General features: G+C 69.1%; 115 protein-coding genes and 2 pseudogenes (2 of these 117 cut by a window edge). 69 read left to right on the plus strand and 48 right to left on the minus strand.

Annotated elements, in window-relative coordinates; translation table 11 throughout:
• Positions 1–840: the 5' portion of an ethanolamine permease gene (gene eat, locus C8D87_RS40605; RefSeq protein ID WP_112231554.1), read on the minus strand. It extends 585 nt beyond the left edge of the window; only the first 840 of its 1,425 coding nucleotides appear in the window; the start codon lies at positions 838–840; its stop codon lies beyond the left edge, outside the window.
• 111 nt (positions 841–951) lie between these two features.
• Here eat and C8D87_RS40610 point away from each other — a divergent pair, with 111 nt between their 5' ends.
• From C8D87_RS40610 to C8D87_RS40635, 6 genes are all read left to right on the plus strand, one after another.
• Complete coding sequence (locus C8D87_RS40610; protein ID WP_112231556.1) at positions 952–2,292, plus strand: glutamine synthetase family protein; 1,341 nt, start codon at positions 952–954, stop codon at positions 2,290–2,292.
• Positions 2,279–2,971, plus strand: a complete 693-nt coding sequence (locus tag C8D87_RS40615) for a gamma-glutamyl-gamma-aminobutyrate hydrolase family protein (protein WP_215732628.1) — start codon at positions 2,279–2,281, stop codon at positions 2,969–2,971. Before C8D87_RS40610 ends, C8D87_RS40615 begins: the two co-directional genes overlap by 14 nt.
• Entirely contained in the window at positions 2,968–4,320 is a 1,353-nt protein-coding gene (locus C8D87_RS40620) for an aldehyde dehydrogenase family protein (protein WP_109637789.1), read from the plus strand. The genes C8D87_RS40615 and C8D87_RS40620 overlap by 4 nt, the downstream gene beginning before the upstream one ends.
• Before the next feature lie 14 nt (positions 4,321–4,334).
• Complete coding sequence (locus tag C8D87_RS40625) at positions 4,335–5,102, plus strand: 3-oxoacyl-ACP reductase (RefSeq protein WP_109637790.1); 768 nt, start codon at positions 4,335–4,337, stop codon at positions 5,100–5,102.
• Positions 5,102–5,797 carry a FadR/GntR family transcriptional regulator gene (locus C8D87_RS40630; RefSeq protein WP_112231558.1) on the plus strand — a complete coding sequence of 232 codons (696 nt, stop codon included), beginning with the start codon at positions 5,102–5,104 and terminating at the stop codon, positions 5,795–5,797. The genes C8D87_RS40625 and C8D87_RS40630 overlap by 1 nt, the downstream gene beginning before the upstream one ends.
• A gap of 185 nt (positions 5,798–5,982) precedes the next feature.
• Positions 5,983–7,632: an AMP-binding protein gene (locus tag C8D87_RS40635; RefSeq protein ID WP_109637978.1), complete on the plus strand. Its 1,650-nt coding sequence runs from the start codon at positions 5,983–5,985 to the stop codon at positions 7,630–7,632.
• 137 nt (positions 7,633–7,769) lie between these two features.
• On the opposite strand, the gene C8D87_RS45470 is transcribed toward C8D87_RS40635, so the two are convergent.
• Together C8D87_RS45470 and C8D87_RS40645 are read right to left on the minus strand one after the other, a co-directional pair.
• Positions 7,770–8,360, minus strand: coding sequence for a hypothetical protein (locus tag C8D87_RS45470; protein WP_146772024.1), 591 nt, complete (start codon positions 8,358–8,360; stop codon positions 7,770–7,772).
• Complete coding sequence (locus tag C8D87_RS40645; protein ID WP_109637793.1) at positions 8,357–8,671, minus strand: hypothetical protein; 315 nt, start codon at positions 8,669–8,671, stop codon at positions 8,357–8,359. Before C8D87_RS40645 ends, C8D87_RS45470 begins: the two co-directional genes overlap by 4 nt.
• Before the next feature lie 357 nt (positions 8,672–9,028).
• Here C8D87_RS40645 and C8D87_RS40650 point away from each other — a divergent pair.
• The 10 genes and pseudogenes from C8D87_RS40650 to C8D87_RS40695 all read left to right on the plus strand — a co-directional run.
• Positions 9,029–9,361 (plus strand): annotated as a pseudogene (locus C8D87_RS40650) (GNAT family N-acetyltransferase); the annotation flags it as partial.
• A gap of 75 nt (positions 9,362–9,436) precedes the next feature.
• Complete coding sequence (gene thrS, locus C8D87_RS40655) at positions 9,437–11,443, plus strand: threonine--tRNA ligase (protein ID WP_109637795.1); 2,007 nt, start codon at positions 9,437–9,439, stop codon at positions 11,441–11,443.
• A complete protein-coding gene (locus tag C8D87_RS40660) occupies positions 11,440–11,988 on the plus strand; it encodes an HIT family protein (protein WP_109637796.1) in 549 nt (182 codons plus the stop codon). The genes thrS and C8D87_RS40660 overlap by 4 nt, the downstream gene beginning before the upstream one ends.
• 48 nt (positions 11,989–12,036) lie before the next feature.
• Positions 12,037–12,216 carry a hypothetical protein gene (locus C8D87_RS40665; RefSeq protein WP_109637797.1) on the plus strand — a complete coding sequence of 60 codons (180 nt, stop codon included), beginning with the start codon at positions 12,037–12,039 and terminating at the stop codon, positions 12,214–12,216.
• A gap of 294 nt (positions 12,217–12,510) precedes the next feature.
• Complete coding sequence (locus tag C8D87_RS40670) at positions 12,511–13,350, plus strand: helix-turn-helix domain-containing protein (protein WP_109637798.1); 840 nt, start codon at positions 12,511–12,513, stop codon at positions 13,348–13,350.
• A 157-nt stretch (positions 13,351–13,507) separates the two neighbouring features.
• Positions 13,508–14,110, plus strand: a complete 603-nt coding sequence (gene pgsA, locus C8D87_RS40675) for a phosphatidylinositol phosphate synthase (protein ID WP_109637799.1) — start codon at positions 13,508–13,510, stop codon at positions 14,108–14,110.
• Positions 14,107–15,009, plus strand: coding sequence for a phosphatidylinositol mannoside acyltransferase (locus C8D87_RS40680; RefSeq protein WP_109637800.1), 903 nt, complete (start codon positions 14,107–14,109; stop codon positions 15,007–15,009). Before pgsA ends, C8D87_RS40680 begins: the two co-directional genes overlap by 4 nt.
• The gene (locus C8D87_RS40685; protein ID WP_112231565.1) at positions 15,006–16,118 is read left to right on the plus strand and encodes a glycosyltransferase family 4 protein; all 1,113 of its coding nucleotides are present in this window, start codon (positions 15,006–15,008) and stop codon (positions 16,116–16,118) included. Before C8D87_RS40680 ends, C8D87_RS40685 begins: the two co-directional genes overlap by 4 nt.
• Positions 16,115–17,065 (plus strand): NUDIX hydrolase, encoded by a 951-nt coding sequence (locus C8D87_RS40690; protein WP_109637802.1) that lies wholly within the window; start codon positions 16,115–16,117, stop codon positions 17,063–17,065. The genes C8D87_RS40685 and C8D87_RS40690 overlap by 4 nt, the downstream gene beginning before the upstream one ends.
• Positions 17,066–17,187: 122 nt before the next feature.
• On the plus strand, positions 17,188–17,610 hold the full coding sequence (locus C8D87_RS40695; RefSeq protein WP_109637803.1) for a hypothetical protein: 423 nt from the start codon (positions 17,188–17,190) through the stop codon (positions 17,608–17,610).
• A 30-nt stretch (positions 17,611–17,640) separates the two neighbouring features.
• Here the strand turns inward: C8D87_RS40695 and C8D87_RS40700 are convergent, their stop codons facing one another.
• Positions 17,641–19,719, minus strand: a complete 2,079-nt coding sequence (locus C8D87_RS40700; protein ID WP_112231567.1) for a tetratricopeptide repeat protein — start codon at positions 19,717–19,719, stop codon at positions 17,641–17,643.
• Between the two features lie 59 nt (positions 19,720–19,778).
• Between C8D87_RS40700 and C8D87_RS40705 the strand changes: the two genes are divergently transcribed.
• The gene (locus C8D87_RS40705) at positions 19,779–20,270 is read left to right on the plus strand and encodes a hypothetical protein (RefSeq protein WP_112231569.1); all 492 of its coding nucleotides are present in this window, start codon (positions 19,779–19,781) and stop codon (positions 20,268–20,270) included.
• A gap of 46 nt (positions 20,271–20,316) precedes the next feature.
• Here C8D87_RS40705 and C8D87_RS40710 read toward each other — a convergent pair whose 3' ends face one another.
• From C8D87_RS40710 to C8D87_RS40740, 7 genes are all read right to left on the minus strand, one after another.
• A complete protein-coding gene (locus C8D87_RS40710) occupies positions 20,317–21,309 on the minus strand; it encodes a TIGR03842 family LLM class F420-dependent oxidoreductase (RefSeq protein WP_109637806.1) in 993 nt (330 codons plus the stop codon).
• Between the two features lie 11 nt (positions 21,310–21,320).
• On the minus strand, positions 21,321–22,706 hold the full coding sequence (gene hydA, locus C8D87_RS40715) for a dihydropyrimidinase (protein WP_109637807.1): 1,386 nt from the start codon (positions 22,704–22,706) through the stop codon (positions 21,321–21,323).
• Positions 22,703–23,545, minus strand: coding sequence for a nitrilase-related carbon-nitrogen hydrolase (locus tag C8D87_RS40720; protein WP_109637808.1), 843 nt, complete (start codon positions 23,543–23,545; stop codon positions 22,703–22,705). Before C8D87_RS40720 ends, hydA begins: the two co-directional genes overlap by 4 nt.
• Positions 23,542–25,047: an NCS1 family nucleobase:cation symporter-1 gene (locus C8D87_RS40725; RefSeq protein ID WP_109637809.1), complete on the minus strand. Its 1,506-nt coding sequence runs from the start codon at positions 25,045–25,047 to the stop codon at positions 23,542–23,544. Before C8D87_RS40725 ends, C8D87_RS40720 begins: the two co-directional genes overlap by 4 nt.
• A gap of 168 nt (positions 25,048–25,215) precedes the next feature.
• The gene (locus tag C8D87_RS40730) at positions 25,216–25,716 is read right to left on the minus strand and encodes an RDD family protein (protein WP_112231571.1); all 501 of its coding nucleotides are present in this window, start codon (positions 25,714–25,716) and stop codon (positions 25,216–25,218) included.
• Between the two features lie 51 nt (positions 25,717–25,767).
• Positions 25,768–26,376, minus strand: a complete 609-nt coding sequence (locus C8D87_RS40735; RefSeq protein ID WP_112231573.1) for a class I SAM-dependent methyltransferase — start codon at positions 26,374–26,376, stop codon at positions 25,768–25,770.
• Between the two features lie 10 nt (positions 26,377–26,386).
• Positions 26,387–26,677, minus strand: coding sequence for a hypothetical protein (locus C8D87_RS40740; protein WP_109637812.1), 291 nt, complete (start codon positions 26,675–26,677; stop codon positions 26,387–26,389).
• A gap of 53 nt (positions 26,678–26,730) precedes the next feature.
• Here C8D87_RS40740 and C8D87_RS46530 point away from each other — a divergent pair, with 53 nt between their 5' ends.
• Positions 26,731–26,883, plus strand: coding sequence for a hypothetical protein (locus tag C8D87_RS46530; protein ID WP_170154993.1), 153 nt, complete (start codon positions 26,731–26,733; stop codon positions 26,881–26,883).
• A gap of 287 nt (positions 26,884–27,170) precedes the next feature.
• Here C8D87_RS46530 and C8D87_RS40745 read toward each other — a convergent pair whose 3' ends face one another.
• Positions 27,171–27,713, minus strand: a complete 543-nt coding sequence (locus C8D87_RS40745; protein ID WP_112231575.1) for a MerR family transcriptional regulator — start codon at positions 27,711–27,713, stop codon at positions 27,171–27,173.
• A 129-nt stretch (positions 27,714–27,842) separates the two neighbouring features.
• Between C8D87_RS40745 and C8D87_RS40750 the strand changes: the two genes are divergently transcribed.
• Positions 27,843–28,289 (plus strand): hypothetical protein, encoded by a 447-nt coding sequence (locus tag C8D87_RS40750; RefSeq protein ID WP_112231577.1) that lies wholly within the window; start codon positions 27,843–27,845, stop codon positions 28,287–28,289.
• A gap of 29 nt (positions 28,290–28,318) precedes the next feature.
• Here the strand turns inward: C8D87_RS40750 and C8D87_RS40755 are convergent, their stop codons facing one another.
• Complete coding sequence (locus C8D87_RS40755; RefSeq protein WP_109637815.1) at positions 28,319–29,911, minus strand: PucR family transcriptional regulator; 1,593 nt, start codon at positions 29,909–29,911, stop codon at positions 28,319–28,321.
• A gap of 108 nt (positions 29,912–30,019) precedes the next feature.
• Between C8D87_RS40755 and C8D87_RS40760 the strand changes: the two genes are divergently transcribed.
• Genes C8D87_RS40760 through C8D87_RS40770 form a run of 3 tightly spaced genes read left to right on the plus strand, consistent with a single transcriptional unit; the run spans position 30,020 to position 33,442 of the window.
• Positions 30,020–31,303 (plus strand): aspartate aminotransferase family protein, encoded by a 1,284-nt coding sequence (locus C8D87_RS40760; RefSeq protein ID WP_109637816.1) that lies wholly within the window; start codon positions 30,020–30,022, stop codon positions 31,301–31,303.
• A complete protein-coding gene (locus tag C8D87_RS40765) occupies positions 31,300–32,781 on the plus strand; it encodes a CoA-acylating methylmalonate-semialdehyde dehydrogenase (RefSeq protein WP_109637817.1) in 1,482 nt (493 codons plus the stop codon). The genes C8D87_RS40760 and C8D87_RS40765 overlap by 4 nt, the downstream gene beginning before the upstream one ends.
• Before the next feature lie 22 nt (positions 32,782–32,803).
• The gene (locus C8D87_RS40770) at positions 32,804–33,442 is read left to right on the plus strand and encodes a class I SAM-dependent methyltransferase (protein WP_109637818.1); all 639 of its coding nucleotides are present in this window, start codon (positions 32,804–32,806) and stop codon (positions 33,440–33,442) included.
• On the opposite strand, the gene C8D87_RS40775 is transcribed toward C8D87_RS40770, so the two are convergent.
• Entirely contained in the window at positions 33,397–35,454 is a 2,058-nt protein-coding gene (locus C8D87_RS40775; protein ID WP_109637979.1) for an elongation factor G-like protein EF-G2, read from the minus strand. The genes C8D87_RS40770 and C8D87_RS40775 overlap by 46 nt on opposite strands.
• A 206-nt stretch (positions 35,455–35,660) precedes the next feature.
• Here C8D87_RS40775 and pdxS point away from each other — a divergent pair, with 206 nt between their 5' ends.
• Positions 35,661–36,593: a pyridoxal 5'-phosphate synthase lyase subunit PdxS gene (gene pdxS / locus C8D87_RS40780; RefSeq protein ID WP_109637819.1), complete on the plus strand. Its 933-nt coding sequence runs from the start codon at positions 35,661–35,663 to the stop codon at positions 36,591–36,593.
• Positions 36,594–36,648: 55 nt separating this feature from the next.
• Here the strand turns inward: pdxS and C8D87_RS40785 are convergent, their stop codons facing one another.
• Positions 36,649–36,909: a hypothetical protein gene (locus tag C8D87_RS40785; RefSeq protein ID WP_109637820.1), complete on the minus strand. Its 261-nt coding sequence runs from the start codon at positions 36,907–36,909 to the stop codon at positions 36,649–36,651.
• Positions 36,910–36,991: 82 nt separating this feature from the next.
• Between C8D87_RS40785 and C8D87_RS40790 the strand changes: the two genes are divergently transcribed.
• On the plus strand, positions 36,992–37,876 hold the full coding sequence (locus C8D87_RS40790) for a hypothetical protein (protein ID WP_112231579.1): 885 nt from the start codon (positions 36,992–36,994) through the stop codon (positions 37,874–37,876).
• A 5-nt stretch (positions 37,877–37,881) separates the two neighbouring features.
• On the opposite strand, the gene C8D87_RS40795 is transcribed toward C8D87_RS40790, so the two are convergent.
• The 3 genes from C8D87_RS40795 to helR form a co-directional block, all read right to left on the minus strand.
• Complete coding sequence (locus tag C8D87_RS40795) at positions 37,882–38,286, minus strand: type II toxin-antitoxin system VapC family toxin (RefSeq protein WP_112231581.1); 405 nt, start codon at positions 38,284–38,286, stop codon at positions 37,882–37,884.
• Complete coding sequence (locus tag C8D87_RS40800; RefSeq protein ID WP_146772025.1) at positions 38,283–38,537, minus strand: hypothetical protein; 255 nt, start codon at positions 38,535–38,537, stop codon at positions 38,283–38,285. The genes C8D87_RS40795 and C8D87_RS40800 overlap by 4 nt, the downstream gene beginning before the upstream one ends.
• 71 nt (positions 38,538–38,608) lie before the next feature.
• On the minus strand, positions 38,609–40,792 hold the full coding sequence (helR, locus tag C8D87_RS40805; protein WP_233442521.1) for an RNA polymerase recycling motor ATPase HelR: 2,184 nt from the start codon (positions 40,790–40,792) through the stop codon (positions 38,609–38,611).
• Between the two features lie 234 nt (positions 40,793–41,026).
• Between helR and C8D87_RS40810 the strand changes: the two genes are divergently transcribed.
• Both C8D87_RS40810 and C8D87_RS40815 read left to right on the plus strand, forming a co-directional pair.
• Positions 41,027–42,319, plus strand: a complete 1,293-nt coding sequence (locus C8D87_RS40810; RefSeq protein ID WP_170166764.1) for an FG-GAP repeat domain-containing protein — start codon at positions 41,027–41,029, stop codon at positions 42,317–42,319.
• A gap of 45 nt (positions 42,320–42,364) precedes the next feature.
• A complete protein-coding gene (locus C8D87_RS40815; RefSeq protein ID WP_211337399.1) occupies positions 42,365–43,186 on the plus strand; it encodes a hypothetical protein in 822 nt (273 codons plus the stop codon).
• On the opposite strand, the gene C8D87_RS40820 is transcribed toward C8D87_RS40815, so the two are convergent.
• Positions 43,183–43,737 carry a helix-turn-helix domain-containing protein gene (locus C8D87_RS40820; protein WP_233439615.1) on the minus strand — a complete coding sequence of 185 codons (555 nt, stop codon included), beginning with the start codon at positions 43,735–43,737 and terminating at the stop codon, positions 43,183–43,185. The two genes, C8D87_RS40815 and C8D87_RS40820, sit on opposite strands and share 4 nt — an antisense overlap.
• 57 nt (positions 43,738–43,794) lie before the next feature.
• Here C8D87_RS40820 and C8D87_RS40825 point away from each other — a divergent pair, with 57 nt between their 5' ends.
• From C8D87_RS40825 to C8D87_RS40840, 4 genes are all read left to right on the plus strand, one after another.
• Positions 43,795–44,490, plus strand: a complete 696-nt coding sequence (locus C8D87_RS40825) for an AzlC family ABC transporter permease (RefSeq protein WP_109637826.1) — start codon at positions 43,795–43,797, stop codon at positions 44,488–44,490.
• Positions 44,469–44,777, plus strand: coding sequence for an AzlD domain-containing protein (locus tag C8D87_RS40830; RefSeq protein ID WP_109637827.1), 309 nt, complete (start codon positions 44,469–44,471; stop codon positions 44,775–44,777). The genes C8D87_RS40825 and C8D87_RS40830 overlap by 22 nt, the downstream gene beginning before the upstream one ends.
• Before the next feature lie 61 nt (positions 44,778–44,838).
• Positions 44,839–45,369 (plus strand): ATP-binding protein, encoded by a 531-nt coding sequence (locus tag C8D87_RS40835; protein ID WP_112231587.1) that lies wholly within the window; start codon positions 44,839–44,841, stop codon positions 45,367–45,369.
• A complete protein-coding gene (locus C8D87_RS40840; protein ID WP_109637829.1) occupies positions 45,366–45,497 on the plus strand; it encodes a LuxR C-terminal-related transcriptional regulator in 132 nt (43 codons plus the stop codon). The genes C8D87_RS40835 and C8D87_RS40840 overlap by 4 nt, the downstream gene beginning before the upstream one ends.
• Here the strand turns inward: C8D87_RS40840 and C8D87_RS40845 are convergent.
• Positions 45,494–45,934, minus strand: coding sequence for an Lrp/AsnC family transcriptional regulator (locus C8D87_RS40845; RefSeq protein WP_109637830.1), 441 nt, complete (start codon positions 45,932–45,934; stop codon positions 45,494–45,496). The two genes, C8D87_RS40840 and C8D87_RS40845, sit on opposite strands and share 4 nt — an antisense overlap.
• A gap of 74 nt (positions 45,935–46,008) precedes the next feature.
• Between C8D87_RS40845 and C8D87_RS40850 the strand changes: the two genes are divergently transcribed.
• The 5 genes from C8D87_RS40850 (at position 46,009) to C8D87_RS40870 (ending at position 50,544) form a co-directional block, all read left to right on the plus strand.
• Positions 46,009–47,196 carry a trans-sulfuration enzyme family protein gene (locus C8D87_RS40850; protein WP_109637831.1) on the plus strand — a complete coding sequence of 396 codons (1,188 nt, stop codon included), beginning with the start codon at positions 46,009–46,011 and terminating at the stop codon, positions 47,194–47,196.
• A 139-nt stretch (positions 47,197–47,335) separates the two neighbouring features.
• Positions 47,336–48,679: an amino acid permease gene (locus C8D87_RS40855; RefSeq protein WP_233439643.1), complete on the plus strand. Its 1,344-nt coding sequence runs from the start codon at positions 47,336–47,338 to the stop codon at positions 48,677–48,679.
• Positions 48,680–48,794: 115 nt separating this feature from the next.
• Positions 48,795–49,091 (plus strand): hypothetical protein, encoded by a 297-nt coding sequence (locus tag C8D87_RS40860; protein WP_109637833.1) that lies wholly within the window; start codon positions 48,795–48,797, stop codon positions 49,089–49,091.
• A gap of 80 nt (positions 49,092–49,171) precedes the next feature.
• Positions 49,172–49,798 (plus strand): pyridoxal 5'-phosphate synthase glutaminase subunit PdxT, encoded by a 627-nt coding sequence (pdxT, locus tag C8D87_RS40865; protein WP_112231589.1) that lies wholly within the window; start codon positions 49,172–49,174, stop codon positions 49,796–49,798.
• A complete protein-coding gene (locus C8D87_RS40870) occupies positions 49,795–50,544 on the plus strand; it encodes a YebC/PmpR family DNA-binding transcriptional regulator (protein ID WP_109637835.1) in 750 nt (249 codons plus the stop codon). Before pdxT ends, C8D87_RS40870 begins: the two co-directional genes overlap by 4 nt.
• Positions 50,545–50,574: 30 nt before the next feature.
• Here the strand turns inward: C8D87_RS40870 and C8D87_RS40875 are convergent, their stop codons facing one another.
• Complete coding sequence (locus tag C8D87_RS40875; protein WP_112231591.1) at positions 50,575–50,745, minus strand: DUF397 domain-containing protein; 171 nt, start codon at positions 50,743–50,745, stop codon at positions 50,575–50,577.
• On the minus strand, positions 50,745–51,581 hold the full coding sequence (locus C8D87_RS40880; protein WP_112231593.1) for a helix-turn-helix domain-containing protein: 837 nt from the start codon (positions 51,579–51,581) through the stop codon (positions 50,745–50,747). Before C8D87_RS40880 ends, C8D87_RS40875 begins: the two co-directional genes overlap by 1 nt.
• A 127-nt stretch (positions 51,582–51,708) precedes the next feature.
• Between C8D87_RS40880 and C8D87_RS40885 the strand changes: the two genes are divergently transcribed.
• A complete protein-coding gene (locus C8D87_RS40885; protein ID WP_233439616.1) occupies positions 51,709–52,209 on the plus strand; it encodes a DUF4262 domain-containing protein in 501 nt (166 codons plus the stop codon).
• Positions 52,206–52,709, plus strand: coding sequence for a GNAT family N-acetyltransferase (locus tag C8D87_RS40890; protein ID WP_215732630.1), 504 nt, complete (start codon positions 52,206–52,208; stop codon positions 52,707–52,709). The genes C8D87_RS40885 and C8D87_RS40890 overlap by 4 nt, the downstream gene beginning before the upstream one ends.
• A gap of 294 nt (positions 52,710–53,003) precedes the next feature.
• On the opposite strand, the gene C8D87_RS40895 is transcribed toward C8D87_RS40890, so the two are convergent.
• Complete coding sequence (locus C8D87_RS40895; RefSeq protein WP_109637983.1) at positions 53,004–53,537, minus strand: TIGR03086 family metal-binding protein; 534 nt, start codon at positions 53,535–53,537, stop codon at positions 53,004–53,006.
• 178 nt (positions 53,538–53,715) lie between these two features.
• Here C8D87_RS40895 and C8D87_RS40900 point away from each other — a divergent pair, with 178 nt between their 5' ends.
• Complete coding sequence (locus tag C8D87_RS40900) at positions 53,716–55,185, plus strand: peptide MFS transporter (RefSeq protein WP_233439617.1); 1,470 nt, start codon at positions 53,716–53,718, stop codon at positions 55,183–55,185.
• A gap of 156 nt (positions 55,186–55,341) precedes the next feature.
• Here the strand turns inward: C8D87_RS40900 and C8D87_RS40905 are convergent, their stop codons facing one another.
• Positions 55,342–56,628, minus strand: coding sequence for a cytochrome P450 (locus C8D87_RS40905; protein ID WP_109637840.1), 1,287 nt, complete (start codon positions 56,626–56,628; stop codon positions 55,342–55,344).
• A gap of 31 nt (positions 56,629–56,659) precedes the next feature.
• The gene (locus C8D87_RS40910) at positions 56,660–57,253 is read right to left on the minus strand and encodes a TetR/AcrR family transcriptional regulator (protein WP_109637841.1); all 594 of its coding nucleotides are present in this window, start codon (positions 57,251–57,253) and stop codon (positions 56,660–56,662) included.
• Positions 57,254–57,419: 166 nt separating this feature from the next.
• On the opposite strand from C8D87_RS40910, the gene C8D87_RS46535 reads away from it, so the two are divergent.
• From C8D87_RS46535 to C8D87_RS40940, 7 genes are all read left to right on the plus strand, one after another.
• Entirely contained in the window at positions 57,420–57,572 is a 153-nt protein-coding gene (locus C8D87_RS46535; RefSeq protein WP_170154995.1) for a hypothetical protein, read from the plus strand.
• Positions 57,573–57,785: 213 nt separating this feature from the next.
• Positions 57,786–60,692 carry a PQQ-dependent sugar dehydrogenase gene (locus C8D87_RS40915; protein ID WP_112231595.1) on the plus strand — a complete coding sequence of 969 codons (2,907 nt, stop codon included), beginning with the start codon at positions 57,786–57,788 and terminating at the stop codon, positions 60,690–60,692.
• A 129-nt stretch (positions 60,693–60,821) separates the two neighbouring features.
• Positions 60,822–62,021, plus strand: a complete 1,200-nt coding sequence (locus tag C8D87_RS40920) for a glutamate-cysteine ligase family protein (protein ID WP_112231597.1) — start codon at positions 60,822–60,824, stop codon at positions 62,019–62,021.
• Positions 62,018–63,307 (plus strand): ergothioneine biosynthesis protein EgtB, encoded by a 1,290-nt coding sequence (gene egtB / locus C8D87_RS40925; protein ID WP_112231599.1) that lies wholly within the window; start codon positions 62,018–62,020, stop codon positions 63,305–63,307. Before C8D87_RS40920 ends, egtB begins: the two co-directional genes overlap by 4 nt.
• 3 nt (positions 63,308–63,310) lie before the next feature.
• A complete protein-coding gene (egtC, locus tag C8D87_RS40930; RefSeq protein WP_112231600.1) occupies positions 63,311–64,036 on the plus strand; it encodes an ergothioneine biosynthesis protein EgtC in 726 nt (241 codons plus the stop codon).
• Positions 64,033–65,004, plus strand: a complete 972-nt coding sequence (egtD, locus tag C8D87_RS40935; RefSeq protein WP_112231602.1) for an L-histidine N(alpha)-methyltransferase — start codon at positions 64,033–64,035, stop codon at positions 65,002–65,004. The genes egtC and egtD overlap by 4 nt, the downstream gene beginning before the upstream one ends.
• 94 nt (positions 65,005–65,098) lie before the next feature.
• Positions 65,099–66,709 (plus strand): alpha/beta fold hydrolase, encoded by a 1,611-nt coding sequence (locus tag C8D87_RS40940; RefSeq protein ID WP_325049763.1) that lies wholly within the window; start codon positions 65,099–65,101, stop codon positions 66,707–66,709.
• On the opposite strand, the gene C8D87_RS40945 is transcribed toward C8D87_RS40940, so the two are convergent.
• Positions 66,694–67,674 carry a hypothetical protein gene (locus C8D87_RS40945; RefSeq protein ID WP_112231604.1) on the minus strand — a complete coding sequence of 327 codons (981 nt, stop codon included), beginning with the start codon at positions 67,672–67,674 and terminating at the stop codon, positions 66,694–66,696. The two genes, C8D87_RS40940 and C8D87_RS40945, sit on opposite strands and share 16 nt — an antisense overlap.
• Positions 67,671–68,390, minus strand: a complete 720-nt coding sequence (locus C8D87_RS40950; RefSeq protein WP_112231606.1) for a sulfite exporter TauE/SafE family protein — start codon at positions 68,388–68,390, stop codon at positions 67,671–67,673. The genes C8D87_RS40945 and C8D87_RS40950 overlap by 4 nt, the downstream gene beginning before the upstream one ends.
• 82 nt (positions 68,391–68,472) lie before the next feature.
• On the opposite strand from C8D87_RS40950, the gene C8D87_RS40955 reads away from it, so the two are divergent.
• Positions 68,473–70,239, plus strand: a complete 1,767-nt coding sequence (locus C8D87_RS40955; RefSeq protein ID WP_112231608.1) for a LamG-like jellyroll fold domain-containing protein — start codon at positions 68,473–68,475, stop codon at positions 70,237–70,239.
• Here the strand turns inward: C8D87_RS40955 and C8D87_RS40960 are convergent.
• Both C8D87_RS40960 and C8D87_RS40965 read right to left on the minus strand, forming a co-directional pair.
• Positions 70,199–71,116: a sigma-70 family RNA polymerase sigma factor gene (locus C8D87_RS40960; RefSeq protein ID WP_233442523.1), complete on the minus strand. Its 918-nt coding sequence runs from the start codon at positions 71,114–71,116 to the stop codon at positions 70,199–70,201. The genes C8D87_RS40955 and C8D87_RS40960 overlap by 41 nt on opposite strands.
• Positions 71,113–72,075 (minus strand): helix-turn-helix transcriptional regulator, encoded by a 963-nt coding sequence (locus C8D87_RS40965; protein ID WP_146772026.1) that lies wholly within the window; start codon positions 72,073–72,075, stop codon positions 71,113–71,115. The genes C8D87_RS40960 and C8D87_RS40965 overlap by 4 nt, the downstream gene beginning before the upstream one ends.
• Positions 72,076–72,258: 183 nt before the next feature.
• On the opposite strand from C8D87_RS40965, the gene C8D87_RS40970 reads away from it, so the two are divergent.
• Positions 72,259–72,450: a S1 RNA-binding domain-containing protein gene (locus C8D87_RS40970; RefSeq protein WP_109637851.1), complete on the plus strand. Its 192-nt coding sequence runs from the start codon at positions 72,259–72,261 to the stop codon at positions 72,448–72,450.
• A gap of 184 nt (positions 72,451–72,634) precedes the next feature.
• Here C8D87_RS40970 and C8D87_RS47270 read toward each other — a convergent pair whose 3' ends face one another.
• The 3 genes from C8D87_RS47270 to C8D87_RS40985 are packed head-to-tail and all read right to left on the minus strand — an operon-like array spanning position 72,635 to position 74,850.
• Positions 72,635–73,495, minus strand: coding sequence for a hypothetical protein (locus C8D87_RS47270; RefSeq protein ID WP_215732631.1), 861 nt, complete (start codon positions 73,493–73,495; stop codon positions 72,635–72,637).
• On the minus strand, positions 73,492–73,953 hold the full coding sequence (locus C8D87_RS40980) for a hypothetical protein (RefSeq protein ID WP_112231612.1): 462 nt from the start codon (positions 73,951–73,953) through the stop codon (positions 73,492–73,494). Before C8D87_RS40980 ends, C8D87_RS47270 begins: the two co-directional genes overlap by 4 nt.
• Positions 73,954–73,968: 15 nt before the next feature.
• Positions 73,969–74,850: an alpha/beta fold hydrolase gene (locus C8D87_RS40985; protein ID WP_112231614.1), complete on the minus strand. Its 882-nt coding sequence runs from the start codon at positions 74,848–74,850 to the stop codon at positions 73,969–73,971.
• 49 nt (positions 74,851–74,899) lie between these two features.
• Here C8D87_RS40985 and C8D87_RS40990 point away from each other — a divergent pair, with 49 nt between their 5' ends.
• On the plus strand, positions 74,900–76,582 hold the full coding sequence (locus C8D87_RS40990; protein ID WP_112231745.1) for a BTAD domain-containing putative transcriptional regulator: 1,683 nt from the start codon (positions 74,900–74,902) through the stop codon (positions 76,580–76,582).
• Positions 76,583–76,609: 27 nt separating this feature from the next.
• Here the strand turns inward: C8D87_RS40990 and C8D87_RS40995 are convergent, their stop codons facing one another.
• Together C8D87_RS40995 and C8D87_RS41000 are read right to left on the minus strand one after the other, a co-directional pair.
• Positions 76,610–77,062 carry a hypothetical protein gene (locus C8D87_RS40995; protein ID WP_233439620.1) on the minus strand — a complete coding sequence of 151 codons (453 nt, stop codon included), beginning with the start codon at positions 77,060–77,062 and terminating at the stop codon, positions 76,610–76,612.
• Positions 77,063–77,085: 23 nt separating this feature from the next.
• Positions 77,086–78,519: a helix-turn-helix domain-containing protein gene (locus C8D87_RS41000; RefSeq protein ID WP_233439621.1), complete on the minus strand. Its 1,434-nt coding sequence runs from the start codon at positions 78,517–78,519 to the stop codon at positions 77,086–77,088.
• Between the two features lie 380 nt (positions 78,520–78,899).
• Between C8D87_RS41000 and C8D87_RS41005 the strand changes: the two genes are divergently transcribed.
• The 8 genes from C8D87_RS41005 (at position 78,900) to whiA (ending at position 86,155) form a co-directional block, all read left to right on the plus strand.
• Positions 78,900–79,394 carry a hypothetical protein gene (locus C8D87_RS41005; protein WP_109637855.1) on the plus strand — a complete coding sequence of 165 codons (495 nt, stop codon included), beginning with the start codon at positions 78,900–78,902 and terminating at the stop codon, positions 79,392–79,394.
• Between the two features lie 120 nt (positions 79,395–79,514).
• Positions 79,515–79,802 carry a Rieske (2Fe-2S) protein gene (locus C8D87_RS41010; protein WP_233442524.1) on the plus strand — a complete coding sequence of 96 codons (288 nt, stop codon included), beginning with the start codon at positions 79,515–79,517 and terminating at the stop codon, positions 79,800–79,802.
• A gap of 106 nt (positions 79,803–79,908) precedes the next feature.
• Entirely contained in the window at positions 79,909–80,391 is a 483-nt protein-coding gene (locus C8D87_RS41015) for a Rieske (2Fe-2S) protein (RefSeq protein WP_233439622.1), read from the plus strand.
• 42 nt (positions 80,392–80,433) lie between these two features.
• Positions 80,434–82,473, plus strand: coding sequence for an excinuclease ABC subunit UvrC (gene uvrC, locus C8D87_RS41020; protein ID WP_112231617.1), 2,040 nt, complete (start codon positions 80,434–80,436; stop codon positions 82,471–82,473).
• Entirely contained in the window at positions 82,470–82,700 is a 231-nt protein-coding gene (locus C8D87_RS45475; protein WP_146772027.1) for a hypothetical protein, read from the plus strand. Before uvrC ends, C8D87_RS45475 begins: the two co-directional genes overlap by 4 nt.
• A gap of 646 nt (positions 82,701–83,346) precedes the next feature.
• Positions 83,347–84,204, plus strand: a complete 858-nt coding sequence (gene rapZ / locus C8D87_RS41025; RefSeq protein WP_051784155.1) for an RNase adapter RapZ — start codon at positions 83,347–83,349, stop codon at positions 84,202–84,204.
• A gap of 5 nt (positions 84,205–84,209) precedes the next feature.
• Positions 84,210–85,178: a gluconeogenesis factor YvcK family protein gene (locus C8D87_RS41030; RefSeq protein ID WP_112231747.1), complete on the plus strand. Its 969-nt coding sequence runs from the start codon at positions 84,210–84,212 to the stop codon at positions 85,176–85,178.
• Positions 85,169–86,155 carry a DNA-binding protein WhiA gene (gene whiA / locus C8D87_RS41035; protein WP_109637858.1) on the plus strand — a complete coding sequence of 329 codons (987 nt, stop codon included), beginning with the start codon at positions 85,169–85,171 and terminating at the stop codon, positions 86,153–86,155. Before C8D87_RS41030 ends, whiA begins: the two co-directional genes overlap by 10 nt.
• Before the next feature lie 41 nt (positions 86,156–86,196).
• On the opposite strand, the gene C8D87_RS41040 is transcribed toward whiA, so the two are convergent.
• The 3 genes from C8D87_RS41040 to C8D87_RS41050 form a co-directional block, all read right to left on the minus strand.
• A complete protein-coding gene (locus C8D87_RS41040; protein WP_233442534.1) occupies positions 86,197–88,257 on the minus strand; it encodes an acyltransferase family protein in 2,061 nt (686 codons plus the stop codon).
• A 97-nt stretch (positions 88,258–88,354) separates the two neighbouring features.
• A complete protein-coding gene (locus C8D87_RS41045) occupies positions 88,355–88,690 on the minus strand; it encodes a response regulator transcription factor (RefSeq protein ID WP_112231621.1) in 336 nt (111 codons plus the stop codon).
• Between the two features lie 59 nt (positions 88,691–88,749).
• Complete coding sequence (locus C8D87_RS41050; protein ID WP_146772028.1) at positions 88,750–89,271, minus strand: ATP-binding protein; 522 nt, start codon at positions 89,269–89,271, stop codon at positions 88,750–88,752.
• Between the two features lie 91 nt (positions 89,272–89,362).
• Here C8D87_RS41050 and C8D87_RS41055 point away from each other — a divergent pair, with 91 nt between their 5' ends.
• The 7 genes from C8D87_RS41055 to C8D87_RS41085 all read left to right on the plus strand — a co-directional run bounded on the left by C8D87_RS41055 (position 89,363) and on the right by C8D87_RS41085 (position 93,984).
• On the plus strand, positions 89,363–89,572 hold the full coding sequence (locus tag C8D87_RS41055; protein ID WP_112231625.1) for a hypothetical protein: 210 nt from the start codon (positions 89,363–89,365) through the stop codon (positions 89,570–89,572).
• A gap of 114 nt (positions 89,573–89,686) precedes the next feature.
• Positions 89,687–90,691, plus strand: a complete 1,005-nt coding sequence (gene gap / locus C8D87_RS41060) for a type I glyceraldehyde-3-phosphate dehydrogenase (RefSeq protein WP_109637990.1) — start codon at positions 89,687–89,689, stop codon at positions 90,689–90,691.
• 11 nt (positions 90,692–90,702) lie between these two features.
• Positions 90,703–91,896 (plus strand): phosphoglycerate kinase, encoded by a 1,194-nt coding sequence (locus C8D87_RS41065; protein WP_112231627.1) that lies wholly within the window; start codon positions 90,703–90,705, stop codon positions 91,894–91,896.
• Between the two features lies 1 nt (position 91,897).
• Positions 91,898–92,686 (plus strand): triose-phosphate isomerase, encoded by a 789-nt coding sequence (tpiA, locus tag C8D87_RS41070; protein WP_112231629.1) that lies wholly within the window; start codon positions 91,898–91,900, stop codon positions 92,684–92,686.
• Between the two features lie 94 nt (positions 92,687–92,780).
• Complete coding sequence (secG, locus tag C8D87_RS41075; RefSeq protein ID WP_109637865.1) at positions 92,781–93,023, plus strand: preprotein translocase subunit SecG; 243 nt, start codon at positions 92,781–92,783, stop codon at positions 93,021–93,023.
• 66 nt (positions 93,024–93,089) lie between these two features.
• Positions 93,090–93,434 (plus strand): RNA polymerase-binding protein RbpA, encoded by a 345-nt coding sequence (locus C8D87_RS41080; RefSeq protein ID WP_030470277.1) that lies wholly within the window; start codon positions 93,090–93,092, stop codon positions 93,432–93,434.
• Positions 93,435–93,525: 91 nt separating this feature from the next.
• Positions 93,526–93,984: an NUDIX hydrolase gene (locus C8D87_RS41085; RefSeq protein WP_112231631.1), complete on the plus strand. Its 459-nt coding sequence runs from the start codon at positions 93,526–93,528 to the stop codon at positions 93,982–93,984.
• 3 nt (positions 93,985–93,987) lie between these two features.
• On the opposite strand, the gene C8D87_RS48340 is transcribed toward C8D87_RS41085, so the two are convergent.
• Positions 93,988–94,869, minus strand: coding sequence for a hypothetical protein (locus tag C8D87_RS48340; protein ID WP_233442525.1), 882 nt, complete (start codon positions 94,867–94,869; stop codon positions 93,988–93,990).
• A gap of 217 nt (positions 94,870–95,086) precedes the next feature.
• On the opposite strand from C8D87_RS48340, the gene C8D87_RS41095 reads away from it, so the two are divergent.
• Both C8D87_RS41095 and C8D87_RS41100 read left to right on the plus strand, forming a co-directional pair.
• Positions 95,087–95,710, plus strand: coding sequence for a hypothetical protein (locus tag C8D87_RS41095; protein WP_233442526.1), 624 nt, complete (start codon positions 95,087–95,089; stop codon positions 95,708–95,710).
• Positions 95,707–97,305, plus strand: coding sequence for a serine/threonine-protein kinase (locus tag C8D87_RS41100; protein ID WP_146772029.1), 1,599 nt, complete (start codon positions 95,707–95,709; stop codon positions 97,303–97,305). The genes C8D87_RS41095 and C8D87_RS41100 overlap by 4 nt, the downstream gene beginning before the upstream one ends.
• On the opposite strand, the gene C8D87_RS41105 is transcribed toward C8D87_RS41100, so the two are convergent.
• The gene (locus tag C8D87_RS41105) at positions 97,292–97,915 is read right to left on the minus strand and encodes a TetR/AcrR family transcriptional regulator (protein WP_112231637.1); all 624 of its coding nucleotides are present in this window, start codon (positions 97,913–97,915) and stop codon (positions 97,292–97,294) included. The genes C8D87_RS41100 and C8D87_RS41105 overlap by 14 nt on opposite strands.
• 38 nt (positions 97,916–97,953) lie before the next feature.
• On the opposite strand from C8D87_RS41105, the gene C8D87_RS41110 reads away from it, so the two are divergent.
• Positions 97,954–99,054: an abortive phage infection protein gene (locus C8D87_RS41110; RefSeq protein ID WP_112231639.1), complete on the plus strand. Its 1,101-nt coding sequence runs from the start codon at positions 97,954–97,956 to the stop codon at positions 99,052–99,054.
• Positions 99,055–99,166: 112 nt separating this feature from the next.
• On the opposite strand, the gene C8D87_RS41115 is transcribed toward C8D87_RS41110, so the two are convergent.
• The 3 genes from C8D87_RS41115 to C8D87_RS41125 all read right to left on the minus strand — a co-directional run bounded on the left by C8D87_RS41115 (position 99,167) and on the right by C8D87_RS41125 (position 101,882).
• Positions 99,167–100,423 carry a sensor histidine kinase gene (locus C8D87_RS41115; protein WP_109637870.1) on the minus strand — a complete coding sequence of 419 codons (1,257 nt, stop codon included), beginning with the start codon at positions 100,421–100,423 and terminating at the stop codon, positions 99,167–99,169.
• A gap of 130 nt (positions 100,424–100,553) precedes the next feature.
• Positions 100,554–101,183, minus strand: a complete 630-nt coding sequence (locus tag C8D87_RS41120) for a DUF4360 domain-containing protein (protein ID WP_109637871.1) — start codon at positions 101,181–101,183, stop codon at positions 100,554–100,556.
• A 72-nt stretch (positions 101,184–101,255) separates the two neighbouring features.
• A complete protein-coding gene (locus tag C8D87_RS41125; protein WP_109637872.1) occupies positions 101,256–101,882 on the minus strand; it encodes a DUF4360 domain-containing protein in 627 nt (208 codons plus the stop codon).
• A gap of 194 nt (positions 101,883–102,076) precedes the next feature.
• On the opposite strand from C8D87_RS41125, the gene C8D87_RS41130 reads away from it, so the two are divergent.
• On the plus strand, positions 102,077–102,466 hold the full coding sequence (locus C8D87_RS41130) for a response regulator (protein ID WP_112231641.1): 390 nt from the start codon (positions 102,077–102,079) through the stop codon (positions 102,464–102,466).
• On the opposite strand, the gene C8D87_RS41135 is transcribed toward C8D87_RS41130, so the two are convergent.
• Positions 102,454–105,360 (minus strand): substrate-binding domain-containing protein, encoded by a 2,907-nt coding sequence (locus C8D87_RS41135; RefSeq protein WP_146772030.1) that lies wholly within the window; start codon positions 105,358–105,360, stop codon positions 102,454–102,456. The genes C8D87_RS41130 and C8D87_RS41135 overlap by 13 nt on opposite strands.
• A 117-nt stretch (positions 105,361–105,477) precedes the next feature.
• Between C8D87_RS41135 and C8D87_RS41140 the strand changes: the two genes are divergently transcribed.
• Together C8D87_RS41140 and C8D87_RS48345 are read left to right on the plus strand one after the other, a co-directional pair.
• Positions 105,478–106,833, plus strand: a complete 1,356-nt coding sequence (locus C8D87_RS41140) for a hypothetical protein (RefSeq protein WP_112231645.1) — start codon at positions 105,478–105,480, stop codon at positions 106,831–106,833.
• Complete coding sequence (locus C8D87_RS48345; RefSeq protein ID WP_233442527.1) at positions 106,830–107,114, plus strand: hypothetical protein; 285 nt, start codon at positions 106,830–106,832, stop codon at positions 107,112–107,114. Before C8D87_RS41140 ends, C8D87_RS48345 begins: the two co-directional genes overlap by 4 nt.
• A 17-nt stretch (positions 107,115–107,131) precedes the next feature.
• On the opposite strand, the pseudogene C8D87_RS49370 reads toward C8D87_RS48345, so the two are convergent.
• The 5 genes and pseudogenes from C8D87_RS49370 to C8D87_RS41165 all read right to left on the minus strand — a co-directional run.
• Positions 107,132–107,320, minus strand: a pseudogene (locus C8D87_RS49370) (GNAT family N-acetyltransferase); the annotation flags it as partial.
• A gap of 220 nt (positions 107,321–107,540) precedes the next feature.
• Complete coding sequence (pgl, locus tag C8D87_RS41150) at positions 107,541–108,320, minus strand: 6-phosphogluconolactonase (RefSeq protein WP_109637877.1); 780 nt, start codon at positions 108,318–108,320, stop codon at positions 107,541–107,543.
• Positions 108,317–109,339, minus strand: a complete 1,023-nt coding sequence (opcA, locus tag C8D87_RS41155; RefSeq protein ID WP_112231649.1) for a glucose-6-phosphate dehydrogenase assembly protein OpcA — start codon at positions 109,337–109,339, stop codon at positions 108,317–108,319. The genes pgl and opcA overlap by 4 nt, the downstream gene beginning before the upstream one ends.
• Positions 109,336–110,877: a glucose-6-phosphate dehydrogenase gene (zwf, locus tag C8D87_RS41160; protein WP_109637879.1), complete on the minus strand. Its 1,542-nt coding sequence runs from the start codon at positions 110,875–110,877 to the stop codon at positions 109,336–109,338. Before zwf ends, opcA begins: the two co-directional genes overlap by 4 nt.
• Positions 110,874–111,955, minus strand: partial view of a glucose-6-phosphate isomerase gene (locus tag C8D87_RS41165; RefSeq protein WP_233442528.1) — the 3' portion only. Its footprint extends 505 nt past the window's final position; the window shows 1,082 of its 1,587 coding nt (coding positions 506–1,587); the start codon falls outside the window, past its right edge; the stop codon is at positions 110,874–110,876. The genes zwf and C8D87_RS41165 overlap by 4 nt, the downstream gene beginning before the upstream one ends.

Consider the following 111,955-nt stretch of genomic DNA (forward strand, 5'->3'; position numbering starts at 1 on the left):
GCGGACCGCCTCGGGCAACGGGTTTCCGGACGCCTCCAGCACCTTCGAGCCCGCGCCACCCGGTGCCACGAGCAGGATCGCCGCCGCGAACACCAGCAGCGTCGCCATCGCGGCGATGATGCCGCGCGGCATGTCGCGCTTCGGATCCCTGGCTTCCTCGGCGGCCAGCGGCACACCCTCCACCGCGAGGAAGAACCAGATCGCGAACACGATCGCGCCCCACGCACCCGTGACGCCCATCGGCAGGAACGAGCCGTCGCCGATGTCGAACAGCTTGGCGGAGTCGAACTTCGGGATCATGCCCGCCACGAACGCCACCAGCGCCACGACCGCGACACCGGTGATCACGAACATCACCCGCAACGCCTCGCCGACGCCCCACAGGTGAATTCCGACGAAGATCACGTAGCACGCCAGGTACACCGGCCACGTGGCGTCGAGCAGGCCCAGAGCCTTGACGTAGTCGCCGATGAACACCGCGATCGCCGCGGGAGCGATGGCGTACTCGATCAGGATGGCGATGCCTGTCGCGTACCCGCCCAACGGGCCGAGCGCGCGCCTCGCGAACCCGTAGCCGGCGCCTGCGACGGGCAGTGCGGAGGCGAGTTCGGCGAGACCGAACACCATGCAGGTGTACATCGTCGCCATCAGGATCGTGGCGATCAGCAATCCGCCCCAGCCGCCCTGGGCGAGCCCGAAGTTCCACCCGGCGAAGTCACCGGAGATGACGTACGAGACACCCAGCCCGGCTAGCAGGACCCAGCCCGCCGCGCCACGTTTGAGCTGACGGTGCTCCAGGTAGTCGCTGCCAACCTTCTCGTACTCGACGTGCTTGGCCATATGGACTCCTAATAGTCCTTTAACCGGTGGTTGAGGGTGGCGCCCGTCACCCGCAAGTGTCAAGATGGTGCCGCCAATGGCTCGCAGACATACCTTTGGAGGAACGCTCAGATGCTGACCGTCGAGGAGTTGCGCGAGGCCGTGGACACCGGTGAGATCGACACCGTCCTGGTCGCGATCGTGGACATGCAGGGACGGCTGCAGGGCAAGCGGTGCGCGGCGCGGTACTTCCTCGACGAGGTCCTCGGGCACTCCGCGGAGGGCTGCAACTACCTGCTCGCCGTCGACGTCGAGATGAACCCGGTCAGCGGCTACGCGATGTCGAGCTGGGATCGCGGGTACGGCGACTTCGTGATGAAGCCGGACCTGGAGACGCTGCGCCGCGTGCCGTGGCAGGAGGGCACCGCGCTCGTCATGTGCGACGTCGTCTGGGAGAACGGCGACCCGGTCGTCGCCTCACCGCGGCAGATCCTGCGCAAGCAGCTCGACCGGCTGGCCGCGCTCGGGCTGGAGGCGTACGTCGGCACCGAGCTGGAGTTCATCGTCTTCGACGACACGTACGAGGCGGCCTTCAACGCCGGCTACCGCAACCTCACGCCGTCGAACCAGTACAACGTCGACTACTCGTTGCTCGGCACCGCGCGCGTCGAGCCGTTGCTGCGGGCCATTCGCAACGGCATGACGGGCGCCGGAATGGTGGTCGAGTCGGCCAAGGGGGAGTGCAACCCCGGTCAGCACGAGATCGCGTTCCGGTACACGACTGCGCTGCGGACGTGCGACCAGCACGTGATCTACAAGAACGGCGCCAAGGAGATCGCGTCGCAGCAGGGCAAGTCGCTCACGTTCATGGCGAAGTACAACGAGCGCGAGGGCAACTCCTGCCACATCCACCTGTCCCTGCGCTCCAAGGACGGCGACCCGGTCTTCGCCGAGGGTCACGGCATGTCCGAGATGATGAAGCACTTCCTCGCCGGGCAGCTGGCCGCGCTGCGGGAGTTCACCTACTTCCTCGCACCGAACATCAACTCCTACAAGCGCTTCGTGAAGGGCTCGTTCGCGCCGACCGCGGTGGCGTGGGGCCGGGACAACCGCACCTGCGCGCTGCGGGTCGTCGGCCACGGGCAGTCGCTCAGGTTCGAGAACCGGGTACCCGGTGGCGACGTGAACCCGTACCTGGCGGTCGCGGCGCTGATCGCGGCCGGCCTGCACGGGGTCGAGCGGAAACTGGAGCTGGAGGACGAGTTCGTCGGCAACGCCTACGCCTCGGACCGGCCGACGGTGCCGACGACGCTGCGTGAGGCCGCGGACCTGTTCGCCGCCAGCGAGATCGCGCGGGAGGCCTTCGGCAAGGAGGTCGTCGACCACTACCTGAACGCGGCGAAGGTCGAGCTGGACGCGTTCGAGGCGGCGATCACGGACTGGGAGAAGGTGCGCGGGTTTGAGCGCCTCTAAGCCGCTCATCGGCATCAGCACCTACCTGGAGCGCACGCGCTTCGGGTTCTGGGACGTGGAAGCCGCGGTGCTCTACCGCGGCTACCTCGACTGCGTGGTGCAGGCGGGCGGCAACCCCGTCATGCTGCCGCCGGTCGGCACCTGGACCGCCGAGACCATCGGCTTCCTGGACGGCCTGGTGATCGCGGGCGGCGCGGACATCGACCCCGCCACGTACGGTGCCGACCCGCACCCGATGACCGGCGAACCGCGCCCCGACCGCGACGCCACCGAGTTCGCGCTCGTCGAGGCCGCGCTGAAGCTCGACCTGCCGGTGCTCGGCGTGTGCCGGGGCATGCAGGTGCTCAACGTGGCGCTGGGCGGCACGCTGCACCAGCACATCGAGGGCCACAACGAGGCACCGGGCGTGTTCGGGCACACCGACATCACCGTCGTTCCGGGCACGCAGCTGCACGCGATCCTGGGCGACCACACCAACGTGCAGTGCCATCACCACCAGTCGCTGGACCGGATCGCCGACGGGCTGCGGGTCACCGCGCAGGCGCCCGACGGCACGGTCGAGGCGGTCGAGATGGAAGGCGCGCGGTTCGTCGTCGGCGTGCAGTCGCACCCCGAGCAGGACATCGAAGACCTGAGGCTGTTCGAAGCGCTTGTCGGCGTTGCAAGGAGAAAAGCGTGACCTTTGACGTCATCAACCCCGCCACGGAGAAGGTCGTGCGGTCCGTACCGCACACCTCTCTCGAAGAGACGGATGCCGCGATCGTCAAGGCGCACAAGGCGTTCGAGACCTGGCGAAACGTCGCGCCCGGTGATCGCGCGCGGCTGCTGCGCCGGTTCGCGGAGCTCGTCGACGCGCACAACGAGGAACTGGCGCGGCTGGAGGTCGAGAACTCCGGGCACACCATCGGCAACGCACGCTGGGAGGCCGGCAACGTCCGTGACGTGCTGCACTACTACGCGGCCGCACCGGAACGGTTGTTCGGCAAGCAGATCCCGGTCCCCGGTGGCCTGAACGTCACGTTCCACGAGCCCCTCGGCGTCGTCGGCGTGATCGTGCCGTGGAACTTCCCGATGCCGATCGCGGGCTGGGGGTTCGCGCCCGCGCTCGCGGCCGGCAACACCGTCGTGCTGAAGCCCGCCGAGCTCACCCCGCTGACCGCGATCCGGCTCGGCGAGCTGGCTCGCGAGGCAGGCCTCCCAGAGGACGTCTTCCAGGTGCTCCCGGGCAAGGGCTCGGTCGTCGGCAACCGGTTCGTCACGCATCCGCTGGTGCGCAAGGTCGTCTTCACCGGCTCGACCGGCGTCGGCAAGCAGATCATGGCCGGCTGCGCGGACCAGGTGAAGCGCGTGACGCTGGAGCTCGGCGGCAAGTCGGCCAACATCGTCTTCGCGGACTCCGACCTGGAGAAGGCGGCCGCGACCGCGCCCTACGGGGTCTTCGACAACGCCGGGCAGGACTGCTGCGCGCGGTCGCGGATCCTCGTGCAGGCCAGCGTCTACGACCGGTTCATGGAGCTGCTGGAGCCCGCGGTCAAGGGCGTGAAGGTCGGCGAGCCCGGCGACGACGCGACCGAGATGGGGCCGCTCATCAGCGCGTCGCACCTCGGGAAGGTGGCGTCTTACGTCCCAGACGACGCTCCGGTCGCGTTCCGCGGTTCAGCACCGGACGGACCGGGATTCTGGTTCCCGCCGACGGTCCTCACGCCCCCGGCGGACCACCCGGCCGTCCACGAGGAGATCTTCGGACCGGTCGTGGTCGTGCTGCCGTTCTCCGACGAGGCGGACGCGATCAGGATCGCGAACGACTCCGAGTACGGGCTGTCCGGTTCCATTTGGACGCAGGACGTCGGGCGGGCGATCCGGGTCTCGCGGGCCGTCGAGGCCGGGAACCTGTCTGTCAACTCGCATTCATCCGTCCGCTACTGGACACCGTTCGGCGGCGTGAAGCAGTCCGGGCTCGGCCGTGAGCTCGGACCGGACGCCTTGGACGCCTTCACCGAAGTCAAGAACGTCTTCATCGCTACCTGACAGGAGAACAAGAGATGGTGCAGCGACTCGAGGGCCGCGTGGCCGTCGTGACGGGTGGCGGCAGCGGCATCGGACTCGCGACCGTGCGCAGGTTTGCGAGCGAGGGCGCGAAGGTCGTCGTCGCCGATGTCGACCCGAACGCGGGCAAGGCGGCCGCGGACGAGGTCGGCGGGCTGTTCGTCCAGGTCGACGTGACCGACGAAGAGCAGGTCAAAGCGCTCTTCCAGACCACTGTGGACACTTACGGCAAGCTGGACATCGCGTTCAACAACGCCGGCATCTCGCCGCCCGACGACGACTCGATCCTGACGACGGGCATCGAGGCGTGGGAGCGCGTGCAGAAGGTGAACCTCACGTCAGTTTATTTGTGTTGCAAGTACGCCATCCCGCACATGCAGGCCAACGGCAAGGGTTCCATCATCAACACGGCGTCGTTCGTGGCGACGATGGGCGCGGCGACGTCGCAGATCTCCTACACGGCGTCGAAGGGTGGCGTGCTCGCGATGTCCCGCGAGCTCGGTGTGCAGTTCGCGCGCGAGGGCATCCGGGTCAACGCGCTTTCCCCCGGGCCGGTCAACACGCCGCTGTTGCAGGAACTGTTCGCGAAGGACCCGGAGCGGGCCGCGCGGCGCCTCGTCCACGTCCCGCTCGGCCGGTTCGCGGAACCTGAGGAAATCGCCGCCGCTGTCGCGTTCCTGGCGTCGGACGACTCCTCGTTCATGACGGCGTCGAACTTCCTGGTGGACGGCGGCATCGCCGGCGCGTACGTGACACCGCTCTAATGGAGCACGCGGAGGAGGCGTTGTTCCGCCCGGTCCGGGCGGGCAACGCTTTCGAAGAGACCGTCGAACGGCTCATGCAGGCCATCCGGCTCGGCGTCGTCGCGCCGGGTGAGCGGCTGCCGTCCGAACGGGAGCTGGCCACCCGGCTCGGCGTGAGCCGGGTGACCGTGCGTGAAGCGATCAGATCGTTGCAGGAGAACAACTACGTCGAGTCCCGCAGAGGACGGTACGGCGGCACGTTCGTCAACGACGTGATTCCGAAGTCCGCGCCCGGCAAGGAGCTCGGCGACATCCACGACGCGCTCACGCTGCGCAAGGTCCTGGAAACGGGCGCCGCCGAGGCCGCCGCGGGCCGTTCTCTGGGGTCCGCCGAACGCCGTGGGCTGCGAGTACGCCTGGAAGAGGCGTCCACCGCGACGCTCGCGGAGTACCGGCGCAAGGACTCGCGGCTGCACCTGGCGATCGCCGAGGCGACCGGGTCCGCGTCCCTCACCGCCGCGGTGGCGGAGTCCAGGATGCGCGTGAACGAGCTGCTCGACACCATTCCGCTGCTCGAGCCGAACCTCGCGCACTCCAACGCGCAGCACGAGCACATCATCGCCTCCATTTTGGACGGAGACCCGGCGGCGGCGCGGCAGGCGATGGCCGAGCACCTCGACGGAACCGCGTCTTTGCTGCGGGGGTTTTTGGTCTGACCGGTCAGACTCCCGCATCGGGAGCAGTCGACGGGCATTCGGGCGGGAACCGGGCAACGTGAAAACGTTTGCAGGTACAGTTGCCGGGTTGTCATGCGAATTCCGCATGGAACAACACTTGGCGTGGGGCTTGCGGACAGTTACCGTCCGAATACCTCGGGGACTTGCAGCGCGAGGAGCTGTTGATGCCAGGGTTGCGCAAGGTGTTTCGCGACGCCATGGGCCGGGTGCACTCACTCCGTGTCTTGTCCGCCGCGGGCATGGTGAGTCTCAAGAACTTCAGGATGTCCGTCCAGGCGCTGAAAGAGGTCAAGGTCTGGGGGCCGAACGTCACCGCCCTGCGTCGTTCCGTGCGGTTGAACCCTGACGGTGTCGCGGTCGTCGACGAACGCGGTTCGGTGACCTACCGGCAGCTCGACAGACGGTCCACCGCGATCGCGCAGGGCCTGCGCTCGCTGGGGGTGCAGCACACCCACATCGTCGCGCTGATGTGCCGCAACCACCGCGGAATGGTCGAGTCGTTGCTGGCGTGCGCGAAGCTCGGCGTCCGCGTGCTGCTGGTGAACACCGGCTTCGGCGCGCCCGTCGTTCTGGATCTCCTGCAACGTGAGCGCGCTTCCGTCGTCATCCACGACGAGGAGTTCACGCCGCTGTTCCACCAGCTGCCGCCGTCGATCCCGCGCTGGCTCGCGTGGTCGCGCGACGGGCTCGACCGTCGCACCCCGACACTCGACCAGCTGGTGGCCAAGGCGCCTCGCGGCGAGCTGGAACCGCCGCGCGAGCCAGGAGTCGTCATCCAGCTGACGTCCGGAACCACGGGCGTGCCGAAGGGAACGGCCCGCGAGATCAAGTCGGTGCTGACGGCGTCGGACTTCCTCGACCGCATCCCGATGCGCTCCGGCGAGTCGACGTTCATCGCCGCGCCGATCTTCCACTCGGTCGGCTACTCGCACCTGACGCTCGCCATGTCGCTGGGCTCGCGCGCGGTGCTGCAACGCCGGTTCGACCCGCGCAAGACGCTGTGGTCGGTGCAGGGACAGCGCTGCACGACGATCGTGCTGGTGCCGACGATGCTGCAGCGCATCATGGAGCTCGACCGGCACGTGATCGACTCGTTCGACCTCTCGCACCTGCGCGTCGTGTTCTGCTCGGGTTCCACGTTGTCGACGGACCTCGTGCACCGGACGCAGGCGGTGCTGGGCCCGGTGCTCTACAACCTCTACGGCAGCACGGAGGTCGCGGTCGCCACCGTGGCCACACCGGAAGACCTCGCGGCCGCACCGTCGAGCGTCGGCATGCCACCGCACAACTGCATCGTGCGGATCTACGACAAGGACGGGAACCGGATCACCCGCTCGTTCGTGACGGGCCGGGTCTTCGTGCGCGGCTCGCTGACCGTCGACGAGTACACGGACGGCTCGCAGAAGGAACGCATCGACGGCCTCGTCGCGACCGGCGACCTCGGCCACTTCGACCCGAGCGGACGGCTCTACTTCGACGGCCGCGAGGACGACATGATCGTGTCCGGCGGGGAGAACGTGTACCCGGTCGAGGTGGAGAACCTGCTGATGACGCACTACCGGGTGCGCGACGCGGCGGTGCTCGGCGTGCCGGATCCCGAGTACGGGCAACGGTTGCGCGCGTTCGTGGTTCCGGTGGCGGGGGCGCGGATCGACGTGCGGGAGCTGCGCGAGTTCGTGCGGACCCGGCTGGCGAGGCACAAGGTTCCGCGTGAGGTCGTGGTCGTGCCGAACCTGCCGCGCAACGCGACCGGGAAGGTGCTGCGGCGTCAGCTGCTGGCGATCCGGCTGGGGCCGCAACAGGCTTCGCAGTGACGGCTTGGGGCGGAACGCGCGGCACGGCAGAACGAGGGGGACTAATCCAGCCGTGACGCGCGTTCCTGGTTTTGGGGAGCGCACGACCCGCGTCGTCGGGGACTCGGGCAGAAACGCGGGTCGTGCGCTCGGTCGGGTTACCGCTCGCCGCGGTCGCCGCGGTCGCTGAACGGGCCGCGCTGCTCGAAGCGGTCACCCCGGTCACCGCGGTCGGGCCCGCGGTCGCCGCGCTCGTAGACGCGGACGTGGCCGGGTCCCCGGTGGTCGTCGAAGCGGTTGGCCGCGACCGCGCCCACGATGCCACCGCCGAGGACGAGGCCCAGCAGGCCCACGGCGACCAGCTGGGTGGCTCGGTGGCCGGCGAAACGCCGCACCCTGCCGGGACCCGCGGCTGGAGGGATCGGTGCCGCTGCCGGTGGCGCGGCGGGTGCCTCCGCGGCTGTCGCTGCGGGTGTGTCTGCGGGTGTCGCGCCGGCGGGTGCTCCGGCGGCAGCGGGCTGCTCGGCCGCTGACTGCGGTCCGGACGCGGCTGTCTGCGCATCGGCCGGTTGTGATCCGGGCACGGCCGGAAGCTCGGCGGTAGGCTGCTGCTGACCGGGCGTGGCCGGCGCGTCGGCCGGCAGCGGGGTCGTTGCCTGGTCCGGTGCGGGCCGGGCCGCCTGCGGTTCGTTCTGTGCCCTGTCCCGGGGCGGCTCCGGCGGTGGAGGCGCCTGTCCCTGCTCGCTCATGTCCTCAACGATGCGCCGTTCGGCTGAGCTGAGCCTGACAGCCACCTGTTCGTTTCCTGAAGTCCGGCGGTGTCGCGCGTGGAGTTCAGGATCGGGCGTGAGGCGGTGAAGATGTGCCGCTGGTCGGCGTAGGTCGCACCGAAGAGTTCGGGATCGAGGACGCCGGACCACACGAAGTGCAACGTCGTGCGCGTGCCGTCGCGGGCGTCGCGGCGCGCGTAGTGGTCACGGAGGTCGGCGTACAGCAGGCGCAGTTCGTCCCGGTTCGACTCGGTCAGGCGGACCGGGCATTCGACCACCAGGTCGTGCATGGCGTGCTCCTATCGGCGGGCGGGGCCGGGCACACAGACTGCTCTCCCCGTCCTGCGCGACGCATCCGAAAAACCACTCAGAACGGGCTGCGTATGAATCGCGAGCCGAACCACCCGGTCGAGCTAACTGACGCGGGCTCCGCGCGTCCGGTTCCAACGCCGCCGGAAACCGGTTGCGGTCACGGGGTTCGATAGAGCCATGGAACTCGTACCGCTCCGCAAGGAGTTCGCCCCGCAGATGCTCCTCGGAGGGCCGAACGAAGCCGAGGTCAGGAAGCTGACCGGGTCGCACGCCACGTTCACGCTGGAGGACTACGAGGCGTACATCGAGCGGACGCTGAACGACCCGAACCGCTACACCCGCGCTATCACGAGGACGGCAGGTTCCTCGGCGAGGTCGTGCTCACGATCAACCCGCACAACCGGTCGGCCGGCCTGCGGATCTTCCTGCAGGACGGGTTCGGCAAGGGCTACGGCACCGCCGCGATCAAGCACGTTCTCGGCTACGCGTTCGGCGAGCGGGACCTCCACCGGGTGGACCTGGAGGTGTACGAGTTCAACGACCGGGCGATCCACGTCTACAAGAAGTGCGGCTTCCGGGAAGAGGGGCGGCTGAGGGACGCGCTCCTCTGGGAAGGCGAGTTCTACGACGCGATCGTCATGTCCATCTTGAGCACCGATAACATCTGACCTGAAAACCCAAACTTCCAGCTAGGAGTCATCGTGTCCGAGTCGCGCCCAGCAGTCGCCCAGAACCCGCCGCGCGTGGTGGTTCCGGCTGGGACGACGGCGGGCACGGCCGTGCGCGAGGCCGGCCTCCCCGGCAAGGGCTCCGACGCGATCGTCGTCGTGAAGGACGCCGAGGGCCACCTGCGCGACCTGTCGTGGACCCCGCAGGTCGACGTCGAGGTCGAGGCCGTCGCCGCGGACACCGAGGACGGCCGCAGCGTCATCCGCCACTCCGCCGCGCACGTGCTGGCGCAGGCGGTGCAGCAGCAGTTCCCCGAGGCCAAGCTCGGCATCGGCCCGCCCGTGAAGGACGGCTTCTACTACGACTTCCAGGTCGACAAGCCCTTCACCCCCGAGGACCTGCAGGCGCTCGAGAAGCGCATGAAGCAGATCATCAAGTCCTCGCAGCGGTTCTCCCGCCGCGTCGTCGAGTCGGTCGACGCCGCGAAGGAGGAGCTCGCCAAGGAGCCGTTCAAGCTGGAGCTCGTCGACATCAAGAGCGACGTCGACACCAGCGAGGTCATGGAGGTCGGCGGCGGCGAGCTGACCATCTACGACAACCTCGACCCGCGCTCGGGCGAGCAGGTGTGGGGCGACCTGTGCCGCGGCCCGCACGTGCCGACCACCAAGCACATCCCGGCGTTCAAGCTGACCCGCGTGGCCGCCGCCTACTGGCGCGGCAACGAGAACAACCCGCAGCTGCAGCGCATCTACGGCACCGCGTGGGAGTCGCAGGAGGCGCAGGACGCGTACCTGGAGCGGCTGGCCGAGGCCGAGCGGCGCGACCACCGCAAGCTCGGTGTGGAGCTGGACCTGTTCAGCTTCCCCGACGAGATCGGCTCCGGCCTCGCGGTGTTCCACCCCAAGGGCGGCGTGATCCGCAAGGCCATGGAGGACTACTCCCGGCAGCGGCACGTCGAGGCGGGCTACGAGTTCGTCTACTCGCCGCACATCACCAAGGGCAACCTGTTCGAGGTCTCCGGCCACCTCGACTGGTACCGCGACGGCATGTACCCGGCGATGCACCTCGACGCCGAGCTGAACGAGGACGGCACGGTCCGCAAGCCCGGCCAGGACTACTACCTCAAGCCGATGAACTGCCCGTTCCACGACCTGATCTTCAAGTCGCGCGGCCGTTCGTACCGCGAGCTGCCGTTGCGCATGTTCGAGTTCGGCTCGGTGTACCGCTACGAGAAGTCCGGCGTGGTGCACGGTCTCACCCGAGTGCGCGGCATGACGCAGGACGACGCGCACATCTTCTGCACCCGCGACCAGATCCGCGACGAGCTGAAGTCGCTGCTGACGTTCGTGCTGGACCTGCTGCGCGACTACGGCCTGGACGACTTCTACCTGGAGCTCTCGACCAAGAACCCCGAGAAGTACGTGGGTGCGGACGAGATCTGGGAGGAGGCGACCGAGACGCTGGCGTCGGTGGCCCGCGAGTCCGGTCTGGAGCTCGTGCCGGATCCCGGCGGCGCCGCGTTCTACGGCCCGAAGATCTCGGTGCAGTGCCGTGACGCGCTCGGCCGCACCTGGCAGATGTCGACCATCCAGCTCGACTTCAACCTGCCGGAGCGGTTCGAGCTCGAGTACACCGGGCCGGACGGCGCGCGGGTGCGTCCGGTCATGATCCACCGCGCGCTGTTCGGTTCGGTGGAGCGGTTCTTCGGCGTGCTGACCGAGCACTACGCGGGCGCGTTCCCGGCGTGGCTCGCTCCGGTGCAGGTCATGGGCATCCCGGTGACCTCGGAGAACGCCGACCACCTGTTCGCGGTGCGCGACGTGCTCAAGCGCAAGGGCATCCGGGTCGAGGTCGACGCGTCCGACGACCGCATGCAGAAGAAGATCCGCAACCACACCATGCAGAAGGTGCCGTTCATGCTCCTGGCCGGCGCCAAGGACGTGGAGGCGAACGCGGTGTCGTTCCGGTTCCGCGACGGCACGCAGATCAACGGCGTTCCGGTCGAGCGCGCCGTCGAGCAGATCGTGGAGTGGGTGCAGCGCCGGGAGAACGCCTCGCCCACGGCGGAACTGCTCTCGTGACGCCTGAGTTTTCCGAACAGGACGGGGTGGGGGTCCCCGACGCTTTGCAGCGTTTGTGGACCCCGCACCGGATGTCCTATGTCCGCGGTGAGGGCAAGGCCGACGGTGACGAACCTTCCGGTTGCCCGTTCTGCCGAGTTGTCGAGTTGGACGACTCGGCGGGTCTGATCATCGCGCGCGGTGCCGAGGTCTTCGCTGTTTTGAACCTCTACCCGTACAACCCGGGGCATCTGATGGTGCTGCCGTATCGGCACGTGCCGGACTACGCGGATCTGACTCTCTCGGAGACGGCGGAGTTCGCCGCGTTCACGCAGAAGGCGATGCGGGTGGCGCGGCACGTGGCGGCGCCGCACGGGTTCAACATCGGCATGAACCAGGGTCTTGTCGCGGGCGCGGGGATCGCCGCTCATCTGCACCAGCACGTGGTGCCGCGGTGGGGCGGGGACGCGAACTTCATGCCGGTCATCGGGCACACGAAGGTGCTGCCGCAGCTGCTGGGGGAGACCCGCGAGCTGCTGGCGGAGGGTTGGAAGGCTGTCGACTGACGATCACTGCCTATTGACTTTCGATAGATGGTGAGTGATAGTCGATCTATGCCTCGACTGCTGCTGCCCTTGGTCGGTTGTGTTCTCGTCGTCGCTCTGGGCGTCGGCGCCATCATGTACGCCCACCACGACGACGCGCCCGGTCTCGGGCTCATCGGTTTCGTGCTGATCTTCGGTGCCATCGGATTCGGTGTGCGCGCGGTATTGCGCGGACGTAAGTCCGTCTGACTAAACGCGGCGTTTAGCGAACACGTGCTGTGATTGAAAGCCGTACCAATTCCTGGACAAAAGAGTGACAAAAACCACCCACGTTGTCCGGGCAGGACAATCAGGCGGGTTTCCAGCTCGCACGGAATAGCATCGTTGCAACTTTCGGGTGTTTCTCGTCAACCGGCCGAGACGAAATGCCAGCGCAAAGCGATTCCAGGTAGGTGAGATCACCCACCTGGAGGTGTCAAGGGTGAGTCAAGTCCCCGCCGATGGCCGATCGTCTGAGCGTGCACAGATGGTTACGGTGCGAACATGACCGCACCTGAGCGTTCGCGATTAGCAAGAGAACGGCTTTCGCGTGAGTTACGCCGGTTGCGCACCGAGGCGAAGATGACCGGCACGGCCACCGCCCGTGCCACCGGGATGAGCCAGTCCAAGCTGTCGAAGATCGAGAACGGCATGCTGCTCCCGTCCGTCACGGACGTGGAGCGTCTCGTCGCCGAGCTGGCCGCGACGAGGGAGACGCGCATCGAACTGGTCGAACTCGCCAGGTCGCTGCACGCGGAGGCGGAGACCCGCCGCGTCGTGCTGCACCGAGGGGCGCACCGCCACCAGCAGACGATCAGCCGCGTGGAGGCCCGCGCTGCGACATCGAGGTTCTTCCAGGTCAACCTGGTGCCCTCGTTGCTGCAGTCCGAGTCCTACCTGCGGATCGTGCTGGGGACGATGCCGCAGTCCGAACAGGAGGCCGCCGTAGCCGCGCTGCGCATCAGACGCTCGCGGATGGACGACCTCGCGAAGCAGTTCGTGTTCGTGCTGACCGAGAGCGCGCTGCGCTGGCGGATGGGCTCGGCGGAGCTGATGGCGGAACAGGTCGAGCACCTGGCCGCGATCCAGCGCCGCCCGAACGTCCGCCTCGGCGTCGTACCGTGGTCGGCCGACGCGAACGTGGTGGCACTGCACGGTTTCCAGATCTACGACGAGCGCGTCGTCACGGTCAGCGTGCTGACCGGCAACGCCACCATCACCGACCCGCTGGACGTGCGGGAGTACCTCGCGCTGTTCGGCAGGCTGGAGCGGCTGGCGGTGCGCGGGGAGGAGCTGCAGGCGTTGCTGAAGCGGATCGCGGAGGATCACCGCAGGCTCGGCTAGAGGGGGCGGGGGATTCTCTCGGGGGTCATCTTCAGGCGTGCGTGTGCTCGCCGTGGGCTCGTCCGGGCCGCGGCGATGGAAGCTGGAAGCCTCTTCGCGGGTGCCGCCTCACCCGCGAGCAGCGCGTTTCGGCAGTCCAGCTAGGCTGCGACACGCCATGCTGAACATCTTCGCTCGCGCGTCCGTCTCGCGCGTCACCGATCCGATCGGGGCGTGGCTGCTGGCGCGTGGCCTCACGCCCAACGTCGTCACCGTGACCGGCACGGTCGGCGCCGTCGCGAGCGCACTGTGGTTCATCCCCCGCGGGCAGCTGTTCCTCGGCTGCGCGCTGGTGACGTTCTTCGTGCTGCTCGACCTGATCGACGGCGCGATGGCCCGTGCCCAGGGGCCCACGAAATTCGGCGCCGTCCTCGACGCCACCTGCGACCGCATCGCCGACGGGGCCCTGTTCGCCGCGCTCACCTGGTACGCGTTCGCCAGTGGCAGCACCTGGACCGCCGCGGCCGGGTTCATCTGCCTGGTGGCCTCGCAGGTGATCTCCTACGTGAAGGCGCGCGCCGAGGCGTCCGGGCTCAGCGCCGACGGTGGCCTCGCCGAGCGCGCCGAGCGGTTCATCGTCGCCCTCGTCGGCGCCGGTGTGCAGGGGCTCGGCGTGCCGCACCTCATGGACATCTCGCTGTGGCTGCTCGCGGTCATGACGGTGGCCACCGTGATCCAGCGCGTCCTCGCCGTGGCGAAGTCGGCGCGGGAGGCGGCGTGAACCTCGCGACGCTCGGATACACCGCCGGGTGGCGGCTCATCCGCCTGTTGCCGCAGTCGTGGGCCCGCGCGCTGTTCCGGCTCGGCGCGGACTACGCGGCCAAGCGCGGCGGTGCGAGCGTCGAGCAGCTGCGCACGAACCTGCGCAGGGTCGTGCCGCAGGCGGGCGAGGACGAGCTGGACGACCTGGTGCGCGACTCGCTCCGGTCGTACGCGCGGTACTGGTGCGAGGCGTTCCGCCTGCCGTCGATGGACCTGCGCGCCGTCTACGAGAAGTGCGACTCGCAGGTGTCCGGCCAGGAGAACCTCGACGCGGCCCTGAAAGAGGGCACCGGCGCGGTCGTGGCCCTCCCGCACAGCGGCAACTGGGACATGGCCGGCGTGTGGCTCGTTGGCCACTCCGGCACGTTCACGACGGTCGCCGAGCGGCTGAAGCCCGAGTCGCTGTACCGCAAGTTCGTGGAGTTCCGCGAAACCCTCGGCTTTGAAGTGCTGCCGCTCAACGGCGGCGACCGTCCACCCGCGACGGTGCTGGCCGAACGGCTGCGCGCCAACAAGGTCGTCTGCCTGCTCGCCGACCGCGACCTGACCTCGACCGGCGTCCCCGTCACGTTCTTCGGCGAGCAGACCCTGATGCCCGCCGGTCCGGCGCACCTGGCCATGACGACGGGGGCCGCGCTGCTCCCGGTCGGCTGCTGGTTCACCCAGGACGGCTGGCACTTCCGCATCCACCCGCCGATCAAGGTCAGCACCGTCGCGGCCGCGACGCAGGCCATCGCGGACGTGTTCGCCGCCGACATCGCAGCGCACCCCGCGGACTGGCACATGCTGCAACAGCTCTGGCTCGCCGACCTGCCGGAAAGCCGCCGTGCCGCCCTCTCCAGGAGGCTCTCGCGGTGAAGGTGGGGATCGTCTGCCCGTACTCCTTCGACGTGCCAGGGGGAGTGCAGGCCCACGTCGTCGACCTCGCGCGCGCCCTGATCTCGCTCGGGCACACGGTCGACGTGCTGGCGTCCGCGGACGACGACCAGTCGCTGCCGGAGTTCGTCACCTCGGCCGGCCGTGCGGTCGGCATCCCGTACAACGGTTCCGTCGCCCGGCTTTCCTTCGGGCCGGTCTCGTACGCGCGGGTGCGCCGCTGGATCGACGAGCACTCGTTCGACGTCCTGCACCTGCACGAGCCCACCGCGCCGTCGCTGTCGTTCCTGGCGCTGATGGTCGCCGACGGCCCGATCGTCGCCACGTTCCACACCTCGACCCCGCGTTCCAAGATGCTCTCGGCGTTCCAGGGCGTGCTGCAGCCGTTCCTGGAGAAGGTCACCGCCCGCATCGCCGTGTCCGCGCTGGCCCGCCGCGTCCAGGTCGAGCACCTCGGCGGCGACGCCGTGGAGATCCCCAACGGCGTCGACGTCGACTTCTTCGCCTCGGCGTCCACTTTGGACGGCTATCCGCGTCCCGGCGGCACGATCGGCTTCGTGGGCCGCTACGACGAGCCGCGCAAGGGTATGCCGATCCTGTGGGAGGCGTTCGGCCTCATCGCCGACGAGTTCCCGGACCTGCGGCTGCTGGTCGTGGGCCGCGGCGAGACGTCGTTCGACGGGCCGTACGCCGACCGGGTCGACCTGCTCGGCCAGGTCGACGACGCCGAGAAGGCCAGGATGCTGCGCAGCTGCGAGGTCTACGTGGCGCCGAACACCGGCGGCGAGTCCTTCGGCATCATCCTGACCGAGGCCATGGCCGCGGGCACCGCCGTGGTGGCGAGCGATCTCGACGCGTTCCGCCGCGTGCTGGACGACGGCAAGGCCGGGGTGCTGTTCCCGGTCGGCGACGCGGCCGGCCTGGCGGACGCGCTCCGTTCCGTGCTGCGCGACTCCGCTCTGCGCGCCGAGTACGTCGACCTCGCCTCGCAGCGCGTGCAGGCCTTCGACTGGTCCGTCGTCGCGAGCCAGGTCCTGCGCGTCTACGAGACGGCCATCGCCGCCGACCCGCGCCGGGTGGGCGAGGCATGACCACCGCGCTGGTCGTCGTCCTCGTCTCGCTGCTGCTGGCCGCCTGGATCATCTCCATCGCCAACCGCCTGGACCGCCTGCACGTTCGCACCGACGCCGCCTGGGCCGCCCTGGACGCCGCCCTGGCCCGCCGCGCCGTCGTGACGCGCGCTCTGCTCGACCCGGCGTTGTCGGCGGCGGCCTCCCGTGCCGAGTCGGCGTCACGAGCCGACCGCGAGCTGGCCGAGAACGAGCTCTCCGGTCTGCTGGGCGCCCTGGACCGCTCGGCGCTCGCTCCCGCGCTGGCGTTCGAGCTCGCCGACGCCGAGGAACGCGTCGTGCTGGCCCGCCGCGTCCACAACGACGCCGTCCGCGACACGCTCCTGCAGCGCCGCCGCCGCATCGTCCGCTGGCTGCGCTTGTCCGGCACCGCGCCGCAGCCGTCGTACTTCGAGATCGCCGAACCCGCAGCGCCCTCCGACGCCGTGATGCTCACGCCCCGGCCGTCCGCGCGTGTGGTGCTGACGGACCCGTCGGGTCGCGTGCTGCTGTTCCAGGGCTTCGACCCGGCGCGCCCCCAGGAACTCTTCTGGTTCACCGTCGGCGGCGGCGTGGAGGACGGCGAGGAGCTGCGCGACGCGGCCCTCCGCGAGGCCTTCGAGGAGACGGGCCTCAAGCTCTCGCCGGAGACGTTGATCGGACCGGTGTGGCGCCGCCGCGCGGTGTTCAGCTTCGACGGCGAGACGTTCGACGCGGAGGAGTGGTTCTTCCACGCCCGCGTCGACGGTGATCCGGCCATCGACACCTCGGGCTTCAACGACCTCGAGGAGAGCACCATCTCCGGCCACCGGTGGTGGAGCGCCGAGGAGCTGGAGTCCACTGAGGACACCGTGTACCCGGTGCAGCTGGCCGAGCTCCTGCCTGCGTTGACCGCTGACTGGGATGGCCAGACCCGGACGGTCCGCTGATCTCCTGTCGCTTGTGGACAGTGCAGATGATCACGATTCGAACCGAGCTGTTGGATCTTGGTCGAGCACGGTGCATGATCCCTTCGGTCACCCAAATGGGTGACACTCGGAAGGAGTAACACGTGCGTTTGTTCACGAAGGCCCTGGCACTGCTGGCGACGGTCGTCGCCCTGGTCGGGATCGGCACCTCGCCCGCGCTCGCCGCCACGAGCTACAGCGTCACCGAGTCCAACGACGTCGGTACGCAGCACGCGCGCGCCTGGGGATCGATCAACTGGACGGGCGCGCGCAGCTTCAACATCGGCACGGCCTACCTGCGGGACCTCGCGTGCGACAACCAGCCGGTGTTCTGGTACATCGACGTCGACAACCGCTGGACCGGCACTGAGCGCTTCTGGCACGGCGGCTGCAACACGCAGACGTCCTGGTCGAACGTCGGCGCGAGCGACACGTTCAACATCAGGGTGATCGTGATCTACGTCTGCCGCGACACGCTCTTCCCGGAGTGCGACGCCAAGTCCTACCGCAACCCGAACGTGGCGTGACGAGGTCGTGAGCCGGGCCTTGTCCCCGGGTCACCGCACGGCCTGTTGCCGCCAGAAGGCGAGTCCCTCCAGGGTGGCCTGCACGTCCGGATGGCCGGGGCCGAGCACTCGCAGGCGATCGGCCAGCAGCTGCTCGAACTCCCTCGCCGCACGTGCCGGATCGCCGAGGTGACCCACGCAGTCGAGGAGAACGGACCGGGTCGACAGCGTTTTGGGGTGGTCGGCACCGAGCACGCGCGTCGAGTCGGTGAGCAGTTGCCGCAGTTCGGCGTGGCCACCGGCCACGTCGCCGGACTCCGCGCGTTCACACGCCAGGTTGTGCCTGGTGGCGAGGGTCTGCGGGTGATCAGGTCCGTAGACCCGGAGCTGGTCGGTGAGCAGCCGTTCGAACTCCGCCAGCTGGCTGCCGGGGGTGGCCTGGCCGCGGAGGTTCGTGAGGTCGTGCTGGACGGCCAGCGTGTCGGGGTCGTCGGGCCCGAACAGCTCGACGTGGGTGGCGAGAAGCTGTTCGAGCTCGGCGATGGCACCGGTCAGGTCACCGGTCTCGGCGAGCAGGCCCGCGCGATCGTGGCGTGCCCGCATCACATCGGCGAACATCTCGGCGCGATCTGATCGGCGCACCCGTGTCGCGGCGGCGAAGAACCGGTCGTAGTCGGCGAAGGCGCCGGCCGTGTCACCGGATCGGCCGCGCCACCTGGCGAGGCTGCTGAGCTGGATCAGCGTGAAGTAGTTGTACGGGCCGAGGCTCTGGACGCTCGAGTGGTACAGCCGCTCGAAGTGGTCCCTGGCCTCGGCCACGAGTCCGCACAGGCCGAGGCTGCTGCCCAGCTTGAACGGCAGCAGATGGGTGTCGCGTCCCTCCAGGTGTGTGCCACCCGCTGCCACCAGAGCCGTGCCGTTGGCGCGGATCACCTGCCCGCGTTCGTCCATGCTTTCCAAGGCCGGCCAGGCGTCCACGAGGGCGTCGGCGGCGGCCCGCACAGACCTCTTCTCCTGCTTGACGTTCCACGTGTCGCGCGTGGCCTGCTGCACCAGGGCGTGGATCCGGGCCTCGCCGCCGTCCAGGGTGACCAGGCTCAGCCGGTGCAGGCCGGCGAGCACGTCCCGCACGCCGGCCTCGTCGAGCCGGTACCCGGTGCGCGAGGTGAGGTACTCCCGCACGGACGGTCCGGTGAGCACGTCGAGCGGAATGCCGTTGGGGCTCAGGACACTCGCGATGTCGAGCAGCAGCGCTGCCACCTTGCGCGGCCTCAGCGTCTCCGCCTGCTCCATCGACAACGACCAGGTGGCCGCGATGGTGGCCAGGTGTTCGTCCGCGGCGTTCCCGCGGCGGAGCTTCCCCAGCCGGGCAACGTAGTCCGCGCACGACAGATGCGCGTCGACCATGTACGCACCCGCCTGGGCCAGTGCCAGCGGCAAGCTTCCCAACGCGCGCACCACTTCGGCCGCGCCGTGGAGCAACATGGGCTGACCGCCGAGCACGGCCTGCAGATAGGTCAGTCCCTCGTGCTCGCTGAAGACACCCACGTCGACGACCTGCCGCCCGTCTCCCAGCAGGGCCGCGTCCCGGCGCCGGGTCGTGACCAGCACCAGCCCGTTCCCCGGCGGCCACAGCCCGGCGAGATCGGCGGGATCCTGGAGGTCGTCGAGCACGACGAGCCACGGCTCCTCGGTGCGCGCCAGCCACTCCAGCAGCCTGCGCGCGCCCTTCTCCGGTCCGAGGTCGTCGCGCCCGGTGAGCTCGGCCGCCGCCTCGGCGTACGCGGACACGACGGCTTCCCTCGTGCCCGCGGTGACCCAGACCAGCAGGTTCACCTCGCGCCCTGACCACATCCGCTGGGCGAGGTCGGCTGCCAGCTGGGTTTTGCCGACGCCGCCCATGCCGGACAGGACCGTGGTCCGCGACGGGGTCAGGCCGGGCCTTGCCTGGAAGGACGCCGCGCGCTGTGGCACCACACCGATCTGGAGCGGCAACTCCGCGGGAGGCCGCGTGGCCGAGTGCTGGTGCAGGGTGAAGTCGCCGGCGATGTAGCCGATCTGCACGTTGTCACCGAGCACGTCGCCGTGGACGGTGTTCTGCACGGACAGCGGCTCGACCTCGTCAGGCATCAGATCATTCTGGCCGAGTCCGGTCGAACGTGTCCTCCGAATCGGAGGAGGGCACTGGCGTGGCTGACCGGGGGAAGGAGCACTGGTGGCCGATGAGGAACCTCGTCGCCGCTGTCGTGGCGCTGGGCCTGCTCGTCGGCGGGTGCGTCCCGCAGGCGCCGTACGACCCCATCGCGGTGCGCCTCACCGAATCCGGGCAGGTGGAGATCGTCTACACGAGCTGTCAGCCGCTGCCGGTGGTTACCGCGGAGGTCGTGGCCCCGGGGGAGCAGATCTTCGACGACGGTGACCCGCGGCTGTGGCAGGTGGACTTCTCGCCACCCGCGGACCTCAAGCAGTTCGTCGTCGGTGAAACACCGTCCGGCGCGGTGGACCGGGTTCCGTTCCAGCAGCCGCAGCCGGGCCGGATCCTCGTCGCGCGCATCGTGCTGCACGGTGACCTGGCCCTGTACCACGACTTCACGCTGGACGATCTGTCCGGCGGGAAGGTGACGTACCGGCAGAAGAACATGGCGCCGGAGGACTTCCGCCGCGAGACCTCGTGCGGCTGAGCCGGTGGGGGAGGGCACGCGTGGTTCGCCCGCCCTCCCCGATCTGCTACACGGCTGGGATGATCGCGGAGCCGTAGGCGTCGCGGGTCTTGTCCTTCTCGTCGTGCATCAGGTAGAGCGCGAAGTTGTCGACGCCGATCTCCTTCAGCTCCTGCAGCCGCTCGATGTGCGCGGACTCGGGACCGACCAGGCAGAACCGGTCCACGATCGCGTCCGGCACGAAGTCGGTCGAGCGGTTGCCCGCCTTGCCGTGGTGGGAGTAGTCGTAGCCCTCGCGGTCCTTGATGTAGTCGGTGAGGGCCGTGGGGACGACGCCGGAGTCGCCGTACCGCGCGACGAGGTCCGCCACGTGGTTGCCGACCATGCCGCCGAACCAGCGCAACTGATCCCGCTGATGGGGGAGATCAGTTCCGACGTAGGCGGGTGCGGCCACGCACATCGTGATGGACGACGGATCCCGGCCCGCGGCGGTGGCAGCCTCCCGGACGGAACCGATGGTCCAGCGGGCGATGTCCGGGTCGGCGGTCTGCAGGATGAAGCCGTCGGCCTGCTCGCCGACCATCTTCAGCGCCTTCGGACCGTAGGCGGCCATCCAGATCTCGAGCTTTCCGTCGCGCACCCACGGGATCCGCACCGGCGTGCCGTGATGCTCGACCTCGCGGCCCTCGGCCAGTTCCTTGATCACGTGCATCGCGGTGCCCAGCGTCGACAGGGACGCGGGTTTCTGGCCGATCACGCGGCGGGCCGAGTCGCCCCGGCCGATGCCGCAGACCGTGCGGTTGCCGAACATGTCGTTGAGAGTGGCGAACAGCGACGCCGTCACCGACCAGTCCCGAGTGGACGGATTGGTGACCATGGGGCCGATGATCAGGTCACGGGTGGCAGCGAGCACCTGGGAGTAGATGACGAACGGCTCCTGCCACAGCACGCAGGAGTCGAACGTCCAGCCGTAGCGGAAGCCGCAGTCCTCGGCGGCGCGGAGGCCGTCCACCACGTCCCGCGCCGGCGGGTCGGTCTGCAGCACGATGCCGAAGTCCACGATGATCCTTCCTAGACCAGGTACTGGTTGAGGTCGCGGGACACGAAGCGGCCGTGGCCCGTCGAGCCGTGGTAGGCACCGTCCGCGATCACCTTGCGGCCGCGCGAGAACACGGTGTCGACCTTGCCCGTCACCTCGAAACCCTCGTAGGCCGAGTAGTCCACGGCCATGTGGTGGGTCTCCGACGAGATGGTCTGCGTCGCCGCCGGGTCGTAGATCACGACGTCGGCGTCGGCACCCGGAGCGATCACGCCCTTGCGCGGGTACATGCCGAACATGCGTGCCGGGGTGGTCGAGGCGATCTCCACCCAGCGCTCGCGGGTGATCTCGCCCTTCACCACGCCCTGGTGCAGCAGGTCGACGCGGTGCTCGACGCCCGGCATGCCGTTGGGGATCTTGGAGAAGTCGCCGAGGCCCAGCTGCTTCTGGTCCTTGAAGCAGAACGGGCAGTGGTCGGTGCTGACCACCGAGAGGTCGTTCGTCCGCAGGCCCCGCCACAGCGACGACTGGTGTTCCTTGGGGCGCAACGGAGGCGACGCCACGTACTTCGCACCCTCGAAGCCCGGCCTGGCGAGGTCCTCCAGTGACAGGTAGAGGTACTGCGGGCACGTCTCGGCGAACACGTTCTGGCCCGTGTCCCGTGCGGCCGTCACCGCGTCAAGCGCCTGCGCGGCGGACAGGTGCACGATGTACAACGGAGAACCGGTCACCTTGGCCAGCTGGATGGCGCGGGACGTGGCCTCGCCCTCCAGCTCCGGCGGGCGGGTCAGGCCGTGCTGGACCGGATCGCCCAGGCCGTTGGCCAGCGCCTGCGCGACGAGCTGGTCGATCGCGATGCCGTTCTCCGCGTGCATCATGATCGTGGCGCCGGTCTCGCGGGCCTTCTGCATGGCGCGCAGGATCTCGCCGTCCGTGGCGTAGAAGACGCCGGGGTAGGCCATGAACATCTTGAAGCTGTTCACGCCGGCCGCGATGCAGGACTCCATCTCCTTCAGCGACTCGTCGGTCACGTCGGAGATGATCATGTGGAAGCCGTAGTCGATGGCGCAGTTGCCGTCGGCCTTGCTGTGCCACTTGTCCAGAGTGGACAGCAGGGAGCTGCCCTTGGGCTGCACGGCGAAGTCGACGATCGTGGTGGTCCCGCCCCACGCCGCCGCGGTCGTGCCGGTCTCGAAGGTGTCCGCGGACTGCGTGCCGCCGAACGGCATCTCCATGTGGGTGTGCACGTCGATGCCGCCGGGGATGACGTACTTCCCCGCCGCGTCGACGACCTCGTCGGCCTGCACCTCGAAGCCCGGCGTCACCAGGGCGGCGATGTGCTCGCCGTCGATCAGCACGTCGGCGGCGTGCGAGCCGGTCGCGTTGATGACCAGGCCGTTGCGGATCAGTGTGCTCACGGCGTCACCAGACCCTCGTAGGTGTCGGGGCGGCGGTCGCGGTAGAACGCCCAGGTGTCGCGGACCTGGGTCAGCAGGTCCATGTCGAGGTCGCGCACCACGAGCTCTTCCTCGGTGTCGGACGCCGCGTCACCGACCAGCTGGCCGCGCGGGCTGACGAAGTACGTCTGCCCGTAGAACTCGTTGTCGCCCAACGGTTCCACGCCAACGCGGTTGATCGCGCCGACGAAGTACTCGTTCGCGACGGCCGCGGCGGGCTGCTCCAGCCGCCACAGGTACTCGCTCAGCGACCGCGAGGTCGCCGACGGGTTGAACACGATCTTCGCCCCGGCCAGGCCGAGCGCGCGCCAGCCCTCCGGGAAGTGGCGCTCGTAGCAGATGTACACGCCGATCCGGCCGACCGCGGTGTCGAACACGGGGTAACCGAGGTTGCCCGGCTTGAAGTAGAACTTCTCCCAGAACCCCTTGACCTGCGGGATGTGGTTCTTGCGGTACTTGCCGAGGTACGTGCCGTCCGCGTCGATCACAGCCGCGGTGTTGTAGTAGACGCCCGGCTGCTCCTGCTCGTACATCGGCACGATCAGCACGATGTTGTTCTGCGCGGCTACTTCCTTCATCAGCTCCGTCGTGGGGCCGTCCGGAATGCCCTCGGTGTAGGAGTAGAAGTCCGCGTCCTGCACCTGGCAGAAGTAGGGGCCGTAGAAGAGCTCCTGGAGACACAACACCTGCGCGCCCTGAGAAGCGGCGCTGCGGATGTGCTCGACCGCGTTCGCGATCATCGACTCCTTGTCGCCCGTCCACTTCTGCTGGACGAGCGCCGCTCGGATGATGTTGCTCACCTGGTCTTCTCCTTTGCGGTGTTCTCCTTGAGAGCAAGGAAAACCAGGAGGCCGGCGACGAAACCGACCACCCAGTTGTAGTCGTAGAGCGGCTTGAGGAACGGAATCAGCCCGTCGGCGGGGAAGGGTCCGCCGTAGGCACCACCGACCGCGAGCACGCTGCCCACGAGCGTCGCCGCGACAGCGCGCCAGTTCCAGCCGCCGCTGAACCAGTAGCGCCCGCGTTCCAGATAGAGGTCCGCCAGCTCCAGCCGGGTGCGCGACCTCACCCAGTACCCGGCGACGAGAACGCCCGCCACGGCGGCGAGCACACCGCCGTAGAAGCCGAGCCAGGCGAAGATGTAGACCCGAGGGTCGGAGATCAGCCGCCACGGCATGATCGCGATGCCCAGCACGCCGGTGATCAGTCCGCCGACCCGGAAGCTGATGAGCTTCGGCACGGCATTGGAGAAGTCGTAGGACGGGCTCACGACGTTCGCCGCGAGGTTGGTCGAGATGGTGGCGAGGATGACCATCACCAGTCCGATGATCACCGCGACGGGGTTGTCGAACTTGGCCGTCAGCGCGACCGGGTCCCAGATCGCCTCCCCGTACACCACGATCGTGCCCGACGTGGTGATCACCGACAGCAGCGCGATGAACGACATCGTGGTCGGCAGCCCCAGGATCTGTCCCCAGGCCTGCTTGCGCTGGTCGCCGCCGAACCGCGTGAAGTCCGGCATGTTCAGCGACAGCGTCGCCCAGAAGGCGATCATGCCCATCAACGAGGGCGCGAACACCTTCCAGAAGTCGACGCCCCAGCCCAGCTTCGACGGCTCCGAGAAGATCGGGCCGAAGCCGCCGGCCCGCGTCAGGACCCACGCGGCCAGCGCGACCAGGCCGACGGCCACCAGCGGAGCCGCCCAGTTCTCCAGCACGCGCACCGCTTCCATGCCGCGCCAGATGATCACCATCTGCAGCGCCCAGAACGCGAGGAAGCTCAGCCACAGCGTCCACGGCTGCCCCAGCACCTGCGGAGCCGCGCTCCACCCCGTCCCCGCGAGCTTCCCGACGATGATGTGGATGGCCTGTCCGCCCACCCACGTCTGGATGCCGAACCAGCCGCACGCGATGAACGCCCTCAGCAACGCCGCGAGGTTGGCCCCGCGAATGCCGTAGAACGCCCGCGCGAACACGGGGAAGGGGATGCCGTACTTGGTACCGGCGTGGCTGTTCAGCAACATCGGCACCAGCACGATGATGTTGCCGAGGGTGATGGTGAGGAAGGCCTGCAGCCAGTTCATCCCGATCGCGACGAGCCCGGCGGCGAGCAGGTAGCTGGGGATGTTGGTGGCCATGCCCATCCACAGCGCGAAGAAGTTGTAGGTCGTCCACGTCCGCTGCTTGATCGGCACGGGCGCGAGCTCGGGGTTGAAGAACCTGCTGTCCTCGATGGGACGCACGTCGCTCAGTTCGACGCGGCCATCAGGTGTGACCTGGGGCGGTGAGGACTCGACTGTCATCGTTCAACCCCCTGTTACGCTGCTGAAACAACGCCAACGCGGTCGGTTTCCATCCCGGAATCCTGGGTGCGCTGCCGCAGGACTGGCAGTGTCAGAGTGTCCACGCTTGTCATGATCGGCGCACAGTGTGTTCCGATTCGGTGCGGGAGAGATGCGCCGCGGCGCGGGTCACCGGTGCGATGCCACGCGGATGACCGCCGTGCCCGCCTTGCGGTCGTGCCACGTCCGGGTCCCGCGCAGATCCAGCGACTCCACCGCGGACAGCACGAGCAGCACGAGCCCTCCCACCAGTAGAAGCGGGGCGAGCCACCCCGCAGACCCCGTGCCGACGCGCTCGCCGATGACGACCCACGGCTGTTGCCAGCCGAGGCCCGCCATCAGCGCCGGCTCCCGCCAGCCCAGACCGGTCAGCACGAGCACCACACCCCCGCCTGGGAGGGCGGTCGTGATGAGCGTGCGGGCCAGCACCCGTCTGAGGCTGAGGCCGGACGCGGGGCCCACCACCCGCAGACCTGTCAGGACCTTGCCGAGGGTGTTCCAGCGCAGCAGCAGAGCGTCGTACGCGGCTGCGCCGAGCACCACCAGCACGGGTTCGTGGGCCAACGGCCACGCCACGACCAGCACCAGGAGCCAGTCGAGCAGACGGGCGAGCAGCCGACGAACGAGCATGATTCACGCTATGCGGCAGAAGTCGGTCATAAGTGGCCAGTTCATGGCCAGTTAACGCACGAACTCAGCCACCCACCTGGGGTGATCGCGCCTGATCGAGCGCGCGGTCAGGCCGTCGCAGGCGAACGCCTCGATCTCCGACGGCGTGAGCGGCCAGGGCGGGCCGTCCGGGGCGGGGCCCTCGTCTCGCGCCACGGCGAGCACCAGCAGCGTCGACCCGGTCAGCCAGGCCACGCGTTCGATCGCCCGGGCGTGCAGGTCGACGGGAAGGGCCTGCACGGTCATGTTCTCCACGACCAGGTCGAACGCGTGGTGCCACTCGGCGGGCGGGTCGAGCAGGTCGGCGACGACGTACTCCACCTTCGACTCCGGGTAGCGCGCCCGGACGGTGGCGATGCCGGTGGGGGAGATGTCGAACGCGACCACGTCGTAGCCGAGGGACGCGAGGAACTCCGCGTCGCGGCCGTAACCGCAGCCCACGACCAGGGCGCGCCGACCGGCGCCGTCGGTACCGGAAGCCCACTCGACGAGGTGCGGTTGCGGATGGGGCTGGTCCCACGGGACGGAGGCCTTTCCGGCCTCGGCCTCCGCGTAGAGGTCTTCGAACCAGCCGGTCGGGTTGGCGGTCTGGAGTCGGCGGGCATCGTCATCAGCGGACATACCCCCAGTTCTACCGAGTCGGCGCCGAACCCACCTGTGAATTGAGTCCACGCTTGCGCAGCGCGATCAGTCGTCCGGTGAGCACGGCGAAGAACGCGAGGAACACCAAGGCCCCGTTGGCGCCGCGGCTGCGCGGATCGCTGGGGTCTGCGAACAGTTCGGTGGTGAACCCGAACAGCCACAGCGCGGACGCGCATCCGGTCAGGACGGCGAGCGCGTTGGTCGACAGTGCGATGAGGGTGCTCGGCGTCGCCTTGCCGAGAACGAGGTGGAGCAGGTGCACGACGCGCCGGCCGGACACCCCCGGACCAGAAGACGATCACGGTGCCGCCCAGCACGAGGATCGCGACGTCGATGAGGAGCCGTACCGCGATGTTCGTTCCCGCCGCGACCGCGTCGTCGGCGGCGGCGATCGCGGTGGAGCAGATCAGCAACGGGAGCAGCGCGACGAACCACCTGCCGATGTGCGGCCAGACCCGCGAGGGCTGCCGGACGGGGCCGGGGTGAACGACGTAGGCGGTGGGCTGCGGAGCAGGCGTGGTCACGTTGTAGTGGTGCAGCCCGCCTTGGACCGATCCGGCCTGGAAGACCGGCCCGGTCACGGTGCTGTTCTCGATGCTGTTCCGGACGTCAGGCGACTGGTCCGGCGAGGGCGGTTGTGCCACGCGAGGTCCCCGTGCTCGTGGCGGGAAGCCGCAATCCTAGGGGACCAGCGTTTGCGGCAAAACGTTTGGCGACTCGCGGGTCACCGGGTGGCGCGTGCCTGGTTCACGTAGTCCACCAGACCGTCGTCCTCAGGCCACTCGATCTGCTCCTGATCGCGGACCTGTTCTCCTCCCACGACCGCTGCGCCGCCGCCTGGATCGCCGGGTCGCCCCCCCCGTGGACTTCGTGCCGAGCGCGTCCCACCGCCGCGACAGCTCGGCGACGCGCGGGTCGGCCAGCTGGTCGGCGGTGAAGTAGCTCTCGTACACGGACATCAATTCCAAAGTGGACAGAAGTGACTCTGCGGTGTGCCCGTCGAGCAGCGCGGCGATCCGCGACCGCAGTGTCTCCACCTGCCGGGCCTGCGTGGTCAGAGCGGCGAGTTGCGCCTCGAAGACCGGGCGCAGCGAGTCCGATCGGGACAGTGCCGATCGGATCTCTTCCAGGGAAAGGCCTACCTGCCGCAGCGATCTCACCTGATAGAGGTGGCGAACGGCCTCCGGGGTGTACCGACGGTGACCGGATGCCGTGCGCTCGGACGCGACGACAAGGCCGATCTCGTCGTGGTGGTAGAGCGTGCGGACGGTCAGTCCGCTTGCTTTGGCCAGGTCACCAATGTTCCAACGGGTCACACGACGACCGTAGGACCTCCCGTCGCGTCAGGTTCAAGTCCTCAACACCCGATCGAGCGGATCAACCGGCGAACCAAACCAGCCGATGAATACGAAGATCGGTCCCCCCAAACCAGATTGAGGAAAACTGTGTCTCGTTCCGGACTGTTCCGTGCCGCCGCTCTGCTCGCCGCTGGTGCCGCCCCGTTGCTCGCGGGCTCGGCCAGCGCCGTCGAGGCGCCCGCCCTGGGCGGTGGCGTTCCCGAGGTCGGCGCGGACAAGCTGCTCGACGCCACGAAGCACGCCAACCCGCTCGACTCCGTGGGCGGGCTGCAGCTCGGCCACATCCAGGCGCCGGTCGCCGGCGACGTGCAGACCCCCGTGGCCCCCCGGGTTCCGGCCGCGCAGGAGCGCAGCGTGCCGAACCCGCTCGCGGCCGAGCTCGGCACCCTCCCGGCGCTGCCGAACGCCGAGGGGCTGGTCGGCAACGCGCAGGTCGGCGGCCTGAAGGCCCCGAGCCTCTCCGACCTGCCCACCAACGGCGTCGTGCCGAACCCGAACGTCCTGTCGGGCACGCTGCCGACGATCAACGGCTGAGTGTCACGCTGAAAATGGGCTCGTGCTCGTCACGGGCCCATTTCGTGCACCAACAGAGCTACGTACAGCGACAGCACTGACTCCGGGTCCTCCAGCGACACGCCCAGGACCTGCTCGATCCGCGCCAGCTGCTGGTAGTAGGCGGTGCGGGAGAGGTGGGCCGCCACCGCCGCCGCCGACTTGTTGCCGCCGTTCTCGCACAGGCACCGCAACAGCTCGACCAGCCGCGAACCCTGAGCGGAATCGCGCGCCAGCAACGGTCCCAGCTCGCGGTCCGCGAACGCCCGCACCCGCTCGTCCTCGCGCAGCAGGTGCAGCAGCCCTCGCAGCCGCACGTCGTCCAACCGGTGGTAGAGCTGGGATCCCGGCGCCCGCAACGCCGCACCGGCCACGTGGGCGGCCTCGCCCAGCGAGCGGCGAACGTCCGTTGTGGACGTCACGGTCGTGCCCACGGCGATCACCACGGTCGACGCCGCCGTGCGGTGGATCTCGCGCGCGACCTTGCGCAGGACCCCTTCCACCCCCACGGTCATCGGCACCGACAGCAGCGCGCGCACCGACGTGTCGTCCACGACGCCGACCAGCGCCGCGACGGTCACCCGCCGTCCCGCCAGCGCCGTCGCCTCCGCCAGATCACGCAGGACCTCTTGTGTCGCAAGCGTCTGCCCGAGCTGCACGGACACGGGCCGGATCGCCACGCCGATCAGCTGCCGCCGTTCCAGCGGCACCCCCAGCGCCGCCGCGCGAGCGCCGAGATCGGGTGCCTGCGGGGACTGGCCGAGGAGCTGGGCCAGCAGAGTTCGGTGGGTCTGCCGTTCGAGCGACTCCCGGTCACGCGCCACGAGCCGGTGCACGGCGAGCGCGGAAGCCGCCCGCTCCGCGACGACCACGTGCCGGTGCGGCGGCGGCTCCGGCGACACCAGGACCAACCGTCCCCAGTCCGCGCCGCGTGCCCCGACGATCGTGATCAGCCAGCCGGACCCGGAGTGGTACGCGGTCCGCTCGGTCACCGTGACCGCCCGCGAGCGCGCCGCCCAGTCGTCGAGCAGCAGAACAGGATCGTGGCCCGCCGCGTCGTAGGCCAGCACGTCGTGGCCCAGCGTCTCCAGCACGACGGGCAGCCCGGACGTCCGCGCCACCTCGCGCAGCACCTCGGCGGGCTCGGCACCGGCCACGGTCAGCGCGGTGAACGTCTCGTGCACCTGTTCCGCGGCCCGCAGCTCGGCCAGCTGGGCGTCCACGATCAGGCCGACGACCGCCTCGGTCACGGCCACGTACTTCGTCTCCTCGGACAGCGTGACCAGCGGTAACCCGTGTCGTTCCGCCGCGGTGACCAGCGCCGCCGGCACGTCGTCGCGCCAGCGCCGGCCCAGCTCGACGACCAGCCCTGCGCAGCCGACGGCAGCGAGCTCCTCGATGTACCGGGCGAGGCCGGACTCGGGCAGCATCACGCCGGTCGTGAGCACCAGCTCGCCGCCGCGCAGCAGTGGCGCGATGTCTGCGATCTCCGCCACATGCACCCAGCGGACCCGTCGCGACAGTCCGGCCGATCCAGCCACCAAGCGCGGCTTTCCCTGCCGGATCACCGGGAGAGCGACCACTTCGGCGACAGTCGGATACATGGACACAACGTAATGCCAACCAGCCGATCCGGGTACAGGTTGTGCATGGCGGCGAACCGGGCGCCACAGCAGACTCCGAGGACAGGCGTAAGACCCCTGGAGGACGTGATGGCCCACAAAGAGCTGCTGGCACGACACCGCGCGGTCATGCCGAAGTGGCTGGCCCTCTACTACGACGAGCCCATCGAGATCGCGAGCGCCAGCGGGCGCCGGGTGACCGACCGCGAGGGCACGACCTACCTGGACTTCTTCGCGGGCATCCTGACCAACGCCATCGGCTACGACGTCGCGGAGATCAGCGACGCGATCCGCTCCCAGCTCGACACCGGCGTGCTGCACAGCTCGACGCTGTACCTGATCAAGAACCAGATCGAGCTCGCCGAGAAGATCGCCGAGCTGTCGGGCATTCCAGACGCCAAGGTCTTCTTCACGAACTCGGGCACCGAGGCCAACGAGACCGCGCTGATGCTCGCCACGCAGGCCCGCCGCAGCGAACAGGTGCTGGCCCTGCGCAACAGCTACCACGGCCGGGCGTTCGCCACGATCGCCATCACGGGCAACCGCGGCTGGTCCGCGTCCGCGCTGTCACCGATCAAGGTCAGCTGGGTGCACGGCGGCTACCGCTACCGCAGCCCCTTCAAGGCGATGGACGACAAGGAGTACATCAAGGCCTGCGTCGACGACCTGCGCGAGATCATCGAGACCACCACGTCCGGCGACGTCGCGTGCATGATCGCCGAGCCGATCCAGGGCGTCGGCGGGTTCACCTCGCCGCCCGACGGCCTGTTCCGCGCGTTCAAGGACGTCCTGGACGAGTACGGCATCCTCTTCATCTCCGACGAGGTGCAGACCGGCTGGGGCCGCACCGGCGAGCACTTCTGGGGCATCCAGGCGCACGACGTGGTGCCGGACGCGATGACGTTCGCCAAGGGCCTCGGCAACGGCCTCGCGATCGGCGGCGTCGTCGCCCGCGGCGACCTGATGGACGTGATCAACGCCAACTCGATCTCCACGTTCGGCGGCAACCCCGTCTCGACCGCGGGTGCGCTGGCCACCGTGAACTACCTGCTGGACCACGACCTGCAGGCCAACGCGGCCAAGCTCGGTTCGCGGCTGCTCGGCGGGTTGCGCGAGCTCGCGGAGAAGCACCCGGTCATCGGTGACGTGCGGGGCAAGGGCCTGATGATCGGCATCGAGTTCGTCGGGCCGGAGGGCGAGCCGAACCCCGGTGCCGCGACGACGGTGCTCAACGAGTCGAAGGCGCGCGGGCTGCTCGTCGGCAAGGGCGGCCTGTACGGCAACGTGATCCGGCTGGCGCCCCCGATGACGCTGACGGAGGACGAGGCCGAGGAGGCGCTGGGCGTCCTCGCTCAGGCGGTGGAGCGCGCATGATCAAGCACTGGATCAACGGCAAGCACTGGGAAGACGCCCCTGAGCGCGCCGGTGACGTCTACGACCCCGCGACCGGCAAGGTGGCGAACCAGGTCGCGTTCGCCTCGGTGTCCGAAGTGGACGCCGCCGTCTCCGCGGCCGCGGAAGCGTTTGCGTCGTGGCGCAACGCCTCGCTGGCGCAGCGCTCGACGGTGATGTTCAAGTTCCGCGAGCTGCTGAACGCGCGCAAGGGTGATCTCGCCGCGATCGTCTCGGCGGAGCACGGCAAGGTGGTGTCGGACGCGGGCGGCGAGATCCAGCGCGCGCTGGAGTCCGTCGAGTACGCGTGCGGGATCCCGCAGCTGCTCAAGGGCGGGTTCAGCGAGAACGCCTCGACGCGCGTGGACGTCTACTCGATCCAGCAGCCGGTCGGCGTGGTCGGCGTGATCTCGCCGTTCAACTTCCCGGCGATGGTGCCGCTGTGGTTCGTGCCGACGGCGATCGCCTGCGGCAACGCGGTGGTGCTCAAGCCGTCGGAGAAGGACCCGTCTGCGTCGATCTTCATCGCCGAGCTGTTCGCGGAGGCCGGGCTGCCCGGCGGCGTGCTGAACGTCGTGCACGGCGACAAGGTGGCCGTGGATCGGCTGCTGGAGCACCCGGTGGTGAAGGCGATCTCGTTCGTCGGTTCCACGCCGATCGCCCGATACGTCTACGAGACCGGCACCGCGCACGGCAAGCGCGTGCAGGCCCTGGGCGGCGCCAAGAACCACATGGTCGTGCTGCCCGACGCCGACCTCGACCTCGCCGCGGACGCCGCGGTGTCCGCCGGCTTCGGCTCGGCGGGGGAGCGGTGCATGGCCATCTCGGTGGTCGTGGCCGTCGGCCCGGTCGGCGACGAGCTGGTCTCCAAGATCAAGTCCCGGATCGCCGACGTGCAGGTGGGTTCCGGGCCGTCGTGCGAGATGGGCCCGCTCGTCACCGGCGCGCACCGGGACAAGGTCACGTCCTATTTGGACGCCGGCGTCGAGGCGGGCGCCTCGCTCGTCGTGGACGGCCGCAACCACCCGATCGACGGCGACGCGAGCGGGTTCTGGCTCGGGCCGACGCTGTTCGACCACGTCGGCACGGACATGACGATCTACACCGACGAGATCTTCGGGCCGGTGCTGTCGGTGGTGCGCTGCGACTCGTACGAGGAAGCCGTCGAGCTGGTGAACAGCAACCGGTACGGCAACGGCACCGCCATCTTCACCAATGACGGCGGTGCCGCCCGCCGGTTCCAGAACGAGATCGAGGTCGGCATGGTCGGCGTGAACGTGCCGATCCCCGTGCCGGTGGCCTACTACTCGTTCGGCGGCTGGAAGGAATCGCTGTTCGGCGACTCGCACGCGTACGGCCCGCACGGCGTGCACTTCTTCACCCGTTCCAAGGTGATCACCTCCCGCTGGCTGGACCCGTCGCACGGAGGCGTGAACCTGGGATTCCCGCAGAACACCTGAGGAACGGTGCAAGGATGGCCGCATGACCGTCCGGCACTCCTACGACGTCGTGGCTGCGCGGTACGCCGCCGAACTGGGTGACGAGCTCGCGGGCAAGCCGCTGGACCGTGCGCTGCTCGACGCACTCGCCGAGCTGGCGGACGGTCCGGTGCTCGACGTCGGCTGCGGACCGGGCCACGTCGCCGGGTACCTCGCCGGGCGCGTGCCCGTCGTCGGTGTCGACCTGTCACCGCAGATGTGCGCGCACGCCTCGGTTCCGGTGTGCGCGGGCGACATGACGGCGCTGCCGTTCCGTTCCCACTCGGTGTCCGCGCTCGTCTGTCTGTACGCGGTGATCCACCTCGACGCGGCGGAACGGACGGCGGCCTACGCGGAGTTCGCCCGTGTGTTGCGACCAGGCGGGCACGCGCTGATCGCGTTTCACGTGCGTGACGCGGAAACGCAAGCGGGCGAAGAGAAAACGCTCACGCAGTGGTGGGGGAACGAGGTCGAGCTGACCTTCCGGTTCCTCGACCCGGACGCGGAGACACGCGCGTTGGCGGAGGCGGGCCTCACCGTGACGGCCCGCCTCGACCGCGCCCCCGATCCGCGGGTCGAGCACCCGAGTGATCGGTGCTACTTGCTCGCGCGGGCCGCCAGCGCCTCCGGCAACGGGTCGTAGCGGGAGAAGCGGCGCGTGAACGTGCCGGTGCCCGACGTCATCGCGCGCAGCTCGATCGCGTACCGGAGCAGCTCGGACGACGGCACCTCCGCCCTGATCACGGTCCGCCCGCCCTCGTCGGCCTCGGTGCCGAGCACCCGTCCACGCCGTCCGGACAGGTCGCCCAGCACGGTGCCCAGGTGCTCGTCCGGCAGCCGGATCGCGACCTCGTCCATCGGCTCCAGCAAGACGGTCCGCCCGTTGGCCGCGGCTTCCTTCAACGCCAGCGCGCCCGCGGTCTGGAACGCCGCGTCCGACGAGTCGACCGAGTGGGCCTTGCCGTCGACCAGGGTGACCCGGACGTCGACCACCGGTGTGCCGTCGTGCAGGCCCTTCTCCAGCTGGGCGCGCACGCCCTTCTCGACGGAGGGGATGAACTGGTTCGGGATCGCACCGCCGACGATCTTGTCGACGAACTCGAAGCCGGAGCCGCGGGGGAGGGGTTCGACGACGATGTCGCACACGGCGTACTGGCCGTGACCTCCAGATTGCTTGACGTGCCGGCCGTGGCCTTTCGCCGGTCCCGCAAAGGTTTCCCGCAACGCCACGCGCACCGGTTCGGTGTCGATCTCCGCGCCGCCCGCCCGCAGCCTCGCCAGCACGACGTCGGCGTGCGCCTCGCCCATGCACCACAGCACCATCTGGTGCGTCTCGGCGTTGCGGTCCAGGCGCAGTGTCGGGTCGCTCGCGACCAGGCGGTTGAGGTTGCGGGCCAGGTTGTCCTCGTCGCTGCGGGTGCGCGGGACGACCGCGACGGGCAGCAGGGGCTCCGGCATGTCCCACGGGGCCATCAGGAGGGGTTTCTCGGGGGCGGAGACGGTGTCGCCGGTTTCGGCGGTGGTCAGCTTCGTCAACGCGCACAGGTCGCCGGCCACGCAGTAGGGGACCTCGCGGAGGTTGGCGCCCAGCGGCGAGTAGATGTGGGCCACGCGTTCGTCGGCGTCGTGGTCCTCGTGACCCCGGTCGGACATGCCGTGGCCGGACACGTGCACCGGGCGTTCCGGGCGCAGCGTGCCGGAGAAGACGCGGACCAGGGACACGCGGCCCACGTAGGAGTCGACCGCTGTGCGGACGACCTCGGCGACCAGCGGACCGGCCGGGTCGGCGGCCATGCGGGGCTGGGGGATGCCGTCCACCGATGTCACGGAGGGGACTTCGTGCTCCAGCGGGGAGGGGAACGCGCGCGCGATGCCGTCCAGCAGTTCGGTGAGGCCCATGCCCGTCGCGGCGCAGACCGGCATCACCGGGTGGAAGGAGCCGCGTGCGACAGCGGTCTCCAGGTCGGCGATGAGGGTGTCCTGGTCGATGTCCTCGCCCGCCAGGTAGCGGTCCATGAGGGTCTCGTCCTCGCTCTCGGCGATGATGCCCTCGATCAGCGCCGCCCGTTCGTCCGGGTAGTTGTCGCCCTGGGTGAGGAGACCGACGAGCTGGTCGCCCTCCTGCATGTACAGCGGCACGACTCCAGCTCCGAACGCGGCCTGGCAGGCCATGATCTCGTTCATCACGTCGGCGCGGTGGTGGTCGGTGCGGGTGATGATCACGGCGCGGGGCATGCTCACCTGGGCGCACTCTTCCCACAGCGCGATGGTGGCCGCGTCCACGCCCTCGAAGGCGTTGACAACAAAAAGGGCCGCGTCCGCGGCCCGTAGTCCTGCCCTCAGTTCGCCCACGAAGTCGACGTATCCGGGGGTGTCGATGAGATTGATCTTGATGTCGCCGTGCTGGATCGGGGCTACTGCGAGGCCTACCGATCGTTGTTGTCGGACCGCCGCCGGATCGTGGTCGCAGACGGTCGTGCCCTCGGTGACCGATCCCGCTCGGGTCAGGACGCCGGTGGCTGCTAGCAGGGCTTCGGTGAGCGTCGTCTTGCCCGCGCCGGACGGGCCCACGAGCACGACGTTGCGGACCTTGGCCGGGTCGTCCACAGCGACCGCGCCTGCCGGTGTCCCGTTGTCGGAGTGCTTGCTTCCCATTGCTACCTCCGTCAAGTCGTAGTGTTCGATCTCACACCCGTTCACCTCCCGGTACAAGTGGGAGACCCCGACTGGACGCGGCCACGTTCACGAGGCCGTTTGACGAAGGTGGGAGTGACAGGGCTCACGACCTGCGGTTGATCGCGAAGTGGCCTTCTGATTCCAGGCTCCAGTGGCTTGGGTGAGGGGGCCACACCAGACGTAGGATGGGTTCACCGAAACTTCCCCTCGTGAAAGGTTGGCCCGTGAGCACTGATCAGGTCACTGGCACCGCCCGCGTCAAGCGAGGCATGGCAGAGATGCTCAAGGGCGGCGTGATCATGGACGTGGTCGACGCCACTCAGGCGAAGATCGCGGAGGACGCCGGCGCCGTCGCCGTCATGGCGCTCGAGCGCGTGCCCGCCGACATCCGCGCGCAGGGCGGCGTCGCCCGCATGAGCGACCCCGACCTGATCGACGGGATCATCAACGCCGTCTCCATCCCCGTGATGGCCAAGGCTCGCATCGGCCACTTCGTCGAGGCCCAGGTCCTCGCCTCGCTGGGCGTCGACTACATCGACGAGTCCGAGGTGCTGACCCCGGCCGACTACGCCAACCACATCGACAAGTGGGCGTTCACCGTGCCTTTCGTGTGCGGTGCGACGAACCTCGGCGAGGCCCTGCGCCGCATCACCGAGGGCGCGGCGATGATCCGCTCCAAGGGCGAGGCCGGCACCGGTGACGTCTCCAACGCCACCACGCACATGCGCAAGATCCGCCAGGAGATCCGCCGCCTGCAGAACCTCCCCGAGGACGAGCTGTACGTCGCCGCCAAGGAGCTCCAGGCGCCGTACGAGCTGGTCAAGGAGGTCGCGCAGAACGGCAAGCTCCCGGTGGTGCTCTTCACCGCCGGTGGCATCGCGACCCCGGCCGACGCCGCGATGATGATGCAGCTCGGCGCCGAGGGCGTGTTCGTCGGTTCCGGCATCTTCAAGTCAGGCAACCCGGCCCAGCGCGCCGAGGCCATCGTGAAGGCCACGACCTTCTACGACGACCCGGACGTCATCGCCAAGGTCTCGCGCGGCCTGGGCGAGGCCATGGTCGGCATCAACGTCGACGACATCCCCGAGCCGCACCGCCTGGCCGAGCGCGGCTGGTAACTCCCTTTCCGCGACGAAAGGCGCATCGCGTTCGCGCGGTGCGCCTTTCGTCGTCCTATGTGGACAGCAGGAAGATCGCGGCGCCCAGCAGCAACGCGAACACCGCGAGCACGACGACGAGCGTCACGCCCGCGCCCGCCTGTCGGGGTGCCACGGGGATGGCCGGCTCCGGCACCTCGTAGCTGCCGATCGGCCGGGTGGCGCCGGTGGGCGGTCGCGGTTGCTCAGGGCCCTGCGAGAAGGCGGAGAACGGATCCGCGTGCTGCGCGTACAGGTCGCGCTCGTGGAACGGCTCGTTCGGTGGTTTGGTCATCATGTCCCCCCAGACTCGATGGTTCGAGCGTAACCGGAGACGCGTTCTCCCGGCGCGGGAGTTGTTCTCCTGTCATGATCGGCACATGGCCGGGGGACTTCGCGCGTTTGCGCTGGTTGTGGCGTTGCTGGCGACCGTGACGGCATGCGGGCGCAGCAGCGAGGAGATCGCGAGGTTGCGCCAGGCGGTCGAGGCCGAGATGGCCAATGCACCGTTGCCGCCGGGCGCCCAGCTTCTGCACGGGCGGTTCGACAAGGGCTGCCGCGACTTCTGGGAGTGCGCCGACGGCCCGGACCGGCCCGCGGTCTACGAGGCCGACCTCTACCTGGGCAGGCCCCTCTCCGGTCCGGCGAGCATGTGCGCGTACTTCGTCACGATGCTGCGCCAGGCCGGCTTCCAGCTGTTCGGGAAGTGGGACAACGCGTGGTTCGCGATCAACGCGGGTGACTGCGCCGCCGGGCATCCCGGCAACGGCGTCGTGATGAGGAACAACGGCAGCCCGTTCAGCGACAAGGCGACGCTCGAGTTCACGCTGCTCGACGGAGGCAGGGTGGCGCCGAGGTACGAGCTCACCTACCGGCGTCCCGTCGAGGTGGAGCGGTCCGACGTCCGCCTGACGCGTTCGATGATCGCGCACCTCCGCAACGAGCTCGATCGCGAGTTCGTGCTGGCGGCCGACCCCGTGACCGACGGGATCGCCAGCAGCCGCACCACGGGCCGGCAGTGGACGGTGGATCCGAGCACGACCTCGTTGCGGTTCGAGGTCACGTGCGACCAGCAGCGCGAGGTCGAGCTGACGGCCAGGGATCCCGTCATCACCGGTCAGGACATCCGCACGGGGCAGCGCACCGTGCCGTGCACCGGCGCCGCCACCGTGATCGACATTCCGGTGTCCCTCAAGGGGGACAAGGCATTCGTCGCTGTCAGCGCGGACCAGCCGTACCTGGTCAGGTTCGTCTCGGCCGGCTGACCCGGTCAGGACATCGGGTACAGCTCGACCTCGGCCTTGTGCCCGGACGCGCCCGCGAGCCGGGCATCGCAGGTGACGAGCGGCACGTCCAGCTCCTCGGCGAGCGCGAGGTAGAGCGCGTCGTAGGCCGAGGCCGCGTGCCGCAGCTCCCACGCCTTCCTGGCCAGCGGGACGTGGTCGATCAACGCGATCGGCACGTCGAGCAGGTTGCCGAGGGCTTCCTCCGCCTGCTCGTCGGTGATCAAGCCCCGATGCGCGAGCTTGCGCAGCACGTGCAACGACTCCGCGGTCAGCAGCTGCGGTGCTGCCGAGGTGCTCGTGAGGAGTCGTTGCACGAGCTTGCGGTCGGGGTCCGCGCCGATCAGGAACTCCATCAGCGCGGACGTGTCCACGACGGCGGTGAAGCTCACTCGTCGTCCTCGCGGAGGTCGCGGACGGCGCTCACGATGGTGGCACGGTCCACGCCCCAGTCGCGCCGGCGTGACCGCTCGTACAGCTCGGTCATCGACGGCTTCCTGGCCAGCTCGACCAGGTGGTTGCGCAGGTACGTCGTCAGCGACAACCCGGCCTTGGCGGCCCGTGCCTGGAGGACGTCCACGACGTCACCGGGCACCTCGCGGATCTGGACCGCGCGGTACGGCAGGTCGCTCGGCTCACTCATGCGCACCACGTTACCCTCGATGCGTGCAATCTGCATGCACCCATCGTGGCTGTGCTTCCCCGCCTATGCAATTACACGATCGTGCGGTCCGAAACCTTCGCGGTGAGGCCCGCGAGGGCGGCGGGCAGCGGTTCGTGGTGCAGCACGCCGAGCCGTTGCGTGGCACGGGTCAGCGCCACGTACAGCTCAGCCGCACCACGCGGCCCGTCGGCCAGGATCCGTTCCGGCGCGACGACGAGCACCGAGTCGTACTCCAGGCCCTTGGTCTCGGAGGCGGGCACCGTGCCGGGCACACCGGGCGGCCCGATCACGACGCTGGTGCCTTCCTCCGATGCCTCGGCGAGCACGAACTCCTCGATCGCCGCGGGCAGCTCGGCGGTGGTGACCTGGCGGGCCCACGGCTCGACACCGTTGGCACGAACGGATTCCGGTGCCCGCACGTCCGGTGCGAACTCGGCGAGCACCTGCGCGGCGACCGCCATGATCTCGGCGGGCGTGCGGTAGTTGACCGTCAGCGACCGGTACTCCCAGCGGCCCGGCACGTACGGGTCGAGCATCTCGCCCCACGACGTGGCGCCCGCCGGCGAACGGCGCTGGGCCAGGTCGCCCACCACCGTGAACGAACGGCCGGGGCAGCGCCGCATCAGCACGCGCCAGTCCATTTCGGACAGTTCCTGGGCCTCGTCGACCACCACGTGCCGGTAGGTCCAGCCGCGGTCGGCGGAGGCGCGTTCGACGAGGGTGCGGGTGTCGTGCTCGTCGAAGCGGTCGGCCAGGTCCTCCGCGAACATCAGGTCCGTGGCGAACAGGTGGTCCTCGTCGTCCATGTGGTCCTGGCGGCCGACGAGGCTGTCCAGCACCTCGGCGGCGTACCGGGCCTCTGCCTGCCGTTCGGCCGTGGCGGCCTGGGCGGCGGCCTGCTCGGTGCCGTCGCGGCCCAGCAGTTCGTGCAGCTCGTCGAGCAGCGGCACGTCCGGCACCGTCCACGCCTCGCCGTCGGCGCGGTACAGCGACGGGTCGGCGCCGGCCGCCGCAAGGCGTTCGGGAGACGAGTAGAGCGAGGCCAGCAGCTGCTGAGGGGTCAGCACGGGCCACATCTCGTCCAGCGCCGAGGCGAACGCCTCGTCGTCCGCGAGCTCCTTGACCAGGCCGGACCGCATGTCCTCCCAGCCCTGGCGGTCGGACCGGGACAGCCAGCCCTTGCCGATCCGGCCGAGCGCTCGTTCGGTCAGGACGTACGTGATGATCTCGGTGAACACCTTGCGGGCCTCGTTGTGCGGCAGGCCGCTGTCGCGCGCCTCCTGCCGCGCCCACTCGGCGACGTCGGCGTTGATCTGGACCACGACGTCCTTCATCGTGATCGGGATCGGCGATGACGGCAGCCGCTGCCGGTCGGCCACCGCCGACTTCAGCACGTCCACCATCTTCAGCGAGCCCTTGAGCCGCGTGACGTCCGGCGTGTCCTCCAGGACGACGTCGAGCCCCGGCAGCAGACCGCCCGCGGTGGCGAACACCACGTCGGACTCGCCGAGCGACGGCAGCACGCGGCCGATGTGGTTGAGGAACGCGGGATTCGGGCCGACGACGAGGACGCCGTGCCGTTCCATGCGCTCTCGTTGCGTGTACATCAGATAGGCGACGCGGTGCAGCGCCACGACGGTCTTGCCGGTGCCGGGGCCGCCCTCGATCACCAGCACACCGGGGTGGTCGAGCCGGATGATCGCGTCCTGCTCGGCCTGGATGGTCGCCACGATGTCGCGCATGCCCGCGCCGCGCGGCGCGTTCAACGCCGCGAGCAGCGCCACGTCCCCGCGTTCGTCGCCGAGTTTGCCGAACACCTCGTCGGTGAAACCGGTCACGGCACGGCGGCGGGCGTGGAACTGGCGGCGCCTGCTCATGCCCTCCGGCTGCGCGCCGGTGGCGGTGTAGAACGGGCGCGCGGCTGGTGCACGCCAGTCGAGCAGCACCGGTTCGAACTCGTTGTCCTCGTCGAACAGGCCGATCCTGCCGATGTAGGACGTCTCGCCGTCGAGGCTGTCCAGCCGTCCGAAGCACAGCCCGTAGTCGGCCACGTTCAGCCGCTTCATCTCGCGGTGCCGGGCCCGCACCTCGTTGTCCCGCTCCATGACGGTCTCGCCGGTGCCACCCAGCGCTGACTGGTACGCGGCTTTCACCCGCGCCCGTTCGGCATCGAGCCGTGCGTAGAGACCGGCGACGTAGTCGCGTTCGGACCGCAGTTCTTCTTCGTACCCCACGTGCTCCCCACAGCGCCTGTGAACTGGCATAGGGCGATGAGTCTGAGGCACGCACCGGGCCTTGTGGCAAGGCCCCCCGCCTGCTATACGTTCAAGTGGGAAGGAGCGGAGGTCCGCTCCTTTTTTGTTTTCCAGGTCCCCCGGTGCGTGTGGAGCGCGTGTAGAGGCCGTGTAGCCCGTCTCCCCAGGCTGAGCGTCATCCACTCGACAGGGGAGATACCGACCGTGAAGAGGATGTTCGTAGCGCTCAGCGCTGCCGTGATGACGTTGGCGGCACTTCAGCTGCCCGCGGAGGCCGCACCACCGACGCCCGCCTTCGGCCCGGCGATCGACAGATACGCCACCTACGTCGGCCAGACGACCTGCGACCCGGACGCGAAGCCCGGCGTCATCGGGTTCCGCGACCTGCTCAAGGCCGAGTACGGGCGCGCCGACCTCGGCATGGTCCGCGCGTGCGACAGCGGCGGGCAGAGCGAGCACAAGGAGGGCCGCGCGCTCGACTACCCGTTCAACGCCTTCAACTCCGGCCAGGCGGCGGAGGCCAGGGACATCATCAACTGGCTGCTCGCCACCGACCAGCACGGCAACACCCACGCACTGGCCCGCCGCTTCGGCATCATGTACATGATCTGGGACCACAAGATCTGGAAGGCGTACGAGGCGTCGAAGGGCTGGCAATCCTACAGCGGCGCGAGCCCGCACACCGACCACATCCACTTCAGCTTCAGCTGGGCCGGCGCCCGCAAGCAGACGACGTGGTGGACGGCGGCGCGCAGCCTGTCCGCGGAGAGCGTGAACGGCGACCGCTACGACGACGTGCTCGCGGTCGGCCCCGACAACACCATGCGCCTCTACCCCGGCACGTCCAGCGGAACGTTCGGCGGCTCGAGCGAGGTCGGCCCCGGCTGGTCGTCGTCGTTCAACCGCATCGGCGTCGGTGACACCAACGCCGACGGTTTCGCGGACATCCTCGCCACGGACACCGGCGGCGCGCTGCACTACTGGCACAACTCCGGCCGCGGCACGTTCACCAAGCTCGCCAACTCCGGCTCCGGCTGGGAGACGCTGGAGTGGTTCGCGGTGCTGGACGTCAACGGCGACAACAGGGCCGACGTCGTGGGCCGCGACGGCGGCCGGCTGTACTGGTACCCCGGCGAGGGCTCCGGCAAGTTCTCGCAGCGCCTCTTCATCGGCGAAGGCTGGGCCACGTACCCGAAGTTCGCGGGCGGTGACGCCGACGGCGACGGTGACGGCGACCTGTGGGCGACGAACGCCGACGGCGAGCTGTGGTTCTGGGAGGGCAACGGCAACGGCACGTTCTCCAGCGGGCGCCAGGTCGGGGCGGGCTGGAACGGCTTCGCCCCGATCAACGTGCTGGACGTGAACGGTGACGCGAAGGCCGACGTCGTGGCGGTGCGGTCGAGCGACGCGACGTTGTGGCGGTGGACAGGACAGGGCGACGGCACGTTCGCCACGGCCGCGCAGGTCGGGTCCGGGTGGAGCGGCTTCCGCCCTGCTCACCACTAGAAAATTCGCGAGCGGCACGTTCCTGCGGCCGGTCATCATGGCCGCATGAACGTGCCGTTCCGCTGGGATCTCGTCGCGCCCGACCAACTGGGGTCGATGCTCGACGGTGTCGCCACGCCCGACCCCTGGTATCTCGGCGATCTCGCCGAGTGCGCGGGAAAGGTGTTGGCGCGCAGTGGAAACGGCGACCTGGTCTTCGTCGGACGGTCACTCGACTCGATGTTCGACCTCCTCGGCGGCGCGCTGCCGGACCGCACCCTCGCCCGGTTGCCGGTGTCGTTCTACGGCTCCCGCACGGTCGCCAGGGAGAACGTGCCGCACGCCAGGGAACTGGCCGCCGCCATCGGCATCACGCCCGCCGCACTGGCCCGGCGCGACCGGCCGGTGACCTTCGTCGACGTGGTGCACGGCGGCTCGACGTTCACCAAGCTCTTCACGATTCTCGACGACTGGATCGCCGAGGAACGGGAGACGTGGCCGGTGATCCGCCACAAGCTGAGGTTCGTCGGCATCACGATCCGCATGCAGACCAGCCCCAAGACGTGGCGCTGGCAGCAGCACGCCGCGTGGACCCGCCGCCTCCCCGCCGGTGCCGTGGTGAACGTGTCGCTCGACAGCGCCGTCTGGTCCTACTTCGGCGACGAGCAGCCCAAGCTGACCCGGTCCTACCAGCTGCACCGGTGGCGGGAGTACCTGCACGAGGTCAGGAGGGACGAGCACACGCGGGAGGCGTTGGCGGAGGCCGTGCACCTGGTGTCGCTGGGCCGCACCAAGGAGGTCCGGCGGCTGGTCGCGCGGGGGATCGACGGCGAGCCCGCGCTCACCGAGCCGTGGCTGCGCACGCTGTTCCGGCAGCTTTCCGCCTAGACCGTGTGCTCCATGACCATCATCGCGGTGGTGCCGGGTTCCAGCGCCTTGCAGATGTGCGGCAGGTCGCCGGGATAGACGATGTAGTCGCCGGGCCCGAGCTCGATCGGGTCCTCCGCGAGCCCGGCCAGGCAGCGCCCGGACGCCACGATCATGTGCTCGACGCTGCCCGGCACGTGCGGCTCGGACTCGCGCGCGCCGCCCGGTTCGAGCGCCAGCCAGTAGATGTCGTGCTTGGTGCCCGGACGGCAGGCGGCCAGCAGGGTGGCGGAGTAGTGCGCGCGCTCGGAGTGGATGACCGGGCCCTCGCCGGCGCGGATCACCTGGACGCGGGGCACGGCGGGTTCGACGAGGCGGCTGAACGGGACGCCCAGCGCCACGCCGAGCGCCCACAGGGTCTCGACGCTGGGGTTTCCGGCGCCGGACTCCAGCTGGGAGAGCGTCGACTTCGCGATGCCCGCCTTCTTGGCGACCTCGCTCAGGGACATGCCGGTGCGGTCGCGCTCACGCCGGAGGTTGGCGGCGATGAGGTCGAGTGGTGCGTTCGACACAGAAGTCCATCCGTTCGGCTTGACGAACACCCGTTCAGGTGTTCATCGTAGTGGGTGATGCGTTCGATATGGCGAACCCTTGATGCTGTGCTTCTGCGTGACGTGGCCGCAGTCGCACTTGGTGCCGCGGTCACCGGCGCCTCCTTCGGCGCGATCTCGGTCGGCTCCGGCCTGCCGTGGTGGCTGCCGGTGCTGATGTCGGTGGCGATCTTCGCGGGCGGCTCGCAGTTCATGGCTGTGGGCATCGTCGCCGCTGGTGGCAGCCCTGCCGCCGCGGTGGTGGCAGGGCTGGTGCTCAACGCAAGGCACTTGCCGTTCGGGCTGGCGATCGGGGATGTGCTGGGCAAGAGCCCGCTCGCGCGGATCGTCGGCAGCCACCTGCTGATCGACGAGTCGACGGCCTTCGCGATGGCGCAGAAGGACCCGGCCAGGGCCCGCGCGGCCTACTGGGCGTGCGGCGTGGCGCTGTTCTTCAGCTGGAACACCGGCGTGCTCATCGGCGCGCTCGCGGGCCAGGCGATCGGCAACCCGTCGACGTTCGGGCTGGACGCGGCGTTCCCCGCCGCGATGCTCGCGCTCACCCTGCCGGCGCTGAAGGACGCGGCCACGCGCAACGCGGCGCTCGTGGGCGGGGCGATAGCGCTGGCGACCACGCCGTTCTTGCCCGCGGGTGTGCCCGTGCTGCTCGCGCTCGCCGGACTGTTCGTGTTCAAGACGAAGAAGGAGGAGCCGTGCCCGTCGCCGCAGTCCTGATCCTCGCCGCCGGCACGTTCGCGATCCGGTTCGCGGGGCCGTTGCTGCGCGACCGCGTCACGCTGCCGGACAAGGTCAACGAACTGATGACGGCGTCCGCGACCGTTCTGCTGTTCGCGCTGGTGGCGGTGTCCACGTTCACGAACGGCAAGCAGTTCGGCGGCTGGGCGCTCGTGATCGGTGTGCTGGTCGGCGGGCTCGCGGCGTGGCGGAAGTTGCCGTTCGTCGCGGTGATCGTGCTGGCCGCGGCCACGACCGCGGGGTTGCGGCTCATCGGCGTGGCCTGAAGCGGGCGTGGCAATACCTCCGCGATAGGCGGCTGATGGGCGCCGGGCCTCAGATGGACCCATGGCTGCGAAACCTGGACTGGTCGGGCGGGACCGGGAGACGACTCAGCTGGCGGGTGCGCTGACCGCGGCGGCGGGCGGCGACGGGCACCTGGTGGTGGCCACCGGGGGGACTGGGGGCAGGCAGACCGCACTGCTCACCACCGCGCGGGAGCTGGCCGCGCAACGCGGGTTCGCGGTGCTGGCGGCGCGGGGGAGCTGTCTCGAGCGCGAGCTGCCGTTCGGGCTCGTGAGCAGGTTGTTCGTCTGCGTGCGGCCGGGCGGGGAGGTTCAGCACCTGCCGCGCATCGCCGCCGCGCTGGGGCAGTCCGACACGCTTGCCGAGCCGGGGCCGGTGACGTTGCCCGAACTGCACGTCCTGCACCGCGCACTCGCGCGCATGGCCGCCGAACGGCCCGTCGCCATCGTCGTCGACGACGCGCAGTGGGCCGACCAGCCGTCACTGCAGTGGCTGAGCACTCTCCCGCACCGCATCGAGCACCTGCCCGTCTTCGCGCTGGGGGGATCGGTGCGGGCGAGGGGTGCAAGATGAACCGGGAGATCGCGGCCGCGCTGTTCGTGCAGCTGCGGACCGTGAAGATCCACCTGACCAAGGTTTATCGCAAACTCGGCATTGACGGCCGCGATCAGCTCGCGTCCGCATTGCGGCTCGCCGGCTAGTGCTTTCGAACGTGCGAGAAAAGCAGGTTTGTATGAACCTCTGTCACCTCTCGCCGACTGGTGAATTTGTCCAGCACCAGCCGTTGCAGGTGACCGACGTCCGATACCGCGACATGCACCAGGAAATCTTCCGGGCCTGTCACGTGCGATAGCGCAAGTGTTTCGGGGAGGGAGAGGACGTACGCCATGAACGGGTCGACGATCTCCTTGGTGTGCGGCCGGATCTTCAGCGCGAGCATCGCCTGCACCGGCCGTCCGATCGCGCCGAGGTCGATCTCCGCGTGGTAGCCGGTGATCACCCCGCGCTCCCGCAGCGCCCGGTGCCGGACCACCGCCGTGGACTGCGCGACGTTCACGCGTTCCGCCAGGTCCTTGTTCTGCAGCCGCGCGTCCTTCCGCAGCTCCCGCACGATGGCCTCGTCGATCGAATCCAGCACGGCGAATCTCCGTTCCGTCGAATCTGCTGCGGTTCATCATCCGTCGTGGCGAGGAAGTCTCCACCATTCCGGCCATGACGCGCATCGAGACCATCGCAGTGCACGGCGGCCGCGACGACCTCGCGGAGCTCGGCGTGCACGCACCTCCCATCGACCTGTCCACCACCTACCCCGTGCCTGACCAGGCGCTCGGCGGGGAAGCACTGGGTGAGTGGGCCACGGGCGCGGCACAGGCCTCGTCGCCGGTGTACGCGCGGCTGCACAACCCGACGGTCGCCCGGTTCGAGAAGGCGCTCGCCGGGCTCGAGCACACCGAGGCCGCCGTCGCGTTCGGCAGTGGCATGGCCGCGGTGACCGCGGTGATCCAGGCAGCGTGCGTGATGGCCGGAAAGCCGCACGTCATTGCCGTGCGGCCGCTCTACGGCGGCACCGACCACCTGCTGTCGTCCGGTCTCCTGGGCGTCTCCACCACCTATGTCGAAGCAGGCCTCGTGTCCTCCGCGATCCGGCCGGACACCGGGCTGATCGTCGTCGAGACGCCGGCGAACCCGAACCTGGACCTGGTCGACATCGACCACGTCGTGCGCCAGGCCGGTTCGGTGCCGGTGATGGTCGACAACACCTTCGCGACCCCGATCCTGCAGAACCCGGCCCTGCACGGTGCCTCGTACGTGCTGCACTCCGGCACGAAGTACCTCGGCGGGCACGGCGACGTCCTCGGTGGCGTCGTGGCCTGCTCGGAAGCGCTGGCGGCGGCGTTGCGGCAGGTCAGGATCATCACCGGTGCCGTGCTGCACCCGCTCGGCGGCTACCTGCTGCACCGCGGCCTCGCGACCCTGCCGCTGCGCGTCGAGGCTGCCTCCCGCTCCGCCGCCGTGCTGGCCGCGCGGCTGGCCGAGCACGACGCCGTGGAGTTCGTGCGTTACCCGTCCGCGTCGCTGCAGATGCGGGGAACCGGCGCGATGATCGCGTTCGGCGTGCACGGCGACCCGACGTCGATCGTGCGGCGGCTCCGGCTGATCACGCCGGCCGTGTCGCTGGGCTCGGTCGACACCCTGATCGAGCACCCGTGGGCGCTCACTCACCGCCTAGTACCCGGTGAAGAACTGCGTGCATCGGGCGTTCCGGAGAATTTGCTTCGCATTTCCGTCGGGCTCGAGCACGTCGAGGACATTTGGAACGACCTGAACAGCGCGTTGTGTGACGTCGATTACGTTAAGCCTTCCCCAGGTGATTACTTGGTGATGACCGCCACTCACTAAGGTCCCAACGCATCAGCGCGTCGGGGCGCGGGAGGTTCCGACGCGAGCATTTTTCCGTTTCGGAAGGAACCTCCTAGTGAGTTCTGTGGAAACTGATGCGGACGGCTACACCAAGTCGCTGAGCAAGCGTCAGGTGCAGATGATCGCCATTGGTGGCGCGATCGGCGTCGGCCTCTTCCTGGGCGCGGGCGGACGCCTCGCCGCGGCGGGGCCGTCGCTGATCCTGTCGTACGCGGTGTGCGGTCTCGCGGCGTTCTTCGTCATGCGCGCGCTGGGCGAGCTGGTGCTGCACCGCCCGGTCGCAGGCAGCTTCGTGGAGTACGCCCGCGAGTTCATCGGCCCGTGGGCGGGCTTCACCTCCGGCTGGATGTACTGGGTGAACTGGGCGATGACCGGCATCGCCGAGATCACCGCCGTCGCGATCTACATGCACAAGTGGTTCCCGGACCTGCCGCAGTGGATCACCGCGCTCGTCGCCCTGGTGGTCCTGGTGGCCATCAACATGCTGTCGGTGAAGCTGTTCGGTGAGCTGGAGTTCTGGTTCTCCGTCATCAAGGTGACCGCGATCGTCGTCTTCCTGGTCACCGGTGTCGGCCTGGTGATCGGCGCCGCGGACATCGGAGGCACCACGGCGTCCGTCAGCAACACCCTGGGCCACGGCGGCCTGTTCCCGGCCGGCTTCGGCGTCGCCCTGATGACCCTGCAGGCCGTCGTCTTCGCCTACGCGGCCATCGAGCTCGTCGGCATCGCGGCCGGCGAGACCAAGGACCCCGAGAAGATCATGCCGCGCGCCATCAACGGCGTCGTCTACCGCATCGCGATCTTCTACGTCGGTTCGGTGCTGCTGCTCACGATGTTGTTGCCGTGGCACCACTTCACCGGCACCGAGTCGCCGTTCGTGACCGTGTTCTCGGCACTGGGCATCCCGGCGGTCGGCGACATCATGAACGCCGTCGTGCTGACCGCCGCGCTGTCGTCGTGCAACTCGGGTCTGTACTCCACCGGCCGCATCCTGCGGTCGCTGGCGCAGAAGGGTGAGGCCCCGGCCTTCACCGGCAAGATGAACTCCCGGCACGTGCCCTACGGCGGCATCCTCTTCACCGGTGTCGCGTACCTGTTCGGCGTGGTGCTCAACTACATCGTGCCCAAGGACGCGTTCGACATCGCGATCGCCATCGCGTCGCTGGGCGTCGTGTCGACGTGGGCCACGCTGATCATCTGCCAGATGAAACTGCGGCAGAAGGCGTTGAAGGGCGAGGTGCAGCGGCCCTCGTACCGGATGCCCGGCGCGCCGTACACGGGCTGGCTGACGCTCGCGTTCCTCGCGCTGGTGGTCGGGCAGATGGCCTTCTCGTCCGGTCACGCGGAGCGGATCGCGTTCTGGTCGATCCCAGGCCTCGCTCTCGTGCTGTTCCTGGGGTGGCGCTACGTGAAGTCGCGTCAGCCGGCCGCGGCGCAGGAGCAGCTCGTCACCGTCGACTGACCGAAGTCGGGTGATTGATCGCGAGCCGTCCCCTCACGAAGGGGGCGGCTCGCGGCTTTCACCCGGCCGGGCGGCTGAAAGCGCGGAAAACGGCGCGAAGGAGCAGCCTGATTCCATGACAACGAGCCACATGGAGCACCGCGAGCACTCTCACCGGCACGGCGAGGGCTGCGGACACGTCGGGGTGCCGCACAGCGACCACGTCGACTACGTCCACGACGGGCACCTGCACCGGGAGCACGACGGTCACTTCGACGAGTGCGAGCCGGAAGGTCACAACGAGCACGGTGCGCACGACCACGCGCACGGCGACGGGTGCGGGCACGTGGCGGTCCCGCACGCCGACCACGTCGACTACGTCCACGACGGACATCGCCACGCGGAACACGACGGGCACTACGACGAGCACTGAGCGGTACGGCCCCGGCTCGCGGTCACACCGCCGGGCCGGGGCCTGCCAGCGGGCTGACCAGGCTCAAATATGCTGGTGGCATGGTTGTCACCGCCCCACCCGTCATCGGCGTGCTCGCCCTGCAGGGCGACGTCCAGGAGCACCTGGTCTCGCTGGCCAAGTGCGACGTCACCGCACGCCCCGTCCGCCGCCCGGAAGAGCTCGACGAGCTCGACGGCATCGTCATCCCCGGCGGCGAGTCGACGACCATCAGCAAGCTGCTCGACAACTTCGGGCTGCTCGAGCCGCTGCGGGCCAAGATCAAGGCGGGCTTCCCCGCGTACGGGTCGTGCGCGGGCATGATCCTGCTGGCCAACAACGTGCTGGACGGCCGTGAGGACCAGCACCAACTCGGTGGCCTGGACGTCACCGTGCGCCGCAACGCGTTCGGCAGGCAGATCGACTCGTTCGAGACGGACCTCGACCTGGCGGGCGAGACCGTTCACGCCGTGTTCATCCGCGCACCCTGGGTGGAGGCGGTGAGCAGCGAGGTCGAGGTCCTCGCTACGGTGCCTGTTACGGCTGAGGCGGGGGATGCCGCCGGTAGGATCGTCGCGGTCAGGCAGGGCAACGTGCTGGCGACGGCGTTCCACCCGGAGCTCACGGGCGACGAGCGCGTTCACCGCCTGTTCGTTGACATGGTCCGAGGTTCGACGGAGGAGAAATGAGCGGCCACTCAAAGTGGGCGACCACCAAGCACAAGAAGGCCGCCATTGACGCCAAGCGCGGCAAGCTCTTCGCGCGGCTGATCAAGAACATCGAGGTGGCCGCCCGCACCGGCGGCGGCGACCCGGACGGCAACCCGACGCTCTACGACGCGATCCAGAAGGCCCGCAAGAACTCGGTGCCGCTCGACAACATCGAGCGCGCCCGCAAGCGCGGCGGCGGCGAGGAAGCCGGCGGCGCCGACTGGCAGACGATCATGTACGAGGGCTACGGCCCCAACGGTGTCGCGGTGCTCATCGAGTGCCTCACGGACAACCGGAACCGCGCCGCCACCGAGGTCCGCACGGCGATGACGCGCAACGGCGGTTCGATGGCCGACCCCGGCTCGGTGTCGTACATGTTCAGCCGCAAGGGCGTCGTGATCGTGCCGAAGGCGGGCACGACCGAGGACGACGTGATGATGGCCGTGCTGGAAGCGGGTGCCGAGGAGGTCAACGACCTGGGCGAGGCCTTCGAGGTCGTGTCCGAGGCCGGTGACCTGATTCCGGTCCGCAAGGCGCTGCAGGACGCCGGCATCGACTACGAGTCGGCCGAGTCGAGCTTCCTGCCGTCGGTCTCCGTGCAGCTGGAGGCCGAGGGCGCGAAGAAGATCTTCAAGCTGATCGACGCGCTGGAGGACTGCGACGACGTGCAGAACGTCTTCGCGAACTTCGACGTGTCGGACGAGGTCATGGCCGAGGTCGGCTGACCGCGAGCTGTACGACGGCCCCGTACCCGATCATCGGTGCGGGGCTGTCTTTTTGATGGTGCTCAGGAACGCCGACCACGCCTCCGCGCTCACGGACAGGTGCGCGGTCGGCGCCTTGCTGTCCCGGATTCCAACGCCACGGCCGATCTCCACGCAGTCAGCACCGCTACCGCTGTAGCTGCTCTTGCGCCAGACGGTCATCAGTTGCCCTCCAAGATGTTGTCGATCACCGCCCTCGATTGTTCCTCATCCGAAGCAACGGCAGCGAGCTTCTTGAGGGTGGTCTCGTACACCTCGACGGTGTCGGCGTCGTCGAGGAAGAGGCAGCGGTTCAGGGTCTCCAGATAGACCACGGTCGGAAACTTCGCGAACTCCATCACGTAGAAGCCGCCTGACGTTCCTGCGTGGATCCCAGCTGACGCCGGGATGATCCGGATGCTGATGTACGAACGCACGGACACCCTCAGCAGGTGAGCCAACTGCTCACGCCAGACCTCGACACCGCCCACCTGCAGCCGCAGCGCGAACTCGTGCACGTAGAACACGAACTGGCGGCTACCGTCCAGGATCTTCGCCCGAGCACTCCGTGCCGCGGCGACCGTGGGGACATCGGCAGCTTCGATCACCGGCGAGGCCGCGGTGACGACGTAGGCGTACTCGGGGATCTGGAGCACGCCAGGCACGAGAGTCGGCGACCAAGCGATGATCTTCTTCGCGCTCTTCTCGTGCTCGATGAAAGTGCGTACCTGGTCCGGCACGCCATCCTCCGGGAACTGGAGCCAGCCCTTCTCCCCGGACTCCAGGAACAGTGCGATCAGGTGGCTGCGTTCCTCGACCGTGGCTTGGCAGAACGCCAGCAGTTCCCGGACTTCCATCTCGCTGACGCCACCCTTGCCCGCCAGCAGATCGGAGATCTTGGCCTCCTGCCAGCCGAGCAGCTCGGCGATTCTGCGCTGGGTCAGGCCGGTTCGTTCGATGATCTTGCGGACTCCGTTGCCGAACTCTCGGCCCACCACGCTGGATGACCTCTTGGGCATGGAGGAACGCTAGGAGCCGAAGCCGGATGGACTCCATCGTTTCCGGCCAAATCTGCCTGAAGGTGGGAGTCTTGGAGCAGCTCTAAGCAGGCCTAAGGCACAGAAACGGTGCCGTAGGGTGGATGCCGTGCTTTCCGACGAAGACATCGAACTGCGGGCCCGGCTGCTCTCCGCCGCCGACCGGCACGGCCACACCAACATCGTCGTGAACCCGGACGCCGAGGGCGCGGGCTACGTGTTCTCGGTGGGGGCGTGGCGGCGGTTCGGCGTCGCGGAGGCCGTCGTGATCGGGCTGCCGCAGGGCATGGGCGAGAACCTGATCAACCTGTACGTGCGGCGGGCGAGCAGCGGCGAGCGGTTCGTGCCCGGCCAGCTGTACCACGACTTCTTCGAGGGCGTGCCCGTCACGTTCGAGCGCGTCTACAAGGGCTACTACCCGGAGTTCTTCGGCAGCGCGTACCTGCTCTACGACGGGTCGGACTTCGCCGCCGTGCAGATCATCGTGCCGACGCCGCAGGGGCACTGGCCGTGGCAGCCCGACGCGCCGGAGGGGTTCCACGACCACCAGCTGATCCTCACGGAAAGCGGTGTGCCGGAGAGCTGGACACCGGGGGTCACCGGGCCGTGAACATCCATCTCGGACCATTGAGGCCCGCACACGCCGGTGAACTGCTCACGGTGCAGAAGGCCGCGTACGTGAGCGAGGCCAGGCGCTATGCCATGTGGGAGCTCCCGCCGCTGATCGAGACACTCGACGAGATCAACCGGCACATCGAGTCCGGTATGCCGGCCATCGGGGCGTGGGACGGGCATCGGCTCGTGGGTTCTGTCCGCGGCAACGTGGCCGGTGAGCGCATGGAGGTCGCGCGGTTGTCGGTCGCGCCGGACATGGGCGGCCGCGGCATCGGGCGGCGCCTGCTCAGAGAGATCACGGAGACCGCGCCCGCGGACGTGCGGGTGGTGTGGCTGTTCACCGGCGGCGAGAGCGCGGGAAGCCTGGGCCTGTACGAGAGCGAGGGGTTCGTCAGGGTGGACGAACGCCAGGACGACTTCGGGATCCGGGTCACGCTGGAGAAGACGGTCATCCGGCGTTCAGCGGCTCGCCACGAGACCCTGGCAGGCTTCTGAAGCGGTCCACCCACGACCACTCACCGGTGCGGACGTCGATCACACGTCGGCTGATCCGTCCGGCACCCGCCGGCCCCGGCGCATCCGCGCCGGGGCCGGCGCTGTGCGGAGACCGAATCGTTGTCCGGACCTCGTTGTCCGCTCAACGCGCCTCGACACCGGACAACGGCCAACCGGTAGAAATGCGGTGCGGCCAGCCAGTCCGGGGGGATCTGGGGGCGCGACCGGGGGAGGAGCGCCCCGCCTCGCAGGAGGCAGAGGGGGATGCGAAGCGGGGCGCTTCAAGTACCCGGCCTACGGCTTGCGACCGAGAAGGCCTATCAGTCGTGTCTGGTCGTCCGCGTCCGGCGCCACCGGTACCGGCGAGTCGAACATCGGGCTCGCGCTCCACTCGTCGACGCTCTGCTCCACGTACTTCAGCACCGTCGAGGCCAGGTCCGCGTCGATCTGCTCGTCGGCGCCGATCGAGCGCGCCAGGTCCCACGCGTGCACGGCGAGGTCCGTGGTCATCTGCCAGCAGTACTCCTCGGCGCCGATCACGCCGGACGACACGTGCACCTGCTTCGACAACGCGGACGGCTCCAGCCACGCCTCGCGCGCCGCCGCGGCCGCGACCACCCAGGACACCAGCGGATCATCGCCCAGGTTGTCGTGGTCGAACCGGTCGCCGACCTGGCTGACGGTGCACCCGGCGAGCAGCTCCGGGGCCCAGAGCTGTTCGTAGACGAGATGACCGACCAGGTCTCTGACCGACCACTCCCGGCAAGGCGTCCCGAGCGCCCACTGATCCGGTGCGATCTCCCGCACCCGCTTGTCGAACTCCGTCATCGCTAGTCCGTGCGCCTGGATCAAGTCCACCTGAGCAGTGCATCAAATCCTGCCCAAGTGCGCACCCCGGCGTGAGAGTTGGGCCACTCGGACGCAACCCCGACTGCAAACCGTACGGGCGTTCGGCGTAATGTGCGTCGAATCCGCCGTGACATCGTTGACACGAGAGGACGATGACGTGAGCGCACCTAGCGCCAGCATCTCCGAGCAGGACAAAGGTTTCTTCGGGCACCCCCGAGGCCTGTCCACGCTCTTCTTCACCGAACTGTGGGAACGGTTCTCGTTCTACGGGATGAAGGCCATCCTCGGCCTCTACCTGTGGACGGCCGTGGCCGAGGGCGGCATGGGCGTCGACAAGGCGCTCGCCCTGTCGGTGGTCGCCATCTACGGCTCGTCGGTGTACATGTCCGGCGTCGCGGGCGGCTGGCTCGCGGACCGCGTGTTCGGTGGCCAGCGGGCCACGTTCTACGGCGGCGTGCTGATCATGTGCGGCCACCTCGCGCTGGCACTGCCGATCGGGCTTGCAGGTGTCTACCTGGGCCTCGTCCTCATCGTTCTCGGCACGGGCCTGCTCAAGCCGAACATCTCCACGGTCGTCGGCGGCCTCTACGAGCAGCACGACACCCGTCGTGACGCGGGCTTCACCGTCTTCTACATGGCGATCAACATCGGTGGCTTCGTGTCGCCGCTGATCACCGGCGCACTCGCGGACGGCATCAACTACCACGCCGGTTTCGCCGCCGCCGCGGTCGGCATGGCGCTCGGCCTGATCCAGTACCAGCTCGGGCGCAAGCACCTGCGCGGCTCGGCCGCCGTGCCGCCGAACCCGCTCCCGCGGCAGGAGAAGGGCCGCGTCTACGGCCTCATCGCGGCCATCGCCGTCGCGCTCGTCGCCGCCGGGTTCGTCGCGTACCAGCTGTGGGACGTCGACGGTGTCATCGCTGTCATCTCGATCCTGTCGGTGCTCCTGCCGGTCACCTACTTCACGATCATGATCCGCAGCAGGAAGACGACCGCCGAGGAACGCCCGCGCGTCATCGCCTACATCCCGCTGTTCATCGCGGCGGCGATGTTCTGGCTGATCTTCGAGCAGAGCGCGTCGGTCATCGCGGAGTTCGCCGACTCGCACGTGGACAACCACGTGTTCGGCTGGGAGTTCCCGGTCGCCTGGTTCCAGTCGATCAACCCGATCATGATCATCGTGCTGGCGCCGGTGTTCGCGCTGCTGTGGGTGAAGCTCGCCGACCGCGCGCCCAGCACCCCGCGCAAGTTCGCCGGCGCGCTCGTGCTGGTCGGTTTGTCGTTCGTGCTCATGTACTTCGCGAGCAACTCGGCGGCCGACGGCAAGGTGACGCCGCTCTGGCTCGTGGTGATGTTCCTGATCATGACCGCCGGTGAGCTCATGCTCTCGCCGGTCGGCCTCTCGGTGACGACGAAGCTCGCGCCGCGCGCGTTCGCCTCGCAGACGATGGGCCTGTGGTTCCTCGCCAGCGCAGCGGGTTCCGGCATCGCCGCGCAGCTCGTGAAGTTCTACACCAGCAGCCCGTCGGCGTACTTCATGACGCTGGGCGGCGCGGCGATCGTGCTCGGCATCGCGCTCGCGGTGGCGGCGCCGGTCATCCGGAAGTTGATGTCCGGCGTCGAGTAGTCCCTTGACGAGGCGAGAGGGAGGCCCGTCGCGGCGGCGGTGCGGCGGGTCTCCCTCTCGCCTTCAAGGATGCACTACGGAGATGTGTCATTGGGGCACGAACATTGCTCCAGCCGGGTGAAGTCGAGCACGTGCTGCGACGGATTTCGCCCCAAGTCAGCTGTTCTTCACGGCCAGTGACCGTTTGGTTTCGTTCGCCCGCACTGGAAGTCGCAACGCGCCGCGGATCAGCTTCGACTTCCTGCGCGCCACCGGACCGTCCGGCGCGAGGTCCGGGAACCGCTTGAACAGCTCGTGCAACGCGATCGCGCCCTCGATGCGGCTGAGCCCCGCGCCGATGCAGTAGTGGATGCCCGCGGAGAACGACAGGTGCTCACGCGCGTTGGACCGCGTCGGGTCGAACTTCAGCGGGTCGGCGAAAACCCGCGGGTCCCGGTTCGCCGCCGCCAGCATCAGCAGCACCGGCATGCCCTTCGGCAGCGTGACGCCGGCCAGCTCCAGGCGTTCCTTCGGCCACCGGATCGTGTACTGCACCGGCGGGTCGAGCCGCAGCACCTCTTCGACGAATCCCTCGGCATATTCGGGGCTTTGCGCGAGCGGGGCGACGGTGTGCGGGTTCTCGAAGGCTTTCAGCACGCCGTTGCCGATGAGGTTGACCGTCGTCTCGAACCCGGCGAACAGCAACAACCCGGTGGTGGCGACGAGATCCTCGCGGCTGAGGTCCGCGTGCTGCGTGACCAGGTGGCTGACGATGTCGTCCTTGGGGTTGCGGCGGCGTTCGTCCATCAGCCCGTCGATGAAGTCGTTGTACTCGATGATGGTGGCGTGCAAGCTCTTCAGCTGCTTGTAGGACCACACGCCGTCGAGCGTCTCGGCGAGTGAACTGCCCCAACGGGCAAAGGTTTCCTTGTCGTCGTCGGGCACGCCCAGCAGATCTGCGATGACCTGGATCGGCACCTGCGCGGCGAACTCCGTGACGACGTCGAACCGGTCGTCGAGCCTGTCCAGGTAGTCGGTGACGATCTTCTGGATGGACGCGGTGCGGTCCTTCAGCGCGCGTGGCGTGAAGAACGGCTGGACGAGCTTGCGCAACCGGGTGTGGTTGGGCGGGTTCATCATCAGGAACGAGTCCTGCACCGGGTTGACGATCTTCTCGCCGTTCTTGACCAGCGTGATCGGCACCATCGACGCCTCGTCGAAGGTCGCGGTGATGAACCTGTTGTCCCGCAGGACCGAGTCGCAGATCTCGCGCGACGGGCTCACGTAGGCGCCCATCCTGCTGCGGACCATGTCGCCCTTCGCGCGCACTTTCTCGTACATGGCGTACGGGTCGCGGTCCGGCGGCGAGGCGATGACGGCTGCGTACGGGTCACCAATCAGCGCGTACCCGCGGACGAGAGAGCGGAGCGCGAAGAACTGGGCGGCGGTCTTCAGCGTGGACATGCGTCCACAGTGCGGGGTACGTGAAGAAGCTTCAAGAGTTCCGGCGGTGTCGCCGCACGGTTTCTTCGACGAGATCGAGCACGGGCTCCATGTCGTCCGCGGGAAGACCCATCGCGAGGTGCGAGACCAGGCCTTCCAAGACCAGTTCCAGGAAGCTCGTCAGGACGGTCACGTCGACGTCGTCGCGCAGGTTGCCGGCTTCGCGCTGACGGATGAGGCGCTGCCGGGTGGCGGCGGTGAGCTGTTCACTCCGCTCGGCCCACCTGGCCCGGAAGTCGGGGTCGGTGCGGAGCCTGCGCGAGACCTCCAGCCGGGTGCCGAGCCAGTCCGCGGCGTGCTCTTCGTCCCGTTTCTCCGGTTCGTCCAGCAGATCGCGCATGACCTGGACTAGGCCCTGCTCGGCCACGACGTCCGCCATCCTGAGGGCGTCGTCCTCGGCGAGCGCGAGGAAGAGCGACTCCTTGTCGCGGAAGTGGTGGAAGATCGCACCGCGGGACAGTCCCGTCGCCTCTTCCAGGCGGCGTACCGTGGCACCCTCGTAGCCGTGGCGCGCGAAGCACGCACGCGCGCCGTCGAGGATCTGACGGCGGCGGGCGTCGAGGTGGTCCTGGCTCACCCTGGGCACCGGTAGATGGTCGCAGGGCCGGGGCGGGAAATCCAATCCGTACGTACGGATTGGACACGTCCAAGAGTGTGATCTTTTGGGCGGTCACCGTTGATGATCCCTTTCGTGTGGATCATCGGCCGGGCTTGCGCGACCAGGGCCGCCGCCACCAATATTCTGCACCGCCATGGAGACGCAGGAGATCATCAAGCTGTCGGCGCTCGCGGAGCGCCTCGGGTGGCAGCGGCGTGAGTCCACCGGCGTCCACGTGGTCGATCTGCTGGTGAGCCGCTCGGTCTCGGATCTCATCGCCGCGCTCGCGCAGAACCGGGACCTGTAACGGACTGTTTCACGGCTTTCGGTAAGCGCTTTCCCGCACTTCGGCACGGGGTTGACAGCGGTTGTCATGCGGTGGTGTGATCTGCGCGACAGATAGGAAAGTTTCTATCCAATAACTGAATCCGCCGCCGCTCTGAGTGATCCCCCTACCCGTCTCGTGGGAGGCACAACAGTGGCACCGAGCAGAGGCCGGGCGTTACGCGCGGTCGGCACGATGGGCGTCGCGTTCGCGACGGCCATCGCAGTGATGTCGGTACCTGAGGCCGCTTTCGCGGCGCCGGTCAGGTACGAAGCGGAGAGCGCGACGATCTCCCAGGGCGTGGTGGAGTCGAACCACGCCGGGTTCTCCGGTACCGGTTTCGTCAACTTCGACAACGTGGCCGGGAGCTCCGTGGAGTTCAGCGTCACCGCGTCGAAGGCCGGCGAGGCGAAGCTGACCTTCCGGTACGCCAACGGAACCACGGACAACCGGCCGGTCGACGTGAACGTCAACGGTGGCCTGGCCGTCGACGAACGCGCGTTCGCGGGCACGGGCGCGTGGACGACGTGGACCTCGGTCACGAACACGGTCCAGCTCAACGCGGGCGTGAACACGATCCGGCTGACCGCCACGGGTGCCACCGGCGGTCCGAACCTCGACTACGTCGAGCTCGAGGAGACCGGCGCGGTTCCCGCTCTCGAGCAGGAAGCGGAGAACGCGAGCATCTCCCAGGGCGTGGTGGAGTCGAACCACGCCGGGTTCTCCGGTACCGGTTTCGTCAACTACAACAACGTGGCCGGCTCGTACGTCGAGTACACGATCACCGCGGACCAGGGTGGTGAACACGACCTCACGTTCCGCTACGCCAACGGAACGACGACCGACCGGCCGGTCTCGGTGACCGTCGACGGCGGCTCAGCGCAGACCGTGTCGTTCCCCGGCACCGGTGCGTGGACGACGTGGCAGACGCGCACCGCGAAGGCGACGCTGAAGGCCGGTCCGAACAAGATCCGCGCGACCGCGACGACCGCGAACGGCGGCCCGAACGCGGACAAGCTGACCGCGGTGCTCGCCGGCCCGCCGGACACCGAGGCGCCGACGCCGCCGAAGAACCTGCAGTTCGTGTCCTCCACGCACGACTCCGTGACGCTGAAGTGGGAAGCGGCCACTGACAACGTCGGCGTCGTGGGCTACGACGTCTACCAGCACGGCCAGCTCGTCACGAGCGTCGGCAACGTGCTGGAGGCCACCGCGACCGGCCTGCAGCCCGACACCACCTACGACTGGACCGTGTTCGCGAAGGACCGCGCGGGCAACGTCTCGCAGGCCTCGAACAACGTGCCCGGCCGCACCCAGCCGGCGCCCGCGGACACCCAGCCCCCGACGACGCCCGGCAACCTGCGCGGCACCGGCGTGACCGAGACCAGCGCGTCGATCGAGTGGAACGCCTCGACCGACAACGTGGGCGTGACGGGCTACGAGATCCACGTCGACGGCGTGCTGAAGCAGACCGCGGACGGCTCCGCGACGACGGCGACCATCGCCGGCCTGACCAAGGGACAGGCGTACAAGGTCAAGGTCCGCGCGAAGGACGCGAAGAACAACCTCTCCGGCTTCTCCAACGAGATCACCGTGACGCCGAACTCGGGCGGCCCGCAGGGCGTGCCGAACCCCGGCACCGTCAAGCAGATCGCCGGCGGCGTCGACGTCGCGTGGGGCCTCGCGTTCCTGCCCGACGGCTCGGCGCTCGTCACCGAGCGGGAGTCGTTCAACATCCTGCGCGTGACCGAGGCCGGCTCGAAGACCGTCATCGGCAAGATCCCCGGCGCCATGGGCACCGGCGGTGAGGGCGGCGCGCTCGGCATCGAGGTCTCGCCGAACTGGGCCTCCGACCGGTTCATCTACGTCTACCACACCTACAGCGGCGGAAACCGCCTGGTCAGGGCGCAGTTCGACGGCGCGCAGCTGTCCAACTGGACGACGCTGCTCGACGGCGTGCCGAAGAGCCGGTTCCACAACGGCGGCCGCCTGCGCTTCAGCCCCGACGGCCGGCACCTGTTCATCTCGACCGGTGACGCGCAGAACGGCTCCAACGCGCAGAACCTGAACAACAACGCCGGCAAGATCCTCCGGGTCAACCCCGACGGCTCCATCCCGTCGGACAACCCGTTCCCGGGCAAGGCGATCTGGAGCTACGGCCACCGCAACGTCCAGGGCCTCGACTTCGACTCGAAGGGCCGCCTGTGGGCCTCGGAGTTCGGCAACTCGCAGCAGGACGAGGTCAACCTGATCACCAAGGGCGGCAACTACGGCTGGGACCGCTGTGAGGGCACCATCGGCGACTGCTCCGGCACCATCCCGCCGAAGAAGACCTGGTCGACCTCGCAGGCCTCACCGTCGGGCCTGACGATCATCAACGACTACGTCTTCGTCGCCACGACCGTCGGCCAGCGCATCTACCGCATGCGCATCGACGCCAACGGCAACCTCGTGGAACAGCAGACCTACTTCCAGGGCACCTACGGCCGCCTGCGCACGGTCGAGGTCGACAAGGAAGGCGACATCTGGCTGACCACGTCGACCGACAAGGACGGCTCGCCCGGCAACGACCGGATCATGCACATCGACATCGTCTACGAGGGCGGTGGCGGCGGCTTCAAGCTGACGTCCTCGGCCTTCGCCGACGACGCGATGATCCCGGCCAAGTACACCTGCGCCGGCGACGGAGTGGCGGGCCAGGACCCGTCGCCGCCGTTCGCGTGGGGCGAGTCCTCCGGGGCCCAGGCCTACGCCATCGTCTTCGCCGACCGCGTGAACAACGGCAACAAGCTGCACTGGGCGATCTGGGACATTCCGGCGACTGCCCGCTCGCTGCCGGAGAACCTGGGTGCCGGGTTCAACGTGCCCGGTCAGGGACCGGCCAAGCAGAAGGCGATGGGGTCGGGTGCGAACTCGCAGAAGTTCTTCGGGCCGTGCCCCGGTGGGTCCACCAACCCGTACACGTTCACGTTGTACGCGTTGAACACCGCCACGGTGCCGGGGATCACCTCGTCGTCGACGATGGCGCAGATCGAAACGGCCATCAAGAACGCGTCCACGGCCAACACCGTGCTGCGCGGACGTTCGAACGCCCGTACGTGATGTGAGGAACGTGCCCGTGCGCACGCGTGCGCACGGGCACTCCTTGATCTGTAAGGATTTCGGCCGTGCAGCTGTCAGACCCCGCGTGTAGCGTCGAGTGCGCCAGACGATCACGGGGAGTGTGGCAGCGTGACTGCGTTGCGTGACCAACCGGCGCCGGTGACGTTCACCGACCGCGCCGAGGCCGAGGCTTACGTCGCCTCGGTCTGCTTCAAGCACGGACCTCCGCGGCTGTTCGGCGTGGAGCTCGAATGGACGGTGCACCACGCGGAAGACCCAGGTCAGACCCTAGATCCACACCGGTTGGCCGCGGCTCTCGGAGACCACGCGCCACCCACCCTCGTTCCAGACAGCCCCCAGAGGCCGCTACCGAGCGGCACCCCGCTGACCGTCGAGCCGGGCGGGCAGGTCGAGATCTCGACACCTCCCTGCACCAGCCTCCCGGACCTCTTCCGAACGGTCGCTCAGGACATCTCCCACCTCACCGCCATGCTGGCGGACCACGGTCTCGTGCTCGGCGATCGTGGCGCCGACCAGCACCGCGGGCCCACGCGCATGTTGCAGGTGCCCAGATACGCGGCGATGGAGCACGCGTTCGGCCACGTCGGTGCCGACGGCATCGCGATGATGTGCAGCACGGCCGGTCTGCAGGTGTGCCTCGACTTCGGCGAGGAGAAGCACCTCAGGGACCGGTGGGCCGCCGTGCACCAGCTCGGGCCGGTGCTGAACGCGTTGTTCGCGAACTCGCCGGGTATCGGTGGCAGGCACCAGGACTGGGCGTCGGCTCGCATGCGGACGCTCTACGGCACGGATCCCGTGCGCACCAGGCCCAGCGCTGTGTGCGCCGATCCGGCACAGGCTTATGCGAAGAGAGTCGTCGACACACCGGTGATCGTCGTGCGCGGGCCGAGTCCCAGCTGGATTCCGCCGCGAAGACTGACGTTCGCGGAGTGGATCGGCGGGGCGCTCGACCGCAGCCCCACCAGTGACGACCTCGACTACCACATGACGACGATGTTCCCGCCGGTGCGGCCGCGCGGGTACATCGAGATCAGATACCTCGACACGCCCGCGCCTGGCGGGTGGATCGCGCCGAGTGCGCTGCTCGTCGCGCTGTTCAGCGACCCGTCCGTTGTGGACGGTGTGCTGGCGGCGACGGAACGGGCGGCCGGGCGGTGGCTCGTCGCCGCACGGCACGGGATGGCGGACGAACGCATCGCCAGGGCTGCCGAAGACGTTGTGGCCCTTGGTGTTGAGGCGTTGTGCCGCACCGGTCTCCCACACGACCAGATCAGCACGATCAGCCGGGAGCTTGAGGGGAAGCTGTGACAGAAGAACTCCGCGAGCACGTGGCGGAGGAACTGTTGCGTTCGCGCGCGCGTTCCACCGCATTGACCGACGCCGTCGACGAGCACGATCTCGTCCGGCAGCACTCGAAGCTGATGTCGCCGCTGGTCTGGGACCTGGCGCACATCGGCAACCAGGAGGAGCTCTGGCTCGTTCGCGACGTCGGCGGTCGCGAACCGGTCCGCAGTGACATCGACGAGTACTACGACGCGTTCAAGTACGGGCGCAGCGTCAGGCCCGAGTTGCCGCTGCTCAACCCGAAGGAAGCCCGCCAGTACGTCGGGGACGTGCGCGGCAAGGTGTTCGACGTGCTGGAGAAGGTGCCGCTGCAGGGCCGCAGGCTCGTCGAGAACGGGTTCGCGTTCGGCATGATCGTGCAGCACGAGCAGCAGCACGACGAGACGATGCTCGCCACGCACCAGCTGCGCACCGGTGAACCGGTGCTGCACGCGCCCGCGCCGCCGCGCGGAAAGCTCGTTCCCGCAACGGAAGCGTTCATTCCGGGCGGACCGTTCGAAATGGGCACGTCGGACGAACCGTGGGCGTTGGACAACGAACGTCCCGCGCACACCGTCCACGTCGACGCGTTCTTCATCGACACCACACCGGTCACGAACGCCGAGTTCGCCGAGTTCGTGCTGGCCGGCGGCTACGACGACCGTCGTCTGTGGACGGAGGCGGGCTGGGAGCACCGGACGACGGCCAAGCTGGTCGCTCCGCGCTTCTGGCAGCGCGAGGGGAACTCGTTCACCCGCACCGCGTTCGGCGTGACCGAGCCGATCGTGCCGGACGAACCCGTTGTGCACGTGTGCTTCCACGAGGCGCAGGCGTATGCGACGTGGGTGGGCAAGCGACTTCCGACCGAGCCGGAGTGGGAGAAGGCCGCCCGCTTCGATCCTGAAACCGGGCAAACCCGCCGTTACCCCTGGGGCGACGAGGAACCGACGGAGCTCCACGCGAACCTCGGCCAGCGCCACCTGCGGCCGGCACCGGTCGGGGCCTACCCGGCGGGGGTGTCCGCGAGCGGTGTGCACCAGCTGATCGGTGACGTCTGGGAGTGGACCTCATCGGACTTCCACGGCTATCCGGGCTTCGAGGCCTTCCCGTACCGCGAGTACTCGGAGGTCTTTTTCGGGCCGGACTACAAGGTGCTGCGCGGTGGCTCGTTCGGCACCGACAAGTCCGCGATCCGGGCGACGTTCCGCAACTGGGACTACCCGATCAGAAGGCAGATCTTCGCCGGCTTCCGCTGCGCCAGGGACGCCTAGGCGATGTGCCGCCATCTGGCTTACCTGGGCCCCGCCGTGCCTGTGGCGGGCCTGGTCTACGACGCGCCGCACTCGCTGGAGCGCCAGTCGTACGCGCCGAAGGACATGCAGGCCGGGGGAACCGTGAACGTCGACGGCTACGGCGTCGGCTGGTTCCCCGGTCCGGTCCGGTACCGGCGCGCGGGCACGTTGTGGAGCGACCCGAACCTGCGGCAGCTGGCGTCCGCGGAGTCGACGGCCTTCCTGGCCGCGGTCCGCTCGGCGACCACCGGGATGCCGGTCGCCGACGCGGCGTGCGCGCCGTTCACCGACGGCACCTGGTTGTTCAGCCACAACGGACGCGTCGACGGCTGGCCGCACACCGTGGCCGGGCTCGCGAAGACGCTGGACGTGACCGACGTGCTCACGATGGACGCGCCGACCGACTCCGCGCTGTTGTGGACGGTGCTCAGACGCCGGCTGGAAACGGGGAAGAACCCGGCGCAAACGCTTGTTGAACTGGTGCGGGAAGTGACGGACGCGGCGCCGAAGTCGCGCCTGAACTTCCTGCTGACCAACGGAGAAGTGCTCGTGGGGACGACGTGGACACACGCCCTGTGGGTGCTCGCCAAAGGACAGAGCGTGACGCTCGCGTCCGAACCGCTTGACGACGACCCGGACTGGCGGGAGATCCCCGACCGGCACGTGGTCACCGCCGTTCCATCCACTGTGGAGGTTCGACCGATATGACCGAGCCGGTGCTGGACGTTCATCTCACGCCGGAGGACGCCGCACACGCGCTACGTGCCGACGTGCGCGCCGGGCTGACGGCAAGCCCGAAGTGGGTGTCGCCGAAGTGGTTCTACGACGCGGTGGGCAGCGCGTTGTTCGAGGACATCACGCGACTGCCCGAGTACTACCCGACGCGCGCCGAACGCGAGGTGCTCGGCGACCGCGCGAGCGAGATCGCGGCGACGACCGGGGCGCATTCGCTGGTGGAGCTGGGGTCCGGGTCGTCGGAGAAGACGCGGCTGCTGCTCAGCGCCCTTCGCGAGCACGGGACGTTGCAGGAGTTCGTGCCTCAGGACGTGTCGGTGTCGGCGTTGACGGACGCGGCGCACGCGATCATGGCGGACTATCCGGGGCTGCGCGTGCACGGTGTGGTCGGCGACTTCACACAGCACCTGTCGCTGCTGCCGGGTGAGTCACCGCGCCTGGTGGCGTTCCTGGGCGGCACGATCGGCAACCTGATCCCGGAGGAGCGGGAGAAGTTCTTCCGCGCCGTCCGCGACGTGGTGCAGCCGGGGGAGTGGCTGCTGCTCGGCACGGACCTGGTGAAGGACGAGCAGACGCTGGTGCGCGCGTACGACGACGCGCAGGGTGTCACTGCGGAGTTCAACCGCAACGTGTTGAACGTGCTCAACCGCGAGGTCGGCGGCGACTTCGACGTCGAGTCGTTCGAGCACGTGGCGTTGTGGAACGCCGAGCGGGAATGGATCGAGATGCGGTTGCGCGCCAAGCGGGACATGCGGGTGACGCTCGCCGACCTCGGCCTGACCGTGGAATTCCGCGCGGGTGAGGAACTGCGGACCGAGGTGTCGGCGAAGTTCCGCGAGGAAGGCGTGCGGCGGGAGCTGGAAGAGGGCGGATTTTCCTTGCACCGCTGGTGGACCGACACAGAAGGCAGGTTCGCGGTGTCGCTGGCCCGGGCTGTCTAGGGTCAGGGCACTGGGGATACAACCCTCCGATAGGCGGGTACAAACGGCGCACCGTGGGTGATGGGGTGCTTCCGTGACGTCATCACCTGCATCTGTGCGTGCCGTGCGTGCCGCGCTTGCCTGCGCGCTCGTGCTGGGCACCATCGTTTCCGGTCTGGGCACGGCGAGTGCCCAGACCGAGACCTCCGCCGTCAGACCCGCTGCCTGGGGGCAGTGTGCGGCAGGCGAACTCGCCAACCTCCCGGCCAGCGTGACCCCCGAGGAGAAGGCGCGGCTCAGCTGCGCCGTCCAGGAGGTGCCCGTCGACCACTCGCGCCCGCGAGGTGAGAAGACCGGCATCGCCATGATGAAGCGGCCCGCCAACGACCCGGCGCGCAAGATCGGCACGATCTTCCTCAACCCCGGAGGTCCCGGCGGTTCCGGCTACGTCCGCGGTGCCGTCGCGAAGAACTACTTCCAGCCTGCGGTGCTGGACCGGTTCGACATCGTCGGCTTCGACCCGCGCGGTGTGGCCCGCAGTGCCCCGTTGCGCTGCTTCCGCACGCAGGAAGAGGCGGAGGCGGTGGCGCAGGGCTGGTACGAGCTGCCCATCACCAAGGAGGAGATCGCGAGCTCGCTGCGGCAGTCCAAGGTCTACACGGACTACTGCAAGATCAACGCCGGCCCGCTGCTCAACCACATGTCGACCGAGGCCGTCGCGCGCGACCTCGACGTCCTGCGCGAGGCCGTCGGCGACAAGCAGCTCAACTTCGTCGGCTTCTCCTACGGCACGCTGCTCGGCTCGACGTACGCCAACATCTTCCCGCACCGCACGCGGGCGATGGTGATCGACGGCAACGTCGACCCGCGGCTGCGCCTGACCAACGGCACCGAGTACGACCGCCAGCGCGCGCAGGGCTTCGAGATCGCGCTCGACGCGATGCTGAAGCGCTGTGACGCGGTGGGTGCGGCCAAGTGCGCGTTCGCCGGCAACGCCCGCCAGAAGTTCGAGAACATGAAGGCCGCGCTGCGCAAGAACGGCCCGGTCGCGGTGCCGGGCGAGCCCGCCCCGGTCTCGCTGGCCACCGTCACCGGCAGGGTGGCGGGCGACCTGTACTCGGTGGCGCGGATCAACACTCTGGTGCCGTGGCTGCAGAAGGTCCACGTGGCCCTCAACCCGGCAGAGGCGTCCGCCGCGGCGCTGAGCGTTCAGTCCGCTGTGGACGTTCCCGAGCCGGCGAACAACAACGGTCGCTGGGACGTGGACGCGCTGCCGGACACCCCGTACACCGCCGACGACTCCTACTACGCGGTCAACTGCACCGACAAGCCGTTCGCGCGTACGAACCGCTTCTGGGAGCAGACGGCGAACAAGTGGGAGAAGGAGTCGCCCACGTTCGGCCGCTACCAGGCCGCGTCCGACCTGATGACGTGCCCGACCTGGCCGACGCGCCACCCGGACCGCTGGATCGGCCCGTGGAACCGCCACACGAAGAACCCGATCGTCGTGGTGGGCAACTACTACGACCCGGCGACGCAGTACCTGTTCTCGCAGCGCATGGCCAAGCAGCTCGGCAACGCGCGGCTGATCAGCGTCGACTCGTTCGGCCACTGCATCCTGGGCCGCTCGGCAGCCACCGACGCGGCCGTGGCCGCGTACCTGGTGGACCTCGTCGCGCCGGTTGACGGCTCGGTGTTCCAGCCGAACGTTCAGCCGTTCGCCTGATCGGGCTCGCGGCGGTGGCGGTGCCGGTACAGCGCCGCCACCGCCGCGCCGGCCAGGAGCACTCCGCCCGCGATCAGCCAGATCGGGGAGCTCTGCTCGTCGGTGAAACCGGTGTCCACGGGCACAGCCCTGAGCGTGGCGAACGTCTGCGCCTCGTCGCGGGGCACGAGGGTCTGACCCACGGCCACCGCACCGAGTGCGCAGACCGCGACCACGGCCAGCGTGCGTTGCTTGATCGCTGACGCGACCAGCAGCACTCCCGCACTGAGGAACGGCGTCAGCGCCGCCGAGGCCAGCGACACCAGGGCCACGGCACCGTCGACGCCGTTCTTCTTGACCCAGGCCCAGATTCCCAGTCCGAGCGTCACGGTGATCGCGATGATCGTGACCAGCAACGTCCACGGTCCCCGCTGGTCGATCAACACGAGCGCGAGAATCCCGATGCCGGTCAGGTAGCGGGCGTCCCTGCGCGGCCCGATCGCGGCGGCAGCGGCGGCGAAGAGCACGATCGGGGCCTCGAACGGCATCTGCCACACCGCCACGGCGTACAGGGCGCCTGCGACAGCCACGCGCCAGCTGAGGCACCGGATCGCCCAGCCCAGCACGCCGACGACAAGTGCCCACGCCGGGAGGAAGGGCAGCTCGACGAGGTACGTGGTGTCGTCGGAGCCGTACAGATCGGTGCTCCGGTACCAGCCAGGCTGGCTGCCACCGCAGACAATTCCGCCGTGGAGGCAGGGGTCGTCGGAGAGCGGCGGGCTGATGGCCATGGTGACTGTGCGAACTGCGAACGCACTGATCCCCGCGATCACCAGCGCCACCCATGCAGGTCGTGGCGCCACGACGATGAGCAGCACAGTGATCGCCACGGCCGCGTACGTGAGCGGTAGCAGCCAGTGCATCTGGTCGTTGATCAGGGAGAGAGCGACGAGCGCCGCCCCGGAGATGATCGTCCGCCAGATCACAGCAGCGCGCTCCTCACGATCAGCACCACGGCACTCGCCCCCGCCACGACCAGCATGGGGGTCCTGATGCCGCCCGCGTCGAACCTCTTGCGCAACGGCCCGGACAGCAGGAAACCCGCCACCAGGAAGGGGATCAGCGCGAGCCCCGCCCACAGCTGGTGCGCGGTGACGTTACCGGTGGCGGTGAGGCCGATGATCGAGACCACCGAGCCCAGCGTGAAGAACGCCGCCAGCGTCGCCCTGACCTGAGGGCCCGACTGGTTCTGGTAGAGCAGTGCGACCATCGGGCCGCCGATCGACGTCGCCGTGCCGAACGAGCCGCTCGCGACACCGGCCGTCACGAGCGATGGCGGCGTGGGCTGCGGGCGCCAGGAGATGACCGACAGCAGCACGCACGCCAGCACCGCGACGCCGACCACGACACCGAAGCTCTTGGGGTCGAGCGAGTCCACGATCCAGATGCCGACGACCGTGCCCGGCAGGCGGCCCAGCATCGCCCAGCCCACACCGCGCCAGTCGACGTGACCGAACTCCCTGACCAGCGACATCATCGCGTGCGCACTGGCGACGACCAGCACGGGCACCGGCACGAGCGCCGGGTCGAGCAGCGCCAGCAGCGGCACGGCCACCAGCGCCAGGCCGAAGCCGATCAGGCCCTGCAGCAGTCCCCCCAACGCGACCACGACACCCGCCACCGCCAACAATCCCCAGGACATGGTTAGCAAGGCTACAGATCAGTGCTCGGAGGTCTTCTCTCCGTTCGCCTGGCGTTGGTGCAGGCCACCTACAGTCCGCGCCATGACTGCGTCCCGCCGCTCCTTCCTGCTCGGCACCGGTGCCGCCGCTGCCGCTGCCGCCCTGGTCACGCCTGGTTCCGCAGCGGCTGACATCGTTGTCCAGGGCGGCAGGCCGGACCCCGAGGCGCGCAGGTTCACGCTCGCCGTGATCCCGGACACGCAGTACATGTTCGACCTGGACCGCGGCGACCCGGCACCGTTGAAGGCCACGTTGCAGTACCTGATCGACCACCAGAGGTCGGAGAACATCGTCTTCGTCAGCCACCTCGGCGACCTCGTCGAGAACGGGCGGCAGAGCGAGATCGACGACATCAGCGAGCGGTTCGAGGTGCTCGACCGGCGCCGCGTCGGGTACAGCGTGCTCGCGGGCAACCACGACCTGCCGGACTCGCGCACCGACGACCAGCGCGGCCGCACGCCGTACCTGGACAGGTTCGGGCCGCAGCGGTTCCGGCACTCGCCGACGTTCCGCGGGTCGAGCGCCGACGGCTACAACACGTTCCACGTGTTCCGGGCCGCGGGCAAGGAGTGGCTGGTCCTGGCGCTGGACTGGCGCATGTCCGCCAAGGGTTTCGAGTGGGCGCGCTCGGTGCTGAAGCAACACGCCAAGCTGCCGGTCATCCTCACCACGCACGAACTGGTCTACGACGGCGGCGACGGTGTCGCGGCGATGTCCGACTACGGGCACAAGCTGTGGGACGACCTGATCAAGGACAACGACCAGATCTTCCTGGCGCTGAACGGGCACTTCTGGCCTCCGGCACGGGCGACGCTGCGCAACGCCGCGGGCAACGACGTGCATGTGCACATCACGAACTACCAGGACCGCTACTACGGTGGCGGCGCGATGATCCGGCTCTACCACTTCGACCTCGACCGCAAGACCATCGACGTGCGCACGCTGTCGCCGTGGCTGGTGGGCAAGAGGACGCTCAACCCGCTGGAGCGCAAGGAGATCGAGCTGACCGGGCCTGTCGACCGGTTCAGCGTGCCGATCGACTTCGAGCAGCGGTTCGCCCGGTTCGACCCGCCGGTGCTGCCGACGGCACAGCCCGCCCGTGACGTCCTGGTGCACGGCACCGTCGCGTACTGGCGGCTCGGCGAAGGGCTGAAGGACCTGTCCGGCAACGGCAACGACCTCACGCAGACCGGCACGCTGACGGCGTCGGACGACCATCACCGGTTCGCGCCGTCGCACCGGTCGCTGTTCTTCGGCAAGAGCGGCTACCTGACCACTGTGGACGGTGCGCCGCTGAACCGGCAGACGTTCGAGCGCGGTTACACGATCGAGCTGTTCCTCAAGCTGCCCAAGGACTTCAATCACCCGTGGTGCGGTCTGTTCACCAAGCTCGCGCCCGGTTCGGCGGCCGGCAAGACCGGGGACGACCCGAGCGAGCCGATCGCCACGCTGAACCTCGCCGGCGGCGGCAGCCTGCAGTGGGCGGTGTTCCCGCGCAACCTGCCGGGGCTGTCCACGAACTGGGGCCACGAGATGGACTACGAGACGTGGTGGCACGTCGCGGTGGTCAACGACGGCGTGCACACCACGATGTACGTCGACGGATCTCCCTTGCTGCGCAACCCTTCGACGCCCGCACGCGGCATCTCGACCGCAGGCGACCCGTGGCTCGTCGGTGCCTACGCGTACGACAAGGTCGTCGAGAAGTCGTTGCACGGCTGGATCGGTGACATGCGGGTCGTGAACCGGCCGCTCGACAGGTCCGAGTTCATGCGGTCGAAGGCAGCCCGAACTTCGGGAACAGACTGAGGTCGAAGAACGACGAGACGCGCGTGATCCGGTCGTCCCGCACTTCCAGCACCTGGAGGTTGAACGGCCGGAACACACCGTCGGCATCTCTCAGGTACAGCCCGTAGGCGGGCTGGCCGTTCGCTTCCGCTTCGATCATCCGCGCGCCGTGGGGGACGGCCGGGCACTGGTTCGCGAGGTGCCACGCGACCATCTCGGGACCGCGGTACCACTGCGGGTACGGCGGCATCTCCCAGACGACGTCCTCGGTGAACATGCCGATGATCGCCGGGATGTCCTTGGCCTCGAACGCCGTCATCCACCGGTCCAGCAGCTGCTTCGCGTCCGCGGGTTCGGTGACGGAGTCCTCGGTGAGGTCCTTGAGCTGCGCGTGCGCGCGTTGCAGCGCGCTGTTGACGGCCGCGACGGTCATGTCGAGCTGGTCGGCGGTCTCGGCGGCGGTCAGCCGCAGCACGTCGCGCAGGATCAGCACCGCGCGCTGCCTCGGCGGCAGGTGCTGGAGGGCGGCGACGAACGCGAGCCGGGTGGACTCGCGTTCGGTGACGATCGCGGCCGGGTCGGTCGGGAACGGCTCCAGCCACGGGATCTCGTGGTCCTGGGTCAGCGGGTCGTCCTGCGCCGAGCTCGTGGACAGCCCGAACGGCATCGGCCGCCGGGTCCGGCTGTCGAGCGCGGTGAGGCAGACGTTCGTCGCGATGCGGTACAGCCACGTTCGCACCGACGAGCGGCCCTCGAACTGGCCGTACGCCTTCCACGCGCGCAGGTACGTCTCCTGCACCAGGTCCTCGGCGTCGTGCACTGAGCCGAGCATCCGGTAGCAGTGCGCGAGCAGCTCGCGGCGGAACGGGTCCGCGACGGTCGCGAAATCCACTGTCACGGTTGCACTCCAATCGCGTTCTGCAGCCTGCTGATGAGTGTTCGCGCGTAGTCCCTGAGCTCGGGCGGCTCGTGCACGTCGAAGTCGAAACCGAGGAACATGAGGTGCCACAGGATCCGGTCGGGCGTGTCGGCGCCGGTGATCATCCGGCACGAGCTGTCGTCGATCGGTTCCAGCGACGCCGACATCGGCGAGGTGCGTTCGGCGACGGTCTCGAGCGGGGCGTGGATCGTCAGCACCGCCTGGTAGGTGTAGACGTTCGAGGAGACCTGCCGGGACACGAACTCGCCGAGGCTCTCCGCCGGCGGCCGGCGGGGCGCGCAGCGGGCGGCGAGGGCGGGCTCGGTGGTGATGCGGTCGACGCGGAACGTCCGCCAGTCTTCTTTGGACAGGTCCCAGGCGACGAGGTACCACCGGCGCCCGGTGTGCACGAGGCCTTGGGGTTCGACGAGCCGTCTCGCGGGCTCGCCTTGCGTTGGGGCGTAGGTGAACCGCAGCTGCTGGTGGTCGCGACAGGCGGCGGCGATGATCGTGAGCGTCTCCGGGTCGACCGTGGGGCCCGCGGCCGTCAGTGGAGTCGTGTGGGCCTGCAGCGCCTGCACCCGGCGGCGTAGACGGGACGGCAGGACCTGTTCGAGCTTCGTGAGCGCGCGGACCGACGTCTCCTCGATGCCCGCGATCGTGCCGTTGGCGGCGGTCCGCAGCCCTACCGCCACGGCGACCGCTTCGTCGTCGTCGAGCAGCAGCGGCGGGAGCTCCGCGCCGGCGCCGAGCTGGTAGCCGCCGGTCGCACCGGGCAGTGACGTGACGGGGTAGCCGAGGCTGCGGAGCTTGTCGACGTCGCGGCGGATCGTGCGGACGTCGACGCTGAGCCGTTCGGCGAGCTCAGGACCCGTCCAGTCGCGCCGCACCTGCAGGAGGGAGAGGAGCTTCAGCAGCCGTGCGGACGTCTCCAGCATGTGAGGGAGTCTAAGTTCCATTGCGGACAACGGCCTGTGGTGGCTAGGGTTTGCGTCATGACTGCCGGGTCGGCCTTGTGCCGTGAGCGGAACGGTTGCCCGGCCCTGACTTGATCAGGGCCCCTCCTGCCCCCGCGCTATCCGTTCTTCGGGATACGCGCACGGGAGAGGAGGTGATGCGCAATGCTCCCCAACGTTGGTGATGTCTTTTCCGGGAAGGTCGTCTCGACCGTCCCGTTCGGTTCGTTCATCGAGCACCCCGCCGGTGCACACGGGCTCCTGCACGGCAGGCAGGCCGAGGTCGGCTCGTCGGTGCAGGTGAAGGTGCTCGCGGTGGACGCCGAGCAGCAGCGGTTCAGCCTCGAGCTGGCGTGATGTGAGTGCTCGGGCAGTGAGTTCGCGTCGGTCGTCCGGTCAACCGCTCGCGCCGAGTTCGGCGAAGCCCGATTAGGTGCGAGCGATTCGGCCGGACGACCGACTCAAAGGCGAACTCACCGCCGTCTCCGAAGGAGCGGCAATCAAACACAGTGCCCTGTCCGGTGCATCTCACGGCTTGCCTTCACGGCTTGCGGTAGTCCGCGCACTCCACGATCAGACGGTCGTGGAGGGTTCTGCGATGCCCTTGTTCCTGGGGTGCCGTACCCAGCGCGCTCGCCGGGCTCGTGATGTCGTGCAACAGCCGGTACAACACGACATCCGTTGCGGTGTAAAGCCAATCGTCCGCCTTGCCGGGCGGTGCGGCCGGTCCCAGCATGTTCTCGAACCACGCCGGGAACAGCAGGTCGTTCGCGACCGCGTCCTCGATGCGGGCGCGGATCAGCTCGCGTGCCTGGGCGACGGCCTCGTTGCCCGCCGTCTTGGCGGCGGCGTCGCCGGCGTGCTCGTTGTCGTCCGGTGCTTCCGGGCGTTGTTTGCCGACGATCGTCTGCCACTGCTTGTACTTCTTGCGCCACAACGATTCCGCGTTGGGTGGCAACGTCGTGAGCGCTTCGGCGGCGTCGATCGCCTCGTGCGCCTGCCGGTCGTACTCGGCGACGGCCCTGCGCCTGGTCTTGGCCTCCTGCGGCGTGAACGTCTTGCGCGCGTAGGCTTCCTGGCCCGCGAGGATCCTGGCGATGAGCGGTTTGCCGATCTCCGGCCAGGTGTCGAAGTCGGCCTTCCGCGTCTCGCCGGCCCGGACCTTCCTGTTGAGCGCCACCAGCAACCGCTCCAGCCGGTGCACGCTCTCCGCGAGCTCGGTGACCCTCTCGTTGGTCTTGGCGATCTTGCGCGTGGTGTCGCGGACCTGGTTGGTCGTGCTGAGCTTGTGCTGGGCGGCGTCGGTCTGGGCGTTGTCGATGCGGTCGCCGAGCGACTTGAGGTCCTTCTTGAGCCGCTCGACCTTGTCGTCCAGGGCCTTGACCGGGTCGATGTTCTTCATCGCAGAGTCCTCCACGCCCACCAGGCGACGCCCGCCAGCACGGCCAGGGAGGCCCAGCCGTTCGCCAATGGTGTCAGCACGACCGCGAGGAGGGCCGCCGCGGCCGCCGCCGTTCTGGCCCGCGGCTCCCAGATCCCGCGGCCGACGGGATCGACCAGGACCGCGGCCGCGACGGCCACCGCGAGCAGGACGGACAGCAGCGACCAGCCGTCGAACCAGCCGATCACCACGACGAGGGCCGCGATGGCGGTGCCCGCCGCGATCGCCCTGTTCGGGACGGTCAGGCGGGCCGCCTCGACGTCGCGGCGGGCGTGCATCACGGCCTCGACCTCTTTGGCGGTCTCGGCTAGGAGCACGGGGAAGTCAGGGCTGCCGGGTCCCGCTGCCTGCAGTGCTCGTAGTGCTGTTCGCAACGCGTGCTGGCGGTCGGCCAGGCGGGCGAACGGTTCGGCTGCCATGCCCCGAAATCGTGATCAACGAGCCCCGTGGGCCGCCAGACCTGTCGCCTGAGTTGGTCCGGTTGCCGACGAACTTCCCTCAACCGGAGCAACGAGGTCCCGGATGAACGAGACGACCTCGTCCGGTGCCTCCTCGGCCATGAAGTGGCCCGCGCTGGTGGTGGTGTACCGGAGGTCGGTCGCCCACTTGCGCCAGAGCTCGGTGGGGTCGAAGCCGAGCTGACTGCCCCAGTCCTGCTGCATGACGGCTACGGGCATCGTGAGTTTCCTGCCCGCTTCGAGGTCGGCGCGGTCGTGCTCGACGTCGATGGTCGCCAGGGCGCGGAAGTCGGCGACGATCGAGGGCACGGCTTCTCGTGCGGCTTTGAGGTAGCCGGCCCTGATGTCGTCCGGGAACGGGCTCTTCGCCCACACGTCGAGGAAGTGGCCGAAGAACGCGTCGGCGCTGTTGGAGATCAGTTCCTCCGGCAGGCCTTCCGGCTGGGCCATCAGGTAGAGGTGGAAGGCCACCGCTGCCTCGCGTCCACGCAGCACCTCCCAGGTGTCCAGGGCCGGGACGCTGTCCAGCAGGCCGAGGTGGCTGATCCGGTCCGGGTGGTCCAGGGCGGCACGGAAGGCCACGTGCACGCCCCGGTCGTGGCCGACCAGGGCGAACGTGCCGAGTTGGAGCTCATCGGCCAGGTTGATGACGTCCTGGGCCATCGTGCGCTTGTCGTAACCGTGCCGCGGCTTGCTGCTGGCCCCGTAGCCGCGCAGGTCGGGGCAGATGACGGTGTGGTGCTCGGCGAGCTTCGGCGCGACGTGGCGCCACATCAGGTGGGTTTGCGGGAAGCCGTGCAGCAGGACGATCGGGGGGCCTTCGCCGGTGATGACGGTGTTGAGGGCGATCTCGTTCATGGGAACCAGGATCGGGCGGCCTGATCAGCAGGCGATTAGCATCCGGTTCGTGCAGATCAGGGTGCTTGGACCGGTCACGGTCATCGGCACTGATGGTCGTGTTGTGGCCGTTGGCAGCAAACGTCGTCGTGAGCTGCTCGGTCGTCTCGTGGCGGCTGGTGGGCGGGTCGTGTCGCTCGATGCGCTGATCGACGATCTCTGGGAGGACCCGCCCGCCGGAGCGGTCGGTGCGGTGCGGACGTTCGTGTCCGAGCTGCGTGCCGCTCTCGGGGCGGACGCCATCGCGACGGTCGGCCGTGGCTATGCGCTGCGGGTTGCCGAGGTGGACGCCTGGCGGCTCGAGGAGGGGTCTTTCCCGGTCAGCTGGGGCGAGCCGTACGCCGATCTCGACCCGTCGCCGTGGGTGCTGCAGGAGCGCGCTCGGCTGTTGGAGTTGCGTGCGCGCGCTCTGCTCGACCAGGGCCGTGGGGCGTCGTTGGTCGCCGAGCTTTCATCGTTCGCCGCGGCGCATCCGTGGCGGGAGAAGGCTCATGTCCTGCTGGCGCACGCGTTGTTCCAGGACGGGCGGCAGGTGGAGGCGCTGGAGGTGCTGCGCGAGGCCCGCGGCAGGCTGATGGGCCGGTTCGGGCTGGACGCGGTGCCCGATCTCGACCGCGCCGAGGAGGACATCCTCCGCCACGCCGTGACCCGGACCGGCGGATATGCCCGGTTGCGGTCCGCGAGCGTGGTCGCGGGACAGGCGGCGTTGACCGGCGGCTTGGCGCTGGCGCAGGCCCAGCGTTTCGCCGCGGTCGCCGAAGCCGAACGGCTGGGCGATCCGCTGCTCACCGCTCGCGTTCTGACCGCCTACGACGTGCCGGCGAACTGGACCGTCAGCGACGACGCCGCCCAGGCCGCGGTGCTGGTGGAGGCGGCTCGGCGCACGTTGCGGCTGCTCCCCGCGGATGCTCCGGTCGCGTTGCGGGCGCGGCTGCTCGCCGTGATCGCGCTGGAGCACCGGGGGACGCGGGATGCCTGGGCGTGGGAGGCAGCTCACGAGGCTGAGCGGCTTGCCCGCGAGCTCGGCGACCCGGCGGTGCTCGTGGTCGCTCTCAACGCGCGGTTCGTGCAGTCGTTCCAGCGGCCTGGACGATCTGCCGAGCGGGGTGCGATCGCGGATGAGTTGATCGAGGTGGCGGCCCGCCACGACCTGCCCGCGTACGAGATCCTCGGTCACCTCGTGGCGATGCAGGCGCATTCGGCTCTCGGTGCTTTCGAGGCGGCCGCGCGTCATGTGACGGCGGTCGAACAGCTGGCCGAGATCCACGAGACCCCGCTGGTGCGCGTTTTCACGCAGGGGTTCCGCGTGATGCGTGCACCGGATGAAGCCGGCTACCGCACGCTGGACCTGTCGGGCATGCCCGGCGTGGAGGCCGGGTTCCTGCCGCTGGCGTTGTTGTCGATCGGGCTTCCGCCGGATCCCTTGCTGGATTGGGGACCGTACCGGCCGTGGGCGCAGCCGCTGCTGCATCTCGCTGACGGCGACGTTGCCGCGGCTCGTCGTGCAGCGGCTGACCTGCCCACGCCGCGCGCAGACCACTTCTACGAAGTGCTTTGGACGATCACGGCGCACATCGCTCGGCGGCTCGACGATCGTGCACTGGCTGAGGCCGCGTGGGAGGCGCTCGAACCCGCTCGTGGAGAGATCGCGGGCGGCACCACGGCGATGATCGGGTTTGGAGTGATCCAGTGAGTGATCGGGTAGAGGAGTTCGACTGAGTCAGGACTTCCGGCGCGCTTCCGAAGGCCACACGACCTCGATCGGCACCCCGGAAGCCCGCGCCTGCTCCACCACGTCGGCCGTCCCGCCCCTGCCCTGCTGCGGCACCCCGTCCCACACCGCCACCAGTAACTCGACGGACGCGAGAATGCGTTCGTTGGCGGCCACGTAGGCGAGCCGCCCGGACGACATGTGCGGTAGCACGCTCACGACCGTGGCGGCTGCGCGCAACTCGTCGTACTCGGCGACCTGGTGCGGTTTGAGCTTGTCCCGGTAGTCCAGGGCGGGCAGCACCACCTCGACCTGCCCGCCGATGCCCAGCACGGCGCGGGCGAACACCTGGTCGGCGCCCGGCGCGAGGCACGTCACGCCGACCACGGGTTGCCCGAGCCGTTCCAGCACCTCGGTGATCGCGGCTTGCACGGCCGGGACGCACTCAGGCACCAGGTTCATGTGTCCGGTGATCCCGACCCGCATCACGCCGTCCGAATCGCTCTGATGGCGTCCCGTGTCTCCTGCACGGCGCGGATGTGGCGGTGCCGTGCCGCTTCCTTGGCGAAATCCTCCAGCTTGCGGAGCACGCGCCCCGAGGAGAGCTTCGCCGCTGTCGGCAGGACCTCGTTGATCAACCCGCACGCTGCCTCCGGGTCTCCCGCGACCATCTTGGTGCGCGCCAGTCCGATCACGTCGAACGCGCGGTTGCGCAGCTTCGACGGGTCTCGCAGCTCCAGCGCCCGCCGGATGTGCTGCTCGGCGAACACGGCCTGAGCCGGATCGTGCATGGCGAGGTCGCGGCACCGTGCCCCGATCACGCCCTCCAGCTCGGCCTCGTCGAAGTTGTGCAGGTAACGCGGTTCGTTGTCCGCGTCACGCTGCGAAAAACTGTCCTGGGCCAGGCCCACCGCCTGGTGGAACTCGCGGACCTTGCCCATCTGCGCGTACGCCCACGCCTCGCGCGTGAGGAGCAGCGCCTTCAACGTCGGCGTGCCCGTGCGGCGCGTGCCGTACTGACCGAGCTGCACCAGTTCGAGCCCGTCCTCCGGCCGGCCGAGGTCGAACATCTGCCGGGCCATGGCGGCCAGGCACAGCGCCGCGAAGCCGTCGTTGTGGCCGGCCTTCGCCATCCGGATGGCCAGCACGTAGTAGCGCTGGGCCGCGTTGTGCAGGCCGGCGTCGAACGACATGCTCGCCGCCACCTTGGACAGCTCGGCACCGATGAAGAACGCCCGCTCCGTCGTCGGCCCCGCAGGCGCGCGCTGCAGCCGTTCGGCCAGCTCGTCGAGCTGCCCCAGCACGGCCTTGCGCGCCAGTCCGTACCCGCCACGCCCGCCCCAGCCGCGCAGCCCGTCCGCGACGCGCTGCAGGGCTGCGAGCTCCTCCTCGCTGATCGCCGAGTGCGACGACCACTTCGACAGGTTCTGCAGGGGGTGCAACCACCGCTGCAGCGGCTCGACCAGTGCGGACCCCACCGTCACCGCGGCCGCTCCAGTGAGCGCCGCTCGTCTGCTGATCGCCAAGTCGCTCCTCGCCGTCTCCTCGACCGAACGGGCAATGCTCGTCGCCTCCCACGCAGCGGCGAGCACATCTGGCGGGCCCGTGTCGGGAGAGCCCACCTGAGCTGGGATGACGACTCGGTCGAACCACAGTCGTTCGCCGGGCACCCCGAGCACGAGCGCGAAGTGGCGCAGCCGGTCGAGCCGGTCGATCTGGTTCTCGCCCGACTCGTAACGCGAGAGCTGCGCCTGGCTGATGCCGAGCCACGCCGCCATGCGGTCCTGCGTGACCCTGCTCAGGTGCTGGGGGTGGTGCCGGTATGCGGAGATCAGCGCGCCCATGTCGCGGTCGGAGCAGGCGGCCGCGATCGCTGGGTGGTCCCAGAAGTCGGAGGGGACCTCCGGAGGGCCGTGCACGCCGGAACGAGCGTTGCGGCGGCACCGGTGACACAGCCGATCGGTGTTGTCAGCGGCGATGAACGCTCCACACGGGCAAGCGCGCCTGGATTTGGGTCTCGCGGTATCCATCGGCCTCGCCCCCGTCACTGAGCGTTTTCCAAGTGTACGGAGACGTGATCGTCAGTCCATCCATCTCATGCATAAGACGTAATGAGTTCGCGTGTCGCAGTGCCGGTACCCCCGTTGGGCGGATGAGCTTCATGCGTCCGCTGAATGAGGCTCATGCATCGGACGAGTGGTGTTGGGGCCAAGTGCGACGCACCCTGCACATCGCAGGCCGCGGGCCGATCCCCGTGGCCGGCCAGTGCCTGACCCACCACCGGGGAGGACGACCGCCGATGAGCATCACGACCGCGGAGACCGGCACAGGGAGTGCCGGGATCCCACAGAACAGGGGACACGCACGGGCGATCGGGGAAGCCGTCGCCGGCTACCGGTTGCTCGGCTGGCAGGTGACGGTCACCGAGCAGGGCGTGTTCCTACCTCTCGGACCCGCCACCACAGCGCTGGCCATGCCCGCGCGGATCGGGTCGCGCGTGCTGGCCGACCTGAAGTCGCGCATGCTCGCCGGTCCCGTCACCGTCATCCCCGGCCCGCGCGAACACTGGATCTTCCTGGCCGAGCTGGTGGCCCTGCTGCCGACGCACCTGAAGGCGCCGCCGGAGGTCCAGTTCGTGCGATCCCCGCACCGGATCGCGCTGCCACCCACGATGACCAGGTACGGATCGCTGCGGTGGGCGAACCCGCCGTCGCACTCGCGGCACTGGTTCCCGCCGTTCACCGCCGTGCTTGCGCTGGCCCGGACGGCTGCCGCGGAGGACCAGCGCCGATAATCGGCGCTCGTGGATCGTCGTTCTCTGATGTTGTGTGGGCTCGCTGCCGCGTTGAGCGCCTGTGGCGAGCCCGCCCCTCGCAAGACGGGTGGTGTGGGGACCGCCCGGCCGGGGGATCGCGTGGCTTCCGCTGCCTCGGTACCCGTCGGCGGTGGCGTGCTGGTCGACATGCCCGGCAACGCCCAGCTGCTGGTCGTGCAGCCTCGATCGGGTGAATTCCGCGCCTTCAACCCCGCTTGCCCTCATGTGGGCTCGCTGGTCAACCCTCCCGCCGGTGGTGTCATCACCTGCCCGTTGCACGGGAGCGTTTTCGATGTCTCGTCTGGCGCGGTCCGCAAAGGACCTGCGACTTCGGGGCTGAGCGAGGTCGCCGTCGCTCGTTCGGGTGAGGACCTGGTGCTCGCCTGAGACCTGTGAGGTTGCTGTGCATCGGGCTTCTGGCTGAACTCTCACTGACCGGTTCGCGTAATGCTGTGGTGTGACCCCGGACACCCACCACCACGGAGGAACGGTCGTGAACACCGAAAGCCCGGTCAGCAGGCGCATGGCGTTGTGCGGAATCGTGGTTGCCCTCGCCGTGCCGAGTGGCCTTGTGACCGCGTGCGGTTCATCGGGTTCTTCAGGCTCTGGCTCGACAGGCACCGGTTCGACGCCCACGCAGGGTGGCTCGACGCCGACCGGATCCACCGGTTCCAGCAGTGGCAAATCGCTCGTCGCGCTGGCTGACGTCCCCGAGGGCGGCGGCGCGGTCGTGGACGGCCCGGGCGGCACGAAGATCGTGGTCGCGCGCGTCTCCGCCACCGAGGTGAAGGCGTACGACGCGTCGTGCCCGCACCAGGGTTCGACGGTCGCGGAACCTTCCGGCGGCACGATCACGTGTCCCTCGCACGGCAGCCAGTTCGCCGCTGCCGACGGCAAGGTGAAGAAGGGACCCGCGACGTCAGGACTGCGCGCGGTCGGCGTGCGCGTCGAAGGCGACCAGATCGTGCTGACCTGACCCTTTCAGTTTTTGTCAGACCGCGTCGTTAGTCTTGACGGCGTGGCAGATCCCTCGACGTATCGCCCCGCTGTGGGCACGATTCCTGAGGCTCCCGGCGTCTACAAGTTCCGCGACGCCGGTGGCCGGGTCGTGTACGTCGGCAAGGCGAAGAGCTTGCGCAGCAGGCTGAACTCGTACTTCGCGGATCTGGCCGGCCTGCACCCGCGCACCCGCCAGATGGTGACGACCGCCGCCTCCGTCGAGTGGACGGTCGTCACCACCGAGGTCGAGGCGCTGCAGCTCGAATACAACTGGATCAAGGAGTTCGACCCGCGGTTCAACGTCCGCTACCGCGACGACAAGTCGTATCCGGTCCTCGCCGTGACGCTGTTCGAGGACTACCCGCGGCTGCACGTGTATCGCGGCCCGCGCAAGAAGGGCGTGCGCTACTTCGGCCCGTTCGCGCACGCGTGGGCCATCCGCGAGACCTTGGACCTGCTGCTGCGCGTCTTCCCGGCGCGCACCTGCTCCGCCGGCGTCTTCAAGCGGCACAACCAGATCGGGCGCCCCTGCCTGCTCGGCTACATCGACAAGTGCTCGGCGCCTTGTGTGGGCAAGGTTTCCGCGGACGAGCACCGCGCGATCGTCGAGGACTTCTGCGACTTCCTGGCGGGCAAGACCGATCACATGATCCGCCGCCTGGAACGCGAGATGACGCTGGCCGCGGAAGAGCTGGAGTTCGAACGCGCGGCGAGACTGCGCGACGACCTGGGCGCGTTGCGCCGTGCCATGGAAAAGCAGGCGGTGGTCCTGGGCGACGGCACGGACGCCGACGTGATGGCGTTCGCCCAGGACGAGCTGGAGGTCTCGGTCCAGGTCTTCCACGTCCGCGGCGGCCGGGTGCGCGGCCAGCGCGGCTGGGTCCTCGACAAGGTGGAGGCGATCGACGACGCCGCCCTGGTCGACCAGTTCATCATGCAGTTCTACGGCGACAACACGGAAAGCACCCCGCGCGAGGTCCTCGTCCCCGTCCTGCCCGACGACGCCGCGGCCCTGGAAGACCTGCTCTCCGAACAACGCGGCTCCCGCGTAGCGCTGCGCGTCCCCCAGCGAGGCGACAAACGCGCCCTGATGGAAACCGTGGCCCGCAACGCCGCCGAAGCCTTCGCCCAGCACAAACTCCGCCGCGCCGGCGACCTGACCGCCCGCTCCGTCGCCCTGCAAGAACTCCAGGACGCCCTGGCGCTCGACACGGCCCCGCTGCGCATCGAGTGCATCGACATCAGCCACGTCCAGGGCACCGACGTCGTGGCCTCCCTGGTCGTCTTCGAAGACGGCCTGGCCCGCAAATCCGAATACCGCCGCTTCGCCATCCGCGAGGCCGCCACAGAAGGCGACGTGGCCTCCATCGCCGAGGTCGTCCGCCGCCGCTTCCAAGCGATGCTCCGCGAAACCGCGTCCGGCGGCCCCAACCCGGGCATCGACCCGGACACCGGCAAACCCCGCAAGTTCGCCTACCCGCCCAACCTCCTGGTGGTGGACGGCGCCGCCCCCCAAGCCGCCGCGGCAGCCGACGTCCTGGCCGAGCTGGGCATCCAGGACGTGGCCGTGGTGGGCCTCGCCAAGCGCCTCGAAGAGGTCTGGGTCCCGGGCGAGCCCGACCCGGTGATCCTCCCGCGCACGAGTGACGCCCTGTACCTGCTGCAGCGAGTCCGCGACGAGGCCCACCGCTTCGCCATCGCCTACCACCGCCAGAAACGCTCGAAGCGCATGATCGCGTCCGAACTCGACGGTGTCCCGGGCCTCGGCGAAACCCGCAAAGCCGCGCTGCTCAAGCACTTCGGCTCGGTCCGCAAACTCCGCCAGGCCACAGTGGACGAAATCAGTGACGTCCCAGGCGTGGGTCGCCGCACCGCAGAGGCCGTGGTGGCAAGCCTTGCGGCGGGCGCGACCACCTCGGCTGCCGCCCCGGTTGCCCCGGCGAGCGTCCCGGCAGCTGCTCCGGGTGCTCCGGCGACCGCACCGGCAGCTGCTCCGGTGGCCCCGGCAGTCGGCCCGGTTGCTCCAGCGACCGCTCCGGCGGCCGAGGGCAAATCTTGACCAGCTCTTCGCTTCCTGGCCGCGCGTTGACCGAAGACGCGGGCCGGCGAACCCTGCCTCCGGAAGTCGCTTCGATCCTGGGGGCTCTGCAGGCCTCGCCACGGCTGGTGGCGCATCTCGGTGCGGTGCAGGGCGTGGCGTGGCGGCTGACGGGTGGGCTGGGCCGCGCCGTGCCGGGCGCCGTCGCTGGGCCGGTTTCCCGGTCGAGCTGCCCGATCACGGGGTGACCGGCATGCACAACCCGACTGGCCCTCGTGTGCTGACTGGCCGCTGTGCCCCGCCCGGCAGCTGTGTGCTGGCTGGCCGCGGTGCTCCACCCAGCCCTCGCGCGCTGACTGACCCTCGCGCGCTGACCGCCCGCTTTGCTGTGGCTGCCCGCCGTGCCCCGATCGACCGCCGTGTTGTGACCGTCCGGCGTGCCCCGATCATCCGTCGCGCGACGACCGCCCACCACGCCCGACTCACCGGTGCGGCGCAAACCTCGTTCGTCACACCCATCACGCACTCCTGCACCACCCTCCATGGCACAAGCTGCTCGCCCCTCCCTCCCCTTCCTTCTGTCGCGGCGAAGACGACCATGTTTTCCGGACATCAACCAGACGACGACAAGCGCGAATCGGGACAAGGTTCACCCGCCCGAGTGGCGGGCGCGCCCATGGCACGTAGCGTCTCAAGTGCTGAACCTGCCACGCGCAAGGGCCGTTCCGGTGGAGACTCACACCGGGCCGCGCCGGTAAGCGGTGCGACCCGGCGGACGTGGCCAAGCACAACGGGCCGTCCCTCAACATGAAGACTTGCCCAAACGAGAGCGGACGCAGCGTTCGCTCATGAACAGGTAACGGAGTCGTAGTCGTGAACGCGGAGAAGTCCGGCATCGAAGTCGCCGTGGTGACCGGGCTGTCCGGTGCGGGCCGCAGCACCGCGGCCAAGTGCCTGGAGGATCTCGGCTGGTTCGTCGTGGACAACCTGCCCCCAGAACTCATCGCCACCATGGTCGAGCTCGGCGCGCAGGCGCGTGGGGCCATCACCAGGGTCGCTGTCGTCATGGACGTGCGCAGCCGCGCATTCACCGAGGACCTGGCGGCCATCATCAAGGACCTCGACGCTCGCGGGTACAAGCCGCGCGTGCTCTTCCTCGAGGCGACTGACGCCGTGCTGATCCGGCGGTTCGAGGCGGTGCGGCGCGGTCATCCCATGCAGGGGGACGGGCGGTTGCAGGACGGTATCGAGGCCGAGCGGATCCTGCTCACGCCGCTGAAGCAGGAGGCGGACCTGGTGCTCGACACCAGCGCGCTGAGTGTCCACCAGCTGCGGGCCAAGATCGAGGACACGTTCGGCACCGAGGCCGCCACCCGCACGCGGGTCACCGTGCTCAGCTTCGGCTACAAGTACGGGCTGCCGATGGACGCGGACCTCGTCATGGACGTGCGGTTCCTGCCCAACCCGTTCTGGATCCCGGAGCTGCGCGAGCAGACGGGGCTGGACGGTGAGGTGCGCAACTACGTGCTGTCGCAGGAGGGCGCGGACGAGTTCCTCGACCGGTATCACGAGCTGCTGAGGCTCATCGGCGCCGGGTACCGGCGTGAAGGGAAGCGGTACCTGACGCTCGCCATCGGGTGCACCGGTGGCAAGCACCGCAGTGTGGCGCTGTCGGAGGAGCTCGCGGCTCGGCTCGCCAGCGAGGACGGCATGGCGGTCAAGGTCGTGCACAGGGATCTGGGACGCGAGTGACGAAGTTGAAGGCTGTTGCTCTGGGTGGCGGGCACGGGTTGCACGCGACGCTGACGGCGCTCAAGCGGATCACCGGCGACGTGACGGCCGTGGTGACCGTCGCGGACGACGGGGGGTCGTCGGGGCGGTTGCGGCGGGAGATCTCCGGGCTGCTGCCGCCGGGGGACCTGCGCAAGGCCATGGCGGCGCTTGCGGGGGAGGACGACGAGAGCAGGCTGTGGACGTCGCTGTTCGGGCACCGGTTCGGTGGGACGGGGGCGCTTGCCGGGCACGCGGTCGGCAACCTGGTGCTCGCCGGGCTGCTCGAGCAGCTCGGCGACCCCGTCAAGGTGCTCGAACACGCCTCCAAGCTGCTCGGGGTCCGGGGGCGGGTGCTGCCGATGTCGAACGAACCCCTCGACATCGAGGCGGACGTGACCGGGCTCGACGAGGACGTGAACGACGTGCGGCGCATCCGGGGGCAGGTCGCCATCGCGACCACGCCCGGGCTGGTGCGGCGCATCCGGTTGACTGCCCCGAACGGGCGACCTGTCGGCTGTCCGGACGCGGTACAGGCTGTACTTGACGCCGATCTCGTGCTACTCGGGCCCGGATCGTGGTTCACCAGCGTGTTGCCGCATCTGCTCGTGCCCGAACTGCACGACGCGCTGGTGCGCACGCGTGCCAGGAAGGCGCTGGTGCTCAATCTTGTCCCCCAACCGGGGGAAACTGCCGGTTTCTCTCCAGAGCGCCATTTGGACGTAGTCTGCGAACACGCACCTGAGCTGAAGGTGGACGCGGTGATCGCCGACGTCGACTCGGTCCCCACGCCGGACCGGCTGACGCGAGCCGCCTCGGCACTGGGCGCGCGGACGCATCTGGCCAGGATCGCCGCACCGGACGCCGTCGAGCGACATGATCCGGAGGCACTGGCCGGTTGCCTGAGGCAGGTGGTCGATGAGACCGGAATGGGAGGGACAAGCCCGTGGCGATGACGTCGGCGGTCAAGGACGAGCTGAGCAGGCTCGCGGTATCCAAGACCTGTTGCCGCCGCGCGGAGGTGTCCTCCCTGCTCAGGTTCGCCGGCGGCCTGCACATCGTGTCCGGCCGCGTGGTCGTCGAGGCGGAGCTCGACCTCGGCTCGGCCGCGCGCAGGCTGCTCAAGGAGATCCAGGCGCTCTACGGTCACCACGCCGAGGTCTTCACCATCCAGTCCAACGGGCTGCGCAAGGGCACGCGCTACGTCGTGCGCGTGGTCAAGGACGGCGAGGGGCTCGCCCGCCAGACGGGTCTGCTGGACCCGCGCGGGCGCCCGGTTCGCGGTCTGCCCGCGCCGGTCGTGTCGGGTGGCGTGTGCGACGCGGAGGCCGCCTGGCGCGGTGCGTTCCTCGCGCACGGCTCGCTGACCGAACCCGGACGCAGCTCGTCGCTGGAGATCACCTGCCCCGGTCCCGAGGCGGCGCTGGCGCTCGTCGGTGCGGCGCGCCGGATGGGCATCTCGTCGAAGTCCCGCGAGGTCCGCGGGGCCGAGCGCGTGGTGATAAGGGACGGCGACGCCATCGGCGCCATGCTGACCAAGCTCGGCGCGCACGACAGCGTGCTCGCGTGGGAAGAGCGCCGGATGCGGCGTGAGGTCCGTGCGACGGCCAACCGGCTCGCCAACTTCGACGACGCGAACCTGCGCCGCTCGGCCCGTGCCGCTGTCGCGGCGGCGGCGAGGGTGGCGCGGGCGCTGGAGATCCTCGGCCCGGAGGCTCCTGATCACCTGGCCGCCGCCGGGCAGCTGCGTCTCGCGCACCGCCAGGCGTCGCTGGAGGAGCTGGGCCAGCTGTCCGACCCGCAGATGACCAAGGACGCGGTGGCCGGCCGGATCCGGCGGCTGCTGGCCATGGCGGACAAGCGGGCCAAGGACCTCGGGCTGCCGGACACGGAGTCGGCGGTCACGGCGGAGATGCTCGAAGCCGAGGTCTGACGACGACGATCAGTGCCCCGAGCAGTGGCGGGGCACTGATCTCAGATCATCCGCAGCTGGGTGAGCAGCGGAGTGGCGAGCGTTCGCGAGTACGTGTTCGTGATGTGGTTGTTGCGGTACACCACGACGTTGCCGATGACGGCTGGGCAGACGTCCTCGCGGCAGTACCACGGCGTCAGGTCGACGATCTTGGTGCGGGGAAATCCGGCCGCCGCCTCCACCAGCGGGTCGCTTTCGCCGGCGAACGCCTCGGCTCGCGGGGTTCCGCAGGCGGCCGCGTTGCCGGAGTTGCGTTCGAGGCACCGCGAGACCCGCCCGTCCGGCCGGGGAAGATTCTTGATCACCGCGGTCGCGATGTTCGCGGCGTCGAGCACGCGCAGCATTTCCCGGTAGCCGCGAACCATGTCTTCGCGGGAGTTCCAGGTCCACTTGAGGTCGCTCGCGTAGGACTCGCGGCTCATGCCCGACACCACGACGAGGTCAGGCTTGAGCGCCTTCAACCGCTCGGCCACGGCGAGGTTCTGCTCCGAGCAGACCTTGATCGGCCGGACCCCTTCGGACGGCGGCACCGACGTGAACGGGCAGCCGTTGCGGGTCATGGTCCTGACCTTCCACCGTCCGCGGCCGGGACCCTCGGCGAAGTCGATCAGCGGGGTGCTGTACTGCGCCGCGTGCGAGTCGCCGAGCAGCACGACCGTCTTCTGCGCCGAGGGCTCACCCCACGAACAGGCGTCCTCCGGGAGCGTCAGCAGGAAGACGTGGCATTCGGCTTTCCGATGGCTGCCGTAGGGACCGTCCTCGTTCGCCACGGCCGGGTCAGGTACCAACGGCACACCGGCTGGAGCCGGTAGCGGCCTGCGGGGGTCGAACGCCATGGCGCCGGGGTGGTCGGCGTCCAGCGTCGTGTTGTTCGCCAGCCGGTTCAGCTTGCCGGCGGCCGTGTACCAGGGAACCGAAGCTGCGACCACGGAGACGACCACGAGCACGGCGCCGAAGGTGTAGGTGCCGCGGCGGCGGCCGAACCTGTTGCGGCGGAACGGATCCTCGATGAAGCGCTTGGACAGCGCGGCGAGTGCGAAGCTCAGCACCGCGGCGGCGAGCATCTCCTTCGTGGACAGCCGCTCGTTCTCGCTCAGTTCGAGCATCACCACGATGACCGGCCAGTGCCACAGGTACAGGCTGTAGGAGATGTCACCGGCATAGCGGACCGGCCGGATGCTCAGCAGACGTCCGAGCAGTGTGTCCGTGCCGACGAGCATCGCCGCCGTGCCGAGTACCGGCACCGCAGCCACCCAGCCGGGGAACTGCATCTCCGTGGTGTAGAGGACGGTGCTGAGCAGCACGGCCGCGAAACCCAGCCAGCCGAGCACCTCGCGGGCCGCGCGGCCGAGCGACACGCGGTGCAGCACCATCGCGGCCAGGCCACCGATGCCGAGCTCCCACATGCGGGTCGGCGTCACGAAGTACGCGGCGCCGTGGTCGACGCGGGTGTAGACCACGGAGAACACGAACGAGGCAACGGTCACGACCGCGATGGCGGCCACGGCGCACGGCACCGCGCGACCGTTGAACCGGCGGGCGAGTGTGGCGGCCGCGATCAGCAGCAGGGGAACGACGAGGTAGAACTGTTCCTCGACCGCGAGCGACCAGTAGTGCTGGACCGGCGAGGCGCCGATGGTGGCGTGCCCGTAGTCGTTGGACAGCACCGCGAGCAGCCAGTTCTGGGCGTTGAGCGCGGAACCGACGACCTCCCGCATGATCGTGGGCCACTGCGACTCCGGAAGGAGCAGCACCGTGGCGGCGACGACGGCGAGCAGCGTCGCGGTGGCGGCGGGCAGCAGGCGGCGGATGCGGCGCGCGTAGAAGTCGCGCAGGCGCACCGAGCCGGTGCGACGCACCTCGTTGGCGAGCGTGCCGATGATCAAGAAACCCGAGATGACGAAGAAGACGTCGACGCCGACGAAGCCGCCCGGCAGCCACGACGGCCTCAGGTGGTAGAGCAGCACCACGCCGACGGCGAGAGCGCGCAGACCCTGGATGTCGCCTCTCAGCGCGTGCTGAGGGCGTGGGGCGAGCGCCGTCAGGGGGCGCTCTCCGGACATGGTCGCCACAGGTAACTCCTGGTGAGGGAGATCTGCGGAACATGTCCGCTTCGGGGCGCGGATGCTAACCCGAAGGAGTGGCAAGCGCCGATTTGATCTACGGATTGTGATCGTACGACGCCCACACCGCCAGCTGAGCCCGCGACCGCAGCCCCAGCTTCGTCCGGGCATGTGTCACGTGCCGGGCAACGGTGTGGGGTGAGATCCCCAGCCGCTGCCCGATCTGCCGGTTCGTCAGCCCCTCGGCGACCAGCGTCGCGACGTGCAGCTCTCGCGCGGAGACCATCCCCTCGTCGTCCCCAGTGACCGGACGGGCGGTCAGGGCGTGGGAAACGGCCTGTGCCAACGACATCCGCTCGCCCGTCGACTCGGCGGCGCGCAGCCGCCCGGCCGTGATCCGGGTCCGGCACACCGACCGCGCCTCGTCCAGCAACGCCTGCCAGTAGGGCTCGGCCCGGAAGTCGTACCGGGTGCGGACCGCGGAAGCGGCGGTCAGCAGGGACAGCGCGCGCTCGTCGTCGGAACCGGCGCCGACCAGTCCCAGCGCCAGGCCCTCGAGGTCGTAGTGCTGAGGACGAGCAGAGGACGCCGGTGCTGGTCGATCTCGGCGATCACGGCGTCGCGAGCCGAGCGGTGCGGCAGCGGATGGGCGCCGACGGCCTGGTAGACCGCCTGAACGACGTCCGGCGCGGCCGCCAGCGCCGTCCACCACACCTGATCAGCGCGTCTGGCGACGTGCTGGACCGCCAGCCTGGTCTTGCCCGCCCCCGCCGGGCCGACCAGCGACACCAGCCGCTGCTCCGCGCCGAGCCGCGCCAGCGCCACCAGCTCCTCGCGCCGGCCCACGAAGGTGTCCGGAGGTGACGGGAGACCCGAGTCGCGCGGTGAGTCTTCGCGCGCGGAAGAGCGTTCGCGATACGCGCGCTGACGACACGCGTTGGAGCAGTACCGGCGACCGGAAGTCGCCTCGTTGAGCGGGTTTCGACACGTCACACAGGCGGCGATGGCCGTCATGGGAACCGACCGTACCGGCGTGTAACCGTCCGTAACACCCGCTTTTTCGGGGTTGCCGGTCCCTCCCGATGCGTGGACAGGATCATGTCCCATGACAGCGCACACCGCACACGGCGACATCCCGCTCGTGCCTCGGCAGGACCGGGAGGTGGTGGACGAGTGGCTCACGCGGATCGCCGCCGTCGTCGGCAGGGACGCGAAGGAGCACACTCCCGAGGCGTGCCGCACCGCCGCGGAGGCTGCGGAGGAGCTGAGCGCGTACCTCTGGATGCTCCGCGCCCCGCGCCGCCGAACGGACTAATCAGCCCCACTTTTTCTGGCTCGATCAAGAGATACTCACTATCCCTGTGACCAGCGGCGCAGTTCGGCAGATAGGGTGGGCTTGTTCCTGCCAGTCGAACACAAGGAGTCCGTCGTGACGGTTCGCGTAGGTGTCAACGGTTTCGGTCGCATCGGCCGCAACTTCTGGCGCGCCGTGAAGGCCAGCGGCCACGACATCGAGATCGTCGCGTTCAACGACCTCGGTGACGTCAACACCATGGCGCACCTGCTCAAGTACGACAGCATCCTGGGTCGCCTGGACGCGGACGTGCAGGTCACCGACGAGGGCATCTCCGTCGACGGCAAGGTCATCAAGGCCCTCGCCGAGCGCGACCCCGGCGCCCTGCCGTGGAAGGACCTCGGCGTCGACGTGGTCGTCGAGTCGACCGGCTTCTTCACCGACGCGACCAAGGCCCGCAAGCACGTCGACGAGGGTGGCGCCAAGAAGGTCATCATCTCCGCGCCGGCCAAGGGCGAGGACCTCACCGTCGTCATCGGCGCGAACGAGGACCAGTACGACGGCTCGCAGACCGTCATCTCGAACGCGTCCTGCACCACCAACTGCCTCGCGCCGCTGGCCAAGATCCTCAACGACAGCTTCGGCGTCGAGCAGGGCCTCATGACCACGATCCACGCGTACACGCAGGACCAGAACCTGCAGGACGCGCCGCACAGCGACCTCCGCCGTGCCCGCGCCGCCGCGCTGAACATCGTCCCGACCTCCACGGGTGCCGCGAAGGCCATCGGCCTGGTGCTGCCGGAGCTCAAGGGCAAGCTCGACGGCTACGCGCTGCGCGTCCCGGTCCCCACCGGCTCGGCCACCGACCTGACGGTCACCCTCAAGCGCGAGGTCACCCTCGACGAGGTCAACGCCGCGTACAAGGCCGCCGCCGAGGGTCCGCTGGCCGGCATCCTCAAGTACTCGACCGACCCGATCGTGTCTGCCGACATCGTCACCGACCCGCACTCGTGCATCTACGACGCGCCGCTGACCAAGGTCATCGGCAACCAGGTCAAGGTCGTCGGCTGGTACGACAACGAGTGGGGCTACTCCAACCGCCTCGCGGACCTGGTCAAGCTCGTCGCTTCCAAGATCTGAGGAAGTAACCGGTGAAGAACCTCAGCGATCTGCTCGCCGAGGGTGTCGCAGGTCGGCGCGTCCTGGTGCGCGCCGACCTGAACGTCCCCCTGGATGGCGACAAGATCACCGACGACGGCCGCGTGCGCGCGTCGGTGCCGACGATCAAGGCCCTCGCCGACGCGGGCGCCCGCGTGGTCGTCACCGCTCACCTCGGCCGCCCCAAGGGCGAGCCGGACCCCAAGTTCTCCCTGGCCCCGGCCGCCGCTCGCCTCGGTGAGCTGCTCGGCGCCGAGGTCGCGCTCGCCGGTGACCTCGTCGGCCCGTCCGCCACGTCCGTGGTCGGCGCGCTGACCGACGGTGGCGTCGTGATGCTGGAGAACGTCCGCTTCGACGCCCGCGAGACCTCGAAGGACGACGCGGAGCGCGAGGCGCTGGCCGACGAGCTGGCGTCGTTCGCGGACGTCTTCGTGTCCGACGGCTTCGGTGTCGTGCACCGCAAGCAGGCCTCGGTCTACGACGTGGCGAAGAAGCTGCCCGCGTACGTCGGCGGTCTCGTCGACGCCGAGCTGGGCGTGCTGCGCAAGCTCACCGACGACCTGGAGCGCCCGTACGTCGTGGTGCTCGGCGGCGCGAAGGTGTCCGACAAGCTCGGCGTCATCGCGAACCTGCTGACCAAGGTCGACCGGCTGCTCATCGGCGGCGGCATGGCGTACACGTTCCTCAGGGCCCAGGGCCACGAGGTCGGCAAGTCGCTGCTGCAGGAAGACCAGCTCGACCAGGTCAAGGGCTTCATCACCGAGGCCGGCAAGCGCGGCGTCGAGCTCGTGCTGCCGGTCGACGTGCTGGTCACCGCCGAGTTCGGCAACACGGAGCACGACGTCGTCGGCACCGACGCGATCCCCGCGGACAAGATGGGCCTCGACATCGGCCCGAAGTCGCGCGAGCTGTTCGCGTCGAAGCTCGCCGACGCCAGGACCGTGTTCTGGAACGGCCCGATGGGCGTCTTCGAGATCGAGACCTACGCCGGCGGCACCCGTGCCGTCGCGGAGGCTCTGGTCAAGTCGGACGCGTTCACCGTCGTCGGCGGTGGCGACTCGGCTGCGGCTGTTCGCGCGCTGGGTCTGCCCGAGGACGGGTTCTCGCACATCTCCACGGGCGGTGGCGCCTCTCTGGAGTTCCTTGAGGGCAAGGAACTGCCCGGCATCAGCGTTCTGGAGGCGTGAGATGGCAGCGCGTACCCCGCTCATCGCGGGCAACTGGAAGATGAACCTCAACCACCTCGAAGCGATCGGCCTCGTGCAGAAGATCGCCTTCTCCCTGCCGGAGAAGTACTTCGCCAAGGTCGAGGTGGCCGTTCTCCCGCCGTTCGTCGACATCCGCAGCATCCAGACCCTGGTCGACGGCGACAAGCTGCTGATCAAGTACGGCGCGCAGGACATCTCGCAGCACGACTCCGGTGCCTACACCGGTGAGGTGTCCGGCCTGATGCTCGCGAAGCTCGGCTGCCACTACGTGGTCGTCGGGCACTCCGAGCGCCGCGAGTACCACGGCGAGACGGACGCGCTGGTCAACGCCAAGATCAAGGCGGCGTTGAAGGTCGAGGTCACCCCGATCTTCTGCTTCGGCGAGAAGCTCGACGTCCGCGAGGCCAAGGGCCACCTGGAGCTGGTGCGCCAGCAGCTGGAGGACGGCCTGAAGGGCTTCACGGCGGAGCAGGTCGCCAAGATCGTGTTCGCCTACGAGCCGGTCTGGGCGATCGGCACGGGCCGCACGGCGTCGTCGGCCGACGCGCAGGAGGTGTGCTCGCTGGTCCGCTCGTTCGTGGCGGAGAAGTACGGCGAGGAGACCGCGGCCGTTGTTCGCGTGCTCTACGGCGGTTCGGTGAAGTCGTCGAACATCGGTGAGCTCATTCAGCAGAAGGACATCGACGGCGCCCTTGTCGGCGGCGCGAGCCTTCAGGCGGACGAATTCACCAAGCTGTGCGCTCTGGCTGCCGGCGGCCCTCTACCCTAAGTTGATCTGGTTAAGTCTCTAACCCCACTGGTTGCACACGTTCGGCAGTCGAACAGGTACTCTATGGCGTCGGCTGCCTGACAGCGAGGAAGAAATGATCCTGTTCCTGCAGATCCTGTTGATCGTCTCCAGCGTGCTGCTGGTGCTGCTCGTGCTCTTGCACCGCGGCCGTGGTGGCGGCCTTTCTTCGCTGTTCGGCGGCGGTATGCAGTCGAGTCTGTCCGGTTCCTCCGTTGTCGAGAAGAACCTCGACCGCCTGACGTTGTTCGTCGGCGCGATCTGGGTCATCGCCATCGTGGGTATCGGGCTGCTGATCAAGCTGCCTCCGGCAGCCTGATCAACCGTTCAGCGGCAGAAGCCCTCAGGGGCTTGGGGTAACCACTTGGTGGGGGTGTAACGGTCGATGTCCGGTGGTAACGCGATTCGCGGTACCCGCGTCGGCGCAGGCCCGATGGGCGAGTCGGAGCGCGGCGAGTCCGCGCCCCGCCGTCGGGTGTCGTACTGGTGCGCGAACGGTCACGAGTCCCGGCCTTCTTTCGCGGTCGACGCGGAAGTACCGGAGAACTGGGACTGCCCGCGTTGCGGCCTGCCCGCTGGGCGGGACGAGCAGACGCCACCCGCGCCTCCGCGCAACGAGCCGTACAAGACGCACCTTGCGTACGTGAAGGAGCGGCGCTCCGACGCGGACGGTGAGGCGATCCTCGAAGAGGCTCTCGCCAAGCTGCGCCGGCAGCGTGAAGAGCCGTAGACCTGGCTCGGTAGTTCGAACAGCTCAATGCGAAAGGCCCCCTCGACTGCGGAGAGGGGGCCTTTCGCGTGTCCGGGGTGAGGGGACCGGAATGAGTTTCAGGTTCGCCGCGTACGCGGTGTGCGTCGAGCGGGAACGGGTGTTGCTCGTCCGCTGCGGGTCCGCGTGGTCGCTGCCCGGCGGCGGCGTCGAGCACGGGGAGGACCCGTTCGACGCGGTGGTGCGCGAGTTCGCCGAGGAGACCGGCTGCGGCGCCGTGGTCGAGCGTCTGCTGGGTGTCGACTCCAGGGTGATTCCCGCGGCCGAACGGAGTGTGCCCGGCTCGGTCCCGCACCAGAACGTCGGCGTCTTCTACCGGCTCCGGATCACGAGCGGCGAACTGCGGTCCGAACCGAGCGGCGCGACCGGCGAGCCGGTGTGGACGCCGATCGCCGACGTCCCCCACCTCCGTCGGTCGTCACTGGTCGACGTCGGTCTCGCACTGGCTCGCAGCCTCCCGCCGACCGGTCACGTCACGTCCGTCCCGGTCGGCGGCCTGGTCCAGCACTGAGGCCTACCGGCGCAGCCCCGTGAACTGACGGCGCAGCATCGCCGCACCCACCAGCAGGAAGAACAGCAGCACCACGAGCGTGCTGGTCGTGCCGCTGGACGAGCTGGACAGCGTCACGTCGACGTTCCCGACGAGCACGATGCCGCACTCCGCCCGCACCTTGTGCCGGCCGGGTTCGATGCTCGCGAACTTCACCGGCGCCGTGAACTCGCCGTTCTCGTCGGCGGTGGCCTTGCCGACGTTCTGGCCCAGCGACTTCAGCGTCACGTTCGCGCCCTTGGGGCAGCCGGTGCCGGTCGCGGTCAGTGCGTCGCCCGGCTGGATGTTCTCCTTGTCGAGCACCAGGATGCCGTCACCGGGGTTGGACGGCTCGCTCGAAGACGGCGGTTCCGAGGACGACGGGGGCGTGCTCTCCGTCGTCGTGGTGGTGGTGACCGGAGGCGTCGTGGTGGTCGTCGTCGGACGCGGCGGGCGCGTGGTGACGGGCGGGTTGGTGACCGGCGGCTGGGTCACCGGGGGATTGGTGACGGGCGGCTGTGTGGTCGGTGGTGGGGTCGTCGTGGTGGTCGTCGGGATGCGGACGGTGAACGTCGTGCCCGCCGGACGCGTCGACTGGCAGACCGTCTGGATTTCGACCCGGTGCTGACCGGCGGTGGCGGTCGCCGGAACCGTTGCCGAACCGGAACCCGTTCCACGACCCGTTCCCTGGCCGCTACCCACTACCGTCTTGCCGTCCCAGAGGACGTTCACGGCGTACGTCGTGCAGTCCGGGTCGAAGTAGACCCCGGTCCACGCGACCTTGAAGGCCGTTCCGGGGGCACCGGCGTTCGGGCTGGCCGAGAGCGCCGGTGGCTGCTGGGCCGCTGCCGATGTGGTGCTCAGCACCGTAACACCAGCAGCTATAGCCACGAGTAAGCCTAAAGACCGCATTCCCTCTCCCCGGATCAGAACCTAAGGTGCGCTAGTGAGACGTCGCTTGGCCGGTGCAGGTTTACTGCTGTGGTGCGGAATTATGCTGCTGCCGTCAACGGCCTCCGCACAGGACGGGTCCGTTCAGCTCGAGGCCGATGTGGACGGTAGGCCGGTTGGAGCAGGGACCCTGGTGCTGGACCCCGCGGAGACCGCGAAGGTTTCCGTCACGGTCCGCAACAACACGAACACCGTGCAGCGCGTCAAGACCGTGCGGATCAGCGGCACGGCGCTGGCGTTGACCTTCTTCTCCTACGACACAACGGTTCCCTTCGACGTCCCGCCGAAGTCGGAGGAGACCCGCTCGTTCCCGCTGGAGCCGACGGACCTCGGCTCGCAGGCGATCGGTCTCCTTCCGGTCACGGTCGAGGTGATCGACGTGCAACGCGAGTCGATCGCGTCGGTGCGGACGACCGGGGACATCCGCGGGTCGCTGTGGTCGGTGTACGGGGCGTTCGGGCTGGGGGTGCTGGTGCTGACCGCGTTGTCGTGGGCCGGTGCGCTGATCGCGCTGGCTCGCCGGCGGCTGCCCGCGAACCGCTGGCAGCGGGCCATGCGGTTCCTGCCCGCCGGGATCGGGACCGGTCTGATCGCCGTGATCTCGTTGTCGGTGCTGCGACTGGTGGCGCCGTCGCCGTCGGCCGAGATCCCGTTCATCGTGGGCGCCGCGGCTGCCGCGTTGCTTCTTGGCTATGTGACACCGCATCCGGGTGAGCAGCAACCGTCCGAAATGGATACCGTGAGGATTCAACGGTGACTTTGTCCAGTGTGGTCGCCGCGCTGCCGCAGTACGCAGTCGGCGAGCAGATCGGCGAGGGCGGGATGGGCGTCGTCTACGGCGGCGTGCACCGGCAGCTCGGACGTCCGGTGGCGATCAAGCGGCTGCCGCACGCGGTGGCCGAGGACCCGCGGATGAGCGAGCGCTTCGAGCACGAGGCGCGGTTGCTGGCCCGGCTCGACCACCCGCACATCGTCCCGGTCTACGACTACGTGCGGCAGCAGGGCGAGCACCTGCTGGTGATGGAACGGCTCGACGGCGGCACCGTCTGGTCGCGCTTCTCGCAAGACGGGCTGACCGCGCAGCAGTCGTGCGGGATCGTGCTGGCGACCCTGTCCGGGCTGCACGCGGCGCACGAGGCCGGTGTGCTGCACCTCGACGTCAAGCCGAAGAACCTGCTCTTCACCTCGACCGGGGTGGTGAAGGTGGCGGACTTCGGCATCTCGCAGGTGGTGTCGGAGGGTGCGACGCTCGTGACGCACGGCGGCGCTGTGCTCGGCACGCCCGCCTACATCGCGCCGGAACAGGCGATGGGCAACGCGCTCACGCCCGCCGCCGACGTCTACGCGACCGGCACCGTGCTGTACGAGCTGTTGTCCGGCGATCTGCCGTTCGAGCGCGGTGGCGGCCCGCTCGCGATGATCCAGAAGCGGGTCTACCAGGACCCGCGGCCGTTGCGGAACGTGCCGGAGCCCCTTGCGGGCGTGGTGATGCGCAGCATCGCGCGGGATCCGGGCGCGCGGTACCGCAACGCCGAGACGTTCGCGATCGACCTGGCGGGCGCGGCCGGCACGTTGTTCGGCCCGGACTGGTTGACCCGGCTGGGAATTCCCGTGCACCTCGCGCCTCAGGTGTCGGCGTCGTCCACTCGTCCGTCGTTGCGGCCCGTCGAGCGCGACACGCTTTCGCTGTCGCAGCAGCCGATCCGCGCCACGCTGGTGGATCCGGTCCCCGCCGCGCGGCTCAGCGGCAGCAGCACGCTGGTGCCGGCCTCGTCGGTGATCAAGCCGCCGTCCACGCCGTGGGCGCTGTGGCTCGTGGCCGCGGTCGCTTTGCTGGCGCTGGTGGCCGTGCCGTTCCTGGTGTCCGGACGGGAACTCGTCAAGGTCACCACGAACCTCGCGAATCCCGTGCAGGAATCCGGAAACCAGCTCGTGGTCACCCTCGCCGGGATCGAACTGGCGAACGTGCAACGCGGACCGGGCGGGTTCGAGCTGCCCGGCGCCACCCGGTGGATCGTCGGCGGCGCGGTGACGGCGGCAGCGGACGGGCGGGAGTTCCTGCTCGTCTCCGACCGGACGCCGTGGCTCAGCATCATGGGGACCGGATCGGCTCTGCTGCTGCTCTTCACGCTGGCGTACCTGGAGTCGAACCTGCGGGCGTTGCGGCGCCGGCAGACCGGGGTGGCCGCGGTGATCGCGTCGGTGCCGCTCGGGTTCGGGCTCGGCCTGGCCGTGTGGCTGCTGGTGTCCGTGCTGCGGACGAGCGAGCCGACACTGCCGATCGCGCTCACGTGCGGTGTGCTCGGAGCGGCGGCGGCCCTCAGCGCCTCGCTCGCCTCTAAGCGCGTCTGACCGCCAGCTCGAAGATGTCAGCGAGCTCGTTCGCGTAGGCGGTGACGTCGGTACCCGGTCTGGCCATCAGCTCGGCCGGGGTCGCCTCCATCGCGGCCATCACCGACACCGCCATCACGCGCGGCGCGAAGTCCCGGAACTCGCCGGCCTCCTGACCCTCGCGGAACATGTCCTCCAGCTCGGCCAGCGCGGTGGCGTTCTGCTCCTCGGCCCACGTCCGCGCGGCCTCGGCGTCACGTGCGGCGGCCGCGATCTGACTGATCGCGATCAGCTCGGCGGGGTGCTCGGCGCAGTAGTGCACGAAGCCCTCGATCAGGCCGCGCAACGCCGCGCAGTAGCTCTCGGAGCCCTCGGTGCGAGCGGTCAACGCCTGGTCCATCGAGTTGTGCACGGTCAGCATGACCTGCTTCATCAGCTCCTCGCGCCTGGCGAAGTGGTACGTGATGAGCCCGGGGCTGATGCCCGCCCGCCGCGCGATCTGCACGAACGAGGCCTTCGCGTAGCCGATCTCGGCGATGGTCACGATCGCCGCCGCCACGATCTGCCCCCGCCGGGCTTCCTCGATGAAGCTCCGCTTCTCCTGGTCGCCCGACCGATTTTCTGGTTGCATGAACAGTAGCCTAGTTGAGCAACTAGTCAGGGGGAACGATGATCAGCCGAAAGGTGTTCTTGAAATCGCTCGCGGGCGCAGCGGTCCTCGCGGGTGTCAGCGGGGGAAGGGCTTCGGCGGCACCGAAGCTGCGCGGCGGCGTTTGCTACGACACGGGCGTGCTGCACGCACCAGGGGATCCGCTCAGCCGCGTCCGGTGGAGCCGCAGGCAGCTGGAACGTGAGATCGGGATGATCGCCGGCGACCTGCGCTGCCCGTCCATCACGGCGTTCGGCACCGACCTCGGCCGCCTCGCCGAGACGACGGACGTGGCACTGCGCCACGGCATGGAGGTGTTCGTCCAGCCGCGGCTCTACGACCACTCACAGGACGAGATCCTCAACCACATGGCTGAGGCCGCCCGCACCGCCGAACGCAAGCGCACGGGCGACAACATCACGTTCGTCACCGGCTGCGAGCACTTCCTGTTCACGCCCGGCATCGTTCCCGGCGACACGTTCCTGGAGCGGATCGAGAACATGCCCGGGATCCCGCAGTCGGAGTGGCAGGCGATCGTCCGCCGGTTCCGCGAGTTCATGGCGCGTGCCGTGGAGGTCGCCCGCCGCGAGTTCGGAGGCCGGATCACCTACGGCGCCGCCGCGGGTGCCGACGCGATGTGGAACGACTGGTCGCTGTTCGACATCGTCGGCCTCGACTACTACACGTACTTCAAGACCGATGCCGAGTACACGCCGGACCTCGGCAAGTACCGGCGCTGGAACAAGCCGATCATGGTCCTGGAGTTCGGCTGCTGCACCTTCACCGGCGCCGCCGAGGCCGGCGGCATGGGCTGGGACATCGTCGACTACGAGGCAGAGCCGCCGGTGATCAAGCCGGGCTACGAGCGCAACGAACGCGAGCAGGCCGAACACATCGCCCGCATGCTGCGCGTGTTCGGCAACGAGCAGCTCATGGGCGCGCACCTGTACTCGGTCATCTCACCGGACTCGCCGCACCACGCGACGTGCCGCGACCGCGACTACGACATGGCCTCGTACGGGCTGTTCAAGCCCATCCGTGAGCGGTTCGACGACGACAACTCGCCGTACCGGCTGGAGCCCAAGCAGTCGTTCCACGCCTTCCGGCGGCACAACCGCTAGTGGTGCGGGCCCGGAACGTTGCCGGGGAATTCGCGGTCAGACGGGTGCATCGCGGTGCCGCGAGGTGCCCTGCTGAGCGTGGATTCCCCCGCCAACGGTCCGGGCCGCGCCACTAGGAGGCGGTTCGCTGCTTCGGGAACGACGCCGTCACCAGGAAGCCGCCGTCCTCGGTCGGTCCAGCGGAGAACTGGCCACCCAGCAACGCTGCCCGTTCGCGCAGCCCCACGAGGCCGTGGCCGCCGCTGGGCAGTGACGAACCCTCGTCACCGGACGGCGGCGTGTTGCGCACCTCGACCAGGACGTCGCCCGCGGTGTCGTCCGCGTCGATGAGCACCGTCGCGCTCGCCCCGGTGGCGTGCTTGCGGATGTTGGTCAGGGCCTCCTGCACCGTCCGGTAGACCGCGCCGGACACCGGTGCGGCGAGGTCCTCGACCGGCCCCTTGACCTGGATGGACACCTCGAAGCCCGCGTCGGCGGCCAGTTCGGGCAGCTCGTCGAGGCCCGGTTGGCTGTCGTCGGTGGTGCGCAGCACGGACACGAGCTGGCGGAGCTCGTCGAGGGTGCGGGTCGACAACGTGCGGATGGTGCCCGCGACCTGCTTGTGCTCGGCGTCGGCCACCGCCATCCGCAGCGCGCCCGCCTGCATGGCGATGAGGCTGACCTGGTGGGAAACGACGTCGTGCATCTCGCGGGCGAGCTTTGCCCGTTCGTCGGCTCGGATGGCGTGTGCGTGCAGCACACGTTCTCTCTCGCGCGACTCGGCCAGCTCCACTATGCGGTTCGACAGCTCCTGGCGCGCGTGCGCCATGAGGGCGAGTGCGATCGGCAGGCCCGCCACCAGGAAACCGGAGATCGCCGAGGCGAAGTGCCCGTACGGGGGCCGCTCGATGAACTCCGACGGCGGCCACGCCATGAACCTGCTCAGCCACACCAGCACGCCGGCCACGATCGTCTGCCACGAGTTGATGTAGCGGCGCGCCACGGTGTACAGCGCGATCATCGACGCGAGCTGCGCGAAGCCGGTGAAGAAGCCGGGAATCGTCAGCAGGGCGACGAGGAACGGGAAGCGGCGCCTGCCCACCAGCACGATCGCGGAGATCCACGACAGCCACTCGGAGTGGAACGGCACCTCGGGCAGGCCCACCGGGTCGGCCTTCACCCACCGCAGCCGCAGCCACGCGTCGAGCAGCGCGATCAGCACGAGCCCCACGTCGAGCAGAACCATGCGGTAGTCGCCGAACAGCGACCTGCGTGAGCCGACCTCGGTGTCCGCTGTGCGGCGTGCCGGAAGCAGCGTGGTGGTCAGGATCCGGCCTCCCCTGTCAGGCGTTCGGTCCTCACCGTACTGCGCGTATGCCGCGGTTGGCATTGGCTGCCCCTTCACCCCGACCTGCCCCGTCACGGGGTAAGACACCCTAAGGCGCGGATTGGTACGGCGCGCGGCTCACATATGTGCTACCGCACACGCATCGGGGCGTGTGCGGTAGCAGGGGAGTGGTCTACGGGCAGGTCTTCCAGGCGAAGTGGTAGGTCGTCTCCAGGTTGCCGTCGGTCGAGTCCATCGTCATGAAGCTCGTCGTCGTGGCCGTGTCGGACGTGCCGGCGTAGACCCTGAGCTCGGTGTTGATGTTGAAGTTCCGCTTCTCGCCGCACGGGGAGTAGACGATCGCGGCCACCTCGGTGGTGTCCGTGGCCTGCCAGTCGTCGCTGTGGGGGCCGTTGTACCGGTGGGAGATGGACTCCGTCTGCGACATGCCCTGGAAGTAGTAGTTGGCCTTCTCGATGGCGTGAGCACCCCGCTCCAGATGAGCGAAGCCTCTGTAGTCGGCTTGAGCGATGCCGTAGGTGAAGCCCTGCGGCACGTTGACCCGCAGGTTGAGCTGGCAGTTCTTGCGCAGGTCGGTGGGCTTGGCACCCACACCGACCTGGGCCAGGTATTCGCTGTAGGTGACCGTGAAGGCCTTGTTGTCCTCGGACACCGCGACGGCCGCCGTGCCCGCGGGACAGCCCGAGCCGTTGATCGTGACGATGTCGATCGTGATGTGGTCGGGCGGCGGCGTGTCGTTCGGCGCGCCGGGCGGGATGATGATCGATGAGGCCAGCAGGGCAGCGGCAACCGCGTTGAGCATGAGGGGACCTTTCCGACGCATCTCGCAGGGTGTGGCGGCGGTGCTGAGGGTGGCGGCGGCCTTATCGAAAAATCAGCAGCGCTTCCACGAGAAGTGGAAGAGGGTGCGCACTTCTCCGCGCGTGTAGTCCATCGTCATGAAACTGTTTGTATTGGCATCCGCTGAACCCTTGTCGACGCGCAGGGCGCTGTTGACGTTGAGATTCCGCTTCTCGCCGCACGGTGCGTATACGATGTCCGCGAACTCGGTCCGGTGAGTGATCGACCAGTTGTCGTCGAACGGTCCGGTGAACGTGTGCTTCTTGAAGTTGTTCGCCGACGAGCCCTGGAAGTAGTAGTTCACGCCCTGGTGGCCGATCGCGCCGCGCGCGAGGTTCGCGTAACCCGCGTAGGTCGCTTGCGCAATGCCGTAGGTGAAGCCCTGCGGGACGTTGATCTGCAAGTTCAGCTGGCAGTTCTTGCGGAAGTCGGTCGCACCGGCGCCCTTGCCCGCCTGGGCGAGGTAGTCGTTGTAGATCACCCAGAACGACGTGTTGTCCGATGAGACGATCACTTCCGCGGTGCCCTGCTTGCACCCGGAACCGTTCACCGTCAGCACGTCGATCGTCACCCGGTCCGAAGGAATCACATCGGCGTGCGCGGGTGTGGACGACAATGTGAACAGCACGGCCAGGGCGGCTGCTGCCGTCGCTTTACGCATGAAGTTGGCCTTTCCTGGTGCCTCTTTCTCAGCGTGGAGCGGCAGCGGTGCCGCGAAGGTTAGCGCAGACCCTCAACCAATGGTGTGATCCAAATGGCCCATGTCATCCTGATGGAGCAGTTCGTGAAGAATTACCAAAGGTTGCCGGCCACCTGGTGCTGAAGGCACGAATAGTTTCCGGCATACTGACGCGCATGTCGCAAGCTGGTCTGGTGCTCGTGGTCGAGGACGAGGACCCCGTGCGGAGGTACACCGTCAGCCTGCTCGAGGACCTCGGTTTCACGGTCCTGCAGGCGAGCGACGGCACCGAGGCGATCGCGATCCTGCGCGAGCACAGCACGGAGATCAGCGCGATGCTGCTGGACCACAGCATGCCGGGTCTTTCCGGCGAGGAGGTGCTGGCCGAGCTGCGCGCCGAGGGCCTGTCCGTGCCAGTCGTACTGACCAGCGGCCACGACCGCACATCGCTGGAGCGCCGGTTCGCCGGGCACGACATCGCGGGCTACCTGCAGAAGCCGTTCCGTGCCGAGATGCTCGACGAGACGGTTCGCGTGGCCGTGGCGAAACGTGCTCAGGCTTCCTGAGCCAGTACTTCTCTGACGCGTTCGAGCAGCTCCGACTCCACGTACGGCTTCGTGATCAGCACCTCTCCGTCGAGGACCTCGTCCGTCGTGTAGCCGGACATGTAGATCACCGCGGGCGCGGCACCGGTCGAGCGCAGCAGCCGCACCAGCTCGGGGCCACCCATCTTCGGCATCACGACGTCGGTGAGCACGAGGTCGATCGTGCTGCGGTGCGCCGTGGCGAGCTGCAGCGCCTCCTGCCCGTCGCTCGCCTCGATGACCGCGTAGCCCGCGGTTTCCAGCGATCGGCGGGTCATGATCCGCACCTGCGCGTCGTCCTCCACCAACAACACAGTGCCCGCGCCCTGGTGCGAGGTGATGCGGCGTGCGCACGGTGCTTCCGGCGTGCCATCGTGTTCGTACGGCACCGGCAGGTAGACCTCGACCGTCGTGCCCTCGCCGGGCGCGCTGATCACCTCGATCTGCCCGCCGGACTGCTGCACGATGCCGAACACCGTCGACAGGCCGAGACCGGTGCCCTTGCCGACAGGTTTGGTCGTGAAGTACGGCTCGAAGACCTGCGCCTGCACGTCCGGCGCCATCCCGGAGCCCGTGTCCTGGACGCGCATCACGACGTACTCGCCCGGCCGCACGCCGACGATCCGGCCGGTGTCGCCGTGGCCGAGCGTGGCGTTCTCGATCGAGATCCTGAGCGTGCCGCCGTCGGGCATCGCGTCGCGGGAGTTGACCGCGAGGTTGAACAGGATCTGCTCGACCTGACCCGCGTCCGCCCACACGCGGGCGACGTCGCCCGGCAGATCCATCTCCAGCTCGATGTGGTCGCCGACGAGCGTGCGGAGCATCGAGTGGACCTTGGTGAGGTTGCGCTTGAGGTCGAGCGACTCCGGGTGCAGGACCTGCTGGCGGGTGAACGCGAGCAGCTGCCTCGTGAGGTTCGCCGCGCGTTCACCGGCGTGCCCGATGTCCTCGATGGCCGTGCGGCGCGGATCGTCGGGCGGGGTGCGTCGCAACAGCATCTCGCTGTTGCCGTTGACCACGGTCAGGATGTTGTTGAAGTCGTGCGCGATGCCGCCGGTCAGCCTGCCGATGGCTTCCATCTTCTGCGCGTGCCGCAGCTGGGCCTCGGTCTCGCCGACGCGTTCTTCGAGCCGTGCGCGCGCGTCCTTCAGTTCCTGCATCAGCCTGATCCCCCGCAGTGCGCTGCTGAGCTGCTGCTGCACGGCCTCGTAGATCCAGTTCGGTTCCGGGCCCTGCTCGAAGATCACGTAACCGAGGTGGTCCTCGTTGGTGTAGAGCGGGGCGACGAGCGCACTGAAGGGCTTTTCCCGGCGGAACGGGTACGGCGTCAGGTTCGTCGCGGGGAACGGGGTGTCTGGACGGTCGGTCCGCAGCTCACCGTTCTCGTACCGGACGAGCGCCCGCGCGATGCCCGGCTTGTCGTAGGCCATCACGTGGCAGCCGGGAATGCCGAGGCGGGGGAGCTCCTCGGCCAGCGCGCTCGACAGCTCCTCCACGTCGCGTGACGCGATGAGCCGTTGCCCGGCCTCACGCGCGGTCTGGTCGCGGCGCTCGTGCGAGAGGTACTTGAAACGGGCGTCCGTGGCGAACGCGTCGTCCACGAGGAGCTGAACGCGCAGCCACAGGCCGTTGATGAGCGTGGCGTCGCTGATCCGCGCCGTCACGAACCGGTACAGGTCGAACAGCGGCGGCCACCACCGCTCCGGCTCGCACCCGGCGCGCGCGCTCGCACGGATGTACTCGGCCAGGAGGTAGAGGAACTCGGCGCCGTCGACCTCGCCGCGTCCGGCCGCCATCAGCTCGACGATCAGCTGTTCGGCCCACCCGTCCGGCAGCTCCGCCGACAGCGGCCCGAGCGAGCTGCGCAGGTGGTCGGCCACGGTGTGCGCGGTCGCCGACTCGGAGATGTTCAGCGGGCCGAGAGCCGGCGCGTGCAGACCCCGGCCGGACGGCAGGCAGCCGCACGACCTGCGCACGATCAGCTCGGTCGGCATGGTCTGCGCGGAGGGGGTGGGTTCGCCCCTGACCAGTGCCAGCGCCAGTTCCGCCGCGCGGAACCCCATCTCGTAGAAGGGCGCGCGGACCGTCGTGAACCCCGGGGTGGCCGCGTTGATGTTCACCTTGCGGTGGACCCTCGCGCGCTGACCGTCGCCGGTGGTGGTGATGTAGCCCAGGTCGTGCGTGCGGACGTTCGTGTGGTTGTCATAGCCGACGACGGCGATGTCCTCCGGCGTGCGGAACCCCTGTTCCTCCAGCGCGGACACCACCCCCATGGCGAAATCGTCGTTCGCCGCCGCGATGGCGTCGGGAGGGCTGCCGGCGCGCGCGAGCATCTTGCGCACCGCGTCGGCCGCGCCGCTCGGCTCCCAGATGAACGAGTCGGGCATCGTGACCAGGTCGGGGTCCAGCGCGATCCCGTGCTTGCGCAGCGCGTTCACGTACCCCTGGTACCGCTCCTGCGCACCCGCGTGCGTTTGCGGACCCCGCACGAATGCGATGCGCTTCTTCCCGTGCACCTCGATGAGATGGTCGACGGCCCGCTCCATGCCGTCCCGGTTGTTCATCAGGATGGCCGGCCACTGCGCGAGCGTCGTCTCCACACTCACCATCGGCATCGGCGCGTACCGCTTCACGTACTCCTGCATGCCCTCGGCGCCGATGAGCTGCCCCACGCGCGTGGTCCACACGACGAGCGCGTCGATCCGCCCCGGCGACACCAGGTCGTACACGGTGTTCGCCCGCCGTTTGGGCAGTTCGGGGTGGTCGATCTCGCTGCCCACGAAGCAGACGAGGTCGCAACCGAGGTGCCGGGCACCGTCACCGACCCCGCGCCACTGCTCGCCCGCGAGCTCGATGAGCGGGCCAGTGGTGATCATCCCGATGGTGGGACGCCGCTGCGCACTGCCGTTCGCCACAAAACCCCCGCTACTCAACGCGATTCGGGATGATACGCGTTGTCGGGGGGAATGCTTGCCGCGTTACCAGGGGGATTGGTGAACACCGTACTGGACGGCCTGGCGGAGAACCCCGCGCTGCCGGCCGCGCTCCTCGACCGCCTGATCGCCGCGGCGGACCCGGTGCTGGGCGCCGACCTGGCCGGCCGTCCGGACCTCTCCGACGCACAGGTACGGGCTTTGCTGGCGCGCGACGACCCCGCGATCGTGTCCGTGCTGCTGGCGAAGGGCCGGGTCCGGACGGCGGACGTGCCGCTGACGAACCCCGCGGTCGCGCTGGCGGTGACCGAGGCGCCCGACGCCCCGCCGGCCGCGGCACGCGCGCTCGCCCAGCACCCGGATTTCAAGGCCCGCCTGCCGGAGTGGGCCCGCACGCTGCCTCCGGACGTGATCGACCTGCTCGCCCACGACCCGGACGAGCACGTGGTGGCCGAACTGGTCACCTTCCACGCGCTGCCCGCCTCCTCGGCCCAGGAGCTGAGCCGGCACCCGAGCACCGAGGTGCGCCGTGCGTTGGCCGCCAGCCCGCACACACCTGCCGACGTGCTCGTGCGCCTCGGCTCCTTCGCGCGCGAGCTCGCCGGAAACCCCGCGACCCCGCCATCGGCCGCCGCGGACCTGGTGCGCGACCACAGGGCCCGCTACCAGCTCGCGACCAGGCCCGACCTTCCTCCGCACGTCTACGGACAGCTCGCCGCGGACGTCGAACCCGGCGTCCTGGCCGCGCTGGCGGCCAATCCCGCGGTCCCGGCTTCGGTGCTGCGTCAGCTCACGGGCACCCGCGCGTTGCAGCGCGTGCTCGTGCGGAACCCGGCGATTCCGCTGGACCTGCTGGCGGAGCTGGCCGCGACCGCTCGCATCGGGCCCGAGCCGGTGCCGCGCGTCGCGTCCGCGTCGGAGGCCGAGCTGCGGACGCTGGCCGCCACCGTGAAGGGACGGATGCTGGTGGCGCGGCGTGCTGATCTGCCGTTGGACATGGTGGAGCAGCTCGTTTCGGATCCCGATCCCGCTGTCGCTGCGGCGATCGTGACCAACCCGCTGGTGCCGGTCGATCAGCTGTGGGCGCTGGTCGAGCGGCACGGGGCGCGGTTGTACCCGCGGGCGGCGCGGAATCCTTCCTGCCCGCCGGAGTTGTTGCACCACATGGCTTTGCGGGCCGCCGGGGTCGAGGAGACCTGGCGGGCGGCCGCCCGGCACCCGCACGCGCTGGGGGAGACGTTGTTGCTGTGCCTGGAGGATGCGCAGGCTCGGCACCTCGCAGCGGCGCATCCTCATCTGCCGGTCGAGAAGATCGTCGAGCTGCTGGGCAGTGAGTTCACGGCTCGGCCGGCGGCGGCGAACCCGTCGTTGCCGGTGCGTGTGATGGAAGAACTGCTGGACAGGAGTGGGGCATGACCGCGTTGCACGGGCGCGCACACCTCGTGTGCGAGGACGAGGTGATTCACCCCGACGTCTTCGTGGCGCAGAGCCCTCATACGTCACCGGTCGCCTTGTTCCGCCTCACCACGCACGCCGAAAGCTCGGTGCGGCTGGCGCTGGCGTCGCGGCGGGACCTGCCGGCGAAGGCGTACGAGCGTCTGGTGCGAGACCCCGACCCCGAGGTGGCCGAGGCCGCGGCCTCGAACCCGTCGCTGCCGGTGCACGTGATGGAGGAACTGCTCAGGACCACCACTTGATGAGGTTCGTCTCGCGCCCACTCCTCACCCGCCTGCAACAACAGCTTCCCCACACCACGACGCTGGTGCCGGGGTGAGATCGCCAGGGTGATGATCCGCGCCAGTTGGTCCTGTGTGGACTCCAGCGGGAACTCGTACCCCAGCGCCTCGCGGTTGAGCCCCGCGATCGCGGCCGCGTCCTCCAGCCACACATCACGCACAATCATGTTGCCCCCAGGGAAGCGCCTCTTCGCGAGCTAAAGCCGGCTTCATGTCAGGGCATGATCAGGAGTGGACGACCTCTTCTCTCGCGCCCCGCCGCGAGCATGGCACCTGAAGTCGACTTGAGGTCAAGCCCGACCAGGACAGCGTTGTCGCACACCGCGAACACGTTGTCCCACAACAAAAAAGGCCCCCGGCGCGAACCGGGGGCCTTCGGAGAAAGCGTCACGCCAGTGGCGGTTTGAACAACGCCGGCACCTTCGACGCGGCAGCCGTGTCCAGCAGCCACAACGTCCGGCGCCGCCCCGAAGCACCGGCGGCCGGCAGCTGCACCTCACCCGCGCCGGTCAGTCCCATGGCCACCGCGGCGGCCTTGGCCTCGCCGGTGGTCATCAGCCAGACCTCCTGCGAATGCCGGATCGCCCCCAGCGTCAGCGAGACGCGCGTGGGCGGCGGCTTCGGGCAGTTGCGCACCGCGACGACGGTCCGCTCCTTCTCGTACACCGCGGGAGAAGCGGGGAAGATCGAGGCCACGTGCCCCTCCTCGCCGACGCCCAGCATGCAGACGTCGAACGTGGGCACGTCGCCGTGGTCCTCCGGCCGGGCCAGGGACGACAGCAGATCGGCGTACGCGGAAGCGGCGGCTTCCGGGTCGTCGCCGTACTTGCCGTCCGACGGCTCCATCACGTGGACGCGCGCGGGATCCACCGGAACGTGGTCCAGCAACGCCGCGCGGGCCTGCGTCTCGTTGCGTTCCGGGTGACCGGACGGCAGGAAGCGCTCGTCGCCCCAGTACAGGTCGACGCGCGACCAGTCCACGGCGTCGCGGGCACCGTTGCGGTTCAGGTGTTCCAGGACCGCGGTGCCCGTGCGGCCGCCGGTCAGCACCACGGACGCGTAGCCGCGGGCGGTCTGGGCGTCGACCATGCGGGTCACGAGGCGGGCCGCCGCGGCGGCGGCCAGCAGGTCGCCGTCGCGGTGGACCACCACCTGGGGATTGCTCACGAGCTCGCCTTCGCCTTGGACTTCTTCGGTGCGGCAGCCTTGCCGTTGGCCGACTCCGCGGAAGCGGCGTCCATCGGCTCGGCCTTCGGGGTGGCGGGGCGGCCCTTCGTCACCTTCGACAGCGACTTCAGGGCTGCCGCGTAGACCTCGTCCGGGTCGAGCCGGCGCAGCTCCTCGGCGAGGCAGTCGCGGATCGAACGGCGCTGCAGGGCCACGCGGCGCGACGGCTGGCCGGGCTGCGACAGCGTGCCCACCTTGCCGTCCGGGCGCAGCAGGTCGACGTCGCCGGACGCACGGCCCAGCTTGACCTGCACGATGCCCTCGCCCGACGTCGCCTTGAAGCGCTTCGCGGGCACCTTCAGCCTGTCCGTCAGCCACGCCGCCAGCAGGTCGGTCGACGGGGAGTCGGCCTCGCCGGTGACCTCGGCGTCCACGATCTTCTCGTAGGGAGGCAGGTCCAGCGACGCCGCCAGCATGGCGCGCCACAACGTCAGACGCGTCCACGCCAGGTCCGTGTCGCCCGGCGCGTAGTGGGCGCGGCGGGACTCCAGGGCCTTGATCGGGTTCTTCTCGGCGGCCGCGTCGGTGATGCGGCGCTGCGCGAGCTGGCCGATCGGGTCCTTGGACGGCGAGACCGGTGCGTCGAACGGCCACCACGCCACGACCGGGGTGTCCGGCAGGAGCAGGGGCATCACGCAGGACGCGCCCTCCTTGGCGAGCTCGCCGTACAACCGCAGCACGACGACCTCGGACGCACCCGCGTCGCCACCGACGCGGATCTGCGCGTCGAGACGGGGTGCGGCCTGACGGGCCCCGCGGGCCACGACGATCACGCGGCACGGGTGCTCGCGCGAGGCGTCGTTGGCCGCGTCGATCGCGGCGTCGGTGCGCTGGCCGTCCTCGGTCACGATGACCAAAGTCAGCACGCGGCCGAGCGTCGTCGCGCCGCCTTCGTCGCGCAGGCGAACCAGCCGCGAGTTGATCTGGGACGTGGTGGTCGAGGGAAGGTCGATGATCACGGACGCCTCCAGTGCCTTCCGGTCCTGGCGGTCATCGCGTCCGCCGACGGCGGACCCCAGGTGCCTGCCTTGTACTTCTCGAGCGCCGGTTCGTCCTTGCGGGCCCAGAAGTCGAGAATCGGGTCGAGGATCTCCCAGGAGAGCTCGACCTCGTCGTTCTTCGGGAACAGCGACGGCTCACCGAGCAGCACGTCCAGCAGCAGCCGCTCGTAGGCCTCCGGCGACGACTCGGTGAACGAGTGGCCGTAGCCGAAGTCCATCGTGACGTCGCGGACCTCCATCGTGTTGCCCGGCACCTTCGAGCCGAACCGGATGGTCACGCCCTCGTCCGGCTGAACCCGGACCACGAGAGCGTTCTGGCCGAGCTCCTCGGTCGCGGTGTCGTCGAACGGCAGGTGCGGCGCCCGCTTGAACACGACGGCGACCTCGGTGACCCTGCGGCCCAGCCGCTTGCCGGTGCGCAGGTAGAACGGCACCCCGGCCCAGCGACGGGTGTTGATCTCGCACGTGATCGCGCCGAACGTCTCGGTCTTCGACTCGGGCGAGAAGCCGCCCTCCTCGAGCAGACCGGGGACCTTCTGACCGCCCTGCCAGCCACCGGTGTACTGGCCGCGCGCGGTGGTCTCCTCGAACGGCTCCGCCGGACGCGTCGCCGAGAGGATCTTCACCTTCTCCGCCCGCAGGTCCGACGGCTTGAAGGAGACCGGCTCCTCCATCGCGATCAGCGCGAGCAGCTGCAGCAGGTGGTTCTGGATGACGTCCCGCGTCGCACCGATGCCGTCGTAGTACCCGGCGCGGCCACCGAGACCGATGTCCTCGGCCATGGTGATCTGCACGTGGTCGACGTAGTTCGAGTTCCAGATGGGTTCGTACAGCTGGTTCGCGAACCGCAGCGCCAGGATGTTCTGCACGGTCTCCTTGCCGAGGTAGTGGTCGATGCGGAACACCGACTCCTCGGGGAAGACCTCGTTGACCGTGCGGTTGAGCTCCTTGGCCGACTTCAGGTCGTGGCCGAACGGCTTCTCGATGACGACCCGGCGCCACTGGTCGGGAGCCGTCTGGGCGAGACCCGCGCGCTTGAGCTGGTTGATCACGGTCGGGAACGCTCCCGGCGGGATCGACAGGTAGAACGCGTGGTTTCCGCCCGTGCCGCGCTCGGCGTCCAGCGCCGCCAGGCACGAAGCCAGGTTGTCGAACGCCTGGTCGTCGTCGAACGTGCCCTGCACGAACCGGATGCCCTCGGCGAGCTGGGACCAGACGTGCTCGTTGAACGGCGTGCGGGCGTGCTCCTTCACCGCGTCGTGCACGACCTCCATGAAGTCCTGGTCGGCCCAGTCGCGGCGGGCGAAGCCGACGAGACCGAAGCCCGGTGGCAGCAGACCGCGGTTCGCGAGGTCGTAGATCGCGGGCATCAGCTTCTTGCGCGACAGGTCACCGGTGACACCGAAGATGACCAGCGCGCTGGGTCCCGCGATGCGGGGCAGGCGCTTGTCACGCGCGTCCCGCAGCGGGTTGCGCCACTTGTCGGATGTGGTCACGAGCCGTCCTCCTGGACTGCCTCGACGAGCTGGGCCAGACCCGCGATGCGGTCCTGCAGGTGCAGCCGCAGCACGGGGCGACCGTGTTCGGCCAGCACCTGACCGTCGCCGAGCGCCTGCGCGAGCTGCAGCTGCGCCAGCGTGTAGGGACGGCCGGGCACCTCCAGGTCGTCGCCGGACTCGCCGGTGATCTGGATGAACACGCCGTTCTGATGACCGCCCTTGTGGTACTGGCCGGTCGAGTGCAGGAAGCGCGGGCCCCAGCCGAACGTGGTCTGCAGGTGCGTCCGCTTCGCGATCTCCGCGCGGAGCAACGCGAACGACGCGTCGTCGATCCTGTCCAGGTACGCCTGAACGGAGATGTAGCCGTGGTCGGGCGCCACCTCGACCAGCGCCGCAAGCGCTTCCGCGACGGTGTTGACCTTGCGCGGCGCCCAGTCGGTGCCGTGGCCCTCGACCGGACCGTCCACGAAGGACGGCGTGGTGGCCGACACCGCGGGGGCGTCGAGCAGCGCGCGAGCGGCCTTCTTGGCGGCCTCGACGTCGGGCTGGTCGAACGGGTTGATGCCGAGGACCTTGCCGACGAGCGCGGTCGCGTACTCCCACAGCAGGAACTGCGCGCCGAGCGGACCCTCGACGGCGACGTTGGCCGACCCGGTGGCCGGGCCGATCGCGACGGTCGTGGCGTCCGAACGCGCGTTCACGAAGCCTTCGGCACCGGGACCCTCGACGACGACCGGCAGCAGGCCGGTGCCGTTCTTGCCGGTCGACTCGGCGATCAGCTGCTCCGCCCAGTCACCGAACCCGACGATGCCGGAACCGGTGTCGGCGAACACGATCTTCTCCGCGCCGTGCGCGTGCGCGGCACCGAAGATCGCGGCCAGCACGACCGCCGGGTTCTCGACCGAGTCCTGCGCCAGGACCTTGGCCTCCTCGGCCGCGTCGTCGAGCAGCGACTCGACGTCGGCACCGGCGAGGTAGGACGGCACCAGACCGAACGCGGTCAGCGCCGAGTAGCGGCCACCCACGTTCGGGTCGGCCAGGAACACCTTGCGGTAGCCCGCTTCCTCGGACGCCT

Origin of the sequence: Lentzea atacamensis (genome assembly GCF_003269295.1) — a bacterium.
Taxonomy (GTDB): Bacteria; Actinomycetota; Actinomycetes; order Mycobacteriales; family Pseudonocardiaceae; genus Lentzea; species Lentzea atacamensis.

What these genes read in the sequence shown, in the direction of transcription:
- C8D87_RS40610 (WP_112231556.1), top strand. Translation starts at nt 952, where the DNA reads ATGCTGACCGTCGAGGAGTTGCGCGAGGCCGTGGACACCGGTGAGATC.
- C8D87_RS40625 (WP_109637790.1), top strand. Translation starts at nt 4,335, where the DNA reads ATGGTGCAGCGACTCGAGGGCCGCGTGGCCGTCGTGACGGGTGGCGGC.
- C8D87_RS40630 (WP_112231558.1), top strand. Translation starts at nt 5,102, where the DNA reads ATGGAGCACGCGGAGGAGGCGTTGTTCCGCCCGGTCCGGGCGGGCAAC.
- C8D87_RS40635 (WP_109637978.1), top strand. Translation starts at nt 5,983, where the DNA reads ATGCCAGGGTTGCGCAAGGTGTTTCGCGACGCCATGGGCCGGGTGCAC.
- C8D87_RS45470 (WP_146772024.1), bottom strand. Translation starts at nt 8,360, where the DNA reads ATGAGCGAGCAGGGACAGGCGCCTCCACCGCCGGAGCCGCCCCGGGAC.
- C8D87_RS40645 (WP_109637793.1), bottom strand. Translation starts at nt 8,671, where the DNA reads ATGCACGACCTGGTGGTCGAATGCCCGGTCCGCCTGACCGAGTCGAAC.
- C8D87_RS40665 (WP_109637797.1), top strand. Translation starts at nt 12,037, where the DNA reads ATGCCTCGACTGCTGCTGCCCTTGGTCGGTTGTGTTCTCGTCGTCGCT.
- C8D87_RS40670 (WP_109637798.1), top strand. Translation starts at nt 12,511, where the DNA reads ATGACCGCACCTGAGCGTTCGCGATTAGCAAGAGAACGGCTTTCGCGT.
- pgsA (WP_109637799.1), top strand. Translation starts at nt 13,508, where the DNA reads ATGCTGAACATCTTCGCTCGCGCGTCCGTCTCGCGCGTCACCGATCCG.
- C8D87_RS40690 (WP_109637802.1), top strand. Translation starts at nt 16,115, where the DNA reads ATGACCACCGCGCTGGTCGTCGTCCTCGTCTCGCTGCTGCTGGCCGCC.
- C8D87_RS40700 (WP_112231567.1), bottom strand. Translation starts at nt 19,719, where the DNA reads ATGCCTGACGAGGTCGAGCCGCTGTCCGTGCAGAACACCGTCCACGGC.
- C8D87_RS40725 (WP_109637809.1), bottom strand. Translation starts at nt 25,047, where the DNA reads ATGACAGTCGAGTCCTCACCGCCCCAGGTCACACCTGATGGCCGCGTC.
- C8D87_RS40730 (WP_112231571.1), bottom strand. Translation starts at nt 25,716, where the DNA reads ATGCTCGTTCGTCGGCTGCTCGCCCGTCTGCTCGACTGGCTCCTGGTG.
- C8D87_RS40735 (WP_112231573.1), bottom strand. Translation starts at nt 26,376, where the DNA reads ATGTCCGCTGATGACGATGCCCGCCGACTCCAGACCGCCAACCCGACC.
- C8D87_RS46530 (WP_170154993.1), top strand. Translation starts at nt 26,731, where the DNA reads ATGAGGAGCCGTACCGCGATGTTCGTTCCCGCCGCGACCGCGTCGTCG.
- C8D87_RS40755 (WP_109637815.1), bottom strand. Translation starts at nt 29,911, where the DNA reads ATGTATCCGACTGTCGCCGAAGTGGTCGCTCTCCCGGTGATCCGGCAG.
- C8D87_RS40760 (WP_109637816.1), top strand. Translation starts at nt 30,020, where the DNA reads ATGGCCCACAAAGAGCTGCTGGCACGACACCGCGCGGTCATGCCGAAG.
- C8D87_RS40765 (WP_109637817.1), top strand. Translation starts at nt 31,300, where the DNA reads ATGATCAAGCACTGGATCAACGGCAAGCACTGGGAAGACGCCCCTGAG.
- C8D87_RS40770 (WP_109637818.1), top strand. Translation starts at nt 32,804, where the DNA reads ATGACCGTCCGGCACTCCTACGACGTCGTGGCTGCGCGGTACGCCGCC.
- C8D87_RS40775 (WP_109637979.1), bottom strand. Translation starts at nt 35,454, where the DNA reads ATGGGAAGCAAGCACTCCGACAACGGGACACCGGCAGGCGCGGTCGCT.
- pdxS (WP_109637819.1), top strand. Translation starts at nt 35,661, where the DNA reads ATGGGTTCACCGAAACTTCCCCTCGTGAAAGGTTGGCCCGTGAGCACT.
- C8D87_RS40785 (WP_109637820.1), bottom strand. Translation starts at nt 36,909, where the DNA reads ATGATGACCAAACCACCGAACGAGCCGTTCCACGAGCGCGACCTGTAC.
- C8D87_RS40790 (WP_112231579.1), top strand. Translation starts at nt 36,992, where the DNA reads ATGGCCGGGGGACTTCGCGCGTTTGCGCTGGTTGTGGCGTTGCTGGCG.
- C8D87_RS40800 (WP_146772025.1), bottom strand. Translation starts at nt 38,537, where the DNA reads ATGAGTGAGCCGAGCGACCTGCCGTACCGCGCGGTCCAGATCCGCGAG.
- C8D87_RS40810 (WP_170166764.1), top strand. Translation starts at nt 41,027, where the DNA reads ATGTTCGTAGCGCTCAGCGCTGCCGTGATGACGTTGGCGGCACTTCAG.
- C8D87_RS40815 (WP_211337399.1), top strand. Translation starts at nt 42,365, where the DNA reads ATGAACGTGCCGTTCCGCTGGGATCTCGTCGCGCCCGACCAACTGGGG.
- C8D87_RS40825 (WP_109637826.1), top strand. Translation starts at nt 43,795, where the DNA reads ATGCGTTCGATATGGCGAACCCTTGATGCTGTGCTTCTGCGTGACGTG.
- C8D87_RS40835 (WP_112231587.1), top strand. Translation starts at nt 44,839, where the DNA reads ATGGCTGCGAAACCTGGACTGGTCGGGCGGGACCGGGAGACGACTCAG.
- C8D87_RS40840 (WP_109637829.1), top strand. Translation starts at nt 45,366, where the DNA reads ATGAACCGGGAGATCGCGGCCGCGCTGTTCGTGCAGCTGCGGACCGTG.
- C8D87_RS40850 (WP_109637831.1), top strand. Translation starts at nt 46,009, where the DNA reads ATGACGCGCATCGAGACCATCGCAGTGCACGGCGGCCGCGACGACCTC.
- C8D87_RS40855 (WP_233439643.1), top strand. Translation starts at nt 47,336, where the DNA reads ATGATCGCCATTGGTGGCGCGATCGGCGTCGGCCTCTTCCTGGGCGCG.
- C8D87_RS40860 (WP_109637833.1), top strand. Translation starts at nt 48,795, where the DNA reads ATGACAACGAGCCACATGGAGCACCGCGAGCACTCTCACCGGCACGGC.
- pdxT (WP_112231589.1), top strand. Translation starts at nt 49,172, where the DNA reads ATGGTTGTCACCGCCCCACCCGTCATCGGCGTGCTCGCCCTGCAGGGC.
- C8D87_RS40870 (WP_109637835.1), top strand. Translation starts at nt 49,795, where the DNA reads ATGAGCGGCCACTCAAAGTGGGCGACCACCAAGCACAAGAAGGCCGCC.
- C8D87_RS40875 (WP_112231591.1), bottom strand. Translation starts at nt 50,745, where the DNA reads ATGACCGTCTGGCGCAAGAGCAGCTACAGCGGTAGCGGTGCTGACTGC.
- C8D87_RS40880 (WP_112231593.1), bottom strand. Translation starts at nt 51,581, where the DNA reads ATGCCCAAGAGGTCATCCAGCGTGGTGGGCCGAGAGTTCGGCAACGGA.
- C8D87_RS40895 (WP_109637983.1), bottom strand. Translation starts at nt 53,537, where the DNA reads ATGACGGAGTTCGACAAGCGGGTGCGGGAGATCGCACCGGATCAGTGG.
- C8D87_RS40905 (WP_109637840.1), bottom strand. Translation starts at nt 56,628, where the DNA reads ATGTCCACGCTGAAGACCGCCGCCCAGTTCTTCGCGCTCCGCTCTCTC.
- C8D87_RS46535 (WP_170154995.1), top strand. Translation starts at nt 57,420, where the DNA reads ATGGAGACGCAGGAGATCATCAAGCTGTCGGCGCTCGCGGAGCGCCTC.
- C8D87_RS40915 (WP_112231595.1), top strand. Translation starts at nt 57,786, where the DNA reads ATGGGCGTCGCGTTCGCGACGGCCATCGCAGTGATGTCGGTACCTGAG.
- egtC (WP_112231600.1), top strand. Translation starts at nt 63,311, where the DNA reads ATGTGCCGCCATCTGGCTTACCTGGGCCCCGCCGTGCCTGTGGCGGGC.
- egtD (WP_112231602.1), top strand. Translation starts at nt 64,033, where the DNA reads ATGACCGAGCCGGTGCTGGACGTTCATCTCACGCCGGAGGACGCCGCA.
- C8D87_RS40950 (WP_112231606.1), bottom strand. Translation starts at nt 68,390, where the DNA reads ATGTCCTGGGGATTGTTGGCGGTGGCGGGTGTCGTGGTCGCGTTGGGG.
- C8D87_RS40955 (WP_112231608.1), top strand. Translation starts at nt 68,473, where the DNA reads ATGACTGCGTCCCGCCGCTCCTTCCTGCTCGGCACCGGTGCCGCCGCT.
- C8D87_RS40965 (WP_146772026.1), bottom strand. Translation starts at nt 72,075, where the DNA reads ATGCTGGAGACGTCCGCACGGCTGCTGAAGCTCCTCTCCCTCCTGCAG.
- C8D87_RS40970 (WP_109637851.1), top strand. Translation starts at nt 72,259, where the DNA reads ATGCTCCCCAACGTTGGTGATGTCTTTTCCGGGAAGGTCGTCTCGACC.
- C8D87_RS47270 (WP_215732631.1), bottom strand. Translation starts at nt 73,495, where the DNA reads ATGAAGAACATCGACCCGGTCAAGGCCCTGGACGACAAGGTCGAGCGG.
- C8D87_RS40980 (WP_112231612.1), bottom strand. Translation starts at nt 73,953, where the DNA reads ATGGCAGCCGAACCGTTCGCCCGCCTGGCCGACCGCCAGCACGCGTTG.
- C8D87_RS40985 (WP_112231614.1), bottom strand. Translation starts at nt 74,850, where the DNA reads ATGAACGAGATCGCCCTCAACACCGTCATCACCGGCGAAGGCCCCCCG.
- C8D87_RS40995 (WP_233439620.1), bottom strand. Translation starts at nt 77,062, where the DNA reads ATGAACCTGGTGCCTGAGTGCGTCCCGGCCGTGCAAGCCGCGATCACC.
- C8D87_RS41005 (WP_109637855.1), top strand. Translation starts at nt 78,900, where the DNA reads ATGAGCATCACGACCGCGGAGACCGGCACAGGGAGTGCCGGGATCCCA.
- C8D87_RS41040 (WP_233442534.1), bottom strand. Translation starts at nt 88,257, where the DNA reads ATGTCCGGAGAGCGCCCCCTGACGGCGCTCGCCCCACGCCCTCAGCAC.
- C8D87_RS41050 (WP_146772028.1), bottom strand. Translation starts at nt 89,271, where the DNA reads ATGACGGCCATCGCCGCCTGTGTGACGTGTCGAAACCCGCTCAACGAG.
- C8D87_RS41055 (WP_112231625.1), top strand. Translation starts at nt 89,363, where the DNA reads ATGACAGCGCACACCGCACACGGCGACATCCCGCTCGTGCCTCGGCAG.
- tpiA (WP_112231629.1), top strand. Translation starts at nt 91,898, where the DNA reads ATGGCAGCGCGTACCCCGCTCATCGCGGGCAACTGGAAGATGAACCTC.
- secG (WP_109637865.1), top strand. Translation starts at nt 92,781, where the DNA reads ATGATCCTGTTCCTGCAGATCCTGTTGATCGTCTCCAGCGTGCTGCTG.
- C8D87_RS41080 (WP_030470277.1), top strand. Translation starts at nt 93,090, where the DNA reads ATGTCCGGTGGTAACGCGATTCGCGGTACCCGCGTCGGCGCAGGCCCG.
- C8D87_RS41085 (WP_112231631.1), top strand. Translation starts at nt 93,526, where the DNA reads ATGAGTTTCAGGTTCGCCGCGTACGCGGTGTGCGTCGAGCGGGAACGG.
- C8D87_RS41105 (WP_112231637.1), bottom strand. Translation starts at nt 97,915, where the DNA reads ATGCAACCAGAAAATCGGTCGGGCGACCAGGAGAAGCGGAGCTTCATC.
- C8D87_RS41110 (WP_112231639.1), top strand. Translation starts at nt 97,954, where the DNA reads ATGATCAGCCGAAAGGTGTTCTTGAAATCGCTCGCGGGCGCAGCGGTC.
- C8D87_RS41115 (WP_109637870.1), bottom strand. Translation starts at nt 100,423, where the DNA reads ATGCCAACCGCGGCATACGCGCAGTACGGTGAGGACCGAACGCCTGAC.
- C8D87_RS41120 (WP_109637871.1), bottom strand. Translation starts at nt 101,183, where the DNA reads ATGCTCAACGCGGTTGCCGCTGCCCTGCTGGCCTCATCGATCATCATC.
- C8D87_RS41125 (WP_109637872.1), bottom strand. Translation starts at nt 101,882, where the DNA reads ATGCGTAAAGCGACGGCAGCAGCCGCCCTGGCCGTGCTGTTCACATTG.
- C8D87_RS41130 (WP_112231641.1), top strand. Translation starts at nt 102,077, where the DNA reads ATGTCGCAAGCTGGTCTGGTGCTCGTGGTCGAGGACGAGGACCCCGTG.
- C8D87_RS41135 (WP_146772030.1), bottom strand. Translation starts at nt 105,360, where the DNA reads ATGATCACCACTGGCCCGCTCATCGAGCTCGCGGGCGAGCAGTGGCGC.
- C8D87_RS48345 (WP_233442527.1), top strand. Translation starts at nt 106,830, where the DNA reads ATGACCGCGTTGCACGGGCGCGCACACCTCGTGTGCGAGGACGAGGTG.